This is a genomic window from Streptomyces yokosukanensis, from assembly GCF_001514035.1.
In the GTDB taxonomy this organism is placed as follows: Bacteria; Actinomycetota; Actinomycetes; order Streptomycetales; family Streptomycetaceae; genus Streptomyces; species Streptomyces yokosukanensis.
This window is the reverse complement of sequence record NZ_KQ948209.1, coordinates 462,165-577,507: the sequence shown is the minus strand read 5'-3', so window position 1 is coordinate 577,507 and position 115,343 is coordinate 462,165. Positions and strand designations below refer to the sequence as shown.

The window sequence follows — 115,343 nt, the reverse complement described above, 5'->3', positions numbered from 1 at the left end:
CCCCGTTGAGATTGACGTACGGGCCGTACGGGGCAAGGAGTGGATGTACGGCAACGAGGAGGTGGCGGCGACGCATGACGAGCATGTCGAGGGCGAGGGTGGCCCGGCGCATCGCGGCCGGGGCGGCGTACGGCGGCGGCGGGGTCGGGCTGGTCGGCGCGGCCGCGGTCGGGCTGCTGCTGGCGGAGGTGCGGCTGGCCCGGCGCCATGTCGGCAACGGCACCGGTGGCCGTGTCCCGACGGCCGACGGGGTCTACGGCCGCAGCTACGACATCCCCGGTGAGCCACCCCTGCGCCTGGCCATGCTCGGCGACTCCACGGCGGCGGGGCAGGGCGTGCACCGGTCGGGCCAGACGCCGGGCGCGCTGCTGGCCTCAGGACTGGCGGCGGTGGCCGAACGCCCCGTGGACCTGCGCAACGTCGCCCAGCCCGGGGCCCAGTCCGACGACCTGGACCGCCAGGTGGCGCTGGTGCTCTCCGCGTCGTTTCCGGTCCCGGACGTCTGCGTGATCATGATCGGCGCGAACGACGTGACCCACCGGATGCCGCCGACCCGTTCGGTGCGGCATCTGTCGGCGGCGGTACGACGACTGCGCACGGCCGGTGCGGAGGTGGTCGTCGGCACCTGCCCCGACCTCGGCACGATCGAGCCGGTGCAGCAGCCGTTGCGCTGGCTGGCCCGGCGGACCTCCCGGCAACTGGCGGCGGCCCAGACGATCGGGGCCGTGGAGCAGGGCGGACGCACGGTGTCGCTGGGCGACCTGCTGGGCCCCGAGTTCGAGGCGAATCCGAGGGAGTTGTTCGGCCCCGACAACTACCACCCCTCGGTGGAGGGCTACGCGACGGCGGCGATGGCCGTGCTGCCGACGGTGTGCGCGGCGCTGGGCCTGTGGCCGGCGGAGGAGGAACGGCCGGACGTGTCGCGGCGCGAGGGCTTCCTGCCGGTGGCGCGGGCCGCCGCGGAGGCCGCTTCCGAGGCGGGCACGGAGGTCACGGCGGCGATGCCGACCGGGCCGCGGGGACCGTGGGCGCTGCTGAAGCGCAGGCGCCGTCGCCGCGTGCCGGAGGCCGAGCCGGCGACGCCGTCGCTCTGACCCTCCGATCCGGCAGCGGCAAAAGCAAGCGCTTAGTAAACTGCGGTCAGTGTCACACCACCACACCCGTGACCTGGGCCATACGGAGCGGTAACTTCCCAACCGGCCCTGCCCGCAGAACAAGCCTCCCACCCGCCGCCCGACCGCCGCCCCTCAACGAGGCGCTACGCGCCGCCCCTTTCGAACGGAGCCGTGATGCCCGAAGCCGTCATCGTCTCGACCGCCCGCTCCCCCATCGGCCGTGCAGGCAAGGGTTCCCTCAAGGATCTGCGCCCCGACGACCTGACCGCCACGATCATCCAGGCCGCGCTCGCCAAGGTCCCCGAGCTGGACCCCAGGGACATCGACGACCTGATGCTCGGCTGCGGCCTCCCCGGCGGCGAGCAGGGCCACAACCTCGGCCGGATCGTCGCCGTACAGATGGGCATGGACCACCTGCCGGGCTGCACGATCACCCGTTACTGCTCCTCGTCCCTGCAGACCTCCCGCATGGCGCTGCACGCCATCAAGGCCGGCGAGGGCGACGTCTTCATATCGGCCGGTGTCGAGACGGTCTCCCGCTTCGTCAAGGGCAGCTCCGACGGCATGCCGGACACGCACAACCCGCTCTTCGCCGAGGCCGAGGCCCGTACCGCAGCCGTGGCCGGGTCGACCGACTCCACCTGGCACGACCCGCGCGAGGACGGGCTGCTGCCCGACCCCTACATCGCGATGGGCCAGACCGCCGAGAACCTGGCCCGCGCCAAGGGCATCACCCGCCAGGACATGGACGAGTTCGGCGTCCGCTCGCAGAACCTGGCCGAGCAGGCCATCAAGAACGGCTTCTGGGAGCGCGAGATCACCCCGGTGACCCTGCCGGACGGCACGGTCGTCAGCAAGGACGACGGTCCGCGCGCGGGCGTCACCATGGAGGGCGTGGCGGGCCTCAAGCCGGTCTTCCGCCCGGACGGCCTCGTCACCGCCGGCAACTGCTGCCCGCTCAACGACGGCGCCGCCGCCGTCGTCATCATGAGCGACACCAAGGCCCGCGAGCTGGGCCTGACCCCGCTGGCCCGCATCGTGTCGACCGGCGTCTCGGGCCTCTCCCCCGAGATCATGGGCCTCGGCCCGGTCGAGGCGAGCAAGCAGGCGCTGCGGCGGGCCGGCCTCACCATCGACGACATCGACCTGGTCGAGATCAACGAGGCCTTCGCCGCCCAGGTGATCCCCTCCTACCGGGACCTCGGCATCGACCTCGACCGGCTGAACGTCAACGGCGGCGCCATCGCCGTCGGCCACCCCTTCGGCATGACCGGTGCCCGCATCACCGGCACGCTCATCAACTCCCTGCAGTGGCACGACAAGCAGTTCGGCCTGGAGACGATGTGCGTCGGCGGCGGCCAGGGCATGGCGATGGTCATCGAGCGCCTCAGCTGACCCACCGTCCGTAGCGAGTCGGGCACGCCCCGTCAGGATCCGGCCCGGAACCGAGGAATCCCCCAGGTTCCGGGCCTTTCCGTGATCCAATCTCCCCCAGGATGTGACCTATCTCGCTCGCCGGACACATCGGTGCAGGTCAGTGCAGGTCAGTGCAGGTCGCTACGAAAACACAAGGCCAAAGTCCTGTCCGTTTCGTGACGTTACGCACTGACAGCTGGTTAGTCCACCCTTCAAGCTGATGTAGGAAGTCGGGGGTCGACTTTGAACCGGGAGTACGTCAGTGAGCGCCATGCCGATCGCCCTGCTGCTCACCACGGTCGCCACCGGCGCCGTGGGCGTCGCCGTCCTGCGCACCGTCGTGAAGCTGCGCCGCCAGCTCACGGAGCTGCAGCGGCAGCTCGCCGAGAACCAGGCGGCCACCACGCGCGCCCTGCTGCCCAGCGCCCGCAGCCACGCCGACGCCGACCAGATACGCACGGCCGTCGCCGAGGCGCTCGCCGAGGAGCGGGAGCGGGAGCTGGCCGAGGCGCGTGCCTTCTGGGCCGCCCAGGAAGCCCGTGACGCCTCCGACGCCCCGTCCCTGCTGGGCCTGCCCGAGGCCGAGCTGGGCCTGCCCGAGACGGAGCTGTTCCTGCCCCGGCAGAGCGACTTCGCCGGTCTGGAGCCGGTGTCCGAGCAGACCGCCGACACCGACGAGTTCGCCGGGGACTCCCCCGAACTGGCCGCGGCCCGCCGCCGTCACCCCTCGCACCCCGACTTCGTCCCGGTGCAGTCCCCGGCGCTCAACGACCACGAGCGCACGGTCACCACGCTGGAGCAGCTGGCCGCCGAGCACATCGTGCTCTGCGACGTCCGCCCGGGTCCGCTCGGCACCCTCGACGTCTACGTCTTCGCCGACGGCACCACCTTGTGCATGACCCCGGGCCACCGCGAGACCGCCGAGCGCCTCGCGACGGCCGTGGAGGCGGGCGAGGCCCCCCATCTCCTCGGCGGCTCCGGTGTCTCCGGCGCCTACACCCTCACCTTCGCCTGCGGCGAGGACACGGTCTACATCCTGGCCGACCGCGTCATCGCGTCCCTGTAGGGCCCTCAGACCCCCGCCCTCTCCCGCGCCTCCTCGACCACCCGCACCGCCTCGACGACCTCGTCCTCGCTCCGCAACACCACCGCCAAGTCGTGTGCGGCCACAAGAATCTGATCGGCCACCGCGAACATCCCCGCGTCCGGCATCTCCCGAGGCTCGCTCCCGGGCTCCTCGACGGCCTGTGCGCGCCGGGCCAACTCCCTGGCCAGCCCGAGGGCCTCGGCGGCAGCGCCCCGCTGGAGGCGGCTCTGCGGAGCCGCCCGCAACCGGTCGGCGAAGTGATCAACTGCTTTGGTCAAGGGCGTCGTATCAACCACGCGCCGAGCGTAACGTGCCGCACTGTTGCCAATACGCGAACGCTCAGGCACGGTGACGTGAAGGACCGGCTTACATCCCCTTTGCGTTCGGAGGCGCCGATGTCCCAACTCTTCTCCGAGGAGACCCACCGCAATCTGCTCGCCCGCATCCCGCACTGCACCGGTCGTGAAGTCTCCGACTGGCTGCGCACCGTCGAAGAAGGACCGACACTGCTTCGCTTCGAGGAGAAGGTCAGCTGGCTCCGGGGCGAGTACGACCTCGCGTACGGCCACGCGAAGGCGATCGTCCACGAATACGACCTCAGGAGGGCGGCCCGCAAGCTGCTCTAGACGTCGCAGGGCCCCGGGCTGCGACAGCCCGGGGCCCCATTCACTCGACCGGCGTGTCCGCCGATCGCTAATCCCTGAAGATCGCCACCAGTCGCAGCATCTCCACGTAGATCCACACGAGGGTCATGGTGAGGCCGAACGCGGCCAGCCAGGACTCGTTGCGCGGGGCGCCGTAGGCGATGCCGTCCTCGATCTGCTTGAAGTCGAGGGTCAGGAAGAACGCGCCGAGCAGGATCGCGACGATGCCGACGAGCGCGCCGAGCGGACCGAAGCTGCGCAGACCGCCGTTCTCGGCGACGCCGAACGCGACCAGCAGCAGATTGACCGCCATGACCACCATGAACGCCATGGCGATGGCGATGCCCATGCGGGCGTAGCGGGCGGTGACGCGGATCCAGCCGGCCTTGTAGACCAGCAGGGTCGCGCCCGTGACCGCCATGGTGCCGAGCACCGCCTGGAAGGGGGCGCCGCTCCAGCGGCTGTTGTACATCTCGCTGATGACACCGAGGAAGACACCCTCGAAGGCGGCGTACCCGAGGATCAGCGCGGGCGACGGGGTGCGCTTGAAGCTCTGGATCATCGCCAGGACGAACGCGACGATCGCGGAGCCGACGGCCAGGCCGTAGCTGGTCGTCGAGACGGGCAGCAGGGCCCAGGCGAGGACCGCGCCGACGGCGACGGTGCCGAGCGTGATGGCCGAGCGGACGACCACGTCGTCCATGGTCATCCGGTCGGTGGTGACCGGAGCCTGCGGCGGGGCGCCGTGCTGGACGCCGCCCTGGGCGTACGGGTTCTGCGCGTAAGGGTTCTGCGCATACGGGTTGCCCTGTGCGTACCCGGCCTGCGGTGCGGTGTTGAAGCCGGCGTAGCCGTTGTCGCGGCTGAACCCCCGTCGCGAGAAGACCGGGTTACTGCTCCTCATTTCACTCCTCCATGGCTGCCGTGCACAGCCTTGGCTCAAGAGTAATGGATTGGCAAAGGACCGACCATGATACCTGAGGAGGATCTTTCCCCTGCCGTGCTGGCCAACACGCTACGCGTACCAGTGATTCCCGGCCATGGGTGATCGCGTTCCATGACGAATCCGCTACCCGACCGAGACGTGCGCCCGACCGTGACGCGGAGGTCACTCCAGCGGGAACCCGGTGTAGGCCTCGGCCAGGTCGGCCTCGGCCGCGCGGGAGGAGGCGATCCGTTCCAGCCGGGCCCGCTGGAGGCGGGCGTCGAAAGGAGTGCCGTCCGGGGCCGGATGGAGCATCGTCGTCATGTCGTAGGAGAACCGCTCGGCCTGCCAGACCCGGCGCAGACAGGTCGCGGAGTAGGCGTCGAGGAGGTCGGCGGAGCCGGTCTCCTTCTCGTGGACCAGGGCGCGGGCGAGGGTGACGACGTCACCGACGGCGAGGTTCAGCCCCTTGGCGCCGGTCGGCGGAACGATGTGAGCGGCGTCACCGGCGAGGAACAGACGGCCGTGGCGCATCGGCTCGTGGACGAAGGACCGCATGGGCGTGACCGACTTGTGGGTGAGGGGCCCGCGCTCCAGCCGCCAGCCGTCGGTCTCGAAGCGCCGCTGGAGCTCCGACCAGATCGCGTCGTCGCTCCACTCCTCGGCGTCCGTGCCCGCGGGCACCTGGAGGTAGAGGCGGGAGACCGAGGTGGAGCGCATGGACAGCAGGGCGAAGCCGCGCTCGTGGCGGGCGTAGACGAGTTCGTCGTGCGAGGGCGCGACATCGGCGAGGACGCCGAGCCAGGCGTAGGGGTACGTCCGCTCGAACACGCGCGACAGGGCGGCCGGGAAGGCCCCCCGGGCCACGCCCCGGAAGCCGTCGCAGCCGACCACGTAGTCGCACACGAGGGCGTCCTCGCGGCCCTGGTGCCGGAAGGGGACGCGCGGCCGGTCGCCGCAGGCGCCCTCGACCGCCAGCGCCTCCGCCCCGAACAGCAGCGGCCCGCCCTCCTTCAGCTGAAGGGCGATCAGGTCCTTGCAGACCTCGGTCTGGGCGTACACCATCACCGACCGACCGCCGGTCAGGCCGGGGAAGTCGACGCGGTGGCGGCGGCGGTCGAAGCGCAGCTCGATGCCGTCGTGCCGCAGCCCCTCGCGGTCCATCCGCGCCCCGGCGCCGACGGCGCGCAGCGCGTCCACCGTGCCCTGCTCCAGGATCCCGGCGCGCTGGCGGTGCTCGACGTAGGCGCGGTCGCGGCCCTCCAGGACGACCGAGTCGATGCCGGCGCGGTGCAGCAGCCGCGCGAGCAGCAGTCCGGCCGGTCCCGCTCCGATGATCCCGACGGTGGTGCGCATCGGTTCGTCCCTTCCCGCGGTGTCGCCGCCTCAGACCTCGCGCTCCACCTTGCATGGGGTTCGCCTGGTGAAGTTTCCTTCACTGAATGGTGAGCCGAGTCTGCGGCGGGGTGCATCCGATGTCAATGGGTGAGCACGAAGAGTCAGGAGCTGCGAGGTCCGCCGCCACGGCGAAGGCGCGGTTGGTGCCCGGAGCCGGACTTGAACCGGCACGCCCGCGAAGGGGCAGCGAGGTTTAAGCTCGCCGTGTCTGCATTCCACCATCCGGGCAGGCCATGGGCTCCGCTTCGAGGTTCGAGCCTATCGGGACGCATCCCCCGAACAGCGGAAGGGTGGACCGATGTTGTCTTATTTTATTGACGTCTGAGGGTGCATCAGCCCGCGGAACGGGCCATCCGCACTTGCCAACAGCGTGACGTGGCGTAGATACGCCCGTACGTGGAATGACGGAATTTCACCGTCCGAACGAGGGTGTTCCACCCGTTCTGCACGCCGTTCGAGACCGATTCGACCGCCGCGTTCTCCGGGATCGGTGTCCTCCCCAGGTATGACACGGCAGCCTGCCGTCCGACCGGAGTCGCCCCCCGGAACCGGAACAGCGACTGACTACACGGCGTCCGGGCGCCGGGACGATGGAGTGGTCCCCATGGAAACTCGTCGTCCCGACAGGAGCACCGTCCCGTGACCACCACACCCACCGCCGCCCGAGCCACCGCCGTGGCCGCCCGCGCCACGGAGCTGTCGAAGATCTACGGGCAGGGTGAGACCCGGGTGGTCGCCCTGGACCGGGTCTCCGTCGACTTCCGGCAGGCCGAGTTCACCGCGATCATGGGCCCGTCCGGCTCGGGCAAGTCCACGCTGATGCACTGCGTGGCGGGCCTCGACACCTTCTCCTCCGGGTCCGTGCGCATCGGCGACACCGAGCTGGGCTCCCTGAAGGACAAGCAGCTCACCAAGTTGCGCCGGGACAAGATCGGCTTCATCTTCCAGGCCTTCAACCTGCTGCCGACGCTGACCGCCCTGGAGAACATCACCCTCCCGATGGACATCGCGGGCCGCAAGGCCGACAAGGCGTGGCTGGACCAGGTCATCCAGATGGTCGGCCTGTCCGGGCGGCTCAGCCACCGGCCCGCGCAGCTCTCCGGCGGCCAGCAGCAGCGCGTGGCCGTCGCCCGCGCCCTGGCCTCCAAGCCCGACATCATCTTCGGCGACGAGCCGACCGGAAACCTCGACTCGCGCTCCGGCGCCGAGGTGCTCGGCTTCCTGCGCAACTCGGTGCGCGAACTGGGCCAGACCGTCGTCATGGTGACCCACGACCCGGTCGCCGCGGCCTACGCCGACCGCGTGGTCTTCCTCGCGGACGGCCGGATCGTCGACGAGATCCACGGCCCGACGGCCGACTCCGTCCTCGACCTGATGAAGCAGTTCGACGCGAAGGGCCGGACCAGCTGATGTTCCGCACCGCTCTGCGCAACGTCCTCGCGCACAAGGCCCGGCTCCTGATGACCGTGCTCGCCGTCATGCTCGGCGTGGCGTTCGTGTCCGGGACGCTGGTCTTCACCAACACCATCTCCGACGCCTACCAGCACAGCTCCGCCAAGGGCTTCGACCAGGTCGACGTCGCCGTACGGCCGAAGTTCCAGGACTCCGAGGGCGACAAGGTCGGCAAGACGCCCGATCTGACCCAGGCCATGCTGGACAAGGCCGCGAAGGCCCCCGGCGCCGCCTCCGCGACCGGTGTCGTCAGCGGCTTCACCGCCGTCGCCGACAAGCACGGCAAGCTGGTCGGCGGCGACTGGCAGTCCGCCGGCGGCAACTACTGGGGCACCAAGGACGCCCGGTACCCGCTGATCAGCGGTCATGCCCCGCACGGCACGGGCGAGGTGCTGCTCGACTCCGAGACCGCGAAGCGGGCCGGCTACAAGGTCGGCGACACCGTGCGGCTCTCCGTCGACGGCCCGGTCCTCACCCCGACCGTCGCGGGCATCTTCACCACCGACGACGGCAACGTCGCCGCGGGCGGCAGCCTCGCCCTGTTCGACACGGCCACCGCGCAGAAACTGTTCGGCAAGACGAACGTGTACGACGGGATCGACGTCAAGGCCGCGGCCGGCACCAGCCAGGGCGCGCTGAAGTCCGCGCTGGACAAGGCGCTGCCCTCCCACCTGGTGGAGACCACCACCGGCAAGCAGCTCGCCGACGACCAGGCGAAGGCGATCGCCGCGTCGATGAGCGGACTGAAGCAGACTTTGCTGGTGTTCGCCGGTATCGCGCTGTTCGTCGGCACGTTCATCATCGCCAACACCTTCACCATGCTGGTCGCCCAGCGCACCCGGGAACTGGCCCTGCTGCGCGCGGTCGGCGCCTCGCGCCGCCAGGTCACCCGCTCGGTGCTCATCGAGGCGTTCGCCGTCGGCACGATCGCCGGTGTCACCGGCCTGGTCGCCGGCATCGGCATCGGCGCGGGCCTGCGCGCCGTGCTGGGCTCCTTCGGCGCGAGCGTGCCCGACGGGCCGCTGGTGATCAGCCCCGGCACCGTGGTGGCCGCCCTCGCGGTCGGCATCCTCATCACCATGCTGGCCGCCTGGCTGCCCGGCCGCCGGGCCGCGAAGATCCCGCCGGTGGCGGCGATGAGCAGTGTGCACGCCAAGGCCACCGCCAAGTCGCTGGTCCTGCGCAACACGCTCGGCGCGCTGTTCGCCGCGGCCGGTGTCGCCGTGATCCTCGCGGCCACGTCGATGGACGCGGACGCCGCCCAGGGGCCGATGGGCCTCGGCGCGGTCCTGCTCATCATCGGCGTGTTCATCCTGACCCCGCTGCTGTCCCGGCCGCTGATCGCGGCCGCCGCCCCGGTCCTGCGCGTCTTCGGTATCTCCGGCAAGCTGGCCCGCCAGAACGCGGTGCGCAACCCGCGCCGTACGGCGGCCACCGCCTCCGCGCTGATGATCGGCCTGACTCTGATCACGGGCATGACGGTGATGGCGGGCAGCCTGCAGACGTCCATCGACAAGATGGCCTCCTCCGCGATCCGCGCGGACTACGTCGTCTCGATGGCCAACCGCTCCCCGCTCTCCCCGGACGTGGCCCGGAAGATCGCCGCCACCGACGGCGTCACCGCCAGCAGCCCGCTGCGCAACGCGGTGTCCCGGATCGACGGCAAGACGGAGTTCCTGACCGGCGTCGACGGCTCGTCCATCGCGAAGCTGACCGACCTGAAGGTGGACAACGGCTCCTTCGCGGTGGGCGGCGACCGGGTCGTCGTGGACAAGGACCGGGCCAAGGAGAACGGCTGGACGCCCGGTTCGCGCTTCACCGCGCACTTCGAGGACGGCGGGGCGAAGTCGCTGACGGTCGCCGGTGTCTACGAGGGCAACGACATGATCAACGGGATCATCCTCGACGACAAGGTCATCACGCCGCACCTGAAGGACCCGGCCGACATGCAGGTCATGGTCAAGACGGCGGACGGCGCGTCCAGCGCGACCAAGGACCGGCTGGCGAAGGCCCTCGGCGCCAACCCGGCGATCAAGATCCAGGACAAGCAGGACATCTCCAACGACATCGCGAAGATGTTCACGCTGATGCTGAACATGGTCTACGGCCTGCTCGGCATGGCGGTGATCGTCGCGGTCCTCGGTGTCATCAACACCCTGGCCATGTCGGTCTTCGAGCGCGCCCAGGAGATCGGCATGCTCCGCGCGATCGGCCTGGACCGCAAGGCGATCAAGCGGATGGTCCGTCTGGAGTCCCTGGTGATCTCCCTGTTCGGCGGAGTGCTCGGCATCGGCCTCGGCGTGTTCTTCGGCTGGGCGGCCGGTGAGCTGCTGGGCACGAAGATGCCGACGTACGAACTGGTCCTGCCCTGGGGCCGGATGGCGCTCTTCCTGCTGCTCGCGGGCGTGGTCGGGGTCCTGGCCGCCCTGTGGCCGGCCCGGCGCGCGGCCAAGCTGAACATGCTGGCGGCGATCAAGGCCGAGTGATCTCACGGCCGTACGGCACGCGAGGGCCCCGTTCCGTCACCGGAGCGGGGCCCTCGCCGTGTCAGGTGTTCCAGGTGCGGGTGCGCAGCGGCAGCCCGGACCCGCCGGGCTCCGGGGTGCGGACCGCGAGGACCTGGTTGACGCCGATCCGGTTGCGCTCGAAGGCGAGCGCGGAGGCGGCCATGTACAGCTGCCAGACGCGGGCGCGGCCGGGGCTGGTGAGGCGCACGGCCCGGTCCCAGTCCGCCTCCAGGTTGGTGACCCAGCGGCGCAGGGTGCGGGCGTAGTGCTCGCGGATGGACTCCACGTCCCGCACCTCGAACCCGGCGCGCTCCAGCTGGGTGACGGTGGTCCCCAGGGGTGCGAGTTCGCCGTCCGGGAAGACATAGGCGTCGATGAACTCGTCCACGCGGTACGTCGATTCGTCCTGCTGCGGGCGGCGGGCGATCTGGTGGTTGAGCAGCCGTCCGCCGGGCCTGAGCAGGCCGTGGAGCCGGCGGGCGTACTCCAGATAGCCTTCGGCGCCCACGTGTTCGGCCATGCCGATGGAGGAGATCGCGTCGAAGGGGCCGTCCTTGACGTCCCGGTAGTCCTGGACGCGGATCTCCACCCGGTCGGTCAGCCCCTCGTCGGCGACGCGCTTGCGGGCGTAGGCCGCCTGCTCGTGCGACAGCGTGATCCCGACGACGCTCACGCCGTGCTCGCGGGCCGCGTGGATGGCCATCGAGCCCCAGCCGCAGCCGACGTCCAGGAGTCGCTGACCGGGCGTCAGGCCGAGCTTGGCGCTGATGAGTTCGAGCTTGTCGCGCTGGGCGCTCTCCAGGCTCCCGCCGTCCTCCCAGTAGGCGCACGAGTAGACCATCGACGGCCCGAGGACGATCTCGTAGAAGTCGTTGCCCACGTCGTAGTGGTGGCTGATGGCCTGCTTGTCGGAGCGCCGGGTGTGCAGCCGGTGGCGCGGCCTGCGCACCTCCTCGCGCGGCGGGGCGGGCGGGATCGGCGGCCCCGCGAGCTTCAGCAGCTCACGGACGGCGGACCGTACGGCGGGGTCGCGCAGGCTCTCGACGAGACCGCGGGCGTCGTCCCCGCGCTCCCACACCAGTCCCGCCATCGCGTCCAACGCGGTGTACAGGTCCCCCTCGACGCCCAGGTCGCCGGAGACCCAGGCACGGGCGAGGCCAAGCTCGCCCGGTTTGAACAGCATGCGGCGCAGGGCGCGGCGGTTGCGCACGACGAGCGCGGGCGCGTCCGGTGGCCCGGCCTGCGATCCGTCCCAGGCCCGCAGCCGGACCGGAAGCGGGGCTCCCAGTACCTGTTCGGCAAGACTCCTCAGCCGCGACGCGGCGTCGGCCATGGCGCACACCTCCAAGACGACGATCCCGGATGCCGGTAATCACGTAAACACCGTCGGCTGTCGAGCGCAGTCCCGCAAAGGAGTTACGGCTGGGCAAAATAAGTGCACCGGCCACGCAGATGGTGTCCGGGAACGCAGATGGCGTCCGGGAACGCCGAAGGACCTCCCGCACCACGGATGGCGGGAGGTCCTTCGGAGTGGTTCGGTGACCGGAGGTCAGGAGGCCTTGGCCTTCGCCCCGGCCTTGTCGGCCGCGCTCGCGGCGGCGACCGGCGCCGGCTTGGCCGCCTCGTAGAACTCCTCGCGCGGGTTCTCCATCGCGCCGAGGGAGACGACCTCGCGCTTGAGGAACATGCCGAGCGTCCAGTCGGCGAAGACGCGGATCTTGCGGTTGAAGGTCGGCATCGCCATGCCGTGGTAGCCACGGTGCATGTACCAGGCGAGGCGGCCCTTGAGCTTGATCTTCATCTTGCCCATGACGATCATCGCCACGCCCTTGTGCAGGCCGAGACCGGCGACCGCACCCTTGTTGGCGTGCTCGTACTCCTTCTGCGGGAAGCCCCGCATGCCGGAGACCACGTTGTCGCCGAGGACCTTGGCCTGGCGCAGCGCGTGCTGGGCGTTCGGCGGGCACCAGGCGTTCTCGTTGCCCGCCTTGCGGCCGACGAGGTCCGGGACCTGGGCGTTGTCACCGGCGGCCCAGATGTAGTCCGTGCCCTTGACCTGGAGGGTCGGCTCGCAGTCGACGTGACCGCGCGGGCCGAGCGGCAGACCGAAGCGGGAGAGAGCCGGGTTCGGCTTGACGCCGGCCGTCCACACGATCGTGTTCGCGTCGACCTCGAGGCCGTTCTTCAGCACCACGTGGCCGTCGACGCAGGAGTCCATCGAGGTGGAGAGGTAGATCTCCACGCCACGGCTCTCCAGGTGCTCCTTGCCGTACTGGCCGAGCTTGGGGCCGACCTCGGGCAGGATCTTGTCCGCGGCGTCGACGAGGACGAAGCGCATGTCCTCACGGGACACGTTCTTGTAGTACTTGGCGGCGTCCCGAGCCATGTCCTCGACCTCGCCGATGGTCTCCGCACCCGCGAAGCCACCGCCGATGAAGACGAAGGTGAGCGCCTTGCGGCGGATCTCCTCGTCGGTCGTGGACTCGGCCTTGTCCAGCTGCTCCAGCACGTGGTTGCGCAGGCCGATGGCCTCCTCGACACCCTTCATGCCGATGCCCTGCTCGGCGAGGCCGGGGATCGGGAAGGTGCGGGAGACCGCGCCGAGCGCGATCACCAGGTAGTCGAAGGGCAGTTCGTACGCCTCGCCCACCAGGGGGGCGATGGTGGCGACCTTGCGGTCCTGGTCGATGGTGGTGACCCGACCGGTGAGGACCTCCGCCTTGGGGACCACGCGTCGCAGCGGGACGACGACATGGCGCGGGGAGATGTTGCCGGCGGCGGTTTCGGGGAGGAAGGGCTGGTAGGTCATGTACGACCGGGGGTCGACGACCGTGACGGTCGCCTCGCCGTAGCGCATCTTCTTGAGGATGCGCCGAGCTGCGTACAGGCCTACGTACCCACCGCCTACTACGAGGATCCTGGGACGCTCCGTGGTGCTCATGCCATCGAGTATCCACCCGCCCCTGGAGGGTCGCTCGTGCGCCCCTTCACAAGGTCGTACAGGCCCTGTGCTACACTCCGCGACTCGCGTGACGCAGATCATGACCGCCGAGCGGAACCGCAGCACCCTTTGGACCGTTGTCAATGCCGCGTGAGCTGCCCCTCTGAGCGACGAGCGAGGTCGCGAGCCGCTCGGAACACCCTCGCCGGAACGCGATCCGAAGGTGTCGTACGACCCCCATCTGAACATGTTCAAAGGCCTCTTCGCCCCCCGAAAGGGCCAACGGGGCACCTTCCGTACGCCGACCGGGCCGAAATCCTTGTGAAGAACTTCACGAAGTTTTCCGACGCCACGTCACCGAGGACCCCCGAAGGGCGCCGAAGAGCCCCCGGAGGGTCCCGGGAGAGCCGCTCAAACGTTATCCGACCTGCTCAGCCGACGGCTACCCGCAAGTAACAAAAAGAAGCCGCACCACACCCGCCGGGCGGCCGGCAGCGCCCTGCGACAGGGAAGATCACCCGGCCGGCGCGTTGCGCGCCGCGCTGTTCACCCGGTCAGCCACGCGTCTCACCCGGTCAGCCACACAGCGCGCGATATCGGGCAGGAGCCCCCATAGCGTGCCTGCATGAGCACTTCACAGACGGCCTTCAAGAAGGCCTTTTCGCGAATAGGCGCAGTCAGCGCGGTCCTGGGCATCGCTCTCGCGGCAGGGACGGCGACGGCCGCATCCGCAGCGGCCGTGACGCCCCTCTCCCACCCCAGCCAGGCGGCTGCCCCCGCCGGTGGTCACGGTGACGACGGGGGGTGCGACGGCCTCATCATCCTCCTGTGCAACTGATGGCCGGCCCGCTCGGGCTGGGGCGACGGCCCCGGTTCCTGCCCCTGAGGAACCGGGGCCGCTCCACGTCGTCGCGGCTCAGAAGCCGCTCCTTCCCCATTCCGCTTCTTCCGCCACCTTGAAGGCGATGCCGTCGAGGATGTCGTGCTCGCTCACCACGACCTCCTCGGCGCCGATCCGCTCCATGATCGCGAGCAGCACCAGGGCGCCCGCGCCGATCACGTCGACCCGGCCGGGGTGCATCGAGGGGATCGCGGCACGCTCGGCGTGCGTGGAGCGCAGCAGCCACTCGGTGATCTCGCGGACCCGCTCACGGGAGATCCGGGAGTGGTGGATGCGCGCGGAGTCGTACGCGGGCAGCTCCTGGGCGATGGCCGAGACGGTGGTGACGGACCCGGCGAGCCCCACCAGGGTGCGCGCCTCGCCCAACGGCACCGACTGCTCCGCGAGGTCCAGGGCGGCCTCGATGTCGGCCCTCATCGCGGCGATCTGCTGCTCGGTGGGCGGGTCGGAGACCTTGCCGTCCCGCACCAGGTGACGTTCCGTCATCCGCACACAGCCGACGTCCACCGACCGCGCCGCCCGGACGTGGTCCTCGCCCACGACGAACTCGGTGGAGCCGCCGCCGATGTCCACGACGAGATAGGGCTTGGCGAGGTCGTCCCGGCCCTTCAGCTCCCTGGTCGCACCGGTGAAGGAGAACTCGGCCTCCTGGTCGCCGGTGATGACCTCCGGCTCGACCCCGAGCACGTCCAGCACGCCGCGCACGAACGCGTCGCGGTTCTCGGCGTCGCGGGAGGCGGAGGTGGCCACGAAGCGCAGGCGCTCGGCACCGTGCTCCTTGATGACCTCCGCGTACTCGCGGCAGGCGGCGAAGGTCCGCTGCAGCGCCTCCGGGGCGAGCCGGCCGGTGCGGTCGACCCCCTGGCCGAGCCGCACGATCGTCATCCGGCGGTCCAGGTCGACGAGTTCACCGGTCCCGGGATGCACATCGGCGACCAGCAGCCGGATGGAGTTGGTGCCGCAGTCGACGGCGGCGACGCGGGTCACTTGTCGTCCTCCTCGACGGGCTCGGCGGCGGAAGGGCCCGAGCCGTCCTGCGCCGTCTCCGCCTGCCCCTGCTCGCCGGCCGGCGGCTGGGCCGATGTCACGCACGCCCCCTTGCTCCACCACTGCGGCAGCATGGCGAGCGCCTCGTCGCCGAGCGGGTTCACCCCCGGGCCGGCGGCCAGCGAGTGGGCGACCAGCACATGCAGGCACTTCACCCGGTCCGGCATGCCCCCGGCGCTCGGGAAGCCCGTCAGCACCTCGATCTCGTCCCGGCGCCGGATGTAGTCCTCGTGCGCGGCGCGATACGCGGCGGCCAGCTCGGGATCCGTCTGCAGCCGCTCGGTCATCTCCTTCATCACGCCGTTCGCCTCCAGCGTGCCGATGGCGGAGGACGCCTTCGGGCAGGTGAGGTAGTACAGCGTCGGGAAGGGCGTACCGTCGGGCAGCCGCGGCGCGGTCTCCACGACGTCCGGCTGACCGCAGGGGCAGCGGTGCGCGATGGCCCGCAGGCCCCGCGGCGGACGGCCGAGCTGCTGCTTGAAGGCCTCGACGTCCGCGTCGGTGGGCTCGGTGCGCAAAGTGGGCGGCGGGGGCGTTTCCATGACTGCTTTCAGGATGGCTTTCTGCTCGTTGCCGGCGAAGGGCCGGTCACTGGTCGGAGGCGTCGGACTTGTCGACCCCGTCCCAGATGTTCGCGTACCAGGGCCGCTGGGCGGCCCGGAGGTCGGCGCGGGACTGCTTGACCGTGCCCGGGTCGACGACGATGTACCCGGTCTCGCCGGGCATCACATAGTGCAGCCGGAGCCGGATCTGCTGCTCGGCGTAGGAGTCGTCCTGCCAGCGCGCCTTGAGGTCGCGCAGCTGCTCGACCCGCTTGCGGGCCTGCTCCTGCTGCCGCTGCAGATCGGAGATCTGCGCGCGCTGGGAGACGTACTGCCGCATCGGATAGGCAAGCGCGACGATCATCGAGCACAGCACCAGAGCGAGCAGCGCCGCCCGGCCGGTGAGCCGGGAACGGCGGGCCTGCCGCTTGGTCTGCGAGCGGTAGACCCGGGCCGCCGTCTGCTCGCCGAGCAGCCGCAGCCTGGTCGCGGTGGAGAAACGGTCGCGGTCCTTCACGCCCATCTGGCTCTCCGCCTCCCCTTTCACACGTGCGTACGTCCCCGGACACGGTACGGGACCGGGTACGGGGACGTACGTACGACTGGCTAGGCCTTACCTCTTTGCGGCTCAGCCCTTGTGCGGCTCGGGCCTTTTACGGCTCAGCCCTTGAAGCGCGGGAACGCGCTGCGCCCGGCGTACACCGCGGCGTCGTCGAGGATCTCCTCGATGCGCAGCAGCTGGTTGTACTTGGCGACACGCTCGGAGCGGGCCGGGGCGCCGGTCTTGATCTGGCCGCAGTTGGTGGCGACGGCCAGGTCGGCGATGGTGACGTCCTCGGTCTCGCCGGAGCGGTGGGACATCATGCACTTGAAGCCGCTGCGCTGGGCCAGCTCGACGGCGTCCAGGGTCTCGGTCAGCGAGCCGATCTGGTTGACCTTGACCAGCAGGGCGTTGGCGGTGCCCTCCTCGATGCCGCGGGCCAGACGCTCCGGGTTGGTGACGAACAGGTCGTCGCCGACCAGCTGGACCTTGTCGCCGAGACGGTCGGTGATGACCTTCCAGCCGGCCCAGTCGTCCTCGAACAGCGGGTCCTCGATGGAGACGAGCGGGTAGGCCGCCACCAGCTCCTCGTAGTACTCCGTCATCTCGGCGGCGGAGCGCTCCTTGCCCTCGAAGAGGTACTTGCCGTCCTTGTAGAACTCGGAGGCGGCCACGTCGAGCGCGAGGGCGATCTGCTGGCCGGGGGCGTAGCCGGCCTCCTTGATGGCCTCGAGGATGAGGTCGAGGGCCTCGCGGTTGGAGCCGAGGTTCGGCGCGAAGCCGCCCTCGTCGCCGAGGCCGGTGGACAGGCCCTTGTTCTTCAGGACCTTCTTCAGCGTGTGGTAGACCTCGGTGCCCCAGCGCAGGGCCTCGGAGAAGGACTCCGCGCCGATCGGGGCGATCATGAACTCCTGGATGTCCACGTTGGAGTCCGCGTGCGAGCCGCCGTTGAGGATGTTCATCATCGGCACCGGCAGCAGGTGCGCGTTCGGACCGCCCAGGTAGCGGAAGAGCGGGAGGTCGGAGGCCTCGGAGGCGGCGTGGGCGACGGCGAGGGAGACGCCGAGGATGGCGTTGGCGCCGAGGGAGCCCTTGTTGTCGGTGGCGTCCAGGTCGAACATGGCCTGGTCGATCAGGCGCTGCTCGGTGGCGTCGTAGCCGACCAGCTCCGGGCCGATCTGCTCGATGACGGCGAGGACGGCCTTCTCGACACCCTTGCCCTGGTAGCGGTTCGGGTCACCGTCGCGCAGCTCGATGGCCTCGAAGGCACCGGTCGAGGCGCCGGACGGAACGGCGGCACGACCCGTGCTGCCGTCGTCGAGGCCGACCTCGACCTCGACCGTGGGGTTGCCTCGGGAGTCCAGGATTTCCCGGGCTACGACGACGTCGATGGACGGCACGAGCATCTCCTTCTTGGATGTGACGCTGGTAGTGCGGGGCGGTGTGCCTGACGGCTGCGCCTTGCGACTAGAGCCTAACCGTCTCCGGGGGATCAGCCACCGACCGACCGCCCCATGAACGGGGAGGGACACGCAGACGGTACTCATTGTTCACCAGCGAAACAAAGAGGGCCGGGGGTGAAGAGCAGGAAAACAGCACGGCGGAACGAAAGACCCCGCCCCGGCGCGTACGGGGGAACACGCGCCGGGGCGGGGAGTCCGTGGGGACGGGGGTGGCCCTCACGAGGCCCTCAGTGTGCGGGCCGGGGATGTGAGGGCACTGTGGGCCCGTGGGGAGCCAGGTGTCACTTCAGGTGCAGCTGCTGGCCCGGGAAGATGAGGTCGGCGTTCTCGACGATGTCCTTGTTCAGCTCGAACAGCTTCTGCCAGCCGCCGGCGACGTGGTGCTTCTCGGCGATGGAGCTGAGGGTGTCGCCCTTGACGACCTTGTACTCGCCGTCGCCCTTCTTGACCTTCTTGCCGGTCGGGGTGGTGACGGTCTTGCTCGCCTTCGGGGCCGTGCGCTCGACGGAGCGGGTGGCGGCCTGCTGGTCGGCGGAGCGCGTGGTGGTGCTGCCCGCGGAGGTGCTCTTCGAGGAGGAGCTGCCGGACGTGCTGCCGCTGCTCGCGGAGCCGCTGTTCGAGGAGCCGGTGCCGGCGCTCGGGGCGGAGCCGTTGTAGGCGGCGGAGGACAGGCCCGTGCCGCAGACCGGCCAGGCGCCCTTGCCCTGCGCGGCGAGGACCTTCTCGGCGACGGCGATCTGCTGCGCCTTGGTGGCCTGGTTGGCGGTCGAGGCGTAGGCGGTGCCGCCGTACGCGGCCCAGGTGGAGGCGGAGAACTGCAGACCGCCGTAGTAGCCGTTGCCGGTGTTGATGGACCAGTTGCCGCCCGACTCGCACTGGGCGACCGCGTCCCACTCGGAGGCGGTGGCGGCGGAGGCGTTGCCGGCCGCCATCAGCGGGGCGGCGACGGCGGCACCGGTGACACCGGCGAGCGCCACGACGCGGACGGCCTTGGACGGACGACGGTGCTTGCCCTTGCCGGAAAACAGCATGGATCGATCCCCTCACCGACGCCTGCGAGGTGAGCTGTCGGGTTCGGGCCGGTTGAGTTGCCCGGCCGCGCTCTCGCTCTCGCGAGGCGCGGCTTCACCCCTAGCCGGCACCGGCGTCAACCGCCGGGCCTGGCACTTACCTTGGGTCCCCCGCTCCTGCCTACGGCGCTTGACGCGACGACTGTTCCCGGGCGGCCGCTGGCAGGATTCGGCGTTGCGGTTGCCGGGGCTCGTGGTGACGAGCGGTCCTGACCGTAGACAGGTGATCGACGGAATTTCAAAGACGATCAGGGCTTCTGAGACTCATCCCACACTTTCACCAAACCGGACATTAGGTTTCAAGTGGGGCGCCAACTCCCGCTACTTGTCGCCCTTTTCGCCCCCGACTTTCAGGGTCTGACCGGCGGTGATGTGGTTCGGGTCGGCGCCGATGACCTTCTTGTTGCCGTCGTAGAGCGCATGCCATCCGCCATGGACGCCGAGGGAGTCGGCGATGGCGACGAGGGTGTCGCCCTCGCGGACGATGTAGATGCCCCGCGCTTGGTCGGCGTGACGTCCGGACGCCTCGGCGTCCTGACCGTTTGCTGCGCTTTCGTCCGCACTTTCGCCACGGTGACGTCCGCCACTGCCGAGCGTGCCGGTGTCGACGAGGCTCCAAGAACCGGCCGCCTGCCGGGAATTGTCCGACTCGTCGACCCCAGGGGTCTCCGTGGGGGCGGTGTCGCCCCCCTGTCGGCTTCCGCCTCCGGCCGGGTCGGGCTTGTCGGTCTTGTCCGACTTGGGAGTGGCGGTGCCGGTGCCGGTCGCCCCTCCGGTCGCCTTCGGGTCCTTGGTGGCACCCTCGCTCGCACCCGGGCCCGGCGTGCCGGTCGCGTGGGACGAGGAGGAGCCGGAGGAGTCCGAACCGGAAGCGTCCGAGCCGGAAGCGTCCGAGCCGGAGCCGGAGTTGGAGCCGGAGTCGCCATCCGCGCCGGCGCGGGAACCGGAGTCGGGACCGGAGCCGGAGTCGGAACCGGACGAGGACGAATCCGACAGACCGGACGAGTCGGAGTCGTCGGCCGAGCCGGATCCGTCGTTCGAGCGGCCGGAGTCGCCGGAGCGGTCGGAGTCGCCGGAGCCGCCGACGCCGGTGTCCACGTCGACCGAACCGGAGTGGGAGGTCAGACCGGCGGTCAGGGCGCAGGTGGCCCACGGCTTGGTGCCCTGGTCGGCGAGGATCCTCTCGGCGACGGCTATCTGCTGGGACCGGCTGGCCTGGTCGGCGCTCTCGGCGTACCGCGTGCCGCCGTAGGTGTCCCAGTCGTCCTGCGAGATCTGCAGGCCGCCGTAGTAGCCGTTCCCGCCGTCCGCGCTCCAGGAACCGCCGCTCTCGCACTCGGCGACCTTGTCCCAGGTGGTGCCGTCGGCCGCGTGGGCGCTCGCGGCGCCGAGCAGGGGGATGGCGATGGCGGAGCCGGTCACTCCGGCCGCGACGAGGAGGGCCGGAGCCTGACGGGGGCGACGGTGACGACCGTTCCCGGAGAGCATACGGAAGCCTTTCGTGCGACAGCAGAACCGGCGTGGCGAACGGATACCCCTCGCCACACTGATGGGTGAACGTATCGGCAGACGATCACTTGTCACAAGTTAATGCCGCACAGATCACGTGAAGATCACAGAGTTGAACCATTGTCGTTCTTGTGCTCGTACGGCGTTCGAGGCGTCCTTCTTCAGACGGCCGCGGTGAACTCCACAGGCAGGGTGCGCAGGCCCCGCATGATGAGCCCGCCGCGCCAGCGCAACTCGGCCGGATCGACGGCGAGCCGCAGGTCGGGCAGGCGGGTGAGCAGCGTGGCGAGCGCGGTCTGGCCCTCCAGCCGGGCGAGCGGCGCGCCCAGGCAGTAGTGGATGCCGTGGCCGTAGCCCAGATGCTGGTTGTCGCGGCGGGCGAGGTCCAGCACGTCCGGGTCGGCGAACCGCTCCGGATCCCGGTCCGCCGCCGCGAGCACCACGAGCACCGGATCCCCCGGTGCGATGTCCTGCCCGCCGAGGGTGATCGGCTCGGTGGCGAACCGCCAGGTGGCCAGCTCCACCGGGCCGTCGTAGCGCAGGAGTTCCTCCACCCCGGTCTCCAGCAGGTCCCGTGCCCCGCCGGCCAGGGACCGCTGGAGCCGTTCGCGCTGCTCGGGGTGGGTGAGCAGGGCGTAGGTGCCGTTGCCGATGAGGTTGACGGTCGTCTCGAAGCCCGCGAACAGGAGGATGAACGCCATCGCGGCGGCCTCGTTCTCGGTGAGGTGCTCGCCGTGGTCGGAGGCGCGGATGAGGCCCGAGATCAGGTCCTCGCCGGGCACGGGCTCGGCGGGCAGCGCCTCGCGCTTCTTGTGGATCAGCTCGGCGAGGTAGCCCCGCATCTTCTTGACGGAGCGCGCCACACCGCCGCGCGGCCCGCCGCCGTGCCGGATCATCATGCCCGCCCAGTCCCGGAAGTCGTCCTGGTCCTCGCGCGGGACGCCGAGCATGTCGCAGATGGCGTAGATGGGCAGCGGGAAGGCGAACTCGTGGATGAGGTCGGCCGAGCCCCGAGCCGCGAACCGGTCGATGAGCTGGTCGGTCAGCTCCTGCACGCGGGCCGCGAACTCGGCGACCCGGCGCGGGGTGAACGCCTTGCTGACCAGCCGGCGCAGCCGGGTGTGGTCCGGCGGGTCGATGTTCAGGAGATGGGTCATCAGCTCGGCCTTGCGCTCGCCAGGGATGCCGGTCCTGCCCCTGGCGTGCGCGGGCTCGTCGTGATGCGCGGGGTTCTTGCTCAGCCGCTGGTCGGCGAGGGCCGGCTTGGCGTCCGCGTACCGGGTGACCAGCCATGCCTCGACCCCGCTGGGCAACCGCGTCCGGTGCACCGGCGCGTGCTCGCGCAGCCAGGCGTAGGCCGGGTAGGGGTCGGTGGCGAACTCCCAGGTGAAGAGGTCGGGAGCGGAGTCCGCGGCGGAGTCGGCGGCGGTCGGGGGATGGTGCTGGTCGGTCACCCCCCGACGGTATCCGGCGGCACCGGCTCCCTCTTCTCCGGCGCCTGGTCCCGTGCCGCCCGCCTGCTGCGGCGCCGCTCCCGCACGCCGGCCGCCCGCTCCGGTGCACTGCTGCGCATGTCCTGCGTCTCCTGGGCCTACTCCGGCGTCGAGTCCTGCGCGGCCTCCGCCTGGCGTATCGCGTCCCGGTACACCCGGGCCGCGGCTCTCAGTGCGGTCTCCGGGTCGACACCGGCCGCCTCGGCGCGGACCGCCAGGGCGAGCAGTTCGTAGCCGATGTCCTCGCCTCGCGGCAGGGGGACGTCCAGGCCCGCCGTGCGGGCGCGGGAGGCGAGCTTGGCGGCGAGGGCCAGGCCGGGCTGGCCGACCGGGACGCCGTCCGTGACCGAGGTGCGCCGCTTCTCCTCGGCCTTGGTGCGCAGCCAGTGCTCCTTGACGTCCTCCGGTGTCTCGGCCTCCTCCTCGCCGAAGACATGCGGGTGACGGTGGACGAGCTTGGCGACGATGCCGCCCGCCACGTCGTCGATGGAGAACGGCGCGTCCGGGTGCTCCTCGGCGATCCGGGAGTGGAAGACGACCTGCAGCAGGACGTCGCCCAGCTCTTCGCGCAGCTCCTCGCGGTCGCCGGCCTCGATCGCCTCGACCAGTTCGTAGGCCTCCTCGATGCCGTACTTGGCGAGACCCTCGTGGGTCTGCCGGGAGGACCAGGGGCATTCGGCGCGGATGCGGTCCATGACCTGCACGAGGTCCAGGAGACGGGCGCCGGGCAGGTCGTAGGAGGCCGGCAGCAGCTCCAGCGCCGGCATCGCGAAGCGGCCGGAGCCGGCCAGCCGGGCCAGCCCGTCGGTGAGCGCGGGCTCTCCCTCACCCGTGGCCACGACCACCACCGTCCGCCCGCCGGCGCATGCGTCCATCAGCTCCTGCGCGGTGGGGGACGCCTCCTTCACCACTGTCCCGGCCTCGCGCAGATACGGCAGCTGCGGATGCGCTCCGTCGGCGCACAGCACGGCGTCGGCGGAGCGCAGCACCTGCCAGGCGGGCCAGGACAGCAGGCCGGGGGCGACGCGGTGGCTGGTGGTGAGCAGGACGATGCGACCGGGGTCGGCGGCGGTGGCGAGGTCGGAGCTGGATGCGTTCACGATCCGAACGTAACCCACGGCGCGAGGGGACGGATTCAGTTGTCCACAGGCCGGGGAGAGTCATGTGATCGTACGACCGGAGCCTGCTCGGTCATACACCGAGAGGCTTGCTCGCACGCCCGCTCGGTCACGCACCGGGACGTCCGCCCTCACACGCGTCAGGCCGTCGCCGGCTGTCCGCCCGCCGTGCCCGCCGTGACCTCCCGCACCCAGGGCGTCTTGGCGTCCACCCGGCTGCTCTTCTGCACGTCCCAGGAGCCGTAGCGCGGGTTGAGGTCGACGTGGAGCTCCTGGGAGGCCTTGGACAGCGCCTTCCAGAAGGCGGGCTGGCTGGTGTCGGTGCCGAGCTTGCCGGCCAGCTTCTGCGCCTCCAGCTGGAGCTGGAGGTTCTCGTCGAGGTGGGCGGGGGCGATGCCGTACTTCTGCAGCCAGGCCGTCTCCAGCCCCTTGGCGCCGCCGGCCTGCTGCTCCAGGCCCGCACGCATCTGCTGGACCTCCTTGCGGGTGACCGTGACGCCCGCGTCCTGCGCGGCGCGGTGCAGCACCCGGTCGAGGACCATGTTGTGCAGGGTGTCGCGGGTGAGGCTGCTGGTGGAGGAGAGGACCTGCGCGTACTGGGTCTCGTCCGGCACCGCGGCCCGCTGGGCCGAGCGGATCTCGTCGACCCGGCCCTCCAGCTGGGCGACGGTGATCCGGTGGCCTCCGACGACGGCCGCGGCGCCCGGGTGCGCACCGTTTCCGCAGGCGGTCAGCAAGGGTGCCGCGGCGGCGATCGCGGCGGTGAGGACGAGCGCGGTGCGACGGCGGCGGTGCAAGGGAACCTCCAAGGGGAGATTGTGCGACGGTGCACAAAGTCTTGCGGTGATCGATGGTAGGCAGTGGGGAGGCCGGGGCCAACCCATTCGACCAACGATTCGCGCGCGCTTCGGGCACCGTCGCGCTCTTGAAGGTCCCCGGTCCGGGTGCCGGGTCAGCCGGTGACGGCCACCGGCGCGTCCCACGCGTCCCGGTCGACGGTGAGGGTGACCCCGCCGTGCGTCTCCTTGCTGTTGACCATGTACTGATGGGCGCGGCTGTGGGGCGTGTACTGGCCGGCTCCCCACGGCCAGTCCGCGGTCGTGGTGTTCTGCTTGTCCCACAGCGCGTACCAGAGGTTGCCCGGCAGGTCCGTCCTGTCCTTGGCCGTGGCGACGGCCTTGGCGCTGGAGCTGCTGAAGCCGTAGTAGCCGCTCCGGTACGTCTTCGCCCGCAGCCCCTTGTCGAAGGCGCGCACGTACGTCAGCACGGCGTCGTTGCACGCCTTGTCCGTGATGTCGTACGCCTCCATGTCGAGGTAGATCGGGCTGCCCGCCTTCATGCCGAGCGCGGAGGCCTTGGCCACGGCGTCGACGGCGTCCTTGGCGCCCAGGGAGGCGGCCGTGGACGACGTCAGCTTCTCCGGGCTGGAGCCGGACTGGCAGGGCGGCTGGGCACCGACGTAGATCGGGATGAGCTTCCAGCCGAGGGAGCTGACCGACTTCACCCAGGAGGCGGTGAGGTTGGGCTGCGCGCAGCCTCGGTTCTTGCCGCCCACATAGACGGCGGCGGCGCCGTAGAAGCCGGTGTGCCAGGCCTTCATCGCCGAGAGCGAGGGCGCGGTGCAGGTGTCGAACGCCCGGCCGGTGAAGGTCTTCTGGGCCGGCCACGTGGTGGCGGCCATGGAGGTCTGGGCGGCGATCCCGGCCCCGGCGACGACGGCGGCACCGGTCACCGCCCACGTGATGTGTCTGCGCTTCTTCGACTGCCGATGGCCTGCCATGAATCCCACCCCTGCTGTAGGTCTGCGGTTCGTCCGATGTCGCGCGAGGGGAACTGACAGGAACCTCCCGGGCGACGGCAAATCTAACCGCGCACCTGTCCGAGCCATTGCAGGGTGCGCCGGATCTCCAGGGCCATGGGATGCCCGGGGCCGCGCAGCCGCTCCACGTCCATCAGCAGCCGGGCGAGGGTGTCGTGCGCGGACGGCCGGTCGCCGACGGCGAGCAGCAGATGGCCGATGCGCCGGCGGACCTCGTGGGCGAGCTGCGGGTCGCCGGAGACGTACTGGTTCTCGTAGTACGGCAGCAGCGCGCGGTACTCGGCGAGCGCCGCGGCCGGGTCGCCCAGCTGCTCCAGGCACTGCGCGGACTCGTAGCGGTAGCGCAGGGACTGCGGGTCGGCCTGGCCGGCCTCGGCGGCGCGTTCGTCGGCGAGACGGCGCAGTTCGGGCAGCGCGCGCCGGTACTGGCCGTCGTCCATGAGCGTGGCCGCGTACTGCTTGCGCAGGGTGCGCACGACCGGGGAGTGCTCGCCGTGCTGTTCCGCGGCGGCGGGCAGGATCGCGCCCAGGATGTCCACGGCCTGGGTGATGCGCCCCTCCCCCAGCAGGCGCTTGACCTCGTCCACGGCCGCGGCGACATCGGGCTTCTCGGCCACGGGCGGCGGCGCGACGGGGGCGGGCTGGGGCGCGGGGGTCCGCGCGCGGTCGGGCCATGGGGCGTGCGGGCGCAGGAAGGGGCGCGCGGGGTCCAATGGCGCCCCTGTGGGCGTCCCGCGCGCGGGCAGGAGCAGCGCCAGGTCCTCGTACACCTCCTGCGCGGAGGCCGGCCGGTGCTGGGGGTCCTTGGCGAGCAGCCGCAGCACCAGTCGCTCCAGCGCCTCGGGAACCTCGGGGCGGATCCGGCGCACCGGCACCGGAGGCTCGTACAGATGCCGGTGCAGCACGCCGAGCGCCGTGGAGCCCGCGAACGGCACGTCGCCGCTGAGCAGTTCGTGCATCAGCACACCGAGCGCGTACAGGTCGGTGTACGGGCCGACCGCGCCGCCCATCGCCTGCTCCGGCGCCATGTAGGCGGGCGAGCCGATCGGGGAGCCGGTGTGGGTCAGGCGGGTGGTGTCGGTGTCCATCACCGAGGCCACGCCCAGGTCGAGCACGGTGACCGTGCCGTCCTGCTTCACCATCACGTTGCGCGGCTTGAGGTCGCGGTGGACGATCGGCACGGCGTGCACGGCGCTGAGCACGGCGCACAGTTGCGCGGCCACCGCGACCGTCCACGGCCAGGGGTACGGATCGTGCTCGGCGAGATGGTCCGACAGGTCGGCGCCGTCGACGTACTGCATGACGAGGAACAGTTCCTCGCCCTCGCTGCCCGCGTCGTGCACGGTCACCAGACCGGGGTGATCCACCTGCGCGGTCACCCGGCACTCGCGCATGAAGCGGCGGCGCAGTTCGTCCGCGTCCTGGCCCGCCACCTTGTCGGGGCGCAGCAGCTTCACCGCCACGCGCCGGTCCAGTCGCCGGTCGTACGCCGTCCACACCTGGCCCATGCCGCCCTGGCCGATGAGCGTGGACAGTTCGTAGCGGCCGGCGACGACACGTCCTGTCGCCACGGTCACCTTCCGCTCTCGTGGCTGTCGTGCCGGCCGTCGTGCTTGCGCAGGTAGTCGCTCAACTCGTCCAGTTCGGCGCGCACCTGCTCGATGTGGCTGGGCGCCGGGCGCTGCGGCGGCGGAGTGGTCAGCGGCGGCCGGGGCACGGGCGTGTGCGGCATCGGCGGCGGGGTGTGCGAGCCGACCGCCATGGTCGGCGGCGTCGGGACGGTCGCCGCGGTGTACGGGTTCACGGGCCCGGGGTAGGCGTACCCGCCCTGTGCCGCGCGCTGGGCCGCGTACGCCTGCTGCCGCTGCAGGAAGTGGCGGATGTCCGCGGCGAGGTAGTACGCGATCGTGGCCACGAGCGTGAAGAGCAGCAGGAACAGGCCGAAGTAGCCGGCCGAGGTGTGGATCTCGTCGCCGGGTTCACCGGCCAGCAGCGTGATGCTGAGGATGTCGGCGGCCAGCACCGCGACGAACAGGCCCCAGTCCAGCGACCGGCGGGTGACGATCGCCAGCCGCAGCATCATCGCCCAGGTCAGGAAGCCGATGCTGAACAACGCGATCGCCACGAACAGCACACGCAGCAGAACCAGCCATGCGGTGTGCGGCGGCTGCTTCACCGGCTGTCCGTAGCCGTGGCCTTGCATGGCTGCTCCTGATGCCTGATGTGGGCGTGCGTGTACGCCCGGCGCTCCGGAGGGCGGACGACGCCGGTCGTGCGATTGTCGCTTCGAGCATATGACCCGACACGGACAAGCGTCCCGGTTGTACCGAACCGTTGTCCGGCCCGCGTCGGTGTTCACCGTGCCGTCCACGGCAGGCAGCGACGACGGCGCCGCCTGGGCCCAGAAGACCGCGACGCGGATCCCGGACTCCCCGGCGGGCCGGAAGACCGGCTGATCCGCGCGGACCGCCCGCGTCGTACGACGGTCGTCCGGTCACAGCGGGTGCCGCATCCACACATTGGGCTCGACGTAGACGGCGTACCCGCGCTCCGGTTCCGGCCTCGGGGAACATCGGTACAGCCGTTGGCGCTGAGAACGATCATGGGGTAGCGCCGAGGTAGGCCCAAAAGCCGCCAGTACTTGATCTTGGCGGGTGTGGTGCTCGGTCCGCTCAGTGCAGGCTGGCAGCCGGGAGGGCGTTGACGCGGTTCTCGTACTCGCGGCGGGCCTTGCGCTGGGCCGGGACCGCCGCGGTGCCGTCGAGGGGCTGGCAGCGGTCGAGGAGTTGGCGGTGGATCGCGGGCACGGCAATGAGGCGAAGGGTGTAACCCTGGCCGCGCCGTACGGTCACGCCCTGGTCGAGCGTGGCTCGCTCGGCGGGCTCCAGCTCGGCGGCGCGGAGGAAGTCGGCGACCTTGCCCGGCATGTCGAGAACGACCGGCAGTTCCGGGGCCGGGGCGCCCGGGTCGGCGGCCGTGTACTCGGGCAGGAGGTCCGCGACGGCGGTGCGGATGGCGCCGCGGCTGACGCCGTGGTCGCGGGCGAGCGCGGCGATGGAGCGGCCTTCCAGGTACACGATGCGCACGTCGTCGGTCTTGTCGGCCGGGATGGCGGGGCGGCGCCCGCCCTTGTTGCCCTTGGCCTCGGCGGCCCGCAGCCCGTCGTATGTCAGCTCCCGCTGTAGATCCCGCTGGAGTTCGCCAGCGGCGGCGAGGGTTTGCACCATGAACTTCACGGTGGACAGCAGCTCGCCGGTGCGCGGGTGTCGGGCGGTGAGGTCCATCGCGGAGAACGCGCCGTCGTGGATGCGCAGGGCGAGGCGGTCGCGGTGCAGGACATCGAGCACGTCGAGAATGTGGCCCGTGCCCCGTACGAGGCGGAACATCTCGGAGATGTACACGGTGTCGCCCGGCCGCGCGTAGACGAGGAGATCGCCGAACTTCGGGCGCTCAAGGGGGTGGAGGCGGCTGGAGGTGCCGGCCTCCTCTTCAAAGACGACCGGGTCCTCGATCCCGGCCTCGTCCAGGACGAGGTTCTGACGGTCGGTCGACTGCTGGTCGGTCGACACCCGCTTGTAGACCAGATTGGCCATGTTCATCCTCGTTCCTGTCGGCGCATCGGACCTGACCGGTCATCAAACCCTGTCGTCAGCCGTCATCGGATCCGATTGGATTCGCGCCGCCGTGGAGCCCCGAAAAGTCCGGGTTCATTGGACGTGCGCGGCGCCTGTCGTCATTCGATCGTTTGCCGACAGGCGGGGACATTGTCGAAGTGCTCGACAGGGTGCCGCTGACTCAGCAGTGCTCAGCCTCCACGGCTAGCCACAGTTCGGCATCGACCTCCGTCTTCTGCGGCGACAGGCGGGTGCGCAGGATCTCAGGGCCGGTGCGGGTGCGGTACGGGTTCGACGGGAACCACTCGGTGAACACGTCCCGCCACAGCTCCTGGATGGCCTGCGGCGCCGGCCCGGAGGTGGTGAAGACCGCCCATGTGCCGGCCGGGACCGCCAACGTAGTCGTGCCCTCAAGAGCGACCGCGGAGGTGATCACGCCGTGGTGGTAGTCGAGGACAGTGCCCTCGGCCCGGCTGGGGTCCATGCCGTCGCAGACCGCTACGATGCCGTGCGGCTCCTGGTCCGACAGCTTCTCCAGGCGCTCCAGCGTCTGCGGATCGATCCCACGGACAAAGTCCATGATCGCCTGGTTTGGCCCCGCATGCACCAGCGGTACCCGGGTCTTGAGCCCGACGACGGTGAAGTCCGCCTTGTCCACAACGCGGTATCGCATACTGCTGCTCCCCTCAACGGTGAGGCGGAAGGCCATCCGGGACTGGGAGGTGAGTGCGGCGCCGGTACGCCGGGCCTCGCCGGGGCCGATGCCGTGCATGGCACGGAACGCTCGCGCGAACGCCTCGCCGGAGCCGTAGCCGTAGCGCACAGCGATCTCCAGCAACGTCTCACGTCCCGCGAGTACCTCGGCGCCCGCGAGGGTGAGCCGGCGGCGCCGAACGTACTCCAGCAGGGGCATTCCTGCGAGCGCGGAGAACATCCGGCGCAGGTGGTGCTCCGAGGTGGCGGCAATGCGTGCCAGTTCCTTCACGTCAAGGTCCTGGTCGAGATGCCCCTCGATGTGCTCCAAGGCCTGGTTCAGCCGCTCCAGCATGCGGCCTCCTTTCCCTTCTCACGACCACCTTGCCAGCGATGGTCGTGAAGCACGTCTATCGGGCGCTGCGGTCGGTGCCGTCTCCGTCCGGACCGGGAGTGTCCTGCCCCAGACCCCGGCGGATCGCAATCTCCACGGGTGAGTACACGCCGTCGGCCCGCTCCAGTTCGTACGGCGCCGCCGGCATCAGCGGCGGCTGCGCCATAAAGCGTGGCCGCACCCCATGGTGCGGTTGCGCCGCGTGCACCAGGAACGGATGACACAGGAAGACGTCGCCCGGGGACCCGGTCGCAAGGGCGAGTGGCCGGTGGTCGGACGCCGCCACCAGATCGGGCGCGAGGGTCAGCCCGCTCGCCCCGTCCTCCCCGTACTTCTCCAACACCTTCGGCACGTCAAGGTGCGAGCCGACCCGGATCCGGGTCGGGGCGTCCTCCTCACCGACCTCGCTGAACAGGAACAGCATCAGCAGCGCCCGGCCCTGGGAGCGCAAATTGGTGAAGTACCAGCTCTCGCCCTCCGGCAGATAGCTCCCCTCGATGTGCCAGCCCGCGTCGTCCGGCTCCTCCTCGTGCGGAAAGCGCAGCGGGAACGTGCCCAGCGAGTAGCGTGGCTCCCAGCGTCCCGCGCCGACGAGCAGGTCGTACGCGCGATGCAGGGACGGGGAGTTGGGAGCGGCGGCAAACGGTCCCTGAGCCATGCCGCCCACCCAGTGCACGGGCTGCGTCCACGTCGACGGGTCGTCCGGGTCGCAGCCCGTCTCCCCCCACAGCAGCCGTGCACAGTCTGCGGCCACGCGCGGCGCGACGGCGCCCTCCAACTTCACGAAACCGTCGCGGAGGAAACGGGCAACCAAGGTCGTGTCATCCATGCCCCCATCGTGCGGCGATACCTGCCCCGGTCACCCGACATTCTCCGCACCGTCTTTGTCGGGTGATCACCGGAACGCGGTCAGGCGGCGCGCGCCGCCTAGCCGACCTGACCAATCTCAGCGGCACCTTCTTCTGCCGCAACTACTCCCATCCGAACCCGCTGGGGGCAGTCCGCCTGGGAGAAGTGCCAGTTCGCCGGGACAACCGAGTTCCCCGAGGCCCCTTACTCGAAGGCCGAACCGCCGACCTCCGGAAGCGTCGACTCAGTCCTCGCTGCCGTCATCGTCCTCTTCCAGCTCCGGGGCGTCCGGGTCGCGCAGCGGGCGCAGGGCGCCGGCGGCCGGGGTGGAGGCGGTGAAGCTGTAGCGGCCGAGCAGGTTCAGGTTGCGGTGCTTGAGCGGGGAGAGCCGGGCGATGTCCTCGTCGCGGATCTCGTGGCCCCCGGCGCGGAGTTGGGCGACGGCGGCGTCGATGTACTTCGTGTTCCAGAGCACGATGGCGTTGAGGACCAGGCCGAGCGCGCCGAGCTGGTCCTCCATCCCGTCGCGGTATGCCTGGTGGATGGTGCCGCGCTTGCCGTGGCACACGTCGCGGGCGAGCTTGTGGCGGGACTCCTGCACGGTGAGCTGCCGGTTCATCTGCCGCCGGTAGGTGTCGTCCACCGGGTCGACGACCCGCAGCAGGTGCTCGGTCTTGGCGATCCGCCCGTACTCGGCGAACGCCGCCCCGAGCGGGGTCGGGCGGCCGTCGCGGCCGAACATGCGCAGCAGGTCGTAGGCGCGGACCGGGTTGGTGACCAGGGAACCGGCGACCTTCAGCATGTCCGGCCAGTGCGTGATCACCTTGTTCAGGTTCACGCGGTTGCGGGCCAGGTCCTCCACCGCGCCGTAGGTGCCGGTCTCGACGCCGGGCATGGTGGCCCGCCAGAACCGCTGATCGTCCAGGTCGCGGAATCGCGGGCTGAAGTTGTAGCCGAGGATCTTGAACAAGCCGAACACCATGTCCGAGTACGAGGCGTTGTCGGTCGCCACCATCTCCGGCTTCACCCCGCCGTCCAAGTTCAGCAAGGCGTCCAGGATGTGCAGGGAGTCGCGCGGAGTACCGGGCACGACCATCTGCCCAATGCCCGCGACCTGGTCGTTCACGGCGTTGAGCCAGGTGATGCCCCGCTTGAACCCGAAGTACTTCGGCGACGGGGCGGCGTTGATGGTGCGCACCGGCACCGTAAAGCGCAGCCCGTCCACCGAGGCCAGCAGCCCGTCGCCCCAGTAGCGCACGATCGGGATGCCGGCCTGGGCGGCGATCAGCGCGGCGTTCGCCGCGGCGATGGTATCGGCGCGCAGGTTGTACTGGTCGACGTGCACGAGCCGGGCCCGGGTCAGGGCCTCGTAGCCGGGGTTGACCACCGGGGCCAGGCCGATGTTGCACGCCTCGGACACCAGCAGCGCGACCACCGAGGTGGGCAGGTCCTTCATCCGGGTCGTGCCGTCGCCGAGGTGCACGAAGGCGTCGAGGAACCCGGTCCAGGCGTTCACCTCGAACAAAAGGTCCGGCAGGTCGATCTTCGGGAGCATCTTCTCGACCCGCTGACGCAGCCAGGTCAGGGATTTCGGCTCGCCGAGCGCACCAAGCTTGTCGACGTTCAGCTTCACCCGCCCGTCGCCGGCGACCTCGATGGAGACCTTTGCCGCCGGCCCCGCCTCCTCCAGCCGTTCGGCGAGCTGCTTCCATCCGGCGTCCAGGCCCCGCACCAGCTCCGCCAGGTGCTCGGTGACGGGCATGTCCAGGCTCAGGGCCGCCAGGACGTCCTCCTCGACCGCGTCCCAGTCGGGCCCGTCCAGCAGGCGGGCCCGCGGGTTGGACCAGCGGTGCGACGGTGCGGCGAACACGTCGCGGTTGTTCAGGGCCCGGTGCAGCTGCTCCAGCACGCACACCACGTACGCGTCCCGGTCCACCGCGCCCTGCGGCAGATCCGGGTTGGCGTACACCGCCTTGCGCCATGCCGGCGGCACGAGCTTGTCGTCCACCTCGCGCGGCAGCAGCGGCTTGACCCCCACCTTCCGCCGCGCCAGCGCCGGATGATCCCGTACCCCGGCCAGGACCCGCTTCCCGGCGCTCGCCGCATCCAGCGCCTTCGACTCGCCCAGCAGCGACAGAAACGGGCGCACCGTCGCGTACCGGTTCGCGAGCGCGGCCCGCACGGCGATCTCGGCCGAGTTCTCGTCCTCGGGCACCAGGGTCACCACGGTGGCCGCCGCGGTCATCACGGCAGCGCGCGGGGCAACTTCCTCCACGGCTGCCCAGAGCGCGGCCACGTCCAGGTCCGCCTCCTGCTCCTCGACCAGCTCCAGCTCCTCGAACAGCACCTTCGCCGCCCGCGCCAGCACCCATGGCGCCTTCTCCAACTGCGGCAGCGTCGACAGCCGCTCCTTCTCCGTCTTCCGCTTCGCCGTGCTCAGCAGCCGGGTGGCCATCAGGACCTGGAACAGATCCAGGGCCTCGTCGACCGCCTTCGCCTCCAAGTGCCGCATCACCGCGGTGAGCATCGCCGCCCGCTCCAGCAGCGGCGCCTTCGACCCCAGCGCGTACCGGGCCAGAGCCGCCATCCGGTTCGGCGGGATCTGCGACAGCCTCAGCCGACCGAGCCGGTACGCGCCGATCTCGTCCACCCGCTCCAGCGCGCGGGCGAACGCCGTGCCGGTGGTCCGCGTCGGCGGCCGGCGCAGCCGCTCCAGCTCGGAGAACCGCGAGCCCTCCGGCGTCTTCAGCGTCGCCACCAGATCCCCGGGCAGCGCCGGGTCCGCGCGGCGGGCGGCGCCCGCGACGGTGGCGTGCAGCCGCTTGTCCGCGACCTTCCGCACCTCCGACACCTGCCGGGCCGGCACCGACACGCCTGGCAGCAGCACCCGGTTGCGGCGCAGCCAGCCCACCGCGTGGTCGAACAGCGCCTTCGGGCCCTCGGCGTGCGTCCACGCCCGGCCGTGCAGGAACGTACGGAACCGCCGGGACCACTCGGGATCGTCGTACTCGTGGTACTCGTAGGCGTCCCGGATCTCCCACGCGTGCTCGTAGGCCGTCTTCGGCCGCTCGGTGTACCGCTTCACCACCGACGGGTCCTCGATGCCGAGCTGTGCGGCTAGGTGCTCGACCACCGGCCACGGCGCCTCCAGTGGGTCGTCCGGGAGGAATCGGCCGGTGTAGCGCACGGTGCACATCTGGAGCGCGAAGCCGAGCTGGTGGTGCGCAGAGCGCCGCAGCGCGATCAGGTCGCGGTCGACGTCGTCCAGGAAGAAGAACCGCTCCAGCTCGGGGCGGGTCGGCTCCTCGGCGAACTTTCCGTACGCCTCGGCCTGCTCATCAGTCAGAAACTCCACCGGCACGACCGGACCGTAGCCAGACCCGGCACCGCTCCGGCGATCTTTCTTCGAACCCAAGCGGAGCCCTCAGGCGGTGTGCTACCGACCATGATCGTTCTCAGCGCCAACGGCTGTACCGATGTTCCCCGAGGCCGGGTTCGCAGCGGACCGGTACCAGTGCGCCGGGCACCGCGACGTCCTCGGCGGTGTCGAAGGGCAGCCCGGTCCAGCGGCGCCACTCCTCCAGCGAGGCGCCCACGGTCATGGAGGCCGGGGCGATGGAGTCGATGCGGGCACCGGCGCGGGCGTGGACGCGCAGCCACGGATCCTCGGGCAGGCCGTCGGGGCGCATCCGGTGGGCGTACTCGGTGATCGGGGTGTGCGGTTCACGGTGCTTGGCGCTGGGACGCACGGGGGCGACCACCTCGCGAAAGCCACGCGCGCGGGCGGCCTCGCGCATCGCGCGGAGCATGACGGCGGACAGGCCGCGGCCCTGGGCGTGCGGGGCGATGGTGACAGAGATCGCGCTCACCGTGTCGGGGCGGGTGCCGCGGCGCAGGTCGGCGAAGGCCCAGAGCAGGATCTGGTCCCAGCCGCGCGCGGGCAGGGTGCGCCGGCCGTCGACGCCGAGGGCGAAGGGCACGCTGAAGGCGTGGGCGACGATCTCGCCGTGCTCGTCCTCGGCGAAGAGCGCGTGTTCCGGAAGCTCGGTGGGGATGCGGCCGTAGTGGGCGGCGCCCACGGGGTCGTTGGTCACGAACTCGGGCCATGTGTCGCCCATTTCGAACACCGCCGGCAGCCGGTCGGGCCGCTCGGCGACGCTGCTCACCTCGACGTCCATGACGGTCACGGTATGCGGCGCGCATCGCCTGCGTTAAGCGGTTTTCGCCGGCCGGGGCGCGCCCGCCCCGACCGGGCCGAGGAACAGCGGCCGGTCCTCGGCCTTCGGCCGGCCCCGGCTCAGCGGGCGCGGAAGCGCTCCGGCGCCTTGGTCGGGTTGCCGCCCGTGGGGACCTTCTGGTCGGGGCAGCCGGCGAGGACCTTCTTCATGGCGTCCTTCTCGGCGGCGGTGACCCACAGGCCGTACTTCTTCTTCACGGCGACCTGGTGGGCCACATAGGTGCAGCGGTACGCCGTGTTGGGCGGCAGCCAGGTGGCCGCGTCGCCGTCCCCCTTGCCGCGGTTGGTGCTCGCGTCGACGGCGATGAGGTTCAGGGGGTCGTTGGCCAGGGCTATGCGCTTGCTCGCGTCCCAGTACTCGGCGCCCTTCTGCCAGGCGTCGGAGAGGGGGACGACATGGTCGATGTCGACCTGGCTGGCGCCGCGCCGGTAGGTGATGTCCTTGCCGGAGTAGGGGTCGGGTTCGAGCAGGCCGTAGGTGACCTTGCAGGTGCCGCCGGTGAACTTCACGGCCTTCAGATCGCGTTTGAGTATGTCGTCGCGGGTGTCGCAGGAGTTGGAGTCGGTGTCCGCCCATGCGGTCCCGAACCGGGCGCGGGAGTAACCGGTCTTGGGCGCCCGGCCCTTGACGGTCAGCGAGTCGACGGCGGCGAGCACCGCGCCGCCGCCACCTGCCTTGTCGGGACCGGAGGCCCCCTTGGTCTTGTCCGTGTTGCAGCCGGCCACGGCGGCCAGCACGATCGCGGCGGCGACCGCCCCGCCCCTCAGACGCGTCACGGTGCGTCCCCCTCACTCTCCCGCTCGCCCACCCGCCCCGGCCCGTCCTGCGGACACAGGCGGAATCGTTCCGTCCCTTACGGTAACTGCCGCGAGGCCGACTGCAGATGAGGACCAATGCGCCCTTTTCGGGCAACTGGCGGTCGAGTTGGGGCATCCGGTACCGAACAGAGGGAGCACGGCCGACGCCCGTGTGCGCCCGCTCACATCCTGCCGTCCGCACCTTGACCCTGCCGCAGGCGTCAGGGTCCGACGATCCCGGCATGAACGAGATCAACCGCACCCCAGAGCCCCGTACCGTCCTCGTCACCGGCGCCGGCACCGGAATCGGCCGGGCCACCGCGCGCGCGTTCGCCGCCGAGGGCGCTCAGGTCGTCGCCGTCGGCCGCCGGGCGGCACCCCTGGCCGAGACCGCCGACGGACACCCCGGGATCACCCCGCTCCCCGCCGACCTGACCGCCGAGGACGGCCCCGAGACCGTCGTACGGGCCGCGCTGGAGCGGTACGGCCGGATCGACGTGCTCGTCAACAACGCGGCGGTCGTCGGCGCCGAGTCCCTGCGGACCTACACCCGCGCCTCGGTACGGCCGCTGCTGGAGACGAACCTGCTCGCTCCGGTCCTGCTCACCCAGGCCGCGCTGCCCGCACTGGAGCGCAGTCGGGGTGTGGTGGTGAACGTGACGACGGCCGTCGGCCAGCGCGGCTGGCCCGGGAACTCGCTGTACGCGGCCGGAAAGGCGGCTCTGGAGACGCTGACCCGCAGCTGGGCGGTGGAACTGGCGCCGCACGGCATCAGGGCCGTCGCCGTGGCGCCGGGCGCGATCGAGACACCGATCGCCGACCACAGCGGATACACCGCCGAGCAGCGGCGGGCGATCCGCGCATGGCAGCTCGCCCACACCCCGCTCGGCCGGATCGGCCGCCCCGAGGAGGTCGCCTGGGCCATCACCCGACTGGCTTCGCCCGAGGCGTCGTTCGTCACGGGTGTCGTGCTGCCCGTGGACGGCGGGGCGGTCGTCGCCTGAACCGCCCGCTTCTCAGACCGCCTCGGCGTCGGCCTCCCGCAGCGCCGCCGCCAGGCGGTCCCGTATCGCCGTCTGGGCCGCTATGCGGGCCTCCAGGACCGCGAGCCGGTCCCGGGCGACCCGCACCCCCTTCGCGGAGGCGGGGCCGGCGGTGACATCACCGTCCAGGCACGGAAGGAACACCTGTACGTCGTCCAGAGTGAGCCCCGCCTCCAGCAGCCTGCGGATGTTGCGGACGCGGACCGCCGCGGCGGGGTCGTACACGCGATAGCCGTTGGGGGCGCGTTCGGACGTGATCAGACCCGCCTGCTCGTAGTGGCGCAGGGCGCGCGGCGTCGCGTCGGCGGCCTTCGCCAGTTCACCGATCCGCACGCCGAGCGCCCCCCTTCGCCTCTACGGTCTGCTACGACCCCAGGACCGAGGCGAGGAACTCGCCCACCCAGCCCAGCAGTTCACGGCCGACCAGTGGCTTGCCGCCGACCTTGGCGGTCTTCGGGCGCGGGACCAGCAGCTGGTGCGCGGCCGGCTTGATGACCGTGCCCGGGTAGAGCCGCTTGACCCGCAGTTCCTGCGACTCGCGCAACTCCACCGGCGCGAAGCGGATGTTGGTCCCTTGCAGGACGATCTCGCCGACGCCGCACGCGCGCGCGAGCATCCGCAGCCCGGCCACCAGCAGCAGGTTCTCCACCGGCTCGGGCAACTTGCCGTAGCGGTCGGTGAGTTCCTCGCGGACGGCCTTGATGTCCTCCTCGGAGTTCGCGGAGGCGATGGCGCGGTACGCCTGCAGGCGCAGCCGCTCGCCGGGGGCGTAGTCGTGCGGGACGTGCGCGTCGACGGGCAGCTCGATCTTGACCTCGAGTGGCGGCTCCTCCTCGATCTCGCCGGTCTCCAGCTGACGCCGGTAGTCCGCCACGGCCTCGCCGACCATGCGGACGTAAAGGTCGAAGCCGACGCCCGCGATGTGCCCGGACTGCTCGCCGCCGAGCAGGTTTCCGGCGCCGCGGATCTCCAGGTCCTTCATCGCCACGTACATGCCCGCGCCCATCTCGGTGTGCTGGGCGATGGTGGCCAGGCGCTCGTGCGCCGTCTCCGTCAGCGGCTTCTCCGGCGGGTACAGGAAGTACGCGTACCCGCGCTCGCGGCCGCGGCCGACGCGGCCGCGCAGCTGGTGCAGCTGGGACAGGCCGAAGGTGTCGCCGCGCTCCACGATCAGGGTGTTGGCGTTGGAGATGTCGATGCCGGACTCGACGATCGTGGTCGAGACGAGGACGTCGAACTTCTTCTCCCAGAAGTCGACGACGACCTGCTCCAGCGCCGATTCCGACATCTGGCCGTGAGCCGTCGCGATGCGCGCCTCCGGGACGATCTCGCGCAGCCGGGCCGCGGCCCGGTCGATCGACTCGACGCGGTTGTGGATGTAGAAGACCTGGCCCTCGCGCAGCAGTTCGCGGCGGATGGCGGCGCCGATCTGCCTCTCCTCGTACGGCCCGACGAAGGTGAGCACCGGGTGGCGCTCCTCCGGAGGCGTGGTGATCGTGGACATCTCGCGGATGCCGGTGACCGCCATCTCCAGGGTGCGCGGGATCGGGGTCGCGGACATGGTCAGCACGTCGACGTTGGCCCGCAGCTTCTTCAGCTGCTCCTTGTGCTCGACGCCGAAGCGCTGCTCCTCGTCGACGATGACCAGCCCCAGATCCTTGAATCTGGTCTCGGAGGAGAACAGGCGGTGGGTGCCGATCACGACGTCCACCGCGCCGTCCTTCAGGCCCTCCAGGACGGCCTTGGCCTCGGTGTCGGTCTGGAAGCGGGAGAGTGCCTTCACGCTCACCGGGAACTGCGCGTACCGCTCGGAGAACGTGCCGAAGTGCTGCTGCACCAGCAGGGTCGTGGGGACGAGTACGGCGACCTGCTTGCCGTCCTGTACGGCCTTGAAGGCGGCGCGGACCGCGATCTCGGTCTTGCCGTAGCCGACGTCGCCGCAGACCAGGCGGTCCATGGGGACCGACTTCTCCATGTCCTCCTTGACCTCGGCGATGGTGGTGAGCTGGTCCGGGGTCTCGGCGTAGGGGAAGGCGTCCTCCAGCTCGCGCTGCCAGGGCGAGTCGGTGCCGAAGGCGTGGCCGGGGGCGGCCATGCGCGCGCTGTAGAGCTTGATCAGGTCGGCGGCGATCTCCTTGACCGCCTTCTTCGCGCGTGCCTTGGTCTTCGTCCAGTCCGCGCCGCCCAGCCGGTGCAGGGTGGGGGCCTCGCCGCCGACGTACTTGGTGATCTGCTCCAGCTGGTCGGTCGGGATGTACAGCCGGTCGCCGGGCTGGCCGCGCTTGGCGGGGGCGTACTCCACCACCAGGTACTCGCGGGTGGCGCCCTGGACGGTGCGCTGCACCATCTCGATGTAGCGGCCCACGCCGTGCTGTTCGTGGACGATGTAGTCGCCCGCCTCCAGGGAGAGCGGGTCGATGGTCTTGCGGCGGCGGGCCGGCATCCGGGCGCCCTCGCGGCCGGTCGCGCGCTGGCCGGACAGGTCGGTCTCGGTGAGCACGGCGAGCTTGAGCGCCGGGTCGACGAGGCCGTACTCGATCGAGCCGCAGGCGACGTGCACCACCGAGGGGCTCAGCTCGCCGAGGTCGGCGTCGAGGCGGGCGGCGACGCCCTCACCGCCGAGCACCTCGACCGTGCGGGCGGCCGGGCCGTGGCCCTCGGTGACGAACACCGTGCGCCAGCCGTCGGCGAGCCAGCCCTTGGTGTCGGCGAGGGCCCGCGCGGTGTCGCCGCGGTAGGTCTCGGGCGCGTGCATGCCGAGCTTGAGGGTGTCCGCGTCGCCCGCCGCGTCAGCGGCAAATGCGAACGTCTCGTCGGCGGCGAACGGCGAGACCGACCACCACATCATGTCCCGTTCGCGCGCGCGGTCGCGGACGTCGGCGATGGACCACAGGGAGGCGGCGCCGACGTCGATCGGGGCCTCGCCGCCGCCGGCGGTGGCCGCCCAGGAGGCCTGCAGGAACTCCTGGGAGGTGGCCACGAGGTCGGCGGCACGCGTGCGGACCCGCTCGGGGTCGCAGACGACGGCCATCGCACCCTCGGGAAGGACGTCGAGGAGCAGTTCCATGTCGTCGACCAGGACGGGGGCGAGGGACTCCATGCCCTCGACCGCGATGCCCTCGGCGATCTTGTTGAGGAGTTCGCCCAGCTCCGGGTGGTCCTCGGCGAGGGCACGCGCGCGTGCGCGGACGTCCGCGGTGAGCAGCAGCTCGCGGCACGGCGGTGCCCACAGGCCGTGCTCGGCGACTTCGAGGGAGCGCTGGTCGGCGACCTTGAAGTAGCGGATCTCCTCGACGTCGTCGCCCCAGAACTCCACGCGCAGGGGGTGTTCCTCGGTGGGCGGGAAGACGTCCAGGATGCCGCCGCGCACGGCGAACTCGCCGCGCTTCTCGACCAGCTCCACGCGCGCGTAGGCCGCGGCCGCGAGGGCTTCCACGACCTCGTTCAGATCGGCGCTCCGGCCGGTCCTCAGGGACACCGGCTCCAGGTCGCCGAGGCCCTTGACCTGCGGCTGCAGCACGGAACGCACGGGGGCCACGACGACGGAGACCGGGCCGGTCCCGGGGTCGTCCGGGCGGGGGTGGGCGAGGCGGCGCAGGACGGCGAGGCGGCGGCCGACGGTGTCGCTGCGCGGGCTGAGCCGCTCGTGCGGGAGGGTCTCCCAGGAGGGGTACTCCACGACGCCCTCGGCGGGCAGCAGGGAGCGCAGGGCGGCGGCCAGGTCCTCGGCCTCACGGCCCGTCGCCGTGACCGCGAGCACCGGGCGGCCTGCCTCACGGGCGAGGGCGGCGACGGCGAAGGGGCGGGCCGCAGGGGGGCCGACGAGGTCGATGTGCATGCGGTTGCCGTCTGCGGCCGCCGTGATCGCTTCCGCGAGGGCGGGGTCCTTGACGACGGCGTCGAGCAGACCGTGCAGGCTCATGGGGGCTTTCCGTCCGGGGATGGGCAACGCAAGGCGCCCGGCGCGGTGAGCAGCCGGGGGGTGTCCAGCCTACGACGCTCACGCCGTTGCCGTCGGGCCTGTGGACAACCCCGGGACGCACGTGGCGGACGACGGCGGAGAACCCGGTGCCGGGAAGTCCCCCAAGACTTCCCGGCACCGGGTCTTTCCCCCGCAACCCCCGTATGCGGTGGTCTTTCGGCCGCGCGGCGGCTCGTCGGCCGGGCCTGCGCCCGCGCGCGGCGGGTCCTCGGCCGGGCCTGCGCCCGCGCGCGGCGGTCGCCGGCCCGGCCGGTGCGGCTAGTCCGTCGCGATGGCGTTCAGGACGTTCATCCGGCCCGCCCGGAACGCCGGGATCAGCGCGGCGAACAGGCCCACGAAGGCGGAGGCGATGAACACCGTGATGATCGTCGGCCAGGGGATGTCCAGAATGTGCAGGCCCTGGAGCGAGAGGAGCTTCTGGGCGGTCGCTCCCCAGCCCATGCCGAGGCCCAGGCCGAGCAGGGCGCCGAAGACGGCGATCACCACCGACTCCAGGCGGATCATGCGGCGCAGCTGGCGGCGGGAGAGACCGATGGCCCGCATGAGGCCGATCTCGCGGGTCCGCTCGACCACCGACAGGGCCAGGGTGTTCACGACACCCAGGACCGCGACGATGATCGCGAGGGCGAGCAGGCCGTAGATCATGTTCAGCAGCTGGCCGATCTGGTCCTTCAGCGCCTTCTTGAAGTCGGTCTGGTCGCGCACGGTCAGCGAGGGGTCGTCCCGCAGCGTCGACTTCAGCGCCTTGTAGGCGGCCGCCTCCTGCCCGTGCTTGGCGCTGGCGAACACGATCTGGTCCAGCGGCATCCGGTCGGCCGGCACGTACTGCGCGGCCGTGGAGATCGCGACGTACATCGCGCCCTTGTCGACCACGACGTCGTCGCTGGTGATGGCGCGGACCGTCAGCCTGGCCGTCGTACCGTCCTTGAAGTCGACCGCGACCGTGGAGCCGACCTTGATGCCGTGCTTCTTGGCGAAGCCCTCGAAGACGGACATGGAGCCGGGCTTGTAGGCGTCGGCGAGGTCGCCTGCGACGGTCTTGGTGCGCACGTCCTGTGCGTAGGTCGGGTCGGCCGCGTTGACGGTCTCCTTCTTGGAGACCTGTCCGTCCGGCGTGGTCAGGGACGCGTCCAGGAGCTTGTACTCGGTGACCCGCTCCAGGCCGGGTGTGCCCTTGATCTTCTGCACCATCTGCGGGTTGACCATCGTGTACTGCTGGTCGCCCTGGATGATGAAATCGGTGCCGACGGTCTTGTCGAGCTGGTCGGTGGCCGAGGCCACCATGGAGGAGCCGACCACCGACAGGCAGGCCACCAGGGCCAGGCCGATCATCAGGGCCGCGCCGGTGGCGCCGGTGCGGCGCGGGTTGCGCAGCGCGTTGCGCTCGGCCATGCGGCCGACCGGGCCGAAGACCCGCAGGATGATCGCGCCCAGGACGCGGACCAGACCGGCGGCGAGCAGCGGGCCGATGACGACGAAGCCGATCAGGGTGGCCACCACGCCGAGGCCGAGCCAGCCCGAGCCGGTCTTGGCCTTGTCGGCGCTGGCGGCGAGGTACAGGCTGCAGCCGCCGGCGCCGGTGAGAAGCAGGCCGATCACGGCCCGGACGATGCCGGCCCTGGCGTCGGCCGGGGCGCCCGCGTCGCGCAGGGCGGCCATCGGGGAGACCTTGCCGGCGCGCCGGGCGGGCAGGTAGGCGGCGAGGACGGTGACCACGACGCCGAGGAGCAGACCGACGGTGGGGGTCGTCCAGGCGACGGTCAGGTCGTCGGTGGACAGGTGCATGCCCAGGTTGCCCATGAGCTTCATCAGGCCGACCGCGATGCCGACACCCGCGCCGACACCGAGCACGGAGCCGATCACGCCGAGCAGCAGCGCCTCGACCAGCACGGACCGGTTCACCTGCTTGCGGGAGGAGCCGATGGCGCGCATCAGGCCGATCTCGCGGGTGCGCTGGGCGACCAGCATGGAGAAGGTGTTGATGATCAGGAAGATGCCGACGAGGAAGGCGATCCCGGCGAAGCCGAGCATCGCGTACTTCATGACGTTCAGGAAGCTCTCGACGCTCTTCTGGTTGGCGTCGGCGACCTCCTTGGCGGTCTGCACCTTGTAGCCGTGGCCGAGGGCGGCCGTGACGTCCTTCTTCAGCCGGTCGTCGCTCACGCCCTTGGCGGCGGTCACGTTGATGTTCGTGTAGACGCCGGTCCGGCCCACCAGGGTCTGCTGGGCGGTCTTCGTGTCCAGGTAGAAGATGGCCGCGCCCGGGTTGGTGACCTTGAAGGCGGCGATGCCGGACACGCGCGCGTGGTGCGTACCGACGACCGAGATCATGCCGATCTCGGAGCCGATCTTCAGGTGGTGCTTGTCGGCGGTGTCCTCGTCGACCATGACCTGGTCCGGGCCCTTGGGCGCCGTACCTGAGGTGATCTTCATGGTGCGGGCGTCGTTGCCGTTCCAGCTGCCGACGATGGTCGGCGCGCCGCTGCTCGGCGACAGCTTGTCCTTCTTGGCGTCGACGACCGTCACCGAGGTGGAGAAGACGGTGCCCTCCGCCTTGCGCACGCCCTCGGCCCCACGGACCTTGCCGACCACGGAGGCCGGCATGACCAGCGGCTTGCCGGTGCGGGAGGTCGTCTCGCCGGTGTCGGAGGAGCCCTTCGCACTGACCGTCACGTCCGAGGACGTGGCCTGGAAGAGCTTGTCGAAGGTGGTGTTCATGGTGTCCGTGAACACCAGCGTGCCGCACACGAACGCCACCGACAGCAGGACCGCGACCGCCGACAGCGCCATTCGGCCCTTGTGCGCGAAGAAGTTGCGCATCGAGGTCTTCAGGACGGTCATGACGTACGCCCCCGGGCGTCGAAGTCCTTCATGCGGTCCAGGACCTGATCGGCCGTCGGCTGGTACATCTCGTCGACGATCCGGCCGTCGGCCAGGTAGAGCACGCGGTCGGCGTAGGAGGCGGCCACGGGGTCGTGCGTGACCATCACGATGGTCTGGCCGAGTTCGTCCACCGAGCGGCGCAGGAAGCCGAGGACTTCGGCGCCGGCGCGCGAGTCGAGGTTTCCGGTGGGCTCGTCCCCGAAGATGATCTCCGGGCGGGCGGCGAGCGCACGCGCCACGGCGACACGCTGCTGCTGGCCGCCGGAGAGCTGGGTCGGCCGGTGCTTGAGCCGCCCGGCGAGGCCGACGGTCTCCACGACCCGGTCCAGCCAGGCCCGGTCCGGCTTGCGGCCCGCGATGTCCATGGGCAGCGTGATGTTCTCGATCGCGTTCAGCGTCGGCAGCAGGTTGAAGGCCTGGAAGATGAAGCCGATCCGGTCCCGGCGCAGCTGGGTCAGCTTCTTGTCCTTCAGGCCGGTGATCTCGGTCTCGTCCAGGTAGATCTGACCGCTGGTCACGGTGTCGAGACCGGCGAGGCAGTGCATGAGCGTGGACTTGCCGGACCCCGAGGGGCCCATGATCGCGGTGAACTGGCCACGCGCGATGTCCACGTCGACGTGGTCGAGGGCGACGACACGGGTCTCGCCGGACCCGTACGCCTTCACGACCTGCCGCGCTCGCGCGGCAACGGCCGTACGCCCTCCAGTGCCCCCGTGCCTGGGAATGGTCACAGCCGATGTCACGGTATGTCTCCTATGTCGGTCAGCGGGTCGCTGGGTTGCCCGGGTGTACCGGGGTGTCGTCCTGGGTGCTCGATGAGTCTCGCGGCCGACGGGAGCCTCGCGCGCTGGTGCGAAGCCCCGTCTTTCCCTGGGGAAAACCCCACCCCTCCGGTGCGGTCGGCCGCCCCCCAGCGGCGTAAAGCCAGGTTAAGGACCGGACCCCGCCCCGCTCGTCCTCCGCCGGAACGAACCCTCCCCGAGCCGTAGTACGGAGGTACCCCTAGGGGTGCTCCACCCCGGGGCGGAGTCCGTCTCAGGGCCGACTCCACCCTTCGACCCGGAAAGCCTCCACCCTTCCGTCGCGTCAGGGTCAAGCCCGTGCGCGTCGGGGCCGGGTTCACGGCCGCGTGGCAAGCTGTCGCACCGCAGATAGATGCAAGGGCCACGGGGCAGACTCCGGCAGGGAGTCCACGGGGCAGACTCCGGTGGGGAGTCACGGAGAGGGGTTCGCGGTGGGGAGTCACGGCGAGGGGTTCGCGGAGGGGAGCACCACACCCGCGATACGCGGCGGCACGGCCGCACGAGAGGACACCCGGCGGCGGGGCGCGGTGGTCGCCGCGCTGATGCTCGCGATGGCCCTGGCCGCGCTGGACTCCACCGTCGTCTCCACGGCCGTGCCGCAGATCGTCGGCGATCTCGGCGGGTTCTCCGTCTTCTCCTGGCTCTTCTCCGGCTATCTGCTCGCCGTGACCGTCACGCTCCCCGTCTACGGCAAACTGTCCGACACCTTCGGCCGCAAGCCGGTGCTGGTGGCGGGCGCGGCCATGTTCCTGCTCGGCTCGCTGCTGTGCGCGGGGGCCTGGAACATGGCGGCGCTGATCGCGTTCCGGATCGTGCAGGGCCTGGGCGGCGGGGCGCTGCAGGGCACCGTGCAGACGCTCGCCGCCGATCTGTATCCGCTGGCGGAGCGCCCGAAGATCCAGTCCAAGCTGTCCACGGTGTGGGCGGTGTCGGCGGTCGCGGGGCCGGGACTCGGCGGCGTGCTCGCCGCGTACGCCGACTGGCGCTGGATCTTCCTGATCAACCTGCCGATCGGCGCCGTCGCGCTGTGGCTGATCGTCCGGCATCTGCACGAGCCCGAACGGGAGCGGCCGCAGCACCCCGACGGCCCGGCACGCGCGCGTGTGGACTGGCCGGGCGCGCTCGCGGTGTTCGCGTGCGGCGGCGTCCTGCTGACCGCGCTGGTGCAGGGCGGGGTCGCCTGGCCATGGTTGTCGACTCCCTCGCTGACCCTCTTCGGCGTCGGCCTGGCGCTGGCCGGTGCGGTGGTCGTGGTGGAGCGGCGGGCGGCACAGCCCATCATCCCCGGGTGGGTGTGGCGGCGCCGGACGATCGCGGCCGTCAATCTGGCGCTGGGCGCGCTGGGGCTGGTGATGGTGGCGCCGAGCGTGTTCCTGCCGACGTACGCGCAGGCGGTGCTCGGACTCGCGCCCGTGGCCGCCGGCTTCGTGCTCTCGGTGTGGACGCTGAGCTGGCCGGTGTCGGCGGCGTTCAGCCAGCACGTCTACCGGCGCATCGGCTTCCGGGACACCGCGCTGCTCGGCATCGGCCTGGCCACGCTGATCCTGTTCTCCTTCCCGCTCCTGCCGTACCCCGGCTCGTGGTGGCAGCCGACGCTGCTGATGCTGCTGCTGGGCGGGGCGCTCGGGCTGTTCCAGCTGCCGCTGATCATCGGCGTGCAGTCGACCGTGGGCTGGTCGGAGCGGGGCACCACGACCGCGTCCGTGCTGTTCTGCCGGCAGACCGGGCAGACCATGGGCGCGACGCTCTTCGGCGCCGTCGCCAACGGGGTGCTGGCCGCGCATCTGGGCGGGGCGGGCGATCTGGACTCCGTCACGCGCGCGTTGGACGCCGGCAGGGCCCCGGAGGCGACCCGGCGCGCGATCGCCGACGCGGTCCACACGGTGTACCTCGGCGCGGCCTGCGCGGCGACCCTGGCCTTCCTGGTCCTGCTGCTGGTGGCGCCCAGGAGGTTTCCGGTGCGGCAGGAGTGACGGCAGGACGACGTCGCCGTCGACCCAGTTGATCTCCTCGGTCACCGACTCGGTGACGTCGAGCACCTCGTCCCCCGGCCAGTCGGGCAGATCGCTGCCGTCCGCGAAGGTGACCCGCAGCGGTTCGCAGTTGTACGACGGCTCAAGGACGTTGTCGGCGAAGGACTGCCGTCGGCCGAACAGCGGGGGGACTCGGCGCCTGCACCGCCACCACTGACCGCGCGGTCCCGCGCCGCTTTCCGACGGCACGGGACCGCGCCCCGCGACGGCGTCGGCCACGGCCCTTCCGAACGGCGCGGACCGCGCCCCGACTCCACGGCACCCGGCCCGGTGGACGACCCTCGCGTCGCCCGCCGGGCCGACGCCGTCAACGCGGATGGCACCCCGGCTCGGACAGTGTTTTCTCGCGGTAAGCGCATACCGACTGGCCAGTTCGGTGAAAACGCCACGCGGCACCGAACTCGCGAGTAACGTGCGTGGCCCCATTCCACCCCCCACCTCCCTGCGGTCCACCGCCACGGACCCGAGCCACGCAAGGAGCCCCGGGATGTCCTACGACCCGCCCCAGCCCCCGTCCTACGACACCTCCTCCGCCCCCTCCTCTCCCTCCTCCTCCGCCCACTCTTTCGCCCCTTCCTCCAACTCCTCCTTCGACCCTTCCTCCAACTCCTCCTTCGACTCCTCCTTCAGCTCCTCCTTCGACTCTTCTTTCGATCCACCGCCCCCCTCGCGTCTGACGTACCCCTGGCAGCCCGCGCCCGCGAGGCCGCCCCGGGCGGAGTACCAGCCGTCGCGCGAGCCCCTCGGTCACCACAGCGACCTGCGCGTACTGCGCGGCGCCTACCGCTGGCAGCGGCGCACCGCCACGCTCGCCGCGCTGGGCTACTTCACCCTGTTCCTGGTCCTGTCCGCGAGCGCACCCGGCGTGATGATGCGCACGGTCGCCGACGGCATCCCCGCCGGCCTGCTGCTCGCCCTGGTCCAACTCCCGGTCACCTGGCTCGCGATCGCCCTGTACGAGCACACCGCGCGCCGGCACGTCGACCCGCTCGCGGACCGCATCCGCAAGGTGGCCGAACTGGACGCACGCCGAGGAGCGGTCCGATGAACGGCGCCGCCGACGTCCCGGCCGTCGGAGGCTTCACCGGTTTCAGCGGCTCGGCCCAGTCCATGTCCCTGATCGCCTTCTCCACCGTCGCCACAGTGACCCTGCTGCTGTGCGTGATGACCGGCCCCGACCACGACGACCTCGACGAGTTCTACACCGGTTACGGCTCTCTGTCCCCCCTGCGCAACGGCCTCGCCATAGCCGGCGACTACATCTCGGCGGCCACCGTCCTCGGCACCGGCGGAGTGATCGCCCTGTGCGGCTACGACGGTGTCGTCCTCGCCCTGAGTACGGCGCTGTCACTGATGCTGCTGATGTTCCTGCTGGCCGAACCACTGCGCAACGCGGGCCGGTTCACGATGGGCGACGCGCTCGCCCGTCGGCTCCCGGGCCGCTCGGTGCGCATCACGGCCTGCGCGGTGACGATCGCCGCGCTGCTGCCGCTGATGCTGGTCCAACTCGCCGGAACCGGGCAGCTGATGGCGTTCATCCTGGGCTTCTCCAACGCGTCCCTGAAGACCGGATGCGTCATGGGCCTCGGCGCCCTGATGATCGCCTACGCCGCGATCGGCGGCATGAAGGGCACCGCGCTCATCCAGATCCTGAAGATCGTGATGCTGGTCGGTTCGGGCGCCGTGGTCGCCGTGCTGATCCTGCACCGCTTCGACTGGGACCCGGGCGCCCTGTTCGCCGCCGCCTCGCGGCAGAGCGGCGCCGGACCGGCCTTCCTGCGCTCCGGGCTGCAGTTCGGCACCGGGCCGAGGTCCCGACTCGACATGATCGCCTCGGAGTTGACGGTGGTGCTCGGCGGCGGCGTCCTGCCCCACATCACCATGCGCATGTACACCGCCTCCAGTGCCCGCCAGGTGCGCCGCTCGATGTCCTGGGCGGTGTCGATCGTCGCCCTGTTCGTGCTGGTCATCACGGTGGTCGGGTTCGGCGCCACGGCCCTGGTGGGCCGCTCTGTGATCGCCGGCGCCGATCCCCAGGGCAACACCGCGTATCTGCTGGGCTCGCGCGCGGCGTTCGGCACCGACGTCTCCACGGCGGAGACCTTCCTGTTCACCATGGTCACCACCGCGATCTTCCTGACCCTGCTCGCCTCGGTCGCCGGGATGATGCTCGCCTGCGCCAACTCCCTCGCCCATGACGTGTTCGCGGCCCGGGTTCAGGAGATGCCGGCCCGGCGCGAGATGACCCTGGCCCGCGTCTCGGCGCTCGCCATAGGAGTGCCGACGATCCTGCTGGCCACGCTGGTGCAGCACCACAGCCTGCAGCCCTTGGTCACGCTCTCCTTCTGCCTGGGCGCCTCGGCCATCGCACCCGCCCTGGTGTACGGGCTCTTCTGGCGCCGCTACACCCGCTGCGGGCTGCTGAGCACGCTGATCGGGGGCTCACTGACCGTGCTGCTGCTCATGCCGGGCACCAATCTGGTCTCCGGCTCCCCCGTCTCGGCCTTCCCGCACGCCGACTTCAACTGGTTCCCGTTCACCACGACCGGCATCGTCTCCATCCCGGCCGGCTTCCTCTTCGGCTGGCTCGGCACGGTCGCCTCGGGCCGCACCGAGGCGGAGCAACAGCGCCGCCAGTACGAGGCGGTGGAGGGGTGGATCCTTGCGGGGGCGGTGCGGAAGAGGGACTGAACGCGGGCGCGGGCACGCGGGCGCGGACGCGAGCACGCGGGCGCGGGGAGGGCGCAGCGAGCGCGGGGGTGCAGGGGGGAGCGCGGGAGTGCGGGGCGGCGGGCGCCTGGTGTCGACGTGCCGGTCGAAAAGCCGCTGACCGGGAGCCTGTCAGTCCAGGGCCGCTCTGCCCGTCAGGGTGATCAGGCGGCTGCGGACGTGGTCCATGTGCGCCTGCACATGGTCCCAGGTCTCACCGTGCTCGCGCAGCACCTGTTCCGTCTCCCCGGCGATGCGTTCCTCGCGCACGCGCGCGTCGGCGACGATCTCGGCGGCACGCGTGCGTGCCTCCTCCTGACTGCGGTGTGCGAACTCCTCGGCCTCATCGAGGGCCCGCTTGGCGGCGGACAGGGCGGCCTCGGCCAGATCCGCCCGTTCGGCGTGCCGGACCTCCAGCGCGGCGATCCGCTCGGCCTCCTCGCGCTCGGCCTCGGCCCAGCGCTGGGCGTGCTCCCGGGACTGCTCGGTGAGCATGGCGGTGGTGCGCTGCCGCACCTCGCGCAACGCGGCGAGCGCCGCTCCGCGCACCTCTTTCACATCGTGCCGCGCGCCGACGCGGAGCGCGTCGGCTTCGGAGCGCGCGGCGAGGAGCCGCTGGGAGGCGTGTTCATCGACTTGCGCGCGGAGCGCGTCCGCCACTTCCTGCGCCTCCCGGAGCGCGGCGGCGGTGTGTGCTTCGGCCTGCGCGACCTGTTCGTGCGCTTCGCGCTGCGTGCGCTCGCGGAGATCCGCCGCCTCCTCCAGCACCAGCTCGAACAAGCCCTGCGCGCGCTCCCCGAGCGCCTCGTACGCCTGCGACGGGAGCTGGGCGACGACCTCGCGCAACCGCGCGACCTCCGCCTCCATCTCCTTGGCCAGCACGGTCAGCCGCGCGGCCCGTTCCCACGCGCCGTCACGGTCGTACGACAACGCCTCCATGGAGGCGTCGACCTGATCGGGGCGGTAGCCGCGCCCCCGGACGGTCACGAAGCCGTGGGGCGACATCGATGCACTGCTCACCCTGGGAACCCCTCTCCACCGGACATACACGACAGGACAATTTCGCGCACATCTTGATGGATCGGACGTAAGTGTTCATAACGCGACACTCCGCAGACGCGTCACACACGACATCCCGCACTCCGCGTTTGGCGTGACCTGCGGGGCAGTTGCGCCCTCTTCCTGCTCAAGGGTGACGGTCGTACTGCGAACGGGTGTCGACCCGCCCCGCCCCCCTCGGGAAGACGCCGGAAACGACGCCGGCCCATCGCATCCCTCACGCGTACGTGGAGGACACGATGGGCCGACATCCGGGCGGTGTGCCTACAACAGCCCGTCCCACATCTGCTCCAGCAGCACCGACCACCAGCTCTCCGGCGAGCCGAGCGCCGCCGGGTCCAGAGCGGCGAGCTGCGCCTGGAAGTCGACGGTCCAGCGGCCCGCCTGCTCCTGGTTCAGCCCGTACCGCAGGCGCCACATCCGGCCCAGCAGCGCCAGACAGCGAGCGAACTCCGGCAGCCCGGAGTTCACGAACTGCGGCGGCACCGGAGCCCCGCCCGGCCCCGCCTCCACAGGCACGGCCACGATGTTCGCCGTCCCGTACTGCACACAGATCGCCCTGCCGAAGTCGGTGCCCATGACGAGGTACGAGCCCGCGTCCGACGCCGGCTGCACCCCGCGCTCGGCCGCCAGCTCCGCCAGCGTCGGCACCGGACGGCCCGGCTGGGCCTGCGCCCAGAAGAACGGGCCCAGGTCCACCGGCAGACCTGCCACGACCAGGGTGTGCGCCACGATCGGCGGCACGCCCTGCCGCGACACCGCCTGCTGCTCGAACCGGAAGATCCCCGGCCCGAACGCCGCCGCCAGCTCCTGCCCGATACCCTCCGGCGGGACCGGCGGCGCGGCCTGCACCGGCGGCAGCGGCGCCCGCACCGGCGCGGGCCGCGCGGGCCCGTCCGCCACCTGGTGCAACTCACCCTGGTGCGCAAGCAGTTGCCGCATACCCTGCTGCCGGCTCGCCTGGTCCGTGCCGTACGGCGCGATGCTCGTGATCCGCGCCTGCGGCCACTGCTCCCGCATCATCCGCGCGCAGTAGGCGCCCGGCAGCTCGCACGACTCCAGCTCCGTGTGCAGCTCCAGCACCTGGTCCGGCGGCACGTTCATCGCCCGCAGCTCGTGGAAGATCTGCCACTCCGGGTGCGGCGTGCCCGGCGCCGAACGCCGGATCAGCTGCTGCTCCGAACCGTCCTGAGCGCGGTAGCGCAACACGGCCTGATAGCCCGGACCGACCGTCGGCTGCCCCTGCTGCGGATACCCGTACGCCGGCGGCTGCCCCGGCACGGGCCCACCCGGCGGCGGCATCGCACCCGGCGGCATCGGCTGCGGTGCGCCCGGCGGCATACCGGGAGCGCCCGGAGCACCGAGTGCGCCGGGGGCGGGCGGCGGCGGAGGCGGGGGCGGGGGCGCGCCGGGACCGGTCACGGGCGGCGCGGCCAGCATGGTCTCCGCGTGGTGCACAGCCCCGTGCCCGCCCCCCTGGGCGCCCGGAGCGTGCGGCGCGCCAGGCGCGAGCGGCATGCCCGGGGCGCCCGGAGCCATGGGAACGCCAGGCGGAGTCGGCATGCCCGGGGCACCCGGACCACCTTGCGCGCCCGGCGCGCCGGGAACGCCCGGGGCGCCCGGGGCGCCCGGCTGCTGCGGCGCGCCCCCGCCCAGCAGGCTGGGGTCGGCCAGCATCGTGGCCGCGTGGTGCACGTTGCCCGGAGGCGCGGGAGGCGGAGTGGGGGCGCCCGGAGCGCTGGGCGCGCCCGGCGCCTGCACCCCTTCCGCACCACCCGGAACGACCGGACCACCCGGAGCACCTGCACCGCCCTGTCCCTGCGGACCGAGCGCCGACACCAACTGCGTCGGCACGTACCCGCCCGCGGGCGCACCCGGCGCGGGCGGCATCGGCGCGCTCCCCGGCCGCGCGCCCGGCGCACCAGGGACACCCGGCGGCGGAGGCGGCGCGCCCACGCCACCGCGCGCCTTCTTCGGCGGCGGTGCCGCCTTGCTGGTCGCGGCGTCCGCTATGTCGCCCGCGTTCGGCGCGAGTTGCCGCGCGGACGCATCCGCGTCAGCCGGGGGCTGCGGCGCACCCGGCGCGCCTCCCGGCGCCTGCGGGTAGCCGTACCCCGGAGCATCCTGCGGTGCGGCGGGCCCCTGCGGATAGCCGTACGTCGGGGCGCCCGGAGGCGGCGGGGGCGTGCTGCCCTGCGGGGCGCCCGGCGCGGCCGGAGCCCCGGGCGCCGGCGAGTACGCGGGTACGCCCGGCGGAGGCGTGCCGGGAGCTGCCGGCGGCTGCGGGTAGCCGTACGGCGCCGCACCGGGCGGCGGAGGCGGCGTGCTGCCCTGCGGGGCGCCCGGCGCACCAGGAGCGGCGGGCGCTCCGGGCACACCGGACCCGCCCGGCGCGTACGCAGCACCAGGCGCCCCCGGCACCCCACCAGGGGCGGGCGAGCCACCCGGCGCGCCCGGCGGGAAGCCCTGCGCTCCCGGCGTGCTCGCGGCATCGAGCGCCGGAGCGACCGCCGTCCGCGGCAGCTGGCTGCCCCCCGACATCAACGCCGTCTTCGCGTCCGGTGTGCTCGCCGGCGGCCGCGAAGCCTCACCGGCGGGGTCGCTCAGCGGCGGCGCGAACACCGTCGCGGGCAGCGGAACGGAACGGTCGTCCTCACCCGGGTCCGCGTTCGTGTCGGTACCGGACCAGGGCGTCGCGCCCACCGGCACCTCGACGGGCGGCGCACTCTCAGGAACAGGCGCCCCGGGCACACCGGACGCGCCCGGCGCACCTGGCACCTCCTGCGCCCCACCGGTCGCACCCGACCCGCCCTGCACCCCACCGGACACGCCCGACGCACCCGGCGCACCCGCCGGCACCCCGGCCTGCGTCTCCGCCAACCCCGCCCCACCGGGCGAAGTCCCGACACCGACGCCGCCACCGGACGCCCCAATACCAGGGCCGACACCGGCACCGGCACCGGCACCGGCACCCACCCCCGAAACGCCCGCGCCCGAGCCCGACCCCGAGCCGGCGCCCGCGCCACTCACACCCGACGCACCCCCACCGGCACCCGCCCCGGCCGAACCGCCTCCGTCCTGCGGCCGTCGGTCGCCCCCGATGCCCAGTTTGTCCGCCGCCTCCTGCAGCCACTCCGGAGGAGTCAGCAGGAACGACGTCTGGTTGAGGTCCATCCGGGCGGCGGCCGGCGCCGGAGCCGTGTCCCGTGGCCCGTCGGCGCGGCCGTACTCCTCCTCGTACCGGCGGATCACCTCACCCACCGGCAGTCCGGGCCACAGCGTCGCCTCCCCGCTGTCCCGGGCGATCACGAGCCGCTGCGCCCCCGCGTCAGAACGCGGGCCCTCCGCACGGTCCTCGCCCCACACCACGAAGCCCAGCTCGAACTCCCGCACCCGCACCTCACGATGCTGGTAGACGGGCACGTCGCCGTTGATCCACTCCTCGGCGCGCTCCTGCGCCTGCGCGTAGGTCACCATCGCCTGAAGCTCACTCCCCCACCGGGCCGGACGACGCCGAGCCGGACGACACCGGAACGACATGGGCGAAACCGCCGTCGACCATCAGACTCGCCACCGTCTCCAACTCGGGCGGATTTCCCGCCAGCCGCGACAGAAAGGCGTCGAAGTCGTCGCCGCACGGCAGCAGCAGACGCTCCACCCGCTCCGCCGGCGCCCACGACGGATCGACGTCCCGCACGTCGTCGTACGCACAGAACCAGACCGAACCGGGCCGCTCGCCCTTCACCTTCACGGCGAGCAGTCCGCCCTGCACGAACGCGACCCCGAGGTAGTCCTTCGTCAGGTGGTCACGCAGACACTTGTTGACGTACACGAGGTCGTTCACCGCAGCCTCGTCGCGCACGGTGAAGAACGGCTGGTCCACCAGCAGGCCCAACTCGGCGTCCAGCGCCGCGCCCACCGGAGCGCAACCGCCCGCCGCCTTCAGGAACGAGCGGTACGCGCCGGGAAGCCGGTAGCCGAGATCCTCCTCGACCCCCTGCACCTGCGCCTCCGTCACCGCCACACCCGACTTGGGCAGCCCGAAGTGCGCCGGCCGCGTCTCCTGCAACGGCCGCGTCCCACGCTTGCCGTGGTCCACCGGCGCCGTCGCCACCCCGCCGTGATGCCGCAGCAACGCCTTCACGTCGACCGGGATCAGCTCCAGCCGGCGCGTGCCCGCCACGTGATGCCACGTCCAGCCGTGCGGCGTCGCCACATCCGGCACCGTGTCCCACAGCTCGTGCCGCTCCGCGGCCAGCGCCGCGTTCGCCGACACATAGTCCGTCAGCCGCAACTCGTCGACGCCGAACCCGTCCGGCGGCTCGGCGATCTCCACCGCCACGCGCGCGTACGGAGCGAAATCCGGGTAACCACGCTCGTCGACCCGTACCCCTCTCGGGTGACGTGCCGCCCGGACCGGATCCGGGAAATGCACGACCTGCCCGGCGTAGGCCGCGTTCGGCGGCGCGGCTTGTTGCCCGAGCCGACCTGTCGTCATGGCGGTAGCCCCCTGCGGCGTTCTCTCTGGCCTCAATCGGCGGTGTCGATCGCGGATGGCGACAGCCTATGCGGTACACGAACCCCGGTCACCGGCCCGTCGCATTGCCGCGGAAAGCGCCCTTCCGCTTCCGTCACCAGCCGTCACCCCACCGTGACGACCTGCCCCGACCCGGGCGTGTCGCGCCGCCCCAGCTTCCGCACCGGCCACGGCATTTGGCACCCTGTGTCCTTCGGGGGGATGCCCGGGGAGGGGAAACGATCATGAATACCTTGCGAACCGGAGGTACGGACGTGCGGGCCGGGGACCCTCGCATCGGCTGGAGCGGCACCGACACGCCCCCCGCCCCCACCCTGCGCCACCGCCGCGACGGCATCCTGCCCACCGTCGCCGCCGCCCTCTCCGTCCGCGGCGCCACCCTCACCGGCACCGCCGCCCGCGGCGACCGGCCCCCGCCCCTGCACGCCCTCGTCCAGGACTTCCTCGACACCCTCACCAGCGGCGAGCGCGACCGCTTCACCGGCCGCTGCGCCGAAACCATCCTCATCTCCCGGCACCTCACCACCGCCGACGCCGCCCGCAGCAAACGCGCCGCCCGCAAGCCCATGACCAACGGCGAAGCCCGCAAAGCCCTCAAGCACGCCAAACTCACCGCCCGCCGCATACGCGAGGACGGCGACCCGCTCCACGGCAACTTCGCCAGCCCCTGCCGCGCCTGCACCGCCCTCAGCGCCCACTTCGGCGTACGCATCGTCGACCCCACGGCAACCGACGGCTGACCACCACCGTCCACCCCAGTACGACCCCGCCGGCACGACGAACGAAGGGCAGATGCACCCCGACAACGCCGCCACCCCCAAGCTCACCGCCCGCCACGAGCACGGGGCCGCCCCAGCCCGCTTCCCCGTACTCGTCGACGCCGCCCTGCGCGCCGCCGGCTGGCAACCCGGGCGCTGGGACATAAAGCAGGCCGAGATCTGGGCCGACGCCCTGCGCGAACACACCTCACCCGCCGGGCACCGGCACACCGTCTTCCCCGCCGCCGTCGAGGCCTGGGCCGAGTTCGGCGGCCTCCGCGTCACCCCCAGCGGACCCGGCCGCCAGATCGCCCCCGCCGCCCTCCACCTCGACCCCCTGCACGGCCTGCACCACGCCCGCACCCTCGGCGACCTCGGCCGCGCCCTCGGCACCGAGATCTGCCCCCTCGGCGAGGAGACCGACACCGCGGCCGTCCTCGCCATCGACAGCGAAGGCCGCGTCTACACCCTCGACCACACCGGCGACTGGTACGTCGGCCCCGACATCGACCACGCCCTCGCCGCGCTCGTCACCGGCATCGAACCCGTGCGCCTCACCGCCGGCTGAGCCCCCGTCCACGCAGCGCGCCCAAGGCCCTTCTTGCGGACCGGTCCGGCCTCGGGCGACAGGGCTCCCCGGCCGAGCAGACCCCGCGCCCCCGGCAAGACCCGAAAGCGAGGCCCTGGTTTCCAGGTCGGCAGCTTCCGGGTCGCCGGAGATTCCAGGTCGCCGGGATCTCCAGGTCACCGGAGTTCCTGGTCGCCGGAGTCTCTAGGTCGCTGGAGTCTCTAGGTCGCCGGAATCACCGCCGACACCCGGAAGCCCCCCGCGTCCGTCGGCCCCGACACGAACACACCGCCCAGGGCCACGACCCGTTCCCGCATGCCCACCAGGCCGTTCCCGCCCGACGGCAGCCCCGCCGCCGACGCCGACCCCGGCTCCGGCGGCGGCTCGTTCTCCACCTGCATCGCGATCTCCGACATCCGGTGCGCCAGCCGCACATGCGTCTTCGCGCCCGCCGCGTGCTTGTGGACGTTCGTCAGCGCCTCCTGCACCACCCGGAACGCCGTCTGCTCGATCTGAGCCGCGTACGACCGCGACTCCCCCTCCACGGCCAGATCGACGACCATCCCCGCCGCCGCCGACTGCCCGATCAACTCGTCCAGTTCCGACAGGCACGGCCCGTCCTCCGCCACCGCCCGGGAGGCAGCGGCCGCGGCCGCCTCCCGCACCGCGGCCAACGGCACCTCGGCGGCCCGCCGGACCAGTTCCTCCCCTGCCCGCAGCACCCCGAGCATCTCCCGCAGCTCGGTCAGCGCCTGCCGCCCCATGTCCCCCACCAGTGCGGCGTTGCGCACCGCCTTCTCCGGATCCTTACGGGCCACCGCCTGCAACGCGGCCGCGTGCACCACCATCAGACTCACCCGGTGCGCGACGACGTCGTGCATCTCCCGCGCGATCCGCGTCCGCTCCTCGTTGCGCGCCCACTCGGCCCGCTCCTCCGCCCGCTCCGCGAGCAGCTGCAGCTCCCGCTCCAGCGAATCCGCCCGCTCCCGCAAGCTCTCCATCAGCCGCCGCCGCGCGCCCACGTACAGCCCCAGCAGCACCGGCGGAGCCGTCAGCCCCAGCGCCGTCGTCACGGCGGCGAACGGCACGAACCAGTCACCGAGCGTCAGAGCGCCGCGGGCCATGTCCTGCCGTACCCGCACGAACGTCACGATCGCCGTCCCCACCAGCGACATCCCCGCCAGCGCCCCGATGATCCGGCGCGGCAGCTCACACGACGCGAGGGTGTACAGGCCGACGACGCCCAGCAGGAACCCCATCTGCGCGGGCGTGATCGCGATGGCCACGAGCACGACGGCGATCGGCCACTTCCGCCGCACCAGCAGCACCGAACCGGCGAGCAGACCGAAAACGATCCCCACCGACACCGGGATCCCCGCGTCCCGAGCGAACGGAATCCCCTCCGCGGCGCACTCCACGGCGGACACCAGCGCGAGACTCCCGTCGAGCACCGCACTGCGCCACCTCGCCCACCACCACGGGCCGGTCAGGCCCCTGGCGTGGTCTTCCCCCGTCGTGGTCATGCACCCAGCCTACGGGCCACCGCCAGGGCTTTTCCGGTGACTTTCGCCTACCTCCACACACCACACCCGGTAACCGAACGACCCCGATACCCACAGGGATCCCTCGAACTGGCGAACCCTTTCCCCCTGCGACCAGAACCGGCCACTTCTGCCGGAAGGGCGAGCCCCGCGACCGCCGCGAGACCGCCGCGAGACCGCGGAACGCGATCGCCCGCGCCCCGCGAGAACACCGGCGGCCACCACCGGGGCGCCCTCGTGATCAAAGTCCCGAAGGGTGCCGACTCGCACCGTCGCACCGAAGGGTCTTGGTACGGCATAGTGGAGGCCGCACGCGAAGCCGATCAGCCGATTCGGACATAGCGCGCAAGCCATCCCGGATCGTCTAAGGGCAGGACAAACGGTTTTGGTCCGTTGAATGAGGGTTCGAATCCTTCTCCGGGAGCCCCGCACACACGACCCAGATTCGGGCCCTGACCGGTGACAGCACCGTCAGGGCCCGCTCTCATGTCCGCCCGAAGTCCCCCCGGTATCCTGCGGCTGTCATCCCCACCCACCCACAGCCGAAGGGCAACCCCGTGAGCGCCATCCGCCCGGCCGCCGTCGTCGTTCTCGCAGCGGGTGAGGGCACCCGTATGAAGTCGGCCACACCGAAGGTCCTGCACGAGATCTGCGGCCGTTCCCTCGTCGGCCATGTACTGGCCGCCGCCCGCGAGTTGGACCCGCAGAACCTGGTCGTGGTCGTGGGCCACGCCCGCGAGCAGGTCGGCGCCCACCTCACCGGGATCGACCCGGACACGAGGACCGCCGTCCAGGCGGAGCAGCTCGGCACCGGGCACGCCGTGCGGATGGGCCTGGAGCAGCTGGGCGGGGCCGTGGACGGGACCGTCGTGGTGGTGTGCGGGGACACCCCGCTGCTCACCGGGGACACGCTCACGCGGCTCGCCGGCACGCACCACACCGACGGCAACGCCGTGACCGTGCTGACCGCCGAGGTGCCGGACGCGACCGGTTACGGCCGGATCGTGCGGGACGGGGCGTCGGGCGCCGTCACCGCGATCGTGGAGCACAAGGACGCCACCGACACCCAGCGGGCGATCCGGGAGATCAACAGCGGGGTGTTCGCGTTCGACGGGCAGTTGCTGGCGGACGCGCTGAAGAAGGTGCGGACGGACAACAGCCAGGGGGAGGAGTACCTGACCGATGTGCTGGGGATCCTCCGTGCGGCCGGTCACCGGGTCGGCGCCTGTGTGGCTGCCGATCACCGGGAGATCGCCGGGATCAACAACCGGGTCCAGCTGGCCGAGGCGCGCCGGATCCTGAACGACCGGTTGCTGACGGCCGCGATGCTGGACGGGGTGACGGTCGTCGATCCGGCCTCCACGTGGGTGGACGCGACCGTGACCTTCGAGCGGGACGCCGTCGTCCTGCCCAACACGCTGCTCACCGGGTCGACGCACCTCGCCGAGGGGGCCGAGGTGGGGCCGAACAGCCGACTGAAGGACACGCAGGTGGGTCCGGGGGCGCGGGTGGACAACACGGTGTCCGACGGGGCCGTGGTCGGCCCGCAGGCGTCCGTGGGGCCGTACGCGTATCTGCGGCCCGGCACGCGCCTCGGCGCGAAGGGCAAGATCGGGACGTACGTGGAGACGAAGAACGCCGCGATCGGCGAGGGCACCAAGGTGCCGCATCTGTCGTACGTCGGGGACGCGACGATCGGCGAGTACACGAACATCGGTGCCGCGAGTGTGTTCGTGAACTACGACGGGCAGGACAAGCACCACACCACGGTCGGGTCGCATTGCCGGACCGGTTCGGACAACATGTTTGTGGCGCCTGTCACGGTCGGGGACGGCGCCTACACCGCTGCCGGGTCTGTGATCACGAAGGATGTGCCGCCCGGTTCACTGGCCGTGGCCCGTGGTCAGCAGCGGAATATCGAGGGTTGGGTGGCGCGGAAGCGTCCGGGGAGTGCGGCTGCGAAGGCGGCCGAGGCGGCGTCCCGGCACGGCGAGAGCGAGGACTGACCGGAAACGGGTGCGCCAAACACGGCGTACCGTGATAAGTGCACATCCGCACGTGTGCACCCTGCATCCTGCACCCTTACCAGCTGATTCGGCCTCTCGCGCCCAGCCGAGAGGTCGCCGAGCAGCCGGTTGGCTGAGACAACCTCTGAGGAGACAGTGCTGTGACCGGGATCAAGACGACCGGCGAGAAGAAGTTGATGTTCTTCTCCGGCCGCGCCCACCCCGAGCTTGCCGAGGAGGTCGCCCAGCAGCTGGGTGTCGGGGTCGTCCCGACGAAGGCCTTCGACTTCGCGAACGGTGAGATCTACGTCCGCTACCAGGAGTCGGCTCGTGGTGCGGACTGCTTCGTGATCCAGAGCCACACGGCTCCGATCAACCAGTGGATCATGGAGCAGCTGATCATGATCGACGCGCTGAAGCGCGCGTCGGCCCGTTCCATCACGGTGATCGTGCCGTTCTACGGTTACGCGCGGCAGGACAAGAAGCACCGGGGTCGTGAACCGATCTCGGCGCGTCTGGTCGCCGATCTGATGAAGACGGCGGGTGCGGACCGGATCCTGACGGTGGATCTGCACACGGACCAGATCCAGGGCTTCTTCGACGGTCCGGTGGACCACCTGTTCGCGCTGCCGCTGCTGGCGGACTACGTGGGTGACAAGGTGGACCGCGAGAAGCTGACGGTCGTGTCGCCGGACGCGGGCCGGGTGCGGGTGGCGGACCGGTGGTGCGACCGACTCGGTGCGCCGCTGGCGATCGTGCACAAGCGGCGCGACAAGGACGTGGCCAACCAGGTGACGGTCCACGAGGTCGTCGGCGAGGTCAAGGGCCGGGTGTGTGTGCTGGTCGACGACATGATCGACACCGGTGGCACCATCTGCGCCGCCGCCGACGCGCTGTTCGCGCACGGTGCGGAGGACGTCATCGTGACGGCGACGCACGGTGTGCTGTCGGGCCCGGCCGCGGACCGGCTGAAGAACTCGCGGGTGAGCGAGTTCGTGTTCACGAACACGCTGCCGACGCCGGGCGAGCTGGGCCGGGACCTGGACAAGATCACGGTGCTGTCGATCGCTCCGATGATCGCGAGCGCGGTGCGTGAGGTGTTCGAAGACGGGTCTGTGACCAGCCTCTTCGACGAGCAGTGAGGTTTCTGCGCCCTCGTTCCGTGAGATAGCGGAAAGATCCTTTTGGGTACGGCCTCCCCCTCCGAGTAAACTGATGAAGTTGCTCGGCGAGGGAGGCCGTACACGTGTGTACGGCTGTCCGTTATCGACGCGCTCTTCGTAGCAGGCCGTTCGTGGCCGGGTGACCACGTCCGTTCCTAGTTCTACGAGGAGTGATCCATATGTCCGAGGTGAAGCTCGCCGCCGAGACCCGTACCGAGTTCGGCAAGGGTGCCGCCCGTCGCATCCGCCGTGACAGCAAGGTTCCGGTTGTTCTCTACGGCCACGGCACCGAGCCGGTGCACCTGACCCTGCCGGGTCACGAGCTGCTGCTGGCGCTGCGTACGCCGAACGTCCTGATCTCCCTGGACATCGACGGCAAGACCAACGAGCTGGCGATCCCGAAGGCCGTGCAGCGTGACCCGCTGAAGGGCTACCTGGAGCACGTCGACCTGCTGCTGGTCAAGCGTGGCGAGAAGGTCACGGTCGAGATTCCGGTGCACGCCGAGGGCGAGCTGGCCGCGGGTGGCAACCTGCTGGAGCACGTCCTGAACGCGCTGCCGGTCGAGGCCGAGGCCACGCACATCCCCGAGGCCCTGACGGTCTCCGTCGAGGGCCTGGAGGCCGGTGCCTCCGTCCTCGCCAAGGACGTCAAGCTGCCCTCCGGTGTGACCCTGGCCGTCGAGGAGGACGCGGTCGTGCTGCAGGTCCTGCAGGCGCAGGCCGAGGAGACCGAGGGCGAGGCCGCCGCGGGCGAGGAGGCGGCGGAGGCCTGATCCTCCCCGTCGTCATCGACTGTTCAGCCGCTGCCTCCCCGCGGGAGGCGGCGGCTGGCGCGTATCAAGGAGACATGGACGTGACCACTCCCGTCAGCAGCGACCCCTGGCTGATCGTCGGGCTCGGCAATCCCGGGCCGGAGTACGCCATGAACCGGCACAACGTCGGCTTCATGGTGGCGGACCTGCTCGCGGAGCGGATCGGGGGGAAGTTCAAGCGGGCGGGCAAGGCGCAGGCGCAGGTGCTGGAGGGGCGGATCGGCCCGGCGGGTCCGGCGAACCGGCGGGTGATCCTGGCGAAGCCGATGTCGTACATGAATCTGTCCGGCGGTCCGGTGAACGCGCTGAAGGACTTCTACAAGGTGCCGGTGGCGAACATCGTGGCCGTGCACGACGAGCTGGACATCGACTACGGGGTGCTGCGGCTGAAGCTGGGCGGCGGCGACAACGGGCACAACGGTCTGAAGTCGATGACGAAGGCGATGGGTTCGGACTACCACCGGCTGCGGTTCGGGATCGGCCGGCCGCCGGGTCGTATGCAGGTCGCCGACTTCGTGCTGAAGGACTTCGCGTCGGCGGAACGCAAGGAGCTGGACTACTTCGTGGACCGTGCGACGGACGCGGTGGAGTGTCTGGTGATCGAGGGTCTGGAACGGGCGCAGAGCGCGTACAACTCCTGACACGCGCGCGTACAACTCCTGACATGTGCTTCTACGGCGGACACGGGAGTTGACCCGCCCTGCGGGCATGGCCAATGATCCCGGCCATGCCTGCCACCGCCACCACCTCTGCTCGTCGGACCTCCGTGACCGCTCTGCGGTTCGGGCGGGTCGCGACGATGGGCACGGTCGCCGCGCTGATCCTGTTCGCCGGTGTGTGGGGGTCCTGGGGGACCGCGCAGCACGTGATGCTGGCGAAGGGACGTGAGGCCGGCACGGTGCGGGTGACGCGGTGTGCCGGGGACACCTGCACGGGGCCGTTCACACCGACGTCGCAGGGGGCGCGGGCACGTACGCGCGTGGAGCTGGCCGATTCGGTCGCGGTGCGCAAGGGGCAGACGTACGACGTCGTCCTGAAGCCGGGTACGACGGACGCGGTGCGCTCCGGTCCGGCGGGGATCCTGTACGCCTGGGTGCCGCTCGGCGGTGCGCTGCTGCTGGCCTCGGTGGTGGTGGCGGGCGGGATGCGGCTGACGCGAGCGGCGTGGCTGCTGGGGCTGTCCGGGGCGGTGCTGCTGACGTCGGCGTTCCTGGCCGTGCAGTAGCGGCGGGCCGGGAGAAGCGGAAAGAGGGTGCCCCCGGGGGCGTACGACCCCGGGGGCACCCTCTTGTCCGTCCGCCGGGGTCAGCCGGTGTTGCGCAGGCCCGCCGCCACGCCGTTGACGGTGAGGAGCAGGGCGCGGGAGAGCAGCGGATCGGGGCTCGCGGCCGCCGCGGCGGCGTCGCGCTGGCGCTTGAGCAGGGCGACCTGGAGGTAGGAGATCGGGTCCAGGTAGGCGTCGCGGATGGCGAAGGTCTGCTTCAGCACGGGCTCGGCGTCCAGCAGTTCCTGCTCACCGGTGATGCGCAGCACCTCGCGGACGGTCAGCTCGTGTTCGGCCTTGATGGTGTCGAAGACGTGCCTCAGCTCGTCGGGGACGAGGGTGTCGACGTAGTGCTGGGCGATGCGCAGATCGGTCTTCGCGAGGGTCATCTCGACGTTGGAGATGAAGTTCTGGAAGAAGTGCCACTGCTGGTGCATCTCGTCGAGGACGGTGTCGCCCTCGTGCCGCAGGCCCGCTTCGCGCAGGGCCTTCAGACCGGAGCCGACGCCGAACCAGCCGGGGACGATCTGCCGGGACTGGGTCCAGCCGAACACCCAGGGGATGGCGCGCAGGCCGTCGAGGCCGGCGCCGCTGTCGGGCCGCCGCGAGGGGCGCGAGCCGAGGTGCAGGTCGGCGAGCTGGTCCACGGGTGTGGAGGCGAAGAAGTACGCCGGGAGGTCGGGGTCCTCGACCAGGTGGCGGTAGGCGGCGTGGGCGGCGTCGGAGACGACGTCCATGGCCGCGTCCCAGCGGGCGAGGGCCTCGTCGGACTGGCGGGGCGCGGTGTGCAGGGCGGAGGCCTGCAGAGTGGCCGCGACCGTCAGTTCCAGGTTCTCCCTGGCCAGGGACGGGATGAGGTACTTGTCGGAGATGACCTCGCCCTGCTCGGTGACCTTGATCTCGCCCTCCAGGGTGCCCCAGGGCTGGGCGAGGATGGCGTCGTGGGAGGGGCCGCCGCCGCGGCCGACGGTGCCGCCGCGGCCGTGGAAGAGGCGCAGCCGGACGCCGTACCGGTGCGCCACGTCGCGCAGCCGGCGCTGGGCGCGGTGGATCTCCCACTGGCTGGTGGTGATGCCGCCGAACTTGGAGGAGTCGGAGTAGCCGAGCATGACCTCCTGGACGTCGCCGCGCAGCGCGACCAGGCGCCGGTAGGACGGGTCGGAGAGCATGTCCTCCAGGATGGTGTCGGCGGCCTTGAGCTCGTCGGTGGTCTCCAGGAGGGGGACGATGCCGATCTTGGCCCAGCCGGCGTGCAGGTCGACGAGGCCGGCCTCGCGGGCGAGGACGGCGGCGGCGAAGACGTCGTCGGCGCCCTGGCACATGGAGATGATGTAGGACTCGACGACCTCGGGGCCGAAGACCTCCAGGGCCTTCTTGACGGTCTCGAAGACGCCGAGGGTCTTGGCGCCGGCCGCGTCGACCGGGGCGGGGGTGGGCGCGAGCGGACGGCGGGACCTCAGCTCCTTGGCGAGGAGCTTGGCGCGGTAGTCGCGGGGCATGTCGGCGTAGCGCCAGGACTCCTCGCCGAGGCGGTCGAAGAGCTGGCCGAGGGCGTGGTGATGCGCGTCGGCGTGTTCGCGGACGTCCATGGTGGCGAGCTGGAGACCGAAGGCGGCCAGGGTGCGGATGGTGCGGTTGAGGCGGCCGTCGGCGAAGAGCGCGCCCCGGTGTTCGCGCAGGGAGGCCTGGACGAGCCGCAGGTCGGCCAGCAGCTCGGCGGTGCCGAGGTAGTCGCGGCCCTGCTCGTGCGGGGTGCCCTTGGCGAGGCGCTGCTTGGTGTTGACCAGCTTCTGCCGGATGCAGGTGGCCTTGAGCCGGTAGGGCTCCTCGGCGTTGAGGCGCTTGTAGCGGGGGCTGATCTCGGGGAGCAGCTCCAGGTCCGTGTGCAGGGACTGCAGCAGTTCCTCGGTCGCGCCGGCGTAGCGGATGGAGTTGGAGAGCAGGCCGCGCAGCTGGTCGATCATCTCCAGGGCGTCGTTGATGCCGTGCTCGTGCTGGAGGATCAGGACGTCCCAGGTGACCTGCGGGGTCACGTTGGGGTTGCCGTCGCGGTCGCCGCCGATCCAGGTGCCGAAGGTCAGCGGGCGGGTGTCGTCGGGGAGCTTGACGCCGACCCGCTCCAGCTCGGCGGTGAGGTCTTCGAGGACGTCGCCGACGGCGTCGGCGTGCAGCTCGTCGAGGTAGTAGATGGCGTTGCGGGCCTCGTCGGCGGGCTCGGGGCGCACGACGCGCAGTTCGTCCGTCTGCCACACGAGGTCGATGTTCTCGGCGAGGCGGACGTCGTGGCGGCGGCGGTCGGAGTCGAGGACGGGCAGCTCCAGGAGCGCGGCGATGCGCCGGAGCTTGTTCAGGACCGAGCGGCGCGCGGCCTCGGTGGGATGTGCCGTGAACACCGGCCGGACGTTCAGGTTGTGGACGGTCTGCTTCAGGTGCTCGGGGTCGGCGTCCTTGAGCCGGTCGGCGGTGCGGGCGAGCAGGCCGCCCTCGGCGGCGCGCCGGGCGCGCAGTTCACGGCCGCGGTGCACCTGCTCGGTGACGTTGGCGAGGTGGAAGTACGTGGAGAAGGCGCGCACCAGCTTGGCGGCGGTCTCCAGTTCGGTGCCGCGCAGCAGCTCGGCGGCGGCTTCGCCGTCCTCGCGGGTGAGGCGGCGGACCTTCTCGACGAGGTCCAGCAGCTCGGGCCCCTCCTGCCGTACGAGGGTCTCGCCCAGGAGATCACCCAGCCGGCGGATGTCGGCGCGCAGTTCGCTGCTGGTCGTGGTGGTCTGGTCGTCGGCACTGCTCACAGGTGCGGCTCCTTGCAGTGTTGAAGCTCGGTCTGGGAGGGAACCCGGCCGGCTGCCTGGCGGCGGGCGCCGCATACGGGCCGGAGCGTCCGGGAAGGAAACGTCAGCGGACCGCGCTGTCCGACCGAGACCAAGGATAGGTGGCCATGTGGACGCGCAGGGTCTGGGGCTCTTGCCGCCGCACGCCACGCTGCCATACTTACGACGCCGTAGGTTACGGAACCGTAGGGAAGCCCCTCCCGAGTCCCGCCCGGTCCCGGCGGCCCGGCATCTGCCTCGACCCTCGACCCCACAGGGGACGCGCATGACCTCAAGTTCCGATGTGATCGAAGAAGCCCCCATGGCCAACGGCACGCCCTACCCCTCCGCCACGCTGGGTGGCGAGCAGAAGGGTTCGATCGAGCAGATCACGCTGCTCCTGTTCATCGTCGTGCCGTTCCTGGCTCTCGTGGCGGCGGTGCCGCTGGCCTGGGGCTGGGGGGTGAGCTGGCTCGATCTGGGCCTGCTGGTCTTCTTCTACTTCCTGGGATGCCACGGCATCACGATCGGTTTCCACCGGTACTTCACCCACGGTTCGTTCAAGGCCAAGCGGCCCCTGAGGATCGCGCTGGCGATCATGGGCTCCCTGGCGGTCGAGGGCCCCCTCGTGCGCTGGGTGGCCGATCACCGCAGGCACCACAAGTTCTCCGACGCGCAGGGCGACCCGCACTCTCCGTGGCGGTTCGGGGAGACCGTCCCGGCGCTGATGAAGGGCCTGTGGTGGGCGCACATCGGCTGGATGTTCGACGAGGAGCAGACCCCGCAGGACAAGTACGCCCCGGACCTGGTCAAGGACCCGGCCATCCGGGCGATCTCCCGGCAGTTCGTCTACTGGACCGTCGTCTCGCTGCTCCTGCCGCCGCTGATCGGGGGTCTGGTGACGATGTCCTGGTGGGGCGCGTTCACCGCGCTCTTCTGGGGTTCACTCGTACGAGTGGCACTGCTGCATCATGTGACGTGGTCGATCAACTCGATCTGTCACGCGGTGGGCAAGCGGCCGTTCAAGTCGCGGGACCGCTCGGGCAACGTGTGGTGGCTGGCCGTGCTGTCGTGCGGCGAGTCGTGGCACAACCTGCACCACGCCGACCCGACTTCGGCGCGGCACGGGGTGATGCGCGGCCAGATCGACTCCTCGGCCCGCTTCATCCGTGTCTTCGAGCTGCTCGGCTGGGCGTACGACGTGCGCTGGCCGTCACGCTCCCGTATCGATTCACGCCGTACCACCGGTGACGACGGCTCCCGGAGCCGGAAGGCAGGCGCCGAGGCGGCATGATTGACGCCGTGGCGACCGACTCCAGCAGCACCTCCAGCAACGACAAGCAGCGGCGGACCCGCCGGACCCGTATGACCGGCGCCGAGCGCCGCCAGCAGCTGCTGGAGATCGGTCGCACCCTCTTCGCGGCGAAGGGTTTCGAGGGCACCTCGGTGGAGGAGATCGCGGCCAAGGCCGGGGTGTCCAAGCCGGTGGTGTACGAGCACTTCGGCGGCAAGGAGGGCCTGTACGCGGTGGTGGTCGACCGCGAGATGCGGCGGCTGCTGGACATGGTGACCGGCTCGCTGACCGCCGGCCATCCGCGCGAGCTGTGCGAGCAGGCGGCCTTCGCGCTGCTCGACTACATCGAGGAGTACACGGACGGCTTCCGCATCCTGGTCCGTGACTCGCCCATCCCCCAGTCCACGGGCTCCTTCGCCTCGCTGATCTCGGACATCGCCACCCAGGTGGAGGACATCCTGGGCCGCGAGTTCAAGTCCCGGGGCTTCGACCCGAAGCTCGCGCCGCTGTACGCGCAGGCGCTGGTCGGCATGGTGGCCCTGACGGGGCAGTGGTGGCTGGACGTGCGCCGGCCGAAGAAGGCGGAGGTCGCGGCCCATCTGGTGAACCTGGCCTGGCACGGCCTGGACGGGCTGGAGCAGAAGCCGCGGCTGATAGGCCATCGCAAGGCCTAGGCGCAGGCGCAGGCACGGGCGGCGAGGGCGGCGGCTACGATCGCGCGGTGGCTTGGCGACGCAGGATCCGCACGAGGCGGCAGCAGGCATGGGGCACGGTCGTGTGCGGCACACTCGCCGCCGGCCTCCTCGCTCTCGGTGTCCACCTGGGCCTGTCAGCCGTGGGCCGCCTGGCCCTGACCGGGCATCCGCTCAGCATGCGGGTCACGGTGTGCGACACGAACGGTCCGGCGACGAACTCGCGCTACGGCCCGACGGACCCCGGCCTGTGGTGCAAGGGCTACGCCGACGGGCACCCGATCAGAGCGACCGGTTTCACCTCCTCCCCCTTCCCGGGCGCACCCGTGGAGGTGGCGAGAGAGCCATGGGGCTCCTGGGTGCCGGTGGACCAGGGCGCATGGAACAAGGCGGGCCGCGCGCTCTCCCCGCTGATCCCACTCGCGTTCGCGGGCGTGTTCGCCTGGTGGACGCTGATCAACTGCCGGGACTGGAGGAACTCCCGCCGGTCGCCGACGGGGTCCTGAGAGTAGCGGGGCGGACGGCCGAGGAGATGGTCGCGGCCGGCGTCCTCAGGTCTCCTTCACCACCACGGCGAACAGCCGGCGGAAGGCCATGACCGTGCCGTACGGCGCGCCGGGGTAGGCCTCGCGCAGCAGGTCCCGGTACTCGGCGAGGAACGCGTCGCGCGCCTCGGGGTCGTCGGCGAGTGCGGTCAGGGCGGGCCTGAGGCCGGTGCCCTTCACCCAGTCCAGGACCGGGTCCGCGCCCGGCAGGACATGGAGGTACGTGGTCTGCCAGACGTCGGTCGCGCAGCCGAGGCGGGCGAGCCGGTCCAGATAGGCGCCGGGGGTGAAGACGGAGTCGGTGCGGCGCAGGACGTCGACGAGGCGGGACTTCCAGCGCGGGGTGCCGGCGAGTTCGCGCATCAGGGCGTGCAGCGGGGCGTCGATGTTGTCGGGCACCTGGAAGGCGAGGGTGCCGCCGGGCGCGAGGCCGTCGATCCAGTCGGCGAAACGGTCGGCGTGCCCGGGTACCCACTGGAGGGTGGCGTTGGAGACGATCAGGTCGCAGGGTTCCCCGGGCCTCCAGCTGCGGACGTCGGCGTGGGCGAAGTCGAGCCGGCCGCCCCCGCCCGTGGGGCCCTCGTGCGCGGTGTGGGCGGCGTCGAGCATCTCGGGCGAGTTGTCGTAACCGGTGACGTGGGCCGTGGGCCAGCGCCGGGTGAGCTGGACGGTGGCGTTGCCCGGACCGCAGCCGAGGTCGGCGATCCGGGGCGCACGCGCGGGCAGGTCCGGGACGCGGGCGAGCAGGTCGGTGAAGGGGCGGGCCCGGTGGTCGGCGTGCCGCAGGTACTGACCGGGGTCCCAGGTGGGGTTCGTCATGCCTCCCACTGTCCCCGCCAACTTATCTCGACGTCAAGAGATTCGATATCAAGAGACTTCATGTCGACACAACCACTACACTGATCTCCATGGAGGACGAGGTCGATCGGCTGGTCGCAGCGTGGCGCCGGGAACGTCCGGACCTCGACGTGGAGCCGCTGGAAGTGCTCAGCCGGGTGAGCCGACTGGCCCGGCACCTGGACCGCGCACGTCGGCTCGCGTTTTCCGAGCACCAGCTCGAGCCCTGGGAGTTCGACGTCCTGACCGCGCTCCGGCGCGCGGGCTCGCCGTATCAGCTCTCCCCCGGCCAGCTGCTGACCCAGACCCTGGTCACTTCGGGCACGATGACCAACCGCATCGACCGGCTGGCCAAGAAGGGCCTGGTGGAGCGGCTGCCCGACCCGAGCGACCGGCGAGGGGTGCTGGTCCGGCTCACCGACGCCGGCCGGGACCGCGCGGACCAGGCGCTGGCCGGTCTGCTGAAGCAGGAGCGGGCGATCCTCGGCGAGCTGTCCCGCACCCAGCGCGCGGAACTGGCCGGGCTGCTACGCCAGTTGACCGCCCCGTTCGACAACGTCCCCGGCTAGGTCGGCCGGTCCGACCCCCGCACGGCGGGCGAGCGCCACGGCGGCCAGCGTCGAATGGACGCCCAGCTTGCCGAGGACGTTCTGCATATGGGTGCGCACGGTGTGCGGGGAGAGGAACAGCCGCTCGGCGACGGCCTTGCGCCCCAGCCCCGCGACCATGCAGCGCAGAACCTCCCGCTCCCGGGGCGTGAGGGACTCCACCAGCCGCTCGCTCTCGGTGCGGTGCCGGCGAGCCGCCGTCAGCTCTCTGAGCACGCCGGTGAGCAGGGCGGGCGGCAGATGCGTCTCATCGCGCAGCACCCCCCGGATCACCGTCAGCAGCCGGGACAGCGAGCAGTCCTTGGCGACCCACCCGGAGGCACCGGCCTGCAGCGCGAGCGCCGCCCGCCGGGGATCGTCCTTCTCGGCGAGGACGACGATCCGCACCGCGGGCTGGGCGGCACGCACGCCCGCGACCAGCGAGATCCCGTCGACCAGGCCCTCCTCGTCGCCGTCCTGCACCGGCACGGCCGGGCGGGTGCCGGGCACATGGCCGCCGAGGTCGGCATCGACCAGGAGGACGTCGACGCGGCGGCCCTCACCGGCCGCCCGCTCCAGACAGCGCAGCGCGGCGGGGCCGCTGCCGGCGGCGAAGACGTCGACGTCCGGCTCGGCGGCCAGTGCGGCGGCCAGCGACTCGGCGAAGATGCGATGGTCGTCCACGACCAGGACTCGGATACGAACCACGAAACCCCCTTCCCCAGGCTCCGCTCGGAGCAGGGGACAACCACGATCCGGAAGGGCCCGGCCATCAGCCGGTCCGGAAAGACCGGACAGGCCCGGAGAACGACGACCGGCACGGGTACGGCGCCCTTGGCCGAGGACGCATGCCGCACGGCCGCCGCCGTCGCGGAAACTGCTACCCCCACCGCGAGTGCCGTACCCGCCTGTCTCGCCCCCTGATCAGCACCGGCCCCCACCGGTGCTGTTCCACAGAGTACGGATGACAGCACGCAGCGGAAGCGGATTTACAGAACTGGCCGTCCAGCGCGTTTATCGTGTGCCGCATGTTTCGTATTGAGACGGAAGTGGACAAAGGACGACGTGATCTGCTCCGCTCACGGCTGCGGGACACCAACACGGCGGCGTCCCCGATCCTCGCGGCGCTGCGCGGCACACCCGGCGAACGCGAAGTCCCCCTGCACGTCTGGGCCCTGGACCCCGCCGGCGATCTGGCCGGCGGCCTGGTCGGCCACACCTGGGCGACCTGGCTGCACGTCACCTACCTCTGGGTCGACGCCGCCCGCCGCGGCGCGGGGCTGGGCTCGCGCCTGCTGGCGCAGGCGGAGCACCTCGCCGCCACCGACCGCGCCTGCACCGCCGCCCGCCTGGAGACCTGGGACTTCCAGGCCCCGCACTTCTACGAGAAGCAGGGCTACGAGGTGGTGTGCGTGATCCCGGACTATCCACCGGGGATCACGGAGTACACGCTGACGAAGCGCCTGGGCTGAGGAGGCTCAGAGCAGCCGCCGGGCCCCCGCCGAAGGCACCGCCTCGAAGATGCGCGGGGCCGTGAAGCCGGCCTTGGCGAAGGCCTCTTCGATCGCCTTCGTCCGGGTGTCCACCTCGGCGGCCTCCGTCAGGACGATCGCCGAGCCGCCGAAGCCGCCGCCCGTCATGCGGGCGCCGAGGGCCCCGGCGGCGAGGGCCGTGTCGACGACCAGGTCCAGCTCCGGGCAGGAGATGCGGAAGTCGTCGCGCAGAGAGGCATGGCCCTCGGTGAGGACCGGGCCGATGGCGCGGGGGTCGCCGGACTCCAGGAGGTCCACGACGCGTTCGACCCGGTGGTTCTCGGTCACGACGTGGCGGACCAGGCGGACGATCTCCTCCTCGTCGCCGAGCCGGGCCAGCGCCTCGTCCAGACCGGCGTACGGCACGTCCCGCAGGGCGTCGACGCCGAGCAGGGCCGCGCCCTTCTCGCAGCCCGCCCGGCGCTTGCCGTACTCCCCGCCGCTGTGCGCGTGCTTGACCTGGGTGTCGACCACCAGCAGGCGCAGCCCCTCGGCCGCGAGGTCGAAGGGGATCTGCCGCTGGGACAGGTCGCGGGTGTCGAGGAAGAGGGCGTGGCCGTCCTCGCAGCAGGCCGAAGCCGTCTGGTCCATGATGCCGGTGGGCGCACCCACGTAGACGTTCTCGGCGCGCTGGCAGAGGCGGGCCAGCTTCCAGCGCTGCAGGCCCAGGTCGTAGAGGTCGGTGAGCGCGAGCGCGATCACCACCTCCAGGGCCGCCGAGGACGACAGGCCGGCGCCCGTCGGGACCGTCGAGGCCAGGTGCACGTCCGCGCCCGTGATCCCGTGGCCCGCCTCGCGCAGGGCCCAGACGACGCCCGCCGGGTAGGCCGTCCAGCTGTCGTCGCTCTGCGGGGCCAGGGCGTCCAGGCGCAGTTCCGCCACGCCGCCCTCGATGTCCGCCGAGTGCAGGCGCAGGATGCCGTCGTCCCTGCGGGAGACCGCCGCGATCGTCTTGTGCGGCAGCGCGAACGGCATCACGAAGCCGTCGTTGTAGTCGGTGTGCTCGCCGATCAGGTTGACCCGGCCCGGCGCCGCCCACACCCCCTGCGGCGGTGCGCCGTACAGCTCGGCGAAGCGCTCCGCGACCTGCTCTGCCCCCACTACCGCTCCTCTGTGATGTGCTGCGCGAACTCCCAGGCGTCCGCGACGATGCCCGCGAGATCCGCGCGTGTCGGGTTCCAGCCCAGTGTCTCGCGGGCGGTGTCCGCGGAGGCGACCAGGACGGCCGGGTCGCCGCCCCGGCGCGGGGCCGCGATCTCCGGGATCGGGTGGCCGGTGACCCGGCGGACCGTCTCGATGACCTCGCGGACGGAGAAGCCCTCGCCGTTGCCGAGGTTGCAGATGAGGTGCTCGCCCGGGCGCGCGGCCGTCAGGGCCAGCAGGTGGGCCTCGGCCAGGTCCGCGACGTGGATGTAGTCACGGACGCAGGTGCCGTCCGGGGTCGGGTAGTCGTCGCCGTAGACGGAGATCGCCTCGCGGCGGCCCTGGGCGACCTGGAGGACCAGCGGGATGAGGTGCGACTCGGGGTCGTGGCGCTCGCCGTACGCGCCGTACGCGCCCGCCACGTTGAAGTAGCGCAGGGAGACCGCCGCCAGGCCGTGGGCGTTCGCCTCGCTGGTGATCATGTGGTCGACGGCCAGCTTGGAGGCGCCGTAGGGGTTGGTGGGCCTGGTCGGCGCGCTCTCCACGATCGGGACCTGCTCCGGCTCGCCGTACGTGGCGGCCGTGGAGGAGAACACCAGCTTGTGGACGCCCGCGTCGCGCATCGCGCCGAGCAGCGCCATGGAGCCGGCGACGTTGTTGTCCCAGTACTTCTCCGGCTTCACCACGGACTCGCCGACCTGCGAGTACGCGGCGAAGTGGAGCACGCCGTCGTAGGAGGAGTCGAGCCACTTGGCGGCGTCGCGGATGTCGCCCTCGACGAAGGCGGCGCCCGCGGGGACGCCCGCGCGAAAGCCCGTGGAGAGGTTGTCGAGGACCGTGACCTCGTGTCCGGCCTCCAGCAGGTGCTGGGCGACCACGCTGCCGACGTAACCTGCCCCGCCCGTCACCAGGTACTTCATGAACTCGCTACCTCTCGCAGTCGCTCGGCCGCGCGCTCCGGCGGCACGTCGTTGATGAACACGTTCATGCCGGACTCGGAACCCGCGAGAAACTTCAGCTTGCCGGAAGTGCGGCGGATGGTGAAAAGCTCGAGGTGGAGGGCGAAGTCGTCGCGCTCCACGCCGTCGAACTCCTCCAGCGCGCCGAACGGGGCCTGGTGCCAGGCCGCGATGTACGGCGTCGGAGGCTCACCGGTGCCGAAGATCCGGTCGAAGCGCCTCAAGAGTTCCAGATAGACCTGAGGGAATTCTGTGCGCGCCGCCTCGTCCAGCGCGAGCAGATCGGGCACGCGGCGCTTGGGGTACAGGTGGACCTCGTACGGCCAGTGGGCCGCGTACGGCACGAACGCGGCCCAGTGTTCACCCTCAAGGACGACCCGCCGATCGGCCAGTTCCCGCTCCAGGACGGCGTCGAAAAGGTTGCCGCCGCCGGTGGCCTCCTTGTGCGCGGCGAGCGAGCGCAGCATCAGCGCGGTGCGCGGGGTGGTGAAGGGGTAGGCGTAGATCTGTCCGTGCGGGTGCCCCAGGGTCACGCCGATCTCCTCGCCCCGGTTCTCGAAGCAGAAGACCTGCTGGACGGAGGGCAGATGCGACAGCTCCGAGGTGCGGTCCGTCCAGGCGTCCAGCACGAGGCGCGCCTGCTCGGTGCCCAGGTCCGCGAAGGAGGCGTCGTGGTCGGAGGTGAAGCAGACGACCTCGCAGCGACCGGAGTCGCCGGCCAGGGAGGGGAAGCGGTTCTCGAAGACGACGACGTCGTACGACGAGTCCGGGATCTCACTGAGCCGCTCGCCCCGCGTCGGGCACAGGGGGCACTGGTCGGCCGGCGGGTGGTACGTGCGCCCCTGCCGGTGGGAGGCGATGGCGACCGAGTCGCCGAGCAGCACGTCTTTGCGGATCTCGGACGTCGTACGGGTCCGCTCCAGCGGGCGGCGGTCGACGGCGTCTCGCACGGTGTCGTCGCGCAGGTCGTAGTAGATCAGCTCACGACCGTCGGCCAGCCGTGTCGAGGTCTTCTTCAACGCCGGACTCCTCTACGTCCCGCACCCAATCACTCAACACAATCAAACATAACAGACCACAACCCGACAACCTCTAGGATCATCACAATCAAACAAAGAACACCAACAGAAGTGTTCAATATCTGAACGCGGAGACGTAGGTTCCGCTCTGGATCAGTTCGCGCAACGAAGCGAGTTCTCATGCAAACCCCCACAGACAGCCCGCTGTATCTGGCGGCGGAACTACGGCTCCCCACCAACTGGCTGGACTACACGATCCTGGCGATCTACTTCGTCGTCGTCCTCGGCATCGGCTTCGCGGCCCGCCGCTCGGTGAAGACCAGCCTCGACTTCTTCCTCTCCGGACGCTCGCTGCCCGCCTGGATCACCGGCCTCGCCTTCATCTCGGCGAACCTGGCGGCCACCGAGATCCTGGGCATGGCCGCGAACAGCGCCCAGTACGGCGCCTACACCGTGCACTGGTACTGGATCGGCGCCATCCCGGCCATGGTCTTCCTGGGCCTGGTGATGCTTCCCTTCTACTACGGCAGCAAGGTCCGCTCGGTCCCCGAGTTCCTGCTGCTGCGCTTCGACCGGGCCGCCCACCTGCTCAGTTCGGTCCTGTTCGCCATTGCCGCCATCCTGATCGCGGGCGTCAACCTCTACGCCCTCGCGATCGTCGTCGAGGCCCTGCTCGGCTGGCCGCAGTGGGTCGCCATCGTCGTCGCCGGCGCCTTCGTCCTCGCCTACATCACCCTCGGCGGCCTCTCCTCGGCGATCTACAACGAGGTGCTCCAGTTCTTCGTGATCCTGGCCGCGCTCATCCCGATCACCGTCCTCGGCCTGAAGAAGGTCGGCGGCTGGGGCGGGCTGACCGACAAGCTCACCGCGACCCACGGCCACAACTTCACCACCGCCTGGGGCGGGACCGGCATCGGCAGCGCCAACCCGCTCGGCGCCAACTGGCTGACCATCGTCCTCGGCCTCGGCTTCGTGCTCTCCTTCGGCTACTGGACCACCAACTTCGCCGAGGTGCAGCGCGCCCTGTCCGCGAAGAACCTCTCCGCCTCCCGGCGCACCCCGCTGATCGCCGCCTACCCGAAGATCTTCATCGTCTTCCTGGTGATGATCCCCGGCCTGGTCGCCGCCGCCCTCGTGCCGAAGATCGGCACCTCCGCCTCCGGCCTGCAGTACAACGACGCCATCCCGTACCTGATGCAGGAGCTGCTGCCCAACGGCGTGCTCGGCATCGCGGTCACCGGCCTGCTGGCGGCCTTCATGGCGGGCATGGCGGCGAACGTGTCGTCCTTCAACACGGTCTTCACGAACGACATCTGGGCCAAGTACGTCGTGCGCGGCCGCGAGGACTCCTACTACGTCAGGTTCGGCCGCCTGATCACGGCGGTCGGCGTCCTCGCGTCGATCGGTACGGCGTTCCTGGCGTCGTCGTTCTCGAACATCATGAGCTACCTGCAGACGCTGTTCTCCTTCTTCAACGTGCCGATGTTCGTGGTGTTCATCGTCGGCATGTTCTGGAAGCGCGCCTCCGCCAAGTCCGGCTTCTGGGGCCTGCTCGCGGGCACCGTCACCGCGATGGTGAACTACTTCGTGCTCTACAAGAAGGGCATCATCTCCATCCCCTCCGACCAGGGCGCCAACTTCGTCTCCGCGATCGCGGGCTTCGTGGCGGGCGCGGTCGTGATGGTCGCGGTGTCCTTCTTCACGAAGCCGAAGCCGGCGCAGGAACTCCAGGGGCTGGTCTACGGCACCCGCTCCCCCGGCATGTCCGAGGCGCCCGCGCCCGGTGACGAGGCCTGGTACCGCAAGCCGGCCCTGCTGGGCTGGGGCGCGGTCGTCCTGGCCGCCGCCTGCTACATCCCGTTCTCGTTCTGACGAGGAAGGACCGAGGAACCATGAGCGACAACTCCGAGCACTCCGACCGCCGTCACGAGGGCTTCCACTACAGCGAGCAGGACGTCCAGCGCGAAGTCACCGAGCTGGAGGGCAAGTCCGCGACCGCGGCCCGCATCTTCGACCTGCGCCGCATCATCGGCGGCCTGTTCGTGGTGTACGGCGTCATCGTCACGATCACCGGCATCACCGACTCCCAGGCCGCCATCGACAAGGCCCAGGGCGTCAACATCAACCTCTGGACCGGGATCGGGATGCTCCTGCTGGGCATCTTCTTCCTGGCCTGGCTGAAGCTGCGGCCTGCGGCGCCTCGGCCGGCGCCTCCGGAGAGTTCGCCGCAGGACTAGCCGTTGGCTGGGGGCGGTTCCGCGGAATGCGGGCCGTCCCCCGGCTGCGGGTCGGTGGGGGCTGGTCGCGCAGTTCCCCGCGCCCTCGAGGAACTGCGGTGCCGTCGGCTTCAGCAGTGCCGGTGGCTATGCGGGGCCGGGGTTCAGTGGGCCCGCCCGGTCCAGCAACCCCGTTCGCGCGGCCAGCGCCGCCGCCTCCAGGCGCGACCCGACGCCCAGCTTCATCAGCACCCGCTGCACATGCGTCCGCGCGGTACTCGGCGCGATGCCCATCCCGGCGGCGATCAGCCGGGTGTCCTCCCCGTCAGCCACCCGCACCAGCACCTCCACCTCGCGAGGCGTCAGCATCCCCAGCAGCCGCTGGGCCTCGTCGTCCGGCTGCGCCGACGGATTGAGCAACTCACCGAACGCCCCCTGCAGCAACTGCGGCGCCACCGCGGCCTCCCCCGCCCGCGCCTTCATGATCGCCCGTTCGACGCCCTCTATCCGCTCGTCGTGCCGCACATACCCCGAGGCCCCCGCGGCGAACGCCGCCGCGATCCCCCGCGGCGACGGCACGGGTCCGAGCACCACCACCGCCACCTGCGGCCGCTCCCGCTTGACCTTCGTCACCGGGTCGAAGGCACCCGGTTCGGCCGGCGCCGCCGTGCCCAGCAGGCACACCTCCGGCGCCCGCGCGATCACCAGGTCCGCCGCGCCCGCGGCCGGCGCCGCCGCCGCGAGCACCCGGTGCCCGCGCAGTTTGAGCGCCGACGCCAACGCCTCCGCGAGCAGGCGATGGTCGTCGACGACCATGAGCCGTACTCCCATAGAGCAACCCCCCAGTCCCCCCCATGGATGCCCCACTATGGACGTCCAGCGGTCCGCAAGGACAGAGGGCCCCCCGGCACCTCGCCCTTCATGCCCCCGGAAGCTACACGCTTGTTCGACGTATTGCTGCCCCTCTTGATGAGAAGTGCCCCGGATCGATGAAATCCGGGGCACTTCTTGGTAAGTCACCCATTCGGGCGAGACTCACGACGGGTCGGCGCGTCGGTCAGCCGTTCGTTCCGTACGCGAGCACCAGGTCCTCCTTGCCGTACGACGACATGCCCTTGTGCTTGGCGAAGACCTGCGACATGTACAGACGGCCGTCGCCGAAGAGGATCTCCCCGTACTCGGGCAGGATGTTGGCCTCCGCCTTCCGCGCGCTGTCCGTCGCGGGGTTCTCCAGCAGCTCGGTCGACTTGAAGGACCCGCCGTCGATGCTGACGACCTGGCCGCCCTTGTCGTACGGCGGCCGCTTGTAGGCGATCAGGTTGCCGCCGTCCATGCGCAGCGGGGACATCACATAGCCCTCGCCGGCCTCGGCGCGCTGGCCGGTCGGCTTGCCCGTGTTCAGGTCGAAGGCGACGATCTCGTTCGTCTTGCTGAACGCCTCGCCGTTGCCGTCGTGCTCCTCGGTCGGCAGGTACAGCTTGCCGTTGCCCGCGACGATCTCCTTGCAGTACTCGACGCGGGTGATGCCGTCGCACTTGCCGCCGTAGGTCTTGCCCGGCGCGGAGATGTGGGCGAGCAGCTTGCCGGTCTTGCTGTCGATGGAGAAGTAGTCCGAGACCTCGCTGCCGTCACCGGCGCTGTCGCCGACGTCGGCGGCCACCACCAGCGGGTCGGTGGAGACGATGGAGGCGTACTCGATCCCCGGGTCCATCTTGTACTCGGAGATCACCTTCCCGGTCTTCGGGTCGAGGGTCTGGATGAGCAGCTGCGGACTGTCGGAGTTCCCGCAGTTGCGCACCGCGACGAGCTTGTCGCCGCCGCCGTAGCCCGCGTCGTAGCAGTCGTCGCCCGGCTTCGGCAGCCACAGCGGCTTGGCCGAGTCGATGTCGAAGGCGGCAGCGCCGTCGCTGTCACCGAGCGCGACGGTTCGCTGAGCGACCGTCACGTTCTGATAACTGATCGGATAGTCACCGGACTTGACCGACTTCGTCCACAGCTTCTTGCCGCCGTCGAGGTCGATCGCCGAGATCTGCGTGCACCCGGCGAAGGAGTCCTTCGTGCTCCACTTCGGCTGGTAGGTGATCGCGGTCTTGCCGTCGGACGTGGCGTGCGCGCTGGCCGCGCAGACCGGGCCGGGCAGCTTGATCGTCCACAACTTGGTGCCCTTGGCCGGGTCGTAGCCGACGACCTCGGCGACGCCGGTCTTGGCGTACACCTTGTCGGTCAGCCACGAACCCACGGTGCTGACCGTGTCGTCCGCGGTGGGCAGCGGAACCTCGAACAGCACACTGCCCGCGGGGTTGGCCGGCACCTTCTCCTTGCCGCCGCCCGTGCCCCCGGTGCCGCCGGTGCCGCCACCGCTCTTGCCGCCGGTGCCGCCGCTGGAGGAGCCGGTGTCGTGGTTCTTGCCGTCGCCGCCGGAGGAGCCCGCGTACCACAGGCCGCCGGCGACGATCAGCGCGATGGCCACGACCGCCGCGACGACGATGAGCAGCGTGGTGTTGTTGCGCCCGCCGCCGCTCTGCGCCGGCTGCGGCTGCATCGGCACGGTCGGCGGCTGGCCCGGATAGCCGTAACCCGGCTGCGGGGGCTGCGTGTACGGGTTCTGCGGCTGACCGCCGTAGGGCGCGGCGGGCTGCTGGCCGTACGCCGGGGTCGGCTGGCCGTACGGGTTCTGCTGCCCGCCGGGGTAGCCGTAACCGGGCTGTGGCGGCTGGGGCGGCTGCGGGGCCGGCGCGGCCTGCGGGTAGCCGTAGCCGGGCTGCGGCTGAGGGGGCTGCGGAGGCTGCTGCGGCTGGGGGGGCTGCTGCGGCTGCGGGGTCGGGGGGCCGAAACCGCCCTGCTGCGGGGGCTGGTTGGGCGGCGGAGGGGGCGGCTGGGTCATGGAACGGATACCTCGATGAGGCTCGAAAGCCGTACGCCGAAGGGATACGGCGATGGGGACAGGGACACGGCGAAGGGATTCGCCACAGACAGGGGGCCGGGACGGCGGCTCAGTCGCCGAAGGCCATGATCAGCTTCTCCTTCGACTGGTCGCTGCCGGACAGCCGCCCGGCGGAGATGAAGAACCGCCCGTCGACCCAGTCCATGTCGGCGTCGTAGAAGGTGTTCTCGATCTCGGCCGTGCCCTGCGGGTTCTGCAGCAGCTTCGCCGTCGTGTGCGAGGAGCCGCCGACCGGGATCGACACCACCTGGCCGCCCGCGTCGTACGACGGCTGCACATACGCGACGAGCTTGCCGCCCTCGACCTTCATCGGGTACATCGGTTCGTCGGCCGGGGACTTGACCCGCCACTTCGCCTTGCCGTCGGCCAGGCTGATCGCGACGATCTCGTTGGCGCTGCCGGTGGTGTCCGTCGGCAGATACAGCGTGCCGGCGTCCGCGGCGACGCCCTGGCAGCCCTGCAGGTCGCGTTCGAGGACCGCCCAGCCGCAGCGGGGGGCGAACTTCTCGTCGACCTTGACCTCCGAGCGGAACTTGCCCTTCTCGGTGAAGGTCGAGATGTTCCAAGCCTTCTTGTCCTGGTTGGTCAGATAGACCACCAGCGGGTCGACGGAGAACGTCCGGGTGACCTGCCAGCCCTTCTTGACCGGCTGGGTCCAGCGGACCTTGCCGGTGGCCGGGTCCAGCTCCTGGATCTCGTCGTGCGCGTTGCTGCCGCCCGCACCGCAGGAGGACACCTGGATCAGCCGGTCGGTGCCGCCCGCGTACGCGGTCGGGAAGCAGGCCGTGCCGTACTTCTCCTTGTCGTACAGCTTGTGGCCGCTGTCGATGTCGTACGCCGTGCCCGACTCCGAGCGCCCCACCATCAGCGTCTTGCCGCTCACCGTCAGTTCGACGTTGAGCGCACTGTCGAAGAGCCCGCCGTCGGCGACCTCGGTGCTCCAGCCCTTGTGGCCGGTGGCCAGGTCGATCTCCTGCAGCTGGTTGCACTTGGCCTTGTCACCGGCGCCGCTCATGTACGCCACGACGACCTTGTCGTCGGCGGACTTCTGCGGGGTGACCGCGCAGATCTTCTGCGGGAAGGAGAGCGGGCCCCACACCGGCGCGCCGTCGCCGACGCCATAGGCGAAGACCTGCTGGTACGCCGCCTTCACCGCCGCCTTGCCGGTGACCCACATGCCGGGCGCGTCGGCCCCGGAACCCGGGGCGTCCGGTGCCGACTTGTACCAGAGGACCTTCGCCTCGCCGGCCTTGCGGCCCTCGTTGAAGTTCTCCGGGTCGGCACCGCCGCCGGACGAACTCGACGCGCTCGGCGTGCCGGTGGCGGAGTGCTTGGAGTCGTCGCCGTGCTGGGCGACCGGCTTCTTCTTGTTACCGCCGTCGCCGCCGTCGCCGCTCGTGACCGCGTACACCGTGCCGCCGACGACCAGCAGCGCGGCCACCGCGCCGCCGATGACCAGCGCGGTCCTCGTCCTGGTCCTGCCGCCCGATGCGCCGCCCGGCGCACCGGGGTACGGCGGCTGCTGCGGGTGGCCGAAGCCGGGTTGGGGCGCCGCGCCGTAGGGGCCGGGCTGGGGCGGATAGCCGTAGGGGCCGGGGGTGCCCGGCGCGGCGGGGGCGCCGTACGGACCCGGCTGCTGGGGGTGGCCGTAGCCGGGCGGCTGCGGCGGCTGCGGCAAAGCGGCGGGGGGCTGGGCCGGCGGCGGGGGCGTGGGGGGTACGCCGGGAGCGCCCGGGGTACCAGGGGTGGCTTGCGGGGGGCCGAAGCCGCCCTGCGCCGGTGGCGTCTGCGGAGCGCCGAAGCCGCCGCCCGGCGGTGGCTGGTCCTGTGGTGGTGGGTCCTGTGGCGCTCCGAAGCCGCCCTGCGGCGGCTGATTGGGCGGCTGAGTCATCAGCGCTCTTCCCCCTCGTTCACTGATTTTTAGCCACGCCCTGAGGTTCTTGACGGAACCTGGGTCGTTACTCAGAAAGTTCTCAGACGGCCCTTTCTATCACCCGGTACCGACAGCGCACGGGCTCGGATCCGCCGCTGTTCCCAAGGGACGACCGGCCCGTGATGCCGCCGTTATGCGCCTTCACGCCCCCTTCACGCGGCGCACGCAACAGCACCGTGCGCGGGGCGGGGGCAGGGGCGTGGTGAGGGGGTGGGGCCGTGAAGTGCGGGCGCCTGATGGCTGATTCACGCCCAGGCGTGCGGATGCGGACTGCCGACGGCGCACACACCCGTGACACACAACGGGGTGCACGCCCACACGCCGGCGCGGGCGCTGCTCTCACCGCGCCCGCGCCCGTTGCCCGCGCCGTAGCCAACGCCTCTTGCCCGCGCCGTAGCCCGCGCCTCTTGCTCGCGCCGCGATCCCGCGCCCGGCCCCGCTACGCGTCCTCCGCCAGCTCCAGCCAGCGCATCTCCAGCTCCTCGCGCTCCCCGACGAGGTCGCGCAACTGGGCGTCCAGGTCGGCGACCTTCGCGAAGTCGGTGGCGTTCTCGGCGATCTGGGCGTGCAGCTTCGTCTCCTTCTCGGAGACCTTGTCCAACTGGCGCTCGATCTTCTGGAGTTCCTTCTTGGCGGCGCGCTGGTCGGCGGCGCTCTTCTCCGACGCGGCCGGCTTGGGCGCCGCGGCGGCGGCCTGCGCGGCGACCGCTTCCTCCATGCTCCGGCGCCGCTCCAGGTACTCGTCGATGCCGCGCGGCAGCATCCGCAGGGCGCTGTCGCCGAGGAGGGCGAAGACCCGGTCGGTGGTGCGCTCGACGAAGAACCGGTCGTGGGAGATGACGATCATCGAGCCCGGCCAGCCGTCGAGGAGGTCCTCCAGCTGGGTGAGGGTCTCGATGTCGAGGTCGTTGGTCGGCTCGTCCAGGAACAGGACGTTGGGTTCGTCCATGAGGAGGCGCAGCAGCTGCAGGCGCCGTCGCTCACCACCGGACAGGTCCCCGACCGGTGTCCACTGCTTCTCCTTGTTGAAGCCGAACGTCTCGCACAGCTGCCCGGCGGTCATCTCGCGCCCCTTGCCGAGGTCGACGCGCTCGCGGACCTGCTGCACGGCCTGCAGGACCCGCCAGGTGGGGTCGAGTTCGGCGACTTCCTGGGAGAGGTAGGCGAGCTTGACGGTCTTGCCGACGGCGATGCGCCCGGCGGCCGGCTGCTCCTCGCCCTCCGTGCGGGCGGCCGCGGCCATGGCCCGCAGCAGCGAGGTCTTGCCGGCGCCGTTCACCCCGACGAGGCCGATCCGGTCGCCGGGACCGAGCTGCCAGGTGACGTGCTTGAGCAGCAGCTTCGGCCCGGCCTGCACGGTGATGTCCTCGAGGTCGAAGACGGTCTTGCCGAGCCGCGAGGAGGCGAACTTCATCAGTTCGCTGCTGTCGCGGGGCGGCGGCACGTCCGCGATCAGCTCGTTGGCGGCCTCGACGCGAAAGCGCGGCTTGGACGTACGGGCGGGGGCGCCGCGGCGCAGCCAGGCCAGCTCCTTCCTGATCAGGTTCTGCCGCTTGACCTCCTCGGTGGCGGCGATCCGCTCACGCTCCGCGCGCGCGAAGACGTAGTCGGAGTAGCCGCCCTCGTACTCGTACACGTCGCCGCGCTGCACGTCCCACATGCGGGTGCAGACCTGGTCGAGGAACCACCGGTCGTGCGTCACGCACACCAGCGCCGAGCGGCGGTTGCGCAGATGCTCGGCGAGCCAGGCGATGCCCTCGACGTCGAGGTGGTTGGTGGGCTCGTCGAGGACGAGCAGGTCCTGTTCCTCGATGAGCAGCTTGGCGAGCGCGATACGGCGCCGCTCGCCGCCGGACAGCGGCCCGATCACCGTGTCCAGCCCCTTCGGGAAGCCCGGCAGGTCCAGTCCCCCGAAGAGCCCGGTCAGTACGTCCCTGACCTTGGCGTTGCCGGCCCACTCGTGGTCGGCCATGTCGCCGATGACCTCGTGCCGGACGGTGGCGGCGGAGTCGAGGGAGTCGTGCTGCGTGAGCACGCCGAGCCGCAGTCCGCCGGAGTGCGTGACGCGTCCGGTGTCGGCCTCCTCCAGCTTGGCGAGCATCCGGATGAGGGTGGTCTTGCCGTCGCCGTTGCGGCCCACCACGCCGACGCGATCACCCTCCGACACGCCGAGTGAGACGCCGTCCAGCAGGGCACGGGTGCCGTACACCTTGCTGACGTTCTCGACATTGACCAGGTTGACGGCCATTTCACTCCTGTGCGCGGGGGTCGGTCAGCCTTCTAGCGTAGGGCCTCGGGGGGTGGGGGCGGGGTGCGAGGGGGCGGTCACTCTTGGTGACGACAAGATCGGGATGCGGCCGCTGCCGCAGGAGAGACGGGGTGCCCACCGCCGCGTGTTCGATCGACGCCCGCCGAGGCTCGGGCCCTGCTGTGAGGCTCGGGCCCTCCTCTGGGGCTCAGGCCCTAGAGGACCGTCGCCCCCGCCACCGGCCCCGCCGCCGTCCGCACCGACCTGCACGTCCCCGACGCCCGCAGCGCCGCCGCCACCTTCTCGGCCGACTCGGCGCCGGGCGCGAGGAACGCCGTCGTGGGCCCCGAACCGGAGACCAGCGTGGCCAGCGCGCCCGCTCCCCGTCCCGCCTCCAGCGTGTCCGCCAGTTCCGGGAACAAGGACAGGGCGGCAGGCTGAAGATCGTTGGAAACGGCCCCCGCCAACGCCTCCACGTCGCCCTTCGCCAGCGCCTCCAGCAGATCCGGCGAGGCCACCGGCTCGGGGATCTGCCGCCCCTGCGCGAGCCGGTCGAACTCGCGGAAGACCGCCGGCGTCGACAGCCCCCGCTCGGCCATCGCGAACACCCAGTGGAAGGTGCCGCCGGTCTCCAGGGCGGTCAGCTGCTCGCCGCGCCCGATCCCGAGGGCGGCTCCGCCCACCAGACTGAACGGCACGTCACTGCCCAGTTCGGCGCAGATCGCGAGCAGCTCGGCCCGTGAAGCGGCCGCGCCCCACAGCGTGTTGCAGGCCAGCAGCGCGCCCGCGCCGTCCGCGCTGCCGCCCGCCATGCCGCCGGCGACCGGGATGTCCTTGGCGATGTGGATGTGCACGGCCGGTTCGATGCCCCGGCGCGCGGCGAGCGCGATCGCGGCGCGCGCGGCGAGGTTGGTGCGGTCCAGGGGGACCTCGGCGGCGTCCGGGCCCTCGCAGGTGACGCGCAGCTCGTCCGCCGGGGTGACGGTGACCTCGTCGTACAGGCCCACGGCGAGGAAGACGTTGGCGAGGTCGTGGAAGCCGTCGGGGCGCGCGGCGCCGACCGCGAGCTGGACGTTGACCTTGGCCGGCACCCGTACCGTGACGCTCACTTGCCGCTCTCCTCCTGCCCGGTGACCTGCTCGGCGACCGCGTCCTTGTGCTCGGCGATCCGCACGAACTCCTCCACCGTCAGCGACTCTCCGCGCGCCTGCGGCGAGACCCCGGCCGCGACCAGGGCGGCCTCGGCGGCAGCGGCGGAGCCGGCCCAGCCGGCCAGTGCCGCGCGCAGGGTCTTCCGGCGCTGTGCGAAGGCCGCGTCGACGACCGCGAAGACCTCCCGCTTGGTGGCCGTCGTCTTGATCGGTTCGGCCCGCCGGACGAGGGAGACCAGCCCGCTGTCGACGTTGGGCGCCGGCCAGAAGACGTTGCGGCCGATGGCCCCGGCCCGCTTCACCTCGGCGTACCAGTTGGCCTTCACGGACGGCACGCCGTACACCTTCGAACCGGGCGCGGCGGCCAGCCGGTCGGCGACCTCGGACTGCACCATGACCAGCGTGCGCTCGATGCTCGGGAAGGTGTCGAGCATGTGCAGCAGCACCGGTACGGCGACGTTGTAGGGGAGGTTCGCCACCAGCGCCGTCGGCGGGGGACCGGGCAGTTCGCCGACGTGCATCGCGTCGGAGTGCACCAGCGCGAACCGGTCGGCGCGCGCCGGCATGCGCGCCCCGATGGTCGCGGGCAGGGCCGCGGCGAGTACGTCGTCGATCTCGACGGCGGTGACCCGGTCGGCGACCTCCAGCAGCGCGAGCGTGAGGGAGCCGAGCCCCGGGCCGACCTCGACGACCACGTCGTCGGGGCGGACCTCCGCGGTGCGGACGATGCGGCGGACCGTGTTGGCGTCGATCACGAAGTTCTGGCCGCGCTGCTTGGTGGGACGGACACCGAGCGCTGCCGCCAGCTCGCGGATGTCGGCGGGGCCGAGGAGGGCGTCGGGGGTGGGGCTGCTCACGGGACAAGGGTACGGGGGTGAGCGGGGCCGGGTTGCCAGGTGTCCGTCGCCACGGCTGCCCGCAGCGGCGGCGCGATGCCGTGGCCACACGCCGGGGCAGGCGCACGCCGGGGCAGCCGCACCGCAGCCGCGCGCCGGTCAACCGTGCAGACGCGCCCCGCAGCTCGGCCACGGGGTCGCCCCGCGCCGTGTGTACAGCTTCTTCGCGCGCAGTGTCTGTTCGTCCGCCGGGGCGTCCTGGGGGCGGCCGTTTCCGCCGAGGCTGTGCCAGGTGCGCGTGTCGAACTGGTAGAGCCCGCCGAACGTGCCCGAGGGGTCGACGGCGTCCGGGCGACCGCCGGACTCGCAGGTGGCGAGGCCGCGCCAGTTCAGGTGGTCGGCGCCGGAGACCGAGTGCGGCAGCGGCTTGGTGCCCACCTTCACGATCTGCTTGCGCGGTTTGCGCACCACCTCGGAGGTCTCCCGGCGCGGCTTCTCCCGGACCCCGTTGACGATGCGCAGCAGGTACGTGTCGCGCCGCAGCCCCGGTTGCCCGGCCTGGGCGACGACCTCGTTGCCCTTGAAGAGGGTGGGGTCCTCGGTGCGCTCGACCTCGAACGGGATCTGCTCCTCGCGGACCTCCTGGGACCCGCTGACCCGCAGGACGGTCACCGTCTGCCCGTCGCGCGGGAAGCTGTCCTGGGGGACGGAGGTGGTGTCCTCGCCGTGCAGCCCGATCCCGGCCTCCTCCAGGGCCTCACGGACGGTGGCCGCGTTGGTGCGGATCGTCCGGGTGCGGCCGTCGGCCATGATCGTGACGGCGCGTTCGGTGCGTACGTCGAGCGCGAGCCCGGCGCGTCCGATGCGTTGGGAGCGCGAGACGGACAGATACGCGCCCTCCGCGCGCACGCCCAGTTCGTCCAGCGCGCCCGCCACGGTGTGCGCCGTCGTCCACACCTCGCGCTGCTGGCCGTCCAGGGTGAGCCGGACGGGGCGCCCGTAGCGCACGGCGATCGCGTCTCCGCTGGTGAGCGCCGCGCCGGGGGCGGGCGCGATCATGTCGTGCGTCCCCGTGCGCACGCCCTCGTCGGCGAGCAGCTCGTGCACGTCGTCGGCGAACGTGTGCAGGGTGCGCTGCTTGCCGTCGACGGTCAGCTCGACCGCCTTGTCCTTGGCGACGAACGCGGTGGTGCCGCCGGCGAGGAAGGCCACGACCAGCGCCTGCGGCAGCAGGCGGCGCACGGTGGACTCCGGGCGCTCGGCGCAGCGCGCCCTGCGTCGGCGCGCGGCTCGCCCGCTCACCCCGGCGGGCATCTCGACGCCGCGCGCCCCGTCGCCGTCCGGCGCGCTCCCGGCACCCAGCGTGCTCTCGGCGTCCGGCACGCGCCGTACCCCCGGCGCGCTCCCGGCCTGCCGGGGCAGCAACGGCTCGGTCACGAAGTACGCCTGCGCCTCGTAGGCGGGCCGGTAGGTGTCCTCGCGCAGCCCGTACGGCAGGGTCGCCGCGGAGTGCGCGAAGTGCGCGGAGGCTTCGGGGCCGTACTGCTCGTACGACTCGTATGCCTCGTACGCCTCGTACTGGTCGTACGGCTCGTAGGCCTCGAACGTCTCGTACTGCGACTTGCTCACGCCGACACGCTCCAGAGGTGCAGAGGGGTCCGATCGGGCCCCCAGAACCTAGCGGAGCGGTCGTCACTCTCCAAAGCGACGCGGCTACGTACTGTTGCCCGTCGAGCGTGCGCTCAGTGCTCGAACAGGGGCTCAGTAGGCGAAGGCGCGGGCGGTGTTGGCGGCGAGGGCCGTCGCCAGCGCGTCCTCGTCGATGCCGCGCACGGCGGCCATGGCACGGACCGTGACCGGGACGAGGTAGGGCGCGTTGGGCCGGCCTCGGTACGGCGCCGGGGTCAGGAAGGGCGCGTCGGTCTCCACGAGGACCAGCTCCAGCGGGGCGACGGCGAGGGCGTCCCGCAGATTCTGGGCGTTCTTGAAGGTGACGTTGCCGGCGAAGGAGAGGAAGTAGCCCTCGCGGGCGCAGATCTCCGCCATCTCGGCGTCGCCGGAGTAGCAGTGGAAGACGGTGCGCTCGGGGGCGCCCTCCTCCTTCAGGACGCGCAGGACGTCGGCGTGCGCGTCGCGGTCGTGGATGACGAGCGCCTTGCCGTGCCGCTTGGCGATCTCGATGTGGGCGCGGAAGGACCGCTCCTGGGCGGCCTTGCCCTCCGGGCCGGTGCGGAAGTAGTCGAGCCCGGTCTCGCCGACGCCCTTCACCTGGGGCAGCCCGGCGAGCCGGTCGATCTCGGCGAGGGCCTCGTCCAGTGCCGCGTCACCGCCCGGCGTGCGGGCGCCCTGACGCGACCAGCCGTCGGGGTCGCCGTGGACGATCCGCGGGGCCTCGTTGGGGTGCAGGGCGACGGCGGCGTGGACGCTGTCGTACGCGGCCGCCGTCTCGGCGGCCCACTGGGAGCCCTTGATGTCGCAGCCGACCTGGACGACCGTCGTCACGCCCACCGACGCGGCCTTCGCGAGGCCTTCCTCGACCGTGCCGGACTGCATGTCGAGGTGGGTGTGCGAGTCGGCGACCGGAACGCGCAGCGGCGGCGGAAGCGGCGGCGCGGCGTTCTTGTCGCCCTGGGTGGTCGGGCCGGCGTTCGAAGACATGCCCCGATCCTACGAAAGGGGCATGCCCTCGGCGCAGGGCGATCGATCCGCTCAGCCGGCCTTGCGCTGGAACGCGTGCAGGAGATCGGACAGGTGCCAGTGGTGCGGTTCCTTGGGCTGCGCCTGCCGCACCGGCACCTGCGGCGCCTCGACCGGTCCCGCCTGCGGCACGCTGTGGTGCCGCTCCACGGCGCCGCGCACCGACGAGACCTGCCCCGCGCGCATGATCCGCACGACGTGACCGTCGCAGTTGTGGCAGTTGGGCCGGCTCAGCGGCGACGGCACGACCCGGCCGTCGGCCACGTACAGCACGAACTCGTGCCCATCGGCGCCCGTGTGGTGCTCTATCTCGTACGACTGCTCCCAGCCGTGCCCGCATCGCATGCAGGCGAACGAATACGACTCGTGAACGACGGCTGTGGGGGTGCCACGGAGGCCGGTCTGCCCTGCGATCTCGCTCATGCCAGCTCCTCTGGTCCGCTGGACGAGGGACGGGTTGTGCGTCCCTTCGACCAGTGGACGCCTTCACCAGCGCGAATGCATCAGGGCTGTCGAGTGTTGGAGGCGATTTGAGCCTTCCTTGCCGAAAAGGCCCCGCCCGGCCCCTTTCCCTTTGCCATCGGCGACAGCCCTTTGCCGTCCCATGGCCCGCCCGCTCACCAGAGAACACCCCTGCTCAGAGGGTGTATCGCCGCAGGTCAGGGGCAGCGCCCCAGAGAGGCGCGGAGAACCGTGCGACCGGCCGCGAACGACGTTCGGCCCGCGCCGCACCGCGACCCCGCCGGCGTGCCCCGCAGCGGCTTCACCCAGCGGAGCGCTTCGCTGCAACCACGGCGTCGAAGACGATCCGCTTCGGAATCCCCGCCTCCACCGCCACCGCGGCGATCGCCTCCTTGCGGCGCTCCCCGGCCTCCTCCCGCACCCGCACCCGGCGCACGAGTTCCTCCGCGTCGAGTTCCTCGGGCCCGGCCTCGGGCGCCCCCTCGACCACGACGGTGATCTCCCCGCGCACACCCTCCGCGGCCCACCGGGCCAGCTCCTCCAGCGGACCGCGCCGTACCTCCTCGTACGTCTTGGTCAGCTCGCGACAGACGGCGGCCCGCCGGTCCGCGCCGAAGGCCTCGGCCATGGCGGCGAGGGTGTCGTCGAGCCGGTGCGGGGCCTCGAAGTACACGAGGGTGCGCCGCTCGGCGGCGACCTCCCGCAGCCGGGACAGCCGCTCGCCCGCCTTGCGCGGCAGGAAGCCCTCGAAGCAGAACCGGTCGACGGGCAGCCCGGACAGGGCGAGCGCGGTGAGCACGGCGGACGGGCCCGGCACGGCGGTGACCTTGATCTCCTTCGCCACGGCCGCCGCGACCAGCCGGTAGCCGGGGTCGGACACGGACGGCATCCCCGCGTCGGTCACCAGCAGCACGCGCGCGCCGCCGAGCAGCTCCTCGACCAGCTCCGGTGTGCGGGCGGACTCGTTGCCCTCGAAGTACGACACCACCCGGCCCTTGGGGGTGACGCCGAGCGCCTGGGTGAGCCGGCGCAGCCGCCGGGTGTCCTCTGCCGCGACCACGTCGGCGCCGGCCAGCTCCTCGGCCAGCCGGGGCGGCGCGTCCGCGATGTCGCCGATGGGGGTACCTGCGAGGACAAGGGTTCCAGTCACGCCCCCCATCCTCGCAGGGACCGCCCGCGGGCCGGGAACGCGGACGCCGTGCCCGCCCCGGGGACACGACGGCCCCGCACCTGCCGGCGCCCCCGGAACGTCCCGGGAGGGGCCCGGGAAAACGGCCGCATCCCGACCGGTACCCCACATGCACGGGACTCCCACAGAACGGTTCCCTACGATGGCGCGGTGACCAGTACCGCGTCCTCCACGGACCTCCGGCAGGGCCAGGCGCCGCACGACCAGCGGCCGTCGTGGCAGCAGCGGCTGCGCCGATTCGGATACGTACCGGCCAAGGACGCGCCCTCGGGCGACGTACGCGACCGGCTGGTGCCTCCGTACGCGGAGCCGAGCCCCCGGCTGTGGCAGGCGCTCGGGCTGTCGCCGGTCCTCGCCGGGCGGATCACCCGCTGGTCGGGCTGGGGCGGTCCGCTGCTGGTGACGCTGCTGGCGGGCCTGATGCGGTTCTGGAACCTGGGCAGCCCGCGCGCGGTGATATTCGACGAGACGTACTACGCCAAGGACGCCTGGGCGCTCGTCCACCGCGGGTTCGAGGTCAACTGGGACAAGAACGCCAACGACCTGGTGCTGCAGACGCACGGCCATCTCGCGATCCCGACGGACGCGGCGTACGTCGTGCATCCGCCGGTCGGCAAGTACGTCATCGGGCTCGGCGAGCTGATGTTCGGGTTCGACCCGTTCGGCTGGCGGTTCATGACCGCGCTGCTCGGCACGCTGTCCGTGCTGATGCTGTGCCGGATCGGGCGCCGGATGTTCCGCTCGACGTTCCTCGGCTGCCTCGCGGGGGCGCTGATGGCGGTGGACGGCCTGCACTTCGTGATGAGCCGGACCTCGCTGCTCGACGGCGTGCTGATGTTCTTCGTGCTGGCCGCGTTCGGCTGTCTGATCGTCGACCGGGACCGGTCCAGGCAGCGGCTGGCCGCCGCGCTGCCGGTCGGCCCGGACGGCCGGGTCCGCCCGGACGCGGATGTCGCCGACACCGCGCGCCTGGGCCTGCGTCCCTGGCGCTGGGCGGCCGGGCTGATGCTGGGCCTGGCCATCGGCACGAAGTGGAACGGCCTGTACATCCTTGCCGCGTTCTGTGTGATGGCGGTGCTGTGGGACGTCGGCGCCCGCAGGACGGCCGGCGCCCGGCACCCGTACGTGGCGGCCCTGAAGTACGACACGGGCATCGCCTTCCTCGCGACGGTCCCGGTGGCGATCATCGTCTACCTGGCCTCCTGGACCGGCTGGATCCTCTCCCCGACGGACGGCACCGGCGGCTACTACCGCAACTGGGCGGCCACCGACGGCAAGGGCGGCAGCTGGGCCTTCCTGCCGGACTGGCTGCGCAGCCTGTGGCACTACGAACACGAGGTCTACAAGTTCCACATCGGGCTCACCCAGCCGCACACCTACCAGTCCAACCCGTGGAGCTGGATCGTGCTGGGCCGCCCGGTGTCGTACTTCTACGAATCCCCGAACCCCGGTGCGGACGGCTGCCCTTCGGACGCCGGCCAGAAGTGCGCCCGCGAGGTGCTGGCGATCGGCACGCCGCTGCTGTGGTGGGCGGCCTGCTTCGCGATCCTGTACGTGCTGTGGCGCTGGGCGCTGCGCCGCGACTGGCGAGCCGGTGCCATCGCGTGCGGGATCGCGGCCGGTTACCTGCCCTGGTTCATGTACCAGGAGCGGACCATCTTCCTGTTCTACGCCGTCGTCTTCGTGCCGTTCCTGTGCCTGGCGGTGGCGATGCTGATCGGCGCGATCATCGGCCCGCCGGGCTCCTCCGACACCCGCCGGCTGATCGGCGCCTCCTCGGCAGGCGTACTGGTGCTGCTGATCACCTGGAACTTCATCTACTTCTGGCCTCTTTACACCGGCACGGCGATCCCGGTCGACCAGTGGCGGTCGCGGATGTGGCTGGACACCTGGGTGTAGCCGGCCACACCCGGGCGAACGCAGCGGGCCGGACTCACAGCCGTACGACGACCAGGGCGGTGTCGTCGGTGGCGTCACCGGGTGGGAGCAGGTCGTCGAGCACGGCGTCGGCGAGGGCTTCGGGGTCGTCTGCCCGGTGGCGGGCGAGGGAGTCGGCGAGCCGGGCGAGGCCGGTGTCGATGTCTTCACCGCGGCGTTCGATCAGGCCGTCGGTGTAGAGCACGAGAACGGCGCCCTCGTGGAAGGCCGCGTCGGCCTGGATCCGGGGGGCGTGTTCAGGGCGCGCGGCCAGCGGCGGGTCCGTGGCCCGGTCCAGGAACTCGACGGTCCCGTCCTCGTGGAGGAGCCCGGGTGGGGGGTGGCCGGCGCAGCTGTAGGTGATGGTGCGGGTCTCCCAGCCGATGAATGCCGTGGCCACGGTGGTGTTCTCGGCGCCGTCGAGGGTGCGGGCGTACAACCCGAGGACTTCCAGAGCGCGGGCGGGGCCTTCGGCGACGAGGCAGGCGGCGGTGAGGGCGCTGCGCAGTTGTCCCATGACGCAGGCCGCGGGCAGACCGTGGCCGACGACGTCGCCGACGGCCACGGCGATGCGGTCGCCGGGCAGGTCGACCAGGTCGTACCAGTCGCCGGCCACATTCAGTGCTTCGGCGGCGGGCCGGTAGCGTACGGCCGCCTGGTGCCGGCCGGCCGGGCGCAGAGCGGGCAGCATGGACTCCTGTAGGGCCAGCGCGACTTCACGGGCGCGGATGAGTTCGGTGACGTCCTCCACCCGGTGCAGCAGCAGCGCCACTCGCCCGTCCGATCCGAACACAGGGATGTTGGTCATGTTGAAGTAGCGCTCGTGCCACACTCCGGGCTGGTCGGGGTCCTCCGTGTCGTAGCCCTGCAGCGCCACGATGCTGCGCTCACCGGTGCCCGCCGCCTGGCGCAGTGACGCCAGAACTCTGAGCAGGAGAGGCTCAGCGGGGTCCTTCTCGGGCCTGTCATCGGGCACGAAGCGACCGACCACTTGGTCGCGAGCGAGGCCCCGGAGGCGCAGGAACTCCGCGTTGGCGTCCACGTAGACCAGCTGCGGAGTCACCAGCGCCACCGCCCCGGGAAGGGCCTGGAACACCGCCGCGTAGTCGACCGCCGGTACCTTCATGACGTGCCTGCCTTGACCCGCCGCTCTGTCTCTCTTCACGATACGAGCGGAGAGTCACACTGCGCCCCATGATGTTGCCGGCCCGAGGGCGGCTGCAGCACGAACGATGATCGATGGGCGCGCCCGCAGACCTCACCGCCGACCTCGCCCGGGGCGTACGCCCAGGTCAGGGTCGCACGGGGCCGGATCGTGCAGACTTCGTCCACCGGGCTGATTGTCGCAAGCCTGCTACGGATCCGCCGCGGACATCACCCGCAAAGGTGGGGACTTTAGGGTGAGTGCCGTCGTTGGGGAGTGTGTGGGCTACGGGGACCCTGGGGAAGGCACGGAGGAACTGAGGCTGTGGGCAAGAGAAGGCGCGTCGCGGAGCGACGGAACGAGCTACGGAAGACGACCAGACCCGCCGTGCTCGGGATGATCGCCGTGGCCGTCAGCGGCGTGGGGTTCGGCGTCTACGCGCTGACCGACGGCGGTGTGGCGGCCGGCGAGCCCACGTCCGCCGGCGCCGACCACAAGAACGTCAAGACCGGCCCGCCCAGCGCCGCCGAGGTGCGATCGGCCTCCGCCCGCTTCCTCACCGCGTGGCAGCAGGGCAGGATCAGCGAGGCGGCCGCCGCCACCGACGACGCCTCCGCGGCCACCGAGTTGCTCACCGGCTACGGCAAGGACGCCCGCCTGAAGGGCGTCACGCTCACGCCCGGCACCCCCACGGGCGCCAAGGTGCCGTTCTCCGTCAAGGCGACGGTGTCGTACGACAACCTCAGCAAGCCGCTGGCGTACGCCAGTTCGCTGACGGTGGTGCGCCGGGCGAGCGACGGCCGGCCGCTGGTCGACTGGCACTCCGCCGTCGTCCACCCGGATCTGAAGGACGGTGACACGCTCGTCACCGGCGCGTCCGGCACCCCGCCCGTCAAGGCGCTGGACCGGAACGGCGGCGAGCTGACGGCGGCCACGTACCCGTCGCTGGGCCCGGTGCTGGACGGGCTGCGGGAGAAGTACGGCAAGACGGCGGGCGGCAAGGCCGGCATCGAACTGCGCGTGGTGCGCGGCAAGGCCTCGCAGAAGGCCCAGCTGTCGGACAAGACGCTCGTGGAGCTGAGCAAGGGCACGCCGGGCACGGTGAAGACGACGCTGAACCCGGCCCTCCAGGCCGCCGCCGAGCAGCAGGTGGGCAAGCAGGCGAAGGCGTCCGTGGTGGTCGTACGGCCCTCGACGGGTGAGATCCTCGCCGTCGCCAACAGCGGGCACGGCTTCAACGTCGCCTTCCAGGGCTCCCTCGCGCCCGGTTCCACGATGAAGATCGTGACGTCGACGATGCTGTTCGAGAAGAAGCTCATCACTCCCGACGCCTCGCACCCGTGCCCCAAGACGTACAAGCTGGCCGGCTGGACGTTCCACAACGACGACAACTCCGAGATCAAGAAGGGCACGTTCAAGCAGAGCTTCGGGGCCTCCTGCAACAACGCCTTCATCGACTTCGCGCCCAAGCTGTCGAACAGCGACCTGACGCAGGAGGCCCAGCAGGTCTACGGCCTCGGCATGGACAACTGGGCCATCGGCGTCCCGTCGTTCGACGGCTCGGTCCCGGTGCAGAGCGGCGCGCAGATGGGCGCCTCGCTGATCGGGCAGGGCGGGGTGCGCATGAACCCGCTGAACATGGCGTCGGTCGCGGCGACCGTGGAGTCGGGCGCCTTCCACCAGCCGTACCTGGTGTCCCCCTCGGTGGACGACCGCACCCTGGCGAAGGCCGCGCGCACGATGTCCGCCACGACGCAGTCCCAGCTGAAGGACGTCATGCGGTACACGGCGGCGTACGGCACCGCGGCCAAGGCGATGGCCGGCATGAGCGGGGACTACGGCGCCAAGACGGGCTCCGCCGAGGTCGACGGGCAGAAGAAGCCGAACGGCTGGTTCACCGCCTACAAGGGCGACCTCGCCGCCGCCGGTGTGGTCCAGGCGGGCGGCCACGGCGGCGACACGGCCGGGCCGATCGTGGCGGCTCTGCTCAAGACGGGCGGCTGATCAGGTTCCCACCGGCTCCGCCGTGTACGTCCGGTTGAGGAATCGCAGCAACGCCTTCGACTCGAACTGAACCACCTCGACACCGTTGTCGGTGTGGAACTCGACGACGGCCTGCACCCGTCCGCACGGCCACACCCGTACGTCACCGCTCTCGGCCGGTGCTCGCAGTCCCCGTTCCAGCAGCGCGCGGGAGAAGGACCACTCGTGCGGGCCCGGCAGGCCCACCAGGACGGACCGTGGATCGGAGTCGGGGTCGTACCGCAACATCACCGGTACGGCCCCCGGGTCCTCCTCGTCCGTGACGATATGGGCGCGCGCGTACTGCTCGATCACAGACATCGGTTCGCCCCTTCACACTGAGTGACATACATGAAAGTCGTGCTTCCGGTTCCTCTCCAATGTCGCACATTTTCCGGTTCGCGCCTTCGGGAACGGCTTGTCTTACGGAACAGATGAACGACCGCCTGGTTCTTGCAAAGGGTTCGCAACAAAGGCCTAAAATCATTCGGTGCATGTACCTGACGGATTCATAGACGCGCCCACCTCCGCCGTCACCGGGGTGGTCGCCGCCGGCGCCCTCGCGGTGAGCCTGCGTGGCGCCCGCCGTGAGCAGGGGGGCACCTCCCGTGCGGACGAAGCCGACCGTGCGGGAGAGCGGACGGCCCCGCTGGCCGGGCTGGTGGCGGCGTTCATCTTCGCCGTACAGATGCTCAACTTCCCCGTCGCGGCCGGAACAAGCGGCCATCTGCTCGGCGGAGCGCTCGCCGCGATCCTCGTCGGCCCCTTCACGGGTGTGCTCTGTGTCTCCGTGGTGCTGCTGATGCAGGGCGTGCTGTTCGCGGACGGCGGGCTCACCGCGCTCGGCGTGAACGTCACCGACATGGCGATCACCACCACGGTCGTGTCGTACGCCGTGTTCCGCGCGCTGCTCGCCGTCCTGCCCCGCAAGCGGCGCTCGGTCACCGTCGCCTCCTTCGTCGCCGCACTGGTCTCGGTGCCGGCCGCCGCGATCGTCTTCACGCTCCTGTACGCGATCGGCGGGACGACCGACGTCTCCATCGGCAAGGTGGCGACCGCGATGATCGGCGTGCACGTCCTCATCGGCATCGGCGAGGCCGTGATCACGGCGCTCACGGTGAGCGCGGTGATCGCCGTGCGCCCGGATCTCGTGTACGGCGCGCGCGGCCTGCGGCAGCGGCTCAAGTTGCGTGTGGACGGCGCACTTGTGGACGCTCCGGCGCCCGCACTGGCGCGCACGGCGCCCGGGACGGCGCGCACCTCCCGGCGCACGCTGTGGGTGACGGGCCTTGTCGCCTCCCTCGTCCTCGCCGGATTCGTCAGCTTCTACGCCTCCGCGAACCCCGACGGCCTGGAGAAGGTCGCGCACGACAAGGGGATCGACAAGAAGGAGGAGAAGCACGCCGCCGCCGACTCCCCGCTCGCCGACTACGGCGTCAAGAACGTCTCGAACGCCCGGGTGTCCGGCGGCCTCGCGGGCGTGATCGGCGTCGGTGTGACGGTCGTGGCGGGCAGCGCGGTGTTCTGGGCGCTGCGCCGGCGCCGGGCCGAGGACGTCTCCCCTGCGAGCACGGGGCTCTGAGATGGGCGCCGGGCACGCGCACAGGCTGTACCGGCACGGGCACTCACCCGTGCACACCCTGCCGCCGCACACCAAACTGGCGGCCGCCTTCGCCTTCGTCCTGGTCGTCGTGTCGACCCCGCGCGAGGCGATGTGGGCGTTCGGGGCGTACGCCGTCCTGCTCGCGTGTGTCGCCCGTCACGCGCGCGTGCCCGCCGGTTTCCTGCTCAAACGGCTGCTGATCGAGGTGCCGTTCGTGGCGTTCGCGGTGCTCATGCCGTTCGTGGCAGAGGGCGAGCGGGTGCAGGCGCTGGGCCTCTCGCTGAGTGTGAACGGTCTCTGGGGCGCCTGGAACGTGCTCGCCAAGGGCACGCTCGGCGTCGCCGCCTCCGTGCTCCTGGCGTCCACCACCGAACTGCGCGAGCTGCTGCTCGGGCTCCAGCGGTTGAAGCTGCCGGCGCCGCTCGTGCAGATCGCCTCCTTCATGATCCGCTACGGCGACGTCGTCACCGACGAGATGCGCCGGATGCGGATCGCCCGCGAGTCGCGCGGATTCGAGGCGAAGGGCGTACGGCACTGGGGCGTGCTCGCCAAGTCCGCCGGCGCGCTGTTCATCCGCTCCTACGAACGCGGGGAGCGCGTGCACCTGGCCATGGTGAGCCGCGGGTACTCCGGTTCCATGCCGGTCATCGACGAGGTGACCGCGTCCGGCGCGCAGTGGCGGCACGCGCTCACGCTCCCCTGCGCCGCCCTTGTCGTCTCTCTGCTGGGATAGGTCCTGTGAGTACCGCTTCGCGTCCGGCTTCGTCTTCGTCATCGTCTGCGCCTTCGTCTTCGTCTTCGTCTTCACTGGAGGTCTCCGGCCTCGCCTTCGCCTACCCCGACGGCCACCAGGCCCTGTTCGGCGTCGACTTCACGATCACGCGCGGGGAGCGGGTCGCGCTGCTCGGCCCGAACGGCGCCGGCAAGACCACCCTGGTGCTGCACCTCAACGGCATCCTGGGCGGCGGGACCGGCACGGTGACGGTGGCCGGACTGCCCGTCGGCAAGCAGCACATGGCCGCCGTCCGGCAGAAGGTCGGCATCGTCTTCCAGGATCCGGACGACCAGTTGTTCATGCCGACCGTGCGGGAGGACGTCGCGTTCGGGCCGGCCGCCGCCGGGATCAAGGGGGCCGCGCTGGAGGAACGGGTGCGCACCGCCCTGGAGCGCGTCGGCATGCGGGACTTCGCCGACCGCCCGCCGCACCATCTGTCCTTCGGGCAGCGCCGGCGCGTGGCCGTGGCCACCGTGCTCGCCATGGAGCCGGAGATCCTCGTCCTCGACGAGCCGTCCTCCAACCTCGACCCGGCCTCCCGCCGCGAACTCGCCGACATCCTGCGTTCCCTGGACGTCACCGTCCTCATGGTCACCCACGACCTCCCCTACGCCCTGGAGCTGTGCCCGCGCTCCCTCGTCCTCAGTGACGGCGTGATCGCGGCCGACGGGCCGACGGGCGCCCTGCTCCGGGACGAGGAGCTGATGCGGGCGCACCGACTGGAGCTGCCGTTCGGCTTCGATCCGAGGTCCGTGGCAAGGGGCGCGTGACGAAGGGGGACCGCACGGCCGGGAGTCTCTGCTGCAACGTCGACGTAACGATCCTGCTGGGCTGATCCCACCGAGGAATCAAAGGCACGCAGCCCGCGTTCCACCCCCTGTCGCAGGCGATCGGAAGGGACAGCGGGCGTGGACGTGAACGGCACGGTGGCCGAGGGCTTCGAGCCCGTCGAGCAGGCGTTCGCAGCGAACTTCGCGCTGCTCGGGGAGCGCGGCGCGGCCGTGGCCGTGTACCGCGACGGGCACAAGGTCGTCGACCTGTGGGCCGGCACGAAGGACGTCGACGCGATGGCCGGTACGCCGGGTGCGGACCCGTGGGAGCCCGGGACCGCGCAGATCGTACGCTCGGCGACCAAGGGCGTCGTGGCCGCCGCGCTGCTGCTCCTGCACCAGCGCGGCGAGCTGGACCTGGACGCCCCGGTCGGCGCGTACTGGCCCGAGTACAAGGCGGCCGGCAAGGAGCACACGCTCGTCCGCCAGCTGCTCGCCCACCGCGCGGGCGTGCCCGTGCTGGACCGTCCGCTGACCCCCGCCGAGGCCGCCGACCCCGACCTGGGCGCCGCGGCCGTCGCCGCGCAGGCACCGGCGTGGGAGCCGGGCACCGACCACGGCTACCACGCCCAGACCTTCAGCTGGCTCACCGGCGAACTGATCCGGCGGATCACCTCCCGCCCGGTCGGCGCGTGGATAGCGCAGGAGATCGCCGGACCGGTCGGCGCGGACCTGTGGCTCGGCCTGCCGGAGTCGGAGCACGCGCGCGTGGGCCGTGTCGGCCCGGTCGAGCCGCCCGAGACTCCGGGCGGTGGCCTGAAGGCCCGCCCCAAGCGTGCCGTGGCGGAGGCCTACGCCGACCCGGACTCGCTGACCCGGCGCGCGTTCGCCGCGATCACCCCGCTCCCCGACGAGAACGACCCGGCCTACCGCGCGGCCGCCCTGCCCGCCTCCAACGGCATCGCGACCGCCGACGGGCTGGCCCGCTTGTACGCCTCGCTCATCGGCGAAGTGGACGGCGGCACCCGGCTGTTCACCCCGCAGACGATGGAGCTGGCCCGCGGCGAGCAGTCCGCCGGACCGGACCGGGTCCTGGTCGTCGGCACCCGGTTCGGCCTCGGACACATGCTGCACGGAGCCGCGTCCCCGCTGCTCTCCCCCGGCTCGTTCGGCCACCCCGGCCGGGGCGGCGCCCTCGCCTTCGCCGACCCGGAGACCGGCATCGCCTTCGGCTATGTCACCAACGGCTTCCGCAAGAGCGTGACGGCGGACCCGAGGGCGCAGGCGCTGGTACGGGCGGTCCGCACAGCGCTCGCATAGCGCGGTGCGCCCCGGAGCGCACTCCTCGGCGCACCGCGAGATGTCAGCCGTCGCGCGACGTCAGGCCAGGGACGTCACACGTTGCAGGGACGTCACACGTTGATCGAGTGCGAGATCCGCCCGGACTCCGCGTCGATCTCGTCGTGGGCCTTGGTCAGCAGTTGCATGGCCAGTTCGTTGAGGGCACGCGCGCCGGCTATCTCCTCGCCGACCCGGGGCTGGTTGGAGTCGATGTTGTGGCGGGTGGCATGGCCGTGCGCCCGTACCTCCGCGCCGTCGGGCAAGCGCACCAGCGCTGCCGCGCGTGTGTGCTGATCATCCTCCAGGAACTCCAGCTCGACATGCCATCCGACAGTGGTGTGCATCATGACGATCACCTCCGAAAACCGCTGCTTCCAGGGTGCGCCCGAGCACCCCGGCCCGCCATGCCGACGTCCGCCCGGCCACGCCGCGCCCCCGGTCTACCGGCCCTTGGCGTCGAAGCTGGCGAAGTAGGCGGCGGCCATGTCCTCGTCGGCATGCCCGTGGGCGGCGGCCCGGGCGAACCGTTCGGCCGCCGCCTCGGCGACATCGAGCCGTACGCCGCCCCGTTCGCCGGCCTCGACGATGAGCCGCGCGTCCTTCTCGGCGGTGGCCACGGCGAACGACGCCGGGGTCAGCTTGTCGTCGAGCACCAGAGCGGCCTTGGCCCGCAGGTACCCCATGTCGAGCGGTCCTGACCGGATGAGGTCGAAGAAGCTCTGCGGATCGACGCCGAGGCCCTTCGAGAGGGCCAGCACCTCACCGGTCGCCGCGGTGACGGCGAGCACCCAGCTGTTGGCCACCAGCTTCAGCCGGCTGGCGCTGCCCGCGGCCCCGTCCTCTCCGGTCCACACGGTCTTGGCGCCGACGGCGTCGAAGACGGGCGTGACCGTCTTCCGGCCCTCCTCCGGCCCGGCGGCCAGCACGGTCAGCTGACCTGCCTCGGCGGGCTGGCGGGTACCGAGGACCGGGGCGTCGTAGAACACCAGGCCGTGCTCACGGGCGAAGGCGGCAAGGTCGGCGACCAGGTCGATCCCGGCGGTGGTGCACTGCGCCCACACGGTGCCCGGACGCAGCGCCGGGGCGGCCTCGCGCATGACGTCCAGGACGGTGTTGCCGTCGTACAGCATGGTCAGCACCGCATCGGCGCCGTCGACGGCCTCGGTGGGCGTGCCGGTGACCCGGATCCCGTCCGCGGCCAGCGGCTCGGCCTTCTCGCGGGTACGGTTCCAGGCCCGGACTTCGAGCCCGGCACGGGCGAGGTTGCGCGCCATGGCGGCACCCATGATGCCGGTGCCGAGGACGCTGACGGTCGGTTTGCCGGTCATGACGGCTCCTTCGTACGGTTTGTGACGGCCCGACGCCATCCTGCTACGCGGCGTGCAGCATCGGTCCGACCCCCACGGCCAAAAGTCCCGCCGTCGCGTTTCGGGGCGCCCCGAAACGCTCCTTGAAGAACGAACAGGGCGGCGACGGGGAGGCGCGTACGCCCAGTCCGTCCAGCACCGTGTACGCGGCGATCGTCAGCCCGGTCGCCACCAGCGGCGTCACAGCGAGCCGTGGGCGAGGACCCGGGTGCGGGTGCGGTCGGTGTACAGCGCACGCGACTGAGTCGGCATGCCCGTGCGAGGCGACATGTGCCCATACGGCCGTCGCACGACTGGCACGCGAATCGGGGCCTGAGGATGCTTGATCGTGTGGTGTACGGCACGGCAGAGACAGGAGCGGGTACATGGGAGCAGCGAGCGGAAGGCGCGCCACCGGCAGAGGCTGGTGTCTGCTCCACCTTCAGCTGCTGCCCGTCGTCCTGCTCGTCGGAGGCGCGTTCTTCGACTACAGCACCGCTCCGCACGTCAGCGGAGAAGCCTTCTACACAGCCGCGCCGATGGCAGCCGCCGCACTGCTGTCGCTTCGCGCGACGGTCCTGGCGGGCATCGGCGCCTGTGCCACGGACGTCGCGCTCCTCGCCCACTTCGGCCTGCTGACGGATTCCGGTGGGCAGAGCGAGCTGGCCGCGGTCGTGACCGTCTCGGCCCTCGCCGTCGTCGTCAACCGGCTCATGCACTACAGCAACCTGCGTCTGGAGTCCGCGCGCAGAATCGCCGTGGCCGTCCAGCGCGCCGTGCTGCCGCAACTGCCGTCCTCGATGGGCCCGGTGCGGATCGCCGTGCGCTACCGGCCGGCCGTGAAGGACGCGCAGATCGGTGGCGACCTGTACAGCGCCCAGGACACCCCGTACGGCGTGCGCTGTCTGGTCGGGGACGTACGGGGCAAGGGCATGGACGCGGTCCAGGCGGTGGACGTGGCCATGGGGGTGTTCCGGGAGGCCGCCGACGAGGAACCCACGCTCGTCTCGATCACGGCCAGGCTGGAGCGGGCCCTGCTGCGGGAAAGATCGCGCCGGACGGGACCCGAGCGCACCGAGGGGTTCGTCACCGGCATTCTCGTCGAGATCCCGCACCGCGGCGATGAACTGCGACTGGTCAACCGCGGCCACCCGGCGCCTCTGCTTCTGCACGCCGGCCAGGTGCGCAGCGCGGAACCGTCCGAACCGGCCCTCCCCCTGGGACTGGCGGAGCTGAGCGCCGACCAGGACCGGAGCGACACGGTGCCCTTCCCCCCGGGAGCGACGCTCCTGCTGTACACCGACGGGCTGACCGAGGCCCGCAACCGCGCCGGGGACTTCTACGACCCCGCGGCCGGGCTGACCGGGCGCGACTTCCCCGGACCGGACGAGCTGCTCGACGCCCTCCTGGCCGAGGTGAGCCGCCACGCCGGCGGCCGCATCACCGACGACCTGGCACTGCTCGCGGTCACCCGGGACGGAGGCCGGTGAGGGTGCAGCCCCGTCCCCACGGGCACCCTCACCGGCCGGTCAGCCGTCGGAAGCGGTACGTCAGACCCGTACCAGCTCCCGCTCCCCGTCCGGATCGGCGTCCTTGCGGTCCGCCGCGGACAGGGTGCGCAGGCCTTCGCCCTCGACATCCACGTTGGGCAGGACACGGTCGAGCCACTTCGGCAGCCACCAGGCCCGCTTGCCGAGCAGGGCGAGCACCGCCGGGACGATGGCCATACGGACGATGAACGCGTCGAAGAAGACGGCGATCGCGAGGCCGAAGCCGATCATCTTGACCATCGACTCACTGGAGCCGATGAAGCCGGAGAAGACGGCGATCATGATGACGGCGGCGGCCGTGACGACCCGTGCGCCGTGCTTGAAGCCCGTCACCACCGCCTGGGTGGGCTTCTCGCCGTGGACGAACGCCTCTCGCATCCGGGTCACGAGGAAGACCTCGTAGTCCATCGCGAGACCGAAGACGACACCCACCATGAAGATCGGCATCATCGACATGACGGGGCCGGTCTCCTCGACGTTGAACAGGCTGGACAGCCAGCCCCACTGGAAGACCGCGACCACGGCGCCGAGGGCCGCCATCACGCTGAGCAGGAAGCCGAGGGCCGCCTTCAGCGGGACGAGGACCGAGCGGAAGACCACGATCAGCAGCAGGAACGCGAGGCCCACCACCAGTGCCAGGTACGGCAGCAGCGCGTCGTTCAGCTTCTGCGAGACGTCGATGTTCATCGCCGTCGTACCGGTGACCAGGAGCTTGGAGTCCGTCTCCTTGGTGATGTCCGCGCCCTTGTCACGGATGGCGTGCACCAGGTCCTCGGTCGTCTTGGAGGACGGCTTGGACTTGGGTACGACCGTGATCGTCGCGGTGTCACGGGCCTTGTTGGCCTGGGCCGGGGTGACCGTGACGACGTCCTTCAGGCCCTTGATCTCGTTGCCGACCTTGGTGAAGGCGGCTTCGGGGTCGGCGCTGCCCTTGGCGTCGACCACGACCATCAGCGGGCCGTTGAAGCCGGGCCCGAAGCCCTCGGAGAGCAGGTCGTAGGCGCGGCGCTGGGTGGTGGAGGTGGGCTGCGAGCCGTCGTCGGGCAGGCCCAGCTCCAGGGAGGCGGCGGGGATCGCCGCCGCGCCGAGGCCGAGCACACCGAGCAGCAGAACCGCGACCGGGCGCCGTATGACGAAGCTCGCCCAGCGGGTGCCCATGTTGGGCCGGCCCGGCTTCTTCGGCGTACGGCCGCCACCGAGCAGCTTGCTCTTCTCGCCGGCCGGCTTGATCTTGCGGCCCGCGTAGCCGAGCAGCGCGGGGATCAGGGTCAGCGCGATGAGGACGGCGATGGCGACGGTACCCGCCGCCGCGACGCCCATCTTGGTGAGCATCGGGATGTTGACGACCGACAGGCCGACCAGGGCGATGACGACGGTCAGACCGGCGAAGACCACCGCCGAGCCCGCGGTGCCGACGGCCCGTCCTGCGGCCTCCTCGCGCTCGCGGCCCTCCGCCAGTTCGGCTCGGTAGCGGGAGACGATGAAGAGGGCGTAGTCGATGCCGACGGCCAGGCCGATCATCGACGCGAGGGTGGAGGTCGTGGAGCCGAGGTCCAGGGCGCTGGCCAGCGCGGTGATCGTGGACACGCCGATACCGACGCCGATGATCGCGGTGAGCAGCGGGAATCCGGCCGCGAGCAGCGAACCGAAGGTGATCACGAGGACGACGGCGGCGATACCGATGCCGATGACCTCGCTGGAGCCGGTCTCCGGGGTCGCGCTCAGCGCGTCACCGCCGACCTCGACACTCAGCCCGGCGTCGCGTGCGTGCTGCGCGGCGCCCTTCAGGGCGTCCCGGGTGGAGTCCTTCAGCTCCATGCCGGAGACCTTGTACTTCACCGAGGCGTAGGCGATCGTGCCGTTCTTGCTGACGGCGTGCCCGAGGTAGGGGTCGGCGACGGAGGCGACCTCGGAGCCGCTGCCCAGCTCCTTGACGGTCTTCTCGACGGTCGCCTTGTTGAGCTTGTCGGTCATCTTCTCGCCGCTCGGCGCCTTGAAGACGACACGCGCGGTGGCGCCGTCGGCACTCATGCCGGGGAAGCGCTGTTCCAGCAGGTCGAAGGCCTTCTGCGCCTCGGTGCCGGGGATGGAGAAGGAGGTGTTGCCGGCGGGCGGCGCGGAGGCGGCGCCCACCCCGGCGAGGGTGAGCAGCGCGATCCATATGAGGGCGACGAAATGCCGTCGCCGGAAGGCGAGACGGCCGAGTTTGTAGAGCATCGTGGCCACGGAGACGTACTCCCGGTCAGGTCGTGGGGTTCATCAGGGCAGGGGTGATCAGCCCGACGACGTGAGCGGTGACGTCAGATGGTGGGCTTGTCCGGGGAGGGTGTTCGCAGGAGATTCAGCCGGTGGTCAGGGGTGACCGACGGCCGGTCCCGGGTGATCGGGTGGGACGACGCCGAGGGCGGGGAGGACCACGGCGTCGATGTACGAGGTGAGGAAGGCCTGGGTGGGCGGCTGATCGTCCAGCAGGGCGCGGGTCGCGAAGCCGCCGACCATCATGTGCACCATGAAGTCGAGGGCCGGGCAGTCGGGACGGACCTCGCCCCGGTCGACCGCGCGCTGCAGCACCTGTCGGAAACCGCCCATCTCGGGGTCGACGATCTGCTCCCGGAAGGCCCGGCGCAGATCGTCGTTGTGATGCATCGCCATGGCGACGCCCCGCATCAGCGCGGAGTTCTGCTCCATGGTGCAGTCGTCCTCCAGCGCCACGAGGGCGTGCAGGTCGCCGCAGATGGAGCCGGTGTCGATGTCCCCCACATGGCCGCGCTTGCTGTGCCGCAGCGCCTTGACGACCAGCTCGGCCTTGCCGCCCCACTGGCGGTAGAGCGTGGCCTTGCTGGACCGGGTGCGGGCAGCGACGGCGTCCATGGTGAGAGCGTCGTAGCCGACCTCCCGGAGCAGGTCGAGCACGGCCTCGTACAACTCGGCCTCGCGCTCGGGCGTGATCCGACTGCGACGCGTCGTTGCGACGACCTCGGTCATGCCGCTCACCTTCCCACTCCGGAGCCTTCGGTTCTGTATCACCAAGAAGATACCCGCTCCGCGTGCGAAACGAAACAGTTTCGTACGTGCTCTGGGTCACGAACGTGAGGGCTGCATAAGTTGCTGGGCCCCTGCGGGCGGAAAAGCATGGGGAGGTGAGCTATCTGCGCCTTCCCCACCTCAGCGGCGACCTGCTGTGCTTCGTGTCCGAGGACGACCTCTGGCTGGCCCCCCTCGACGCCCCGGGCCGGGCCTGGCGACTCACGGCGGACCGCACGAAGTCCGGGCACCCGCGCTTCTCTCCCGACGGCCGCCACATCGCGTACACGACGTGGCGCAGCCTGGTGCCCGAGATCCACCTCGTGGCCGTCGACGGCGGCCCCGCGCGACAACTGACCTACTGGGGCAGCGCCGACACCCAGGTCTGCGGCTGGACCCCGGAAGGCGACATCCTCGCGGTGGCCTCGCACGGCCAGCCCTTCTCCTACTTCACCTGGGCCTACAAGATCTCCACCGACGGCGACCCCGGCGGCCGGCTGCCCTGGGGCCCGGTCGCCGACATCCAGGTCGCCGACGTCGCCGGCGAGCACAAGACCCTCCTGCTCACCGGCACCCCACCGCACGAACCGGCCTCCTGGAAGCGCTACCGCGGCGGCGCCATGGGCCGGCTCTGGCTGCACGGGCAGCAACTCGTGCCCGACATCGGCGGCCATCTGGCCTGCCCCATGTTCGTCGCCGGCCGGATCGCCTTCCTCTCCGACCACGAAGGCGTCGGCAACCTCTACTCCTGCGCGCACGACGGCAGCGACCTGCGCCGCCACACCGACCACGACGCCTTCTACGCCCGGCACGCCTCCAGCGACGGCACGCGGGTGGTCTACCAGTGCGCGGGCGACCTGTGGCTGGTGGACGACCTCTCCCCGGACGCCGTACCGCGCAGGCTCGACATCCGCCTCGCCGGCCCGGCCACCGGGCGCCGCCGGTACCAGGTGCCGGCCGCGCAGAACGTCGACGGCATCTCCGTGGACGAGACCGGCCGGGCCAGCGCCGTCGTCGTACGCGGCAGCCTGTACTGGCTCACCCACCGCGACGGCCCCGCCCGTACGATCGCCGACACGCCCGGCGTACGGGTACGGCTGCCGGAGATGCTGGGGACGACCGGCCAGGTCGCGTACATCACCGACGCGGAGGGCGAGGACGCCGTCGAGATCGCCCAGCTGCCCCGCGCGACCGGCGACCTCCCGCCCCACCGGCTCGCCTGCGGCGCACTGGGCCGAGTCCTGGAGATGGCCTGCGACCCCGAGGGCGAACGGCTGGCGGTCGCCTCGCACGACGGCCGGCTGCTCTTGATCGACGTGTCGGAGGAGGCGGTCGGGGAAACGGTCGGGGAAGCGGTCGGGGAAACGGTCGGGGAAGGCGGGGAGGCCCGGGGGAGCGACGACGAAGCCGCCACGAGCGGCGGCGGCGAGACCGCCGCGGCTGCGGCAGGCACGGGCGACGGCGAGGGCACGGGAGCCGCGGCCGACGAGCAGGACTCCGGACCTGCGACCGAAGCCGACGAACAGGACAGCGCACCCTCGACGGCCGCCGAAGCCGACGAACCGGACACCGCACCCGCGACAGCCGCCGAAGGCCGTGTCACCGAGCTGATCCGCTCCGTCAACGGCCCCGTCCGCGACCTCGCCTTCTCCCCGGACGGTGCATGGCTCGCCTGGTCCCACCCGGGCATCGGCCGCTCCCTGCGCCAGATCAAGCTGGCCCGGATCAAGGACCGGCTGATCGTGGACGTGACCAACGGCCGCTTCGAGGACGAGAACCCCGTCTTCACCCGCGACGGCCGCTATCTCGCCTTCCTCTCCTGGCGCGGCTTCGACCCGGTGTACGACGTCCACACCGGCGACCTGTCCTTCCCGCTCGGCTGCCGCCCGTACCTCGTCCCGCTGAACTCGGCGACCCCCTCCCCCTTCGCCCTGAACCCCGAGGGCCGTCCCGCGGCCGGCGGGCTCGACCCGGTCGAGGACGAGGAGACGGGCGAGGCAGGCACGGTGACGGTGGAGATGGAGGGCCTGGAGAGCAGGGTCACCCCGTTCCCCGTGATCGCCTCCAAGTACTCCGCGTTGTCCCCGGTCGCGGGCGGCGGACTGGTCTGGCTGCGCTGGCCGATCTCCGGCGCGCTCGGCGAGACCTTCGTCAACCCGGCCGACATCAGCGGTCGCCCGACCCTGGAGTACTTCAACATCACCAAGGCGAAGAAGTCCGAACTGGTCGACCACATGGACTGGTTCGCGGTCAGCGGCGACGGCTCCCGGCTCGTCGTCGTGGACGAGGGCGAGCTGCGCGCGGTGCCCTCGACGGAGTCCGGCGACGCGGACACGACCGTCTGGATCGACCTGCGCCGCATCCTGCACGAGGTCGACCCGCCCGCCGAGTGGCGCCAGGCCTACGACGAGGCGGGACGGATCATCCGCGCCTACTTCTGGGACCCGGGCATGTGCGGCATCGACTGGGACGCCGTGCTCCGCCAGTACCGCCCGCTGGTCGAACGGGTGGCCTCCCCCGACGAATTCGCGGATCTCCTCCGAGAGGTCCTCGGCGAACTGGGCACGTCGCACGCCTATGTCACCGCCGCCCGCCGCAACGAGGGCCCGCCCCACTACCAGCGCTGGCAGGGCCTGCTCGGCGCCAACCTCGTGCGGCGCGACGGCCACTGGATGGTCAAGCGCATCCTGCCCGGCGACTCCTCCGACTCCAAGGCCCGCTCACCGCTGGCCGGCACGGGTATCCGCGAGGGCGCCGTCCTGACCCACGTCGACGGCCGCTCCGTCGATCCGGTGACCGGCCCGTTCCCGCTCCTCGCCGGCTCCGGCGGTACGACCGTGGAGCTGACGTTCACCCCGGCGGAAGGGGAGTCGGGGCGGGCCCGCCGGGTCGCCGTCGTCCCGCTCGTCGACGAACGGCCGCTGCGCTACCAGGACTGGGTCGCCAAGCGCCGCGAGGTCGTACGGGAGCTGAGCGGCGGCAAGTGCGGCTATCTGCACATCCCCGACATGGGCGGCTCCGGCTGGGCCCAGTTCAACCGCGACCTGCGCATGGAGGTCTCCCGGCCCGCCCTGATCGTGGACGTGCGCGGCAACGCGGGCGGCCACATCAGCGAACTCGTCATCGAGAAGCTGACCCGGACGATCCTGGGCTGGGACCTGACGAGGGACGCGCAGCCGGTGTCGTACACCTCGAACGCGCCGAGGGGCCCGATCGTCGCCCTCGCCGACGAGGCGACCTCCTCGGACGGCGACATGATCACCGCCGCGTTCAAGCTGCTGAAACTCGGGCCGGTGGTCGGCACCCGCACCTGGGGCGGGGTCGTCGGCATGACCGGCCGCCACCGGCTGGGCGACGGCACGGTCATCACGGTGCCGATGAACGCGGCCTGGTTCGACGCCTACGGCTGGTCCGTGGAGAACCACGGCGTCACCCCCGACCTGGAGATCATGCGCACCCCCCTGGACTGGGCGGAGGGCCGGCACGCCCAGATGGACGACGCGATCCAACTGGCCCTGGACCTCCTGGAAACCACCCCCGCCGCCGTACCCCCCGACTACACCGACACCCCCGACCGCTCCCGCCCCGACCTCCCAAGGAGGTGACCGGAGGACCGGGAGGGCCCGGAGGACCGGGAGGGCAACCACACGACGGGCGCCGGACCGAGAAGGGGCGCGGGGAACCGCACGCCAGGCCCGAACACGCAAAAGACGTGGGGCACCCTCCACGAGGAAGGGCACCCCACGCCGAACCGGCTGAAGCCGAGCGCGGCGACTACGCGTCGTAGTCCCGATCGAAGCGGTCTTCCATCTCCTGCTCCGAGTCCTCGATGTCGCGCATGTTCTGCCGACCACGCTCGGACACCGGCCGCTGCCCCTGCTGGCCACGCTGCGGCTGGCCCTGCTGGCCCTGCTGGCCCTGCTGGCCGCGCTGCGGCTGGCCCTGCTGACCCTGCTGGCCGCGCTGCTGCCCGCGCTGGCCGGCCCGCTCACGCCCCTCGTTGAGCTTGTCCTTGGCCTGGTTGTGCAACTCGCCGGCCTGGTCCTTGAACTGGTCCTTCATACCCATGTGGGTTCACTCCTGTGGTGAGTGAGGGTGGGGGTGGGGGTGGCCCTGATCGAGACCCCTCGGCGGGGCTCCTCGGTGGGACCTCGACCAGATTCACACGGGCGACCACGCAACGCATGTGGATCAGTCACGGTGCGTAGACCGCGCCTCCTCGTCGGCCGCGCCTCCCGCACCCACGAGCCCCGAGCGCATCCCCTGCAGACGGGGCGCGAACCGCTTCATCTCGCGCTGCCCGACCGACCCGATGAGCGCCGGCAGATAACCGCGCACGCCCTGCATGCCGCGCAACCACCACTGCCCGTACACATGCGCCGAGCGCCGCTCGATCCCGGCGACCAACCGGTCCACCGCCGGCCCCAGCGGATACGTCTTGTTCGACGGCCACGGCAGCCGCTGCCGCAACTCGCGCATGACGTCGTCCTGGTCGGCGCCGCGCACCATGTCGGTATCGGTCCAGGACAGGTAGCCGACGCCGACGCGCACGCCCTGGTAGCCGACCTCGGCGCGCAGACTGTGCGCGTACGCCTCCACGCCCGACTTGGACGCGCAGTACGCCGTCATCATCGGCGCCGGGGTGATCGCGGCGAGCGAGGCGATCTGCAGCAGATAGCCCCGGCTCTCCGCCAGCACCGGCAGGAACGCCCGCGCGGTCACCGCCGAACCGATCAGATTCACCTCGATCACCCGCCGCCAGGCCTGCGGATCGGAGTCGACGAACGGACCGCCCGCCGCCACACCGGCGTTGGCCACCACGATGTCGACCTTCCCGAACCGCTCCTTCACCTCCTGCGCGACCCGGCCCATCGTCTCGTGGTCGGTGACGTCGGCGTACCAGTAGGCGCTGTCACTGTGCAGGCGCGAGGAGACGTCCTTGAGCGCCTCCTCCTCCAACCCGACCAACGCGACCTTCGCGCCGCGCGCGGAGAGCTTGCGCGCCAGCAGCTCACCGACGCCGCGCGCCGCTCCGGTGACGACGGCTACCTGCCCTTCGAGGCTGACCCTGCTCATGCGCCCTCCTTGATCTGCGCCGGGGTGGCACGGTGCGCGTCCTCGGGGTCGGCCCCCGCGACGGTGACATACGTGGTGGCGAGGTCCCGGATCCTGCCGGTCACCAGATCGGGGGCCTCGATCGGAGTCATGTGGCCGACGCCGGTCAGCTCGGTGAGGCCGACGCAGTGCGGCAACGCGGCGACCAGCGCGCGGGCGTGCACGGGGGGTGTGAGCCGGTCGGACGCGCCGTGCACGACCGCGGTGGGCGCGTGCAACTCCCTTACGCCGTGGTCGAGATCGAGCGCCTCGAGCACCTGCGCCCACGCATGGCGCACAGCGCGCGGACAGGCGTGCACGATCCGCGCGCACGCCTCCACCATGTGCGGGGCGGAACCGGCGCCCATCGTGGCGTACTTGAGTACGCGCTTCGCGACCGGCGTGACCGGCCCGAGCGGGGCGCTCGAACCGAGAATGCGCCCGGTGATCCAAGTACGCACGCGCCCAGCGCGCAACGGCACCACACGCGCCTCCGCGACCAGCCGCGAACTGCCGGTGCTGCACAGCAGGACGGCGGCGGCGTGTTCGCGGAAGCGGGGGCGCGCGGCCGAGGCCATCACCGTCATGCCGCCCATGGAGTGCCCGACGATCAGCGCCTTCTCTCCGCGCGCAAGCGTCTGCGCAAGCACTGCTTCCAGATCGTCCGCCAGCGCGTGGGTGGTGCACGCGGGGCTCGCGGGACTGCGCCCGTGCCCTCTCTGGTCGTACGCGATCACGCGGTGGTCGGCGGCCAGGTCCCGTATCTGCGCGGCCCAGAAGGCGGTCGAGCAAGTCCATCCGTGGGAGAGGACGACGGGGGGCGCGTCCTCGGGTCCGTGCACCTCGACGTGCAGTCGCGCGCCGTCGGCGGAGACGACGGTGAGTTCACGGGCAGGGCTGGGCGGGGCGTACGGTCCGGAGACCACGGCGGCAGGACGGCTCATGCGGCGCCCTCGCTCTGCTGAGCGCTGCTGGCGTGCGCGGGCATGGACTTCTCGGTGGCACGCGCGGATCGCTTGGTGGCGCGCGCCGGCTCGCCCTTCTCCTTCACACCGGGCTTGCGGATGACCTCGTACTCCCCCAGATCCACCCGCCGGGTCGCACGCCGGAACTCGGACGTCGTACCGGGCCAGATGGTGGTGTTGCGACCGCTCGCGTCCAGGTACCAGCTGGTGCAGCCGCCGGTGTTCCACACCGTACGCTTCATGCGCTCCTGGACCTTGCGGTTCCAGTCCTCGACGGCCGCAGGCCGGGCATCGAGGGCCGTACGGCCGCCGAGGACGTCCAGTTGCCGCAGATAGTCGGCCATGTAGTTCAGCTGGGACTCGATCATGAGGATCATGGAGGAGTTCCCGAGGCCGGTGTTGGGCCCGATGATCGTCATCCAGTTGGGGAACCCGGCTGCCGCGGCGCCGCGCAGCGCCTGCATGCCGGACTTCCAGGATTCCGCGAGTGTGACGCCCTCCGCCCCGACCACCCGCTCGGCGATCGGCATGTCCGTGACGTGGAAGCCCGTACCGAAGATGATCGCGTCGACCTCGGTCTCGGTGCCGTCGGCCGCGACGACGGTCGACCCGCGGATCTCGCTGAGCCCACTCGCGACGACATCCACATTCGGCTGGGCCAGCGCCGGGTAGTACTCGCTGGACAGCAGGATCCGCTTGCAGCCGATGCGGTAGTCGGGGGTGAGCTTGGCGCGCAGGGCCGGGTCCTTGATGGCACGGGCCATGTTGCGTTTGGCGAGCTGCTCGACCAGGCCGAGTTCGTCGGGGCGCTTGGTGAACGCCTGGACCTGCAGCTCCCGGATGCCCCACAGCATTCCGCGCCTGAGCTGGGTGGTGAAGGGCACCGACCGGTGCAGCCAGCGCTCGCCACCGCTGATGGCGCGGTCGACGCGGGGCATCACCCACGGTGGGGTGCGCTGGAAGAGGGTGAGCCGGCCGACCTGACGCTGGATCGCGGGCACGATCTGGATGGCGGACGCACCGGTGCCGACCATGGCGACGCGCTTGCCCCGCAGGTCGTAGTCGTGGTCCCAGCGGGCGGAGTGGAACACCTTGCCCGGGAAGGACTCGAGGCCCGGGATCTCGGGGGTCTTCGGGTCGGACAGCGGCCCGGTCGCGGAGACGACCACGTCTGCGGTGAGCGACCCGCGCGCGGTCTCGATGGTCCACCGCAGATTCTCGGCGTCCCAGCTCATCAGCTTGACCTCGGAGTCGAAGCGGATGTGCCTGCGCAGTCCGAAGAGGTCGGTGACGTGCTCCAGATAGGCGCGGATGTGGCGCTGCCCGGAGAAGGTGCGCGGCCAGTCGGGATTGGGCGCGAAGGAGAAGGAGTAGAGGTGGGAGGGCACGTCACAGGCGCACCCGGGGTAACTGTTGTCCCGCCAGGTGCCGCCGACGCTGTCCGCCCGCTCCAGGACGACGAAGTCGGTGATCCCTTCGCGGCGCAGCCTCACGGCGGCCCCCAGTCCGCCGAACCCGGACCCGATCACCGCCACCCGTACATGCTCGTGCTCGGCCATCCCGAAGCCTCCACGCATCACCTTGGACTCTGCCAGTGAATACTGGCGCAATGGGACTGTAGAGCAGCTCCGTACCGAGCGGTAGGGGTCGGGAAGGGAAAGTTACCGGCGGTACAACATAGGCTGCGGGCGTGGCAGACGACGGTGCAGACAAGGCGGGTCAGGGCGGCCGACACGAAGAACGGGACGGCGCACACGGCGCACACCACGGCGCGCACAGCCCTGGACCACGCGAGTACCGCATGGAGGAGCTGGCGCGACTGGCCGGCATCACCGTGCGCACGCTGCGCTTCTACCGCGAGCGCAAGCTGATCCCACCACCCCGCCGCGAGGGCCGCATCGCCTGGTACGACGACCACCATCTGGCTCGCCTGCGCACCATCGCCGCCCTGCTGGAGCGCGGTCACACCCTCAACGGCATCGCCGAGCTGGCCGAGGCTTTCGACCACGGCCGCGACGTCGCCGACCTCCTCGGCGTCGGCACCCCCACCGAGGAGGAACCGGTCCGCCTCACTCCGGAGGAACTCGCCGCCCGCTTCGAGGGCGAGGTCACCCCCGACAACCTCGCCGCCGCCATGGAACTGGGCTATCTCGGCACCGACGGGGACGAGATCGTCCACATCAGCCGCCGCCTGCTGGACGTCTCGTCCGCACTGGTCCGCGAGGGCATCCCGCTCGGCGACGTCCTCACGGCCGCCGCCCGTGTCCGCGAACACGCCGACGCCCTGGCCGAACTCTTCGCCGACCTGATCCTGCGCCACGCCCCCGAGGAGGACGTCCACCGCCTGCGCCCCCTGGCGCGCAGCGTGGTGGAAGCCGAGCTCTCCCTGGCCCTGGACCGCCGCCTCAACAAGGAGAAGGGCGCGCAGGACGCCTGAATGCGCTCCGGCGCGTCGCACGAGGCGCACGCGCGGGGCTCGTGCGCCTACAGGTCGTAGACGACAGTCACCGGCGCATGGTCGGACCAGCGCTCGGCATGCGTGGCCGCGCGCTCGACGAAGCCCTTGACGGCCTTGCCGGCGAGCCCTGGCGTGGCGACGTGGTAGTCGATGCGCCAGCCGGAGTCGTTGTCGAAGGCCCGCCCGCGGTAGGACCACCACGAGTACGGCCCCTCGGCCTCCGGGTGCAGGGCGCGTACGACATCGACGTAGCCGCCCTCCTCCGCGGCGAACACCCGGCCGAGCCACTCCCGCTCCTCGGGCAGGAAACCGGAGTTCTTGGTGTTGCCGCGCCAGTTCTTGAGGTCTGCTTGCTGGTGGGCGATGTTCCAGTCTCCGCAGACGACGACCTCACGGCCGTCGGCGGCAACCTGCTCACGCAGGGCCTCGAGGTGGTCGAGGAACTCGCCCATGAAGCGGACCTTCTCGTCCTGCCGCTCGGTGCCGACCTCGCCGGAGGGCAGATAGAGCGAGGCGACCGTGACACCGGGCAGGTCGGCCTCGACGTAGCGCCCGCTGCCGTCGAACTCCGCCGAGCCGAAACCGACCCGGACACGGTCCGGCTCGCGCCGCGTGTAGAGGGAGACGCCGGCGCGCCCCTTGGCGGCGGCCGGCGCGTGCACGACGTGCCAGCCGTCGGGCTCTCGCACCTGCTCGGGCAGCTGATGCGGCTCGGCGCGCACCTCCTGCAGGCAGACGACATCCGCAGAGGTCTGCGCGAGCCACTCCACGAAGCCCTTCTTGGCAGCGGCTCGCAGTCCGTTCACGTTCACCGAGGTCACAGTCAGCACCAGGGCACGATACCGGCACACTGGTTGAGGTCCACCCCACTCAGCCCGACGGTCACCGTCTGCATAGAAGTACGATGCCCAGCATGAACATACGCCGTGTTCGATTCGATCACCCCGACGCAGTCAAGCTCAACGACGAGGTCCAGGCCGAGTACCGCCTGCGCTACGGCGACGGCGGCGACGCCACGGTCCTCCACTCCGACGACTTCACCCCGCCCCAGGGCGTGTACCTGATCGCGTACGACGAACACGACCGCCCCGTCGCGACCGGCGGCTGGCGCAGCCAGAACCGCAACGACGAGGGCAACGAGGACGGCGACGCCGAACTCAAGCGCATGTACGTGGTCGCGGACATGCGCGGCCGGGGTCTCGCGCGCCGCATGCTCACAGCCCTGGAGGAGGACGCCCGCATCGCGGGCCGTCTCCGCATGGTCCTGGAGACGGGCACCAAGCAGCCGGAGGCCATCACGCTGTATGCCTCCAGCGGCTACGAACCGTGCACCAAGTTCGGCTACTACCGCCACCACGAGGAGAGCCGCTGCTTCGCGAAGGCCCTCTGAGTCTGTAACTCGGATCACACCAGGCCCGCTTGAGTTCCGGCGGGCCTGTACGCGAGCCACGACCGCACACAAACACGATGAAGCCCCTGTCGACTGTCGCCGACAGGGGCTTCATGCTGCGT

General features: G+C 71.3%; 95 protein-coding genes, 2 tRNA genes and 1 riboswitch. Of the genes, 37 read left to right on the top strand and 60 right to left on the bottom strand.

Translation table 11 applies throughout. From position 1 onward, the window contains the following. Positions 1–74 precede the first annotated feature (74 nt). The 3 genes from AQI95_RS12450 to AQI95_RS12440 all read left to right on the top strand — a co-directional run bounded on the left by AQI95_RS12450 (position 75) and on the right by AQI95_RS12440 (position 3,597). The gene (locus AQI95_RS12450) at positions 75–1,094 is read left to right on the top strand and encodes an SGNH/GDSL hydrolase family protein (RefSeq protein WP_208614148.1); all 1,020 of its coding nucleotides are present in this window, start codon (positions 75–77) and stop codon (positions 1,092–1,094) included. Between the two features lie 195 nt (positions 1,095–1,289). Further along, positions 1,290–2,510: an acetyl-CoA C-acetyltransferase gene (locus AQI95_RS12445; protein ID WP_067121374.1), complete on the top strand. Its 1,221-nt coding sequence runs from the start codon at positions 1,290–1,292 to the stop codon at positions 2,508–2,510. 283 nt (positions 2,511–2,793) lie between these two features. Then, positions 2,794–3,597, top strand: a complete 804-nt coding sequence (locus AQI95_RS12440) for a hypothetical protein (RefSeq protein ID WP_067121372.1) — start codon at positions 2,794–2,796, stop codon at positions 3,595–3,597. 5 nt (positions 3,598–3,602) lie between these two features. On the opposite strand, the gene AQI95_RS12435 is transcribed toward AQI95_RS12440, so the two are convergent. Then, entirely contained in the window at positions 3,603–3,914 is a 312-nt protein-coding gene (locus AQI95_RS12435) for a hypothetical protein (RefSeq protein WP_067121370.1), read from the bottom strand. Between the two features lie 99 nt (positions 3,915–4,013). Here AQI95_RS12435 and AQI95_RS12430 point away from each other — a divergent pair, with 99 nt between their 5' ends. Further along, entirely contained in the window at positions 4,014–4,244 is a 231-nt protein-coding gene (locus AQI95_RS12430; RefSeq protein WP_067121368.1) for a DUF4287 domain-containing protein, read from the top strand. A 67-nt stretch (positions 4,245–4,311) separates the two neighbouring features. Here AQI95_RS12430 and AQI95_RS12425 read toward each other — a convergent pair whose 3' ends face one another. The 3 genes from AQI95_RS12425 to AQI95_RS12415 form a co-directional block, all read right to left on the bottom strand. Further along, positions 4,312–5,166 carry a Bax inhibitor-1/YccA family protein gene (locus AQI95_RS12425; protein WP_067121366.1) on the bottom strand — a complete coding sequence of 285 codons (855 nt, stop codon included), beginning with the start codon at positions 5,164–5,166 and terminating at the stop codon, positions 4,312–4,314. A gap of 204 nt (positions 5,167–5,370) precedes the next feature. Continuing rightward, positions 5,371–6,543, bottom strand: a complete 1,173-nt coding sequence (locus AQI95_RS12420; RefSeq protein WP_067121364.1) for a 4-hydroxybenzoate 3-monooxygenase — start codon at positions 6,541–6,543, stop codon at positions 5,371–5,373. Positions 6,544–6,726: 183 nt separating this feature from the next. After that, positions 6,727–6,813: transfer RNA gene (locus tag AQI95_RS12415), tRNA-Leu, on the bottom strand. Between the two features lie 411 nt (positions 6,814–7,224). Between AQI95_RS12415 and AQI95_RS12410 the strand changes: the two genes are divergently transcribed. Beyond that, entirely contained in the window at positions 7,225–7,995 is a 771-nt protein-coding gene (locus AQI95_RS12410; RefSeq protein ID WP_067121362.1) for an ABC transporter ATP-binding protein, read from the top strand. Then, positions 7,995–10,523: an ABC transporter permease gene (locus AQI95_RS12405; RefSeq protein WP_067121360.1), complete on the top strand. Its 2,529-nt coding sequence runs from the start codon at positions 7,995–7,997 to the stop codon at positions 10,521–10,523. The genes AQI95_RS12410 and AQI95_RS12405 overlap by 1 nt, the downstream gene beginning before the upstream one ends. 61 nt (positions 10,524–10,584) lie before the next feature. Here AQI95_RS12405 and AQI95_RS12400 read toward each other — a convergent pair whose 3' ends face one another. Both AQI95_RS12400 and AQI95_RS12395 read right to left on the bottom strand, forming a co-directional pair. Next, positions 10,585–11,877, bottom strand: coding sequence for an SAM-dependent methyltransferase (locus tag AQI95_RS12400; protein WP_067121358.1), 1,293 nt, complete (start codon positions 11,875–11,877; stop codon positions 10,585–10,587). Positions 11,878–12,093: 216 nt separating this feature from the next. Further along, complete coding sequence (locus tag AQI95_RS12395; protein WP_079071219.1) at positions 12,094–13,485, bottom strand: NAD(P)/FAD-dependent oxidoreductase; 1,392 nt, start codon at positions 13,483–13,485, stop codon at positions 12,094–12,096. A gap of 625 nt (positions 13,486–14,110) precedes the next feature. On the opposite strand from AQI95_RS12395, the gene AQI95_RS12390 reads away from it, so the two are divergent. Continuing rightward, positions 14,111–14,323: a hypothetical protein gene (locus AQI95_RS12390; protein ID WP_067121354.1), complete on the top strand. Its 213-nt coding sequence runs from the start codon at positions 14,111–14,113 to the stop codon at positions 14,321–14,323. Between the two features lie 78 nt (positions 14,324–14,401). Here the strand turns inward: AQI95_RS12390 and AQI95_RS12385 are convergent, their stop codons facing one another. From AQI95_RS12385 to AQI95_RS12330, 12 genes are all read right to left on the bottom strand, one after another. Then, a complete protein-coding gene (locus tag AQI95_RS12385) occupies positions 14,402–15,373 on the bottom strand; it encodes a Ppx/GppA phosphatase family protein (RefSeq protein ID WP_067121352.1) in 972 nt (323 codons plus the stop codon). Continuing rightward, the gene (locus tag AQI95_RS12380) at positions 15,370–15,975 is read right to left on the bottom strand and encodes a DUF501 domain-containing protein (protein WP_067121350.1); all 606 of its coding nucleotides are present in this window, start codon (positions 15,973–15,975) and stop codon (positions 15,370–15,372) included. The genes AQI95_RS12385 and AQI95_RS12380 overlap by 4 nt, the downstream gene beginning before the upstream one ends. Before the next feature lie 46 nt (positions 15,976–16,021). Beyond that, positions 16,022–16,498 (bottom strand): FtsB family cell division protein, encoded by a 477-nt coding sequence (locus tag AQI95_RS12375; protein WP_067121348.1) that lies wholly within the window; start codon positions 16,496–16,498, stop codon positions 16,022–16,024. A 137-nt stretch (positions 16,499–16,635) separates the two neighbouring features. After that, positions 16,636–17,922: a phosphopyruvate hydratase gene (eno, locus tag AQI95_RS12370; RefSeq protein WP_067121346.1), complete on the bottom strand. Its 1,287-nt coding sequence runs from the start codon at positions 17,920–17,922 to the stop codon at positions 16,636–16,638. Positions 17,923–18,260: 338 nt separating this feature from the next. Further along, positions 18,261–19,010, bottom strand: coding sequence for a LysM peptidoglycan-binding domain-containing protein (locus AQI95_RS12365; protein ID WP_067121344.1), 750 nt, complete (start codon positions 19,008–19,010; stop codon positions 18,261–18,263). A gap of 4 nt (positions 19,011–19,014) precedes the next feature. Continuing rightward, a riboswitch (cyclic di-AMP (ydaO/yuaA leader) is annotated at positions 19,015–19,188 on the bottom strand. 182 nt (positions 19,189–19,370) lie between these two features. Further along, on the bottom strand, positions 19,371–20,537 hold the full coding sequence (locus tag AQI95_RS12360; RefSeq protein WP_067121342.1) for a LysM peptidoglycan-binding domain-containing protein: 1,167 nt from the start codon (positions 20,535–20,537) through the stop codon (positions 19,371–19,373). A gap of 182 nt (positions 20,538–20,719) precedes the next feature. Further along, positions 20,720–22,012, bottom strand: a complete 1,293-nt coding sequence (locus tag AQI95_RS12355) for a cytochrome P450 family protein (RefSeq protein ID WP_067121340.1) — start codon at positions 22,010–22,012, stop codon at positions 20,720–20,722. A gap of 137 nt (positions 22,013–22,149) precedes the next feature. Next, the gene (locus AQI95_RS12350) at positions 22,150–23,151 is read right to left on the bottom strand and encodes a nucleoside triphosphate pyrophosphohydrolase (RefSeq protein ID WP_067121611.1); all 1,002 of its coding nucleotides are present in this window, start codon (positions 23,149–23,151) and stop codon (positions 22,150–22,152) included. 158 nt (positions 23,152–23,309) lie between these two features. Next, complete coding sequence (locus AQI95_RS12345; protein ID WP_067121338.1) at positions 23,310–23,966, bottom strand: SurA N-terminal domain-containing protein; 657 nt, start codon at positions 23,964–23,966, stop codon at positions 23,310–23,312. A gap of 155 nt (positions 23,967–24,121) precedes the next feature. Continuing rightward, the gene (locus tag AQI95_RS12340) at positions 24,122–24,949 is read right to left on the bottom strand and encodes a glycoside hydrolase domain-containing protein (RefSeq protein ID WP_067121336.1); all 828 of its coding nucleotides are present in this window, start codon (positions 24,947–24,949) and stop codon (positions 24,122–24,124) included. Between the two features lie 83 nt (positions 24,950–25,032). Then, complete coding sequence (locus AQI95_RS12335; RefSeq protein ID WP_279617004.1) at positions 25,033–26,523, bottom strand: serine/threonine-protein kinase; 1,491 nt, start codon at positions 26,521–26,523, stop codon at positions 25,033–25,035. Positions 26,524–26,561: 38 nt separating this feature from the next. After that, on the bottom strand, positions 26,562–27,191 hold the full coding sequence (locus AQI95_RS12330) for a hypothetical protein (protein ID WP_067121332.1): 630 nt from the start codon (positions 27,189–27,191) through the stop codon (positions 26,562–26,564). A gap of 118 nt (positions 27,192–27,309) precedes the next feature. Here AQI95_RS12330 and AQI95_RS49815 point away from each other — a divergent pair, with 118 nt between their 5' ends. After that, a complete protein-coding gene (locus tag AQI95_RS49815; protein WP_279617002.1) occupies positions 27,310–27,444 on the top strand; it encodes a hypothetical protein in 135 nt (44 codons plus the stop codon). Positions 27,445–27,660: 216 nt separating this feature from the next. Here the strand turns inward: AQI95_RS49815 and AQI95_RS12325 are convergent, their stop codons facing one another. The 6 genes from AQI95_RS12325 to AQI95_RS12300 all read right to left on the bottom strand — a co-directional run bounded on the left by AQI95_RS12325 (position 27,661) and on the right by AQI95_RS12300 (position 35,552). Beyond that, entirely contained in the window at positions 27,661–28,587 is a 927-nt protein-coding gene (locus AQI95_RS12325; RefSeq protein ID WP_244188714.1) for a recombinase family protein, read from the bottom strand. A gap of 196 nt (positions 28,588–28,783) precedes the next feature. Then, positions 28,784–29,650 carry an AraC family transcriptional regulator gene (locus AQI95_RS12320; RefSeq protein WP_067121330.1) on the bottom strand — a complete coding sequence of 289 codons (867 nt, stop codon included), beginning with the start codon at positions 29,648–29,650 and terminating at the stop codon, positions 28,784–28,786. A 55-nt stretch (positions 29,651–29,705) separates the two neighbouring features. Beyond that, positions 29,706–30,518 (bottom strand): phytanoyl-CoA dioxygenase family protein, encoded by an 813-nt coding sequence (locus AQI95_RS12315; RefSeq protein WP_067121328.1) that lies wholly within the window; start codon positions 30,516–30,518, stop codon positions 29,706–29,708. 264 nt (positions 30,519–30,782) lie between these two features. Continuing rightward, positions 30,783–33,899 (bottom strand): Tn3 family transposase, encoded by a 3,117-nt coding sequence (locus AQI95_RS12310; protein ID WP_067121326.1) that lies wholly within the window; start codon positions 33,897–33,899, stop codon positions 30,783–30,785. Between the two features lie 94 nt (positions 33,900–33,993). Beyond that, positions 33,994–34,716 (bottom strand): GNAT family N-acetyltransferase, encoded by a 723-nt coding sequence (locus AQI95_RS12305; protein WP_208614147.1) that lies wholly within the window; start codon positions 34,714–34,716, stop codon positions 33,994–33,996. Positions 34,717–34,835: 119 nt separating this feature from the next. Continuing rightward, a complete protein-coding gene (locus tag AQI95_RS12300) occupies positions 34,836–35,552 on the bottom strand; it encodes an HNH endonuclease family protein (protein ID WP_067121322.1) in 717 nt (238 codons plus the stop codon). A 263-nt stretch (positions 35,553–35,815) separates the two neighbouring features. Between AQI95_RS12300 and AQI95_RS12295 the strand changes: the two genes are divergently transcribed. Next, complete coding sequence (locus AQI95_RS12295; protein ID WP_067121320.1) at positions 35,816–36,577, top strand: SDR family NAD(P)-dependent oxidoreductase; 762 nt, start codon at positions 35,816–35,818, stop codon at positions 36,575–36,577. A gap of 12 nt (positions 36,578–36,589) precedes the next feature. On the opposite strand, the gene AQI95_RS12290 is transcribed toward AQI95_RS12295, so the two are convergent. From AQI95_RS12290 to AQI95_RS12275, 4 genes are all read right to left on the bottom strand, one after another. Next, entirely contained in the window at positions 36,590–36,949 is a 360-nt protein-coding gene (locus tag AQI95_RS12290; protein WP_067121318.1) for a MerR family transcriptional regulator, read from the bottom strand. A 31-nt stretch (positions 36,950–36,980) separates the two neighbouring features. Next, entirely contained in the window at positions 36,981–40,538 is a 3,558-nt protein-coding gene (mfd, locus tag AQI95_RS12285; RefSeq protein WP_067121316.1) for a transcription-repair coupling factor, read from the bottom strand. Positions 40,539–40,856: 318 nt separating this feature from the next. Then, positions 40,857–43,439, bottom strand: coding sequence for an ABC transporter permease (locus AQI95_RS12280; protein ID WP_067121314.1), 2,583 nt, complete (start codon positions 43,437–43,439; stop codon positions 40,857–40,859). After that, positions 43,436–44,224, bottom strand: a complete 789-nt coding sequence (locus AQI95_RS12275) for an ABC transporter ATP-binding protein (protein WP_067121312.1) — start codon at positions 44,222–44,224, stop codon at positions 43,436–43,438. The genes AQI95_RS12280 and AQI95_RS12275 overlap by 4 nt, the downstream gene beginning before the upstream one ends. Positions 44,225–44,715: 491 nt before the next feature. On the opposite strand from AQI95_RS12275, the gene AQI95_RS12270 reads away from it, so the two are divergent. The 3 genes from AQI95_RS12270 (at position 44,716) to AQI95_RS12260 (ending at position 49,008) form a co-directional block, all read left to right on the top strand. Continuing rightward, the gene (locus AQI95_RS12270; RefSeq protein WP_067121310.1) at positions 44,716–46,257 is read left to right on the top strand and encodes an MFS transporter; all 1,542 of its coding nucleotides are present in this window, start codon (positions 44,716–44,718) and stop codon (positions 46,255–46,257) included. Between the two features lie 547 nt (positions 46,258–46,804). Beyond that, positions 46,805–47,365: a DUF485 domain-containing protein gene (locus AQI95_RS12265; RefSeq protein ID WP_079071218.1), complete on the top strand. Its 561-nt coding sequence runs from the start codon at positions 46,805–46,807 to the stop codon at positions 47,363–47,365. Further along, the gene (locus tag AQI95_RS12260; protein WP_067121308.1) at positions 47,362–49,008 is read left to right on the top strand and encodes a sodium/solute symporter; all 1,647 of its coding nucleotides are present in this window, start codon (positions 47,362–47,364) and stop codon (positions 49,006–49,008) included. The genes AQI95_RS12265 and AQI95_RS12260 overlap by 4 nt, the downstream gene beginning before the upstream one ends. Before the next feature lie 150 nt (positions 49,009–49,158). Here the strand turns inward: AQI95_RS12260 and AQI95_RS12255 are convergent, their stop codons facing one another. From AQI95_RS12255 to AQI95_RS12245, 3 genes are all read right to left on the bottom strand, one after another. Next, positions 49,159–50,046: a coiled-coil domain-containing protein gene (locus AQI95_RS12255; protein WP_244188713.1), complete on the bottom strand. Its 888-nt coding sequence runs from the start codon at positions 50,044–50,046 to the stop codon at positions 49,159–49,161. A 303-nt stretch (positions 50,047–50,349) separates the two neighbouring features. Then, on the bottom strand, positions 50,350–53,562 hold the full coding sequence (locus tag AQI95_RS44760; protein WP_079071217.1) for an SUKH-4 family immunity protein: 3,213 nt from the start codon (positions 53,560–53,562) through the stop codon (positions 50,350–50,352). Positions 53,563–53,572: 10 nt separating this feature from the next. Beyond that, the gene (locus tag AQI95_RS12245) at positions 53,573–54,583 is read right to left on the bottom strand and encodes an SMI1/KNR4 family protein (RefSeq protein ID WP_067121303.1); all 1,011 of its coding nucleotides are present in this window, start codon (positions 54,581–54,583) and stop codon (positions 53,573–53,575) included. Between the two features lie 263 nt (positions 54,584–54,846). On the opposite strand from AQI95_RS12245, the gene AQI95_RS12240 reads away from it, so the two are divergent. Beyond that, a complete protein-coding gene (locus AQI95_RS12240; RefSeq protein ID WP_067121301.1) occupies positions 54,847–55,362 on the top strand; it encodes a YwqJ-related putative deaminase in 516 nt (171 codons plus the stop codon). A 52-nt stretch (positions 55,363–55,414) separates the two neighbouring features. Continuing rightward, positions 55,415–55,948 (top strand): SUKH-3 domain-containing protein, encoded by a 534-nt coding sequence (locus tag AQI95_RS12235; RefSeq protein WP_079071216.1) that lies wholly within the window; start codon positions 55,415–55,417, stop codon positions 55,946–55,948. 221 nt (positions 55,949–56,169) lie between these two features. On the opposite strand, the gene AQI95_RS12230 is transcribed toward AQI95_RS12235, so the two are convergent. Then, entirely contained in the window at positions 56,170–57,471 is a 1,302-nt protein-coding gene (locus AQI95_RS12230; protein WP_067121299.1) for a sensor histidine kinase, read from the bottom strand. Positions 57,472–57,842: 371 nt separating this feature from the next. Between AQI95_RS12230 and AQI95_RS12225 the strand changes: the two genes are divergently transcribed. The 6 genes from AQI95_RS12225 (at position 57,843) to AQI95_RS12200 (ending at position 62,695) form a co-directional block, all read left to right on the top strand. Continuing rightward, positions 57,843–57,913 (top strand) — tRNA-Gln (locus AQI95_RS12225). Between the two features lie 133 nt (positions 57,914–58,046). Further along, positions 58,047–59,495: a bifunctional UDP-N-acetylglucosamine diphosphorylase/glucosamine-1-phosphate N-acetyltransferase GlmU gene (glmU, locus tag AQI95_RS12220; protein WP_079071215.1), complete on the top strand. Its 1,449-nt coding sequence runs from the start codon at positions 58,047–58,049 to the stop codon at positions 59,493–59,495. A 161-nt stretch (positions 59,496–59,656) separates the two neighbouring features. Then, positions 59,657–60,637 carry a ribose-phosphate diphosphokinase gene (locus AQI95_RS12215; protein WP_067121296.1) on the top strand — a complete coding sequence of 327 codons (981 nt, stop codon included), beginning with the start codon at positions 59,657–59,659 and terminating at the stop codon, positions 60,635–60,637. 200 nt (positions 60,638–60,837) lie between these two features. Beyond that, the gene (locus AQI95_RS12210) at positions 60,838–61,431 is read left to right on the top strand and encodes a 50S ribosomal protein L25/general stress protein Ctc (protein WP_067121294.1); all 594 of its coding nucleotides are present in this window, start codon (positions 60,838–60,840) and stop codon (positions 61,429–61,431) included. A gap of 74 nt (positions 61,432–61,505) precedes the next feature. Next, positions 61,506–62,111: an aminoacyl-tRNA hydrolase gene (gene pth / locus AQI95_RS12205; RefSeq protein ID WP_067121292.1), complete on the top strand. Its 606-nt coding sequence runs from the start codon at positions 61,506–61,508 to the stop codon at positions 62,109–62,111. Positions 62,112–62,185: 74 nt separating this feature from the next. After that, positions 62,186–62,695, top strand: a complete 510-nt coding sequence (locus tag AQI95_RS12200) for a hypothetical protein (RefSeq protein WP_208614146.1) — start codon at positions 62,186–62,188, stop codon at positions 62,693–62,695. A gap of 80 nt (positions 62,696–62,775) precedes the next feature. On the opposite strand, the gene ppc is transcribed toward AQI95_RS12200, so the two are convergent. Continuing rightward, on the bottom strand, positions 62,776–65,520 hold the full coding sequence (gene ppc / locus AQI95_RS12195; RefSeq protein WP_067121290.1) for a phosphoenolpyruvate carboxylase: 2,745 nt from the start codon (positions 65,518–65,520) through the stop codon (positions 62,776–62,778). A 304-nt stretch (positions 65,521–65,824) separates the two neighbouring features. Here ppc and AQI95_RS12190 point away from each other — a divergent pair, with 304 nt between their 5' ends. From AQI95_RS12190 to AQI95_RS12180, 3 genes are read left to right on the top strand one after another with little or no spacing between them, the layout of a single operon-like run. Then, the gene (locus AQI95_RS12190; protein ID WP_067121288.1) at positions 65,825–66,832 is read left to right on the top strand and encodes an acyl-CoA desaturase; all 1,008 of its coding nucleotides are present in this window, start codon (positions 65,825–65,827) and stop codon (positions 66,830–66,832) included. Further along, the gene (locus AQI95_RS12185) at positions 66,829–67,506 is read left to right on the top strand and encodes a TetR/AcrR family transcriptional regulator (protein ID WP_067121286.1); all 678 of its coding nucleotides are present in this window, start codon (positions 66,829–66,831) and stop codon (positions 67,504–67,506) included. Before AQI95_RS12190 ends, AQI95_RS12185 begins: the two co-directional genes overlap by 4 nt. A gap of 47 nt (positions 67,507–67,553) precedes the next feature. Next, positions 67,554–68,030, top strand: a complete 477-nt coding sequence (locus AQI95_RS12180; RefSeq protein ID WP_159056512.1) for a hypothetical protein — start codon at positions 67,554–67,556, stop codon at positions 68,028–68,030. 45 nt (positions 68,031–68,075) lie between these two features. On the opposite strand, the gene AQI95_RS12175 is transcribed toward AQI95_RS12180, so the two are convergent. Further along, on the bottom strand, positions 68,076–68,888 hold the full coding sequence (locus AQI95_RS12175) for a trans-aconitate 2-methyltransferase (protein ID WP_067121282.1): 813 nt from the start codon (positions 68,886–68,888) through the stop codon (positions 68,076–68,078). Positions 68,889–68,977: 89 nt separating this feature from the next. Here AQI95_RS12175 and tamR point away from each other — a divergent pair, with 89 nt between their 5' ends. Continuing rightward, positions 68,978–69,475: a MarR family transcriptional regulator TamR gene (gene tamR, locus AQI95_RS12170; protein ID WP_067121280.1), complete on the top strand. Its 498-nt coding sequence runs from the start codon at positions 68,978–68,980 to the stop codon at positions 69,473–69,475. Here the strand turns inward: tamR and AQI95_RS12165 are convergent. Next, complete coding sequence (locus AQI95_RS12165; RefSeq protein WP_067121278.1) at positions 69,434–70,201, bottom strand: LuxR C-terminal-related transcriptional regulator; 768 nt, start codon at positions 70,199–70,201, stop codon at positions 69,434–69,436. The two genes, tamR and AQI95_RS12165, sit on opposite strands and share 42 nt — an antisense overlap. 320 nt (positions 70,202–70,521) lie before the next feature. Between AQI95_RS12165 and AQI95_RS12160 the strand changes: the two genes are divergently transcribed. Then, on the top strand, positions 70,522–70,965 hold the full coding sequence (locus AQI95_RS12160) for a GNAT family N-acetyltransferase (protein WP_067121276.1): 444 nt from the start codon (positions 70,522–70,524) through the stop codon (positions 70,963–70,965). 6 nt (positions 70,966–70,971) lie between these two features. On the opposite strand, the gene galK is transcribed toward AQI95_RS12160, so the two are convergent. From galK to galT, 3 genes are read right to left on the bottom strand one after another with little or no spacing between them, the layout of a single operon-like run. Then, complete coding sequence (galK, locus tag AQI95_RS12155) at positions 70,972–72,126, bottom strand: galactokinase (protein WP_067121274.1); 1,155 nt, start codon at positions 72,124–72,126, stop codon at positions 70,972–70,974. Further along, entirely contained in the window at positions 72,126–73,088 is a 963-nt protein-coding gene (galE, locus tag AQI95_RS12150; RefSeq protein WP_067121272.1) for a UDP-glucose 4-epimerase GalE, read from the bottom strand. The genes galK and galE overlap by 1 nt, the downstream gene beginning before the upstream one ends. Then, positions 73,085–74,146 (bottom strand): galactose-1-phosphate uridylyltransferase, encoded by a 1,062-nt coding sequence (galT, locus tag AQI95_RS12145; protein WP_067121269.1) that lies wholly within the window; start codon positions 74,144–74,146, stop codon positions 73,085–73,087. Before galT ends, galE begins: the two co-directional genes overlap by 4 nt. Before the next feature lie 180 nt (positions 74,147–74,326). Here galT and AQI95_RS12140 point away from each other — a divergent pair, with 180 nt between their 5' ends. Both AQI95_RS12140 and AQI95_RS12135 read left to right on the top strand, forming a co-directional pair. Continuing rightward, complete coding sequence (locus AQI95_RS12140; protein ID WP_067121267.1) at positions 74,327–76,018, top strand: sodium:solute symporter family protein; 1,692 nt, start codon at positions 74,327–74,329, stop codon at positions 76,016–76,018. 20 nt (positions 76,019–76,038) lie between these two features. Further along, on the top strand, positions 76,039–76,383 hold the full coding sequence (locus tag AQI95_RS12135) for a hypothetical protein (RefSeq protein ID WP_067121265.1): 345 nt from the start codon (positions 76,039–76,041) through the stop codon (positions 76,381–76,383). Positions 76,384–76,509: 126 nt separating this feature from the next. On the opposite strand, the gene AQI95_RS12130 is transcribed toward AQI95_RS12135, so the two are convergent. The 10 genes from AQI95_RS12130 to rsmI all read right to left on the bottom strand — a co-directional run bounded on the left by AQI95_RS12130 (position 76,510) and on the right by rsmI (position 89,783). Then, on the bottom strand, positions 76,510–77,193 hold the full coding sequence (locus AQI95_RS12130; protein WP_079071214.1) for a helix-turn-helix transcriptional regulator: 684 nt from the start codon (positions 77,191–77,193) through the stop codon (positions 76,510–76,512). 226 nt (positions 77,194–77,419) lie between these two features. Further along, a complete protein-coding gene (locus AQI95_RS12125; protein ID WP_067121261.1) occupies positions 77,420–79,246 on the bottom strand; it encodes an outer membrane protein assembly factor BamB family protein in 1,827 nt (608 codons plus the stop codon). A 109-nt stretch (positions 79,247–79,355) separates the two neighbouring features. Then, entirely contained in the window at positions 79,356–81,197 is a 1,842-nt protein-coding gene (locus tag AQI95_RS12120) for an outer membrane protein assembly factor BamB family protein (protein WP_067121259.1), read from the bottom strand. Positions 81,198–81,678: 481 nt separating this feature from the next. Then, on the bottom strand, positions 81,679–83,487 hold the full coding sequence (locus AQI95_RS12115; protein WP_067121257.1) for an ABC-F family ATP-binding cassette domain-containing protein: 1,809 nt from the start codon (positions 83,485–83,487) through the stop codon (positions 81,679–81,681). Positions 83,488–83,702: 215 nt separating this feature from the next. After that, the gene (locus tag AQI95_RS12110) at positions 83,703–84,596 is read right to left on the bottom strand and encodes a 4-(cytidine 5'-diphospho)-2-C-methyl-D-erythritol kinase (protein ID WP_067121255.1); all 894 of its coding nucleotides are present in this window, start codon (positions 84,594–84,596) and stop codon (positions 83,703–83,705) included. Continuing rightward, the gene (gene rsmA, locus AQI95_RS12105) at positions 84,593–85,495 is read right to left on the bottom strand and encodes a 16S rRNA (adenine(1518)-N(6)/adenine(1519)-N(6))-dimethyltransferase RsmA (protein WP_067121253.1); all 903 of its coding nucleotides are present in this window, start codon (positions 85,493–85,495) and stop codon (positions 84,593–84,595) included. The genes AQI95_RS12110 and rsmA overlap by 4 nt, the downstream gene beginning before the upstream one ends. Before the next feature lie 138 nt (positions 85,496–85,633). Further along, positions 85,634–87,103, bottom strand: coding sequence for a resuscitation-promoting factor (locus AQI95_RS12100; RefSeq protein WP_067121251.1), 1,470 nt, complete (start codon positions 87,101–87,103; stop codon positions 85,634–85,636). Positions 87,104–87,235: 132 nt separating this feature from the next. Then, complete coding sequence (locus AQI95_RS12095) at positions 87,236–88,132, bottom strand: TatD family hydrolase (protein WP_067121249.1); 897 nt, start codon at positions 88,130–88,132, stop codon at positions 87,236–87,238. 51 nt (positions 88,133–88,183) lie between these two features. Further along, positions 88,184–88,594: a hypothetical protein gene (locus tag AQI95_RS12090; RefSeq protein ID WP_067121247.1), complete on the bottom strand. Its 411-nt coding sequence runs from the start codon at positions 88,592–88,594 to the stop codon at positions 88,184–88,186. 340 nt (positions 88,595–88,934) lie between these two features. Then, positions 88,935–89,783: a 16S rRNA (cytidine(1402)-2'-O)-methyltransferase gene (gene rsmI, locus AQI95_RS12085; RefSeq protein WP_067121245.1), complete on the bottom strand. Its 849-nt coding sequence runs from the start codon at positions 89,781–89,783 to the stop codon at positions 88,935–88,937. Positions 89,784–89,972: 189 nt separating this feature from the next. On the opposite strand from rsmI, the gene AQI95_RS12080 reads away from it, so the two are divergent. After that, positions 89,973–91,721 (top strand): dolichyl-phosphate-mannose--protein mannosyltransferase, encoded by a 1,749-nt coding sequence (locus AQI95_RS12080; RefSeq protein WP_067121243.1) that lies wholly within the window; start codon positions 89,973–89,975, stop codon positions 91,719–91,721. 34 nt (positions 91,722–91,755) lie between these two features. Here AQI95_RS12080 and AQI95_RS12075 read toward each other — a convergent pair whose 3' ends face one another. Next, on the bottom strand, positions 91,756–92,865 hold the full coding sequence (locus AQI95_RS12075; protein ID WP_067121241.1) for a PP2C family protein-serine/threonine phosphatase: 1,110 nt from the start codon (positions 92,863–92,865) through the stop codon (positions 91,756–91,758). 342 nt (positions 92,866–93,207) lie between these two features. Between AQI95_RS12075 and AQI95_RS12070 the strand changes: the two genes are divergently transcribed. Continuing rightward, a complete protein-coding gene (locus tag AQI95_RS12070; RefSeq protein WP_067121239.1) occupies positions 93,208–94,887 on the top strand; it encodes a penicillin-binding transpeptidase domain-containing protein in 1,680 nt (559 codons plus the stop codon). Here the strand turns inward: AQI95_RS12070 and AQI95_RS12065 are convergent, their stop codons facing one another. Then, on the bottom strand, positions 94,888–95,226 hold the full coding sequence (locus AQI95_RS12065; RefSeq protein ID WP_067121237.1) for an SsgA family sporulation/cell division regulator: 339 nt from the start codon (positions 95,224–95,226) through the stop codon (positions 94,888–94,890). Positions 95,227–95,395: 169 nt separating this feature from the next. On the opposite strand from AQI95_RS12065, the gene AQI95_RS12060 reads away from it, so the two are divergent. The 4 genes from AQI95_RS12060 to AQI95_RS12045 all read left to right on the top strand — a co-directional run bounded on the left by AQI95_RS12060 (position 95,396) and on the right by AQI95_RS12045 (position 99,373). Beyond that, the gene (locus tag AQI95_RS12060; protein ID WP_067121235.1) at positions 95,396–96,487 is read left to right on the top strand and encodes an energy-coupling factor ABC transporter permease; all 1,092 of its coding nucleotides are present in this window, start codon (positions 95,396–95,398) and stop codon (positions 96,485–96,487) included. Position 96,488: 1 nt separating this feature from the next. Next, complete coding sequence (gene cbiQ / locus AQI95_RS12055; RefSeq protein ID WP_067121232.1) at positions 96,489–97,241, top strand: cobalt ECF transporter T component CbiQ; 753 nt, start codon at positions 96,489–96,491, stop codon at positions 97,239–97,241. A gap of 5 nt (positions 97,242–97,246) precedes the next feature. Further along, positions 97,247–98,053, top strand: coding sequence for an energy-coupling factor ABC transporter ATP-binding protein (locus AQI95_RS12050; protein WP_067121230.1), 807 nt, complete (start codon positions 97,247–97,249; stop codon positions 98,051–98,053). Between the two features lie 138 nt (positions 98,054–98,191). Further along, on the top strand, positions 98,192–99,373 hold the full coding sequence (locus AQI95_RS12045) for a serine hydrolase domain-containing protein (protein ID WP_067121228.1): 1,182 nt from the start codon (positions 98,192–98,194) through the stop codon (positions 99,371–99,373). Positions 99,374–99,465: 92 nt separating this feature from the next. Here AQI95_RS12045 and AQI95_RS12040 read toward each other — a convergent pair whose 3' ends face one another. From AQI95_RS12040 to AQI95_RS12030, 3 genes are all read right to left on the bottom strand, one after another. After that, positions 99,466–99,741 (bottom strand): DUF1876 domain-containing protein, encoded by a 276-nt coding sequence (locus AQI95_RS12040; protein ID WP_067121597.1) that lies wholly within the window; start codon positions 99,739–99,741, stop codon positions 99,466–99,468. A 93-nt stretch (positions 99,742–99,834) separates the two neighbouring features. Then, positions 99,835–100,722, bottom strand: coding sequence for an NAD(P)-dependent oxidoreductase (locus AQI95_RS12035; protein WP_067121226.1), 888 nt, complete (start codon positions 100,720–100,722; stop codon positions 99,835–99,837). 43 nt (positions 100,723–100,765) lie between these two features. Next, positions 100,766–100,933, bottom strand: a complete 168-nt coding sequence (locus tag AQI95_RS12030; protein ID WP_425264876.1) for a hypothetical protein — start codon at positions 100,931–100,933, stop codon at positions 100,766–100,768. Between the two features lie 193 nt (positions 100,934–101,126). Here AQI95_RS12030 and AQI95_RS12025 point away from each other — a divergent pair, with 193 nt between their 5' ends. Next, positions 101,127–102,230, top strand: coding sequence for a PP2C family protein-serine/threonine phosphatase (locus AQI95_RS12025; RefSeq protein WP_067121222.1), 1,104 nt, complete (start codon positions 101,127–101,129; stop codon positions 102,228–102,230). Between the two features lie 60 nt (positions 102,231–102,290). On the opposite strand, the gene AQI95_RS12020 is transcribed toward AQI95_RS12025, so the two are convergent. Continuing rightward, positions 102,291–104,516: an MMPL family transporter gene (locus AQI95_RS12020; protein WP_067121220.1), complete on the bottom strand. Its 2,226-nt coding sequence runs from the start codon at positions 104,514–104,516 to the stop codon at positions 102,291–102,293. Positions 104,517–104,642: 126 nt separating this feature from the next. Beyond that, complete coding sequence (locus AQI95_RS12015) at positions 104,643–105,275, bottom strand: TetR/AcrR family transcriptional regulator (RefSeq protein ID WP_067121218.1); 633 nt, start codon at positions 105,273–105,275, stop codon at positions 104,643–104,645. Positions 105,276–105,430: 155 nt separating this feature from the next. On the opposite strand from AQI95_RS12015, the gene AQI95_RS12010 reads away from it, so the two are divergent. Next, positions 105,431–108,919 carry a S41 family peptidase gene (locus AQI95_RS12010; RefSeq protein ID WP_067121216.1) on the top strand — a complete coding sequence of 1,163 codons (3,489 nt, stop codon included), beginning with the start codon at positions 105,431–105,433 and terminating at the stop codon, positions 108,917–108,919. A gap of 169 nt (positions 108,920–109,088) precedes the next feature. Here AQI95_RS12010 and AQI95_RS12005 read toward each other — a convergent pair whose 3' ends face one another. The 4 genes from AQI95_RS12005 to AQI95_RS11990 all read right to left on the bottom strand — a co-directional run bounded on the left by AQI95_RS12005 (position 109,089) and on the right by AQI95_RS11990 (position 112,932). Next, a complete protein-coding gene (locus AQI95_RS12005; RefSeq protein ID WP_067121214.1) occupies positions 109,089–109,382 on the bottom strand; it encodes a hypothetical protein in 294 nt (97 codons plus the stop codon). Positions 109,383–109,505: 123 nt separating this feature from the next. Continuing rightward, positions 109,506–110,390, bottom strand: coding sequence for an SDR family oxidoreductase (locus AQI95_RS12000; RefSeq protein WP_067121212.1), 885 nt, complete (start codon positions 110,388–110,390; stop codon positions 109,506–109,508). Then, complete coding sequence (locus tag AQI95_RS11995) at positions 110,387–111,352, bottom strand: alpha/beta fold hydrolase (protein ID WP_067121210.1); 966 nt, start codon at positions 111,350–111,352, stop codon at positions 110,387–110,389. Before AQI95_RS11995 ends, AQI95_RS12000 begins: the two co-directional genes overlap by 4 nt. Beyond that, positions 111,349–112,932, bottom strand: coding sequence for a flavin-containing monooxygenase (locus AQI95_RS11990; protein WP_079071213.1), 1,584 nt, complete (start codon positions 112,930–112,932; stop codon positions 111,349–111,351). Before AQI95_RS11990 ends, AQI95_RS11995 begins: the two co-directional genes overlap by 4 nt. Before the next feature lie 242 nt (positions 112,933–113,174). On the opposite strand from AQI95_RS11990, the gene AQI95_RS11985 reads away from it, so the two are divergent. Continuing rightward, positions 113,175–113,810 carry a MerR family transcriptional regulator gene (locus AQI95_RS11985; RefSeq protein ID WP_067121207.1) on the top strand — a complete coding sequence of 212 codons (636 nt, stop codon included), beginning with the start codon at positions 113,175–113,177 and terminating at the stop codon, positions 113,808–113,810. A 47-nt stretch (positions 113,811–113,857) separates the two neighbouring features. Here the strand turns inward: AQI95_RS11985 and AQI95_RS11980 are convergent, their stop codons facing one another. After that, entirely contained in the window at positions 113,858–114,661 is an 804-nt protein-coding gene (locus tag AQI95_RS11980) for an exodeoxyribonuclease III (RefSeq protein WP_067121595.1), read from the bottom strand. Positions 114,662–114,744: 83 nt separating this feature from the next. Here AQI95_RS11980 and AQI95_RS11975 point away from each other — a divergent pair, with 83 nt between their 5' ends. Next, positions 114,745–115,221 (top strand): GNAT family N-acetyltransferase, encoded by a 477-nt coding sequence (locus AQI95_RS11975; RefSeq protein WP_107121626.1) that lies wholly within the window; start codon positions 114,745–114,747, stop codon positions 115,219–115,221. Positions 115,222–115,343 lie beyond the last annotated feature (122 nt).

What these genes read in the sequence shown, in the direction of transcription:
- AQI95_RS12450 (WP_208614148.1), top strand. Translation starts at nt 75, where the DNA reads ATGACGAGCATGTCGAGGGCGAGGGTGGCCCGGCGCATCGCGGCCGGG.
- AQI95_RS12445 (WP_067121374.1), top strand. Translation starts at nt 1,290, where the DNA reads ATGCCCGAAGCCGTCATCGTCTCGACCGCCCGCTCCCCCATCGGCCGT.
- AQI95_RS12430 (WP_067121368.1), top strand. Translation starts at nt 4,014, where the DNA reads ATGTCCCAACTCTTCTCCGAGGAGACCCACCGCAATCTGCTCGCCCGC.
- AQI95_RS12425 (WP_067121366.1), bottom strand. Translation starts at nt 5,166, where the DNA reads ATGAGGAGCAGTAACCCGGTCTTCTCGCGACGGGGGTTCAGCCGCGAC.
- AQI95_RS12420 (WP_067121364.1), bottom strand. Translation starts at nt 6,543, where the DNA reads ATGCGCACCACCGTCGGGATCATCGGAGCGGGACCGGCCGGACTGCTG.
- AQI95_RS12405 (WP_067121360.1), top strand. Translation starts at nt 7,995, where the DNA reads ATGTTCCGCACCGCTCTGCGCAACGTCCTCGCGCACAAGGCCCGGCTC.
- AQI95_RS12400 (WP_067121358.1), bottom strand. Translation starts at nt 11,877, where the DNA reads ATGGCCGACGCCGCGTCGCGGCTGAGGAGTCTTGCCGAACAGGTACTG.
- AQI95_RS12395 (WP_079071219.1), bottom strand. Translation starts at nt 13,485, where the DNA reads ATGAGCACCACGGAGCGTCCCAGGATCCTCGTAGTAGGCGGTGGGTAC.
- AQI95_RS12390 (WP_067121354.1), top strand. Translation starts at nt 14,111, where the DNA reads ATGAGCACTTCACAGACGGCCTTCAAGAAGGCCTTTTCGCGAATAGGC.
- AQI95_RS12380 (WP_067121350.1), bottom strand. Translation starts at nt 15,975, where the DNA reads ATGGAAACGCCCCCGCCGCCCACTTTGCGCACCGAGCCCACCGACGCG.
- AQI95_RS12375 (WP_067121348.1), bottom strand. Translation starts at nt 16,498, where the DNA reads ATGGGCGTGAAGGACCGCGACCGTTTCTCCACCGCGACCAGGCTGCGG.
- eno (WP_067121346.1), bottom strand. Translation starts at nt 17,922, where the DNA reads ATGCTCGTGCCGTCCATCGACGTCGTCGTAGCCCGGGAAATCCTGGAC.
- AQI95_RS12365 (WP_067121344.1), bottom strand. Translation starts at nt 19,010, where the DNA reads ATGCTGTTTTCCGGCAAGGGCAAGCACCGTCGTCCGTCCAAGGCCGTC.
- AQI95_RS12360 (WP_067121342.1), bottom strand. Translation starts at nt 20,537, where the DNA reads ATGCTCTCCGGGAACGGTCGTCACCGTCGCCCCCGTCAGGCTCCGGCC.
- AQI95_RS12340 (WP_067121336.1), bottom strand. Translation starts at nt 24,949, where the DNA reads ATGGCAGGCCATCGGCAGTCGAAGAAGCGCAGACACATCACGTGGGCG.
- AQI95_RS12330 (WP_067121332.1), bottom strand. Translation starts at nt 27,191, where the DNA reads ATGCAAGGCCACGGCTACGGACAGCCGGTGAAGCAGCCGCCGCACACC.
- AQI95_RS12325 (WP_244188714.1), bottom strand. Translation starts at nt 28,587, where the DNA reads ATGAACATGGCCAATCTGGTCTACAAGCGGGTGTCGACCGACCAGCAG.
- AQI95_RS12320 (WP_067121330.1), bottom strand. Translation starts at nt 29,650, where the DNA reads ATGCTGGAGCGGCTGAACCAGGCCTTGGAGCACATCGAGGGGCATCTC.
- AQI95_RS12315 (WP_067121328.1), bottom strand. Translation starts at nt 30,518, where the DNA reads ATGGATGACACGACCTTGGTTGCCCGTTTCCTCCGCGACGGTTTCGTG.
- AQI95_RS12305 (WP_208614147.1), bottom strand. Translation starts at nt 34,716, where the DNA reads ATGGACGTCGAGGTGAGCAGCGTCGCCGAGCGGCCCGACCGGCTGCCG.
- AQI95_RS12295 (WP_067121320.1), top strand. Translation starts at nt 35,816, where the DNA reads ATGAACGAGATCAACCGCACCCCAGAGCCCCGTACCGTCCTCGTCACC.
- mfd (WP_067121316.1), bottom strand. Translation starts at nt 40,538, where the DNA reads ATGAGCCTGCACGGTCTGCTCGACGCCGTCGTCAAGGACCCCGCCCTC.
- AQI95_RS12280 (WP_067121314.1), bottom strand. Translation starts at nt 43,439, where the DNA reads ATGACCGTCCTGAAGACCTCGATGCGCAACTTCTTCGCGCACAAGGGC.
- AQI95_RS12265 (WP_079071218.1), top strand. Translation starts at nt 46,805, where the DNA reads ATGTCCTACGACCCGCCCCAGCCCCCGTCCTACGACACCTCCTCCGCC.
- AQI95_RS12260 (WP_067121308.1), top strand. Translation starts at nt 47,362, where the DNA reads ATGAACGGCGCCGCCGACGTCCCGGCCGTCGGAGGCTTCACCGGTTTC.
- AQI95_RS44760 (WP_079071217.1), bottom strand. Translation starts at nt 53,562, where the DNA reads ATGGTGACCTACGCGCAGGCGCAGGAGCGCGCCGAGGAGTGGATCAAC.
- AQI95_RS12245 (WP_067121303.1), bottom strand. Translation starts at nt 54,583, where the DNA reads ATGACGACAGGTCGGCTCGGGCAACAAGCCGCGCCGCCGAACGCGGCC.
- AQI95_RS12240 (WP_067121301.1), top strand. Translation starts at nt 54,847, where the DNA reads ATGAATACCTTGCGAACCGGAGGTACGGACGTGCGGGCCGGGGACCCT.
- AQI95_RS12235 (WP_079071216.1), top strand. Translation starts at nt 55,415, where the DNA reads ATGCACCCCGACAACGCCGCCACCCCCAAGCTCACCGCCCGCCACGAG.
- AQI95_RS12230 (WP_067121299.1), bottom strand. Translation starts at nt 57,471, where the DNA reads ATGACCACGACGGGGGAAGACCACGCCAGGGGCCTGACCGGCCCGTGG.
- AQI95_RS12210 (WP_067121294.1), top strand. Translation starts at nt 60,838, where the DNA reads ATGTCCGAGGTGAAGCTCGCCGCCGAGACCCGTACCGAGTTCGGCAAG.
- pth (WP_067121292.1), top strand. Translation starts at nt 61,506, where the DNA reads ATGGACGTGACCACTCCCGTCAGCAGCGACCCCTGGCTGATCGTCGGG.
- AQI95_RS12200 (WP_208614146.1), top strand. Translation starts at nt 62,186, where the DNA reads ATGATCCCGGCCATGCCTGCCACCGCCACCACCTCTGCTCGTCGGACC.
- AQI95_RS12190 (WP_067121288.1), top strand. Translation starts at nt 65,825, where the DNA reads ATGACCTCAAGTTCCGATGTGATCGAAGAAGCCCCCATGGCCAACGGC.
- AQI95_RS12185 (WP_067121286.1), top strand. Translation starts at nt 66,829, where the DNA reads ATGATTGACGCCGTGGCGACCGACTCCAGCAGCACCTCCAGCAACGAC.
- AQI95_RS12175 (WP_067121282.1), bottom strand. Translation starts at nt 68,888, where the DNA reads ATGACGAACCCCACCTGGGACCCCGGTCAGTACCTGCGGCACGCCGAC.
- tamR (WP_067121280.1), top strand. Translation starts at nt 68,978, where the DNA reads ATGGAGGACGAGGTCGATCGGCTGGTCGCAGCGTGGCGCCGGGAACGT.
- AQI95_RS12160 (WP_067121276.1), top strand. Translation starts at nt 70,522, where the DNA reads ATGTTTCGTATTGAGACGGAAGTGGACAAAGGACGACGTGATCTGCTC.
- galE (WP_067121272.1), bottom strand. Translation starts at nt 73,088, where the DNA reads ATGAAGTACCTGGTGACGGGCGGGGCAGGTTACGTCGGCAGCGTGGTC.
- AQI95_RS12140 (WP_067121267.1), top strand. Translation starts at nt 74,327, where the DNA reads ATGCAAACCCCCACAGACAGCCCGCTGTATCTGGCGGCGGAACTACGG.
- AQI95_RS12135 (WP_067121265.1), top strand. Translation starts at nt 76,039, where the DNA reads ATGAGCGACAACTCCGAGCACTCCGACCGCCGTCACGAGGGCTTCCAC.
- AQI95_RS12130 (WP_079071214.1), bottom strand. Translation starts at nt 77,193, where the DNA reads ATGGGAGTACGGCTCATGGTCGTCGACGACCATCGCCTGCTCGCGGAG.
- AQI95_RS12125 (WP_067121261.1), bottom strand. Translation starts at nt 79,246, where the DNA reads ATGACCCAGCCGCCCCCTCCGCCGCCCAACCAGCCCCCGCAGCAGGGC.
- AQI95_RS12120 (WP_067121259.1), bottom strand. Translation starts at nt 81,197, where the DNA reads ATGACTCAGCCGCCCAATCAGCCGCCGCAGGGCGGCTTCGGAGCGCCA.
- AQI95_RS12115 (WP_067121257.1), bottom strand. Translation starts at nt 83,487, where the DNA reads ATGGCCGTCAACCTGGTCAATGTCGAGAACGTCAGCAAGGTGTACGGC.
- AQI95_RS12095 (WP_067121249.1), bottom strand. Translation starts at nt 88,132, where the DNA reads ATGTCTTCGAACGCCGGCCCGACCACCCAGGGCGACAAGAACGCCGCG.
- AQI95_RS12090 (WP_067121247.1), bottom strand. Translation starts at nt 88,594, where the DNA reads ATGAGCGAGATCGCAGGGCAGACCGGCCTCCGTGGCACCCCCACAGCC.
- AQI95_RS12075 (WP_067121241.1), bottom strand. Translation starts at nt 92,865, where the DNA reads ATGAAGGTACCGGCGGTCGACTACGCGGCGGTGTTCCAGGCCCTTCCC.
- AQI95_RS12065 (WP_067121237.1), bottom strand. Translation starts at nt 95,226, where the DNA reads ATGTCTGTGATCGAGCAGTACGCGCGCGCCCATATCGTCACGGACGAG.
- cbiQ (WP_067121232.1), top strand. Translation starts at nt 96,489, where the DNA reads ATGGGCGCCGGGCACGCGCACAGGCTGTACCGGCACGGGCACTCACCC.
- AQI95_RS12040 (WP_067121597.1), bottom strand. Translation starts at nt 99,741, where the DNA reads ATGATGCACACCACTGTCGGATGGCATGTCGAGCTGGAGTTCCTGGAG.
- AQI95_RS12035 (WP_067121226.1), bottom strand. Translation starts at nt 100,722, where the DNA reads ATGACCGGCAAACCGACCGTCAGCGTCCTCGGCACCGGCATCATGGGT.
- AQI95_RS12025 (WP_067121222.1), top strand. Translation starts at nt 101,127, where the DNA reads ATGGGAGCAGCGAGCGGAAGGCGCGCCACCGGCAGAGGCTGGTGTCTG.
- AQI95_RS12015 (WP_067121218.1), bottom strand. Translation starts at nt 105,275, where the DNA reads ATGACCGAGGTCGTCGCAACGACGCGTCGCAGTCGGATCACGCCCGAG.
- AQI95_RS12005 (WP_067121214.1), bottom strand. Translation starts at nt 109,382, where the DNA reads ATGGGTATGAAGGACCAGTTCAAGGACCAGGCCGGCGAGTTGCACAAC.
- AQI95_RS12000 (WP_067121212.1), bottom strand. Translation starts at nt 110,390, where the DNA reads ATGAGCAGGGTCAGCCTCGAAGGGCAGGTAGCCGTCGTCACCGGAGCG.
- AQI95_RS11995 (WP_067121210.1), bottom strand. Translation starts at nt 111,352, where the DNA reads ATGAGCCGTCCTGCCGCCGTGGTCTCCGGACCGTACGCCCCGCCCAGC.
- AQI95_RS11990 (WP_079071213.1), bottom strand. Translation starts at nt 112,932, where the DNA reads ATGGCCGAGCACGAGCATGTACGGGTGGCGGTGATCGGGTCCGGGTTC.
- AQI95_RS11985 (WP_067121207.1), top strand. Translation starts at nt 113,175, where the DNA reads ATGGAGGAGCTGGCGCGACTGGCCGGCATCACCGTGCGCACGCTGCGC.
- AQI95_RS11975 (WP_107121626.1), top strand. Translation starts at nt 114,745, where the DNA reads ATGAACATACGCCGTGTTCGATTCGATCACCCCGACGCAGTCAAGCTC.